The 113,293-nt window shown below is 71.5% G+C and carries 105 protein-coding genes and 2 pseudogenes (1 of these 107 cut by a window edge); 34 read left to right on the forward strand and 73 right to left on the reverse strand.

What is annotated here, in order from left to right:
• Window positions 1-211: 211 nt before the first annotated feature.
• Window positions 212-1,555, forward strand: a complete 1,344-nt coding sequence (locus tag AC3X7R_RS00005; protein ID WP_489963488.1) for an HNH endonuclease signature motif containing protein — start codon at window positions 212-214, stop codon at window positions 1,553-1,555.
• Window positions 1,556-1,615: 60 nt separating this feature from the next.
• Here AC3X7R_RS00005 and AC3X7R_RS00010 read toward each other — a convergent pair whose 3' ends face one another.
• The 19 genes from AC3X7R_RS00010 to AC3X7R_RS00100 all read right to left on the reverse strand — a co-directional run bounded on the left by AC3X7R_RS00010 (window position 1,616) and on the right by AC3X7R_RS00100 (window position 17,001).
• Window positions 1,616-2,488: an amidohydrolase family protein gene (locus tag AC3X7R_RS00010; protein WP_489963489.1), complete on the reverse strand. Its 873-nt coding sequence runs from the start codon at window positions 2,486-2,488 to the stop codon at window positions 1,616-1,618.
• 84 nt (window positions 2,489-2,572) lie between these two features.
• A complete protein-coding gene (gene smpB / locus AC3X7R_RS00015; RefSeq protein WP_489963490.1) occupies window positions 2,573-3,052 on the reverse strand; it encodes an SsrA-binding protein SmpB in 480 nt (159 codons plus the stop codon).
• A gap of 91 nt (window positions 3,053-3,143) precedes the next feature.
• A complete protein-coding gene (locus tag AC3X7R_RS00020) occupies window positions 3,144-4,481 on the reverse strand; it encodes a peptidoglycan DD-metalloendopeptidase family protein (RefSeq protein ID WP_489963491.1) in 1,338 nt (445 codons plus the stop codon).
• Window positions 4,482-4,535: 54 nt separating this feature from the next.
• Window positions 4,536-5,447 (reverse strand): permease-like cell division protein FtsX, encoded by a 912-nt coding sequence (gene ftsX / locus AC3X7R_RS00025; protein WP_489963492.1) that lies wholly within the window; start codon window positions 5,445-5,447, stop codon window positions 4,536-4,538.
• A gap of 19 nt (window positions 5,448-5,466) precedes the next feature.
• Window positions 5,467-6,156, reverse strand: coding sequence for a cell division ATP-binding protein FtsE (gene ftsE, locus AC3X7R_RS00030; protein WP_489963493.1), 690 nt, complete (start codon window positions 6,154-6,156; stop codon window positions 5,467-5,469).
• Between the two features lie 154 nt (window positions 6,157-6,310).
• Complete coding sequence (prfB, locus tag AC3X7R_RS00035) at window positions 6,311-7,429, reverse strand: peptide chain release factor 2 (RefSeq protein WP_489963494.1); 1,119 nt, start codon at window positions 7,427-7,429, stop codon at window positions 6,311-6,313.
• A gap of 91 nt (window positions 7,430-7,520) precedes the next feature.
• The gene (locus tag AC3X7R_RS00040) at window positions 7,521-8,309 is read right to left on the reverse strand and encodes a hypothetical protein (RefSeq protein WP_489963495.1); all 789 of its coding nucleotides are present in this window, start codon (window positions 8,307-8,309) and stop codon (window positions 7,521-7,523) included.
• A 151-nt stretch (window positions 8,310-8,460) separates the two neighbouring features.
• Window positions 8,461-9,042: a CAP domain-containing protein gene (locus AC3X7R_RS00045; protein ID WP_489963496.1), complete on the reverse strand. Its 582-nt coding sequence runs from the start codon at window positions 9,040-9,042 to the stop codon at window positions 8,461-8,463.
• A 58-nt stretch (window positions 9,043-9,100) separates the two neighbouring features.
• Window positions 9,101-10,192: a Gfo/Idh/MocA family protein gene (locus AC3X7R_RS00050; protein ID WP_489963497.1), complete on the reverse strand. Its 1,092-nt coding sequence runs from the start codon at window positions 10,190-10,192 to the stop codon at window positions 9,101-9,103.
• 155 nt (window positions 10,193-10,347) lie between these two features.
• Window positions 10,348-10,818 (reverse strand): Tad domain-containing protein, encoded by a 471-nt coding sequence (locus AC3X7R_RS00055; RefSeq protein WP_489963498.1) that lies wholly within the window; start codon window positions 10,816-10,818, stop codon window positions 10,348-10,350.
• Window positions 10,819-10,826: 8 nt separating this feature from the next.
• Complete coding sequence (locus AC3X7R_RS00060) at window positions 10,827-11,288, reverse strand: hypothetical protein (protein WP_489963499.1); 462 nt, start codon at window positions 11,286-11,288, stop codon at window positions 10,827-10,829.
• Window positions 11,285-11,725 carry a TadE family protein gene (locus tag AC3X7R_RS00065; RefSeq protein ID WP_489963500.1) on the reverse strand — a complete coding sequence of 147 codons (441 nt, stop codon included), beginning with the start codon at window positions 11,723-11,725 and terminating at the stop codon, window positions 11,285-11,287. Before AC3X7R_RS00065 ends, AC3X7R_RS00060 begins: the two co-directional genes overlap by 4 nt.
• 37 nt (window positions 11,726-11,762) lie before the next feature.
• On the reverse strand, window positions 11,763-12,008 hold the full coding sequence (locus AC3X7R_RS00070) for a hypothetical protein (RefSeq protein WP_489963501.1): 246 nt from the start codon (window positions 12,006-12,008) through the stop codon (window positions 11,763-11,765).
• Between the two features lie 74 nt (window positions 12,009-12,082).
• Window positions 12,083-13,024, reverse strand: a complete 942-nt coding sequence (locus AC3X7R_RS00075) for a type II secretion system F family protein (RefSeq protein ID WP_489963502.1) — start codon at window positions 13,022-13,024, stop codon at window positions 12,083-12,085.
• Window positions 13,021-13,875, reverse strand: coding sequence for a type II secretion system F family protein (locus AC3X7R_RS00080; RefSeq protein ID WP_489963503.1), 855 nt, complete (start codon window positions 13,873-13,875; stop codon window positions 13,021-13,023). Before AC3X7R_RS00080 ends, AC3X7R_RS00075 begins: the two co-directional genes overlap by 4 nt.
• Window positions 13,875-15,170 (reverse strand): TadA family conjugal transfer-associated ATPase, encoded by a 1,296-nt coding sequence (locus tag AC3X7R_RS00085; RefSeq protein ID WP_489963504.1) that lies wholly within the window; start codon window positions 15,168-15,170, stop codon window positions 13,875-13,877. Before AC3X7R_RS00085 ends, AC3X7R_RS00080 begins: the two co-directional genes overlap by 1 nt.
• A 252-nt stretch (window positions 15,171-15,422) precedes the next feature.
• A complete protein-coding gene (locus AC3X7R_RS00090; protein ID WP_489963505.1) occupies window positions 15,423-15,716 on the reverse strand; it encodes a hypothetical protein in 294 nt (97 codons plus the stop codon).
• A 192-nt stretch (window positions 15,717-15,908) separates the two neighbouring features.
• Window positions 15,909-16,310: a DUF7878 domain-containing protein gene (locus AC3X7R_RS00095; protein ID WP_489964296.1), complete on the reverse strand. Its 402-nt coding sequence runs from the start codon at window positions 16,308-16,310 to the stop codon at window positions 15,909-15,911.
• A gap of 64 nt (window positions 16,311-16,374) precedes the next feature.
• Complete coding sequence (locus AC3X7R_RS00100) at window positions 16,375-17,001, reverse strand: hypothetical protein (RefSeq protein WP_489963506.1); 627 nt, start codon at window positions 16,999-17,001, stop codon at window positions 16,375-16,377.
• A gap of 375 nt (window positions 17,002-17,376) precedes the next feature.
• On the opposite strand from AC3X7R_RS00100, the gene AC3X7R_RS00105 reads away from it, so the two are divergent.
• Window positions 17,377-17,787 carry a hypothetical protein gene (locus tag AC3X7R_RS00105; protein ID WP_489963507.1) on the forward strand — a complete coding sequence of 137 codons (411 nt, stop codon included), beginning with the start codon at window positions 17,377-17,379 and terminating at the stop codon, window positions 17,785-17,787.
• Between the two features lie 65 nt (window positions 17,788-17,852).
• Here AC3X7R_RS00105 and AC3X7R_RS00110 read toward each other — a convergent pair whose 3' ends face one another.
• A complete protein-coding gene (locus AC3X7R_RS00110; RefSeq protein WP_489963508.1) occupies window positions 17,853-18,137 on the reverse strand; it encodes a hypothetical protein in 285 nt (94 codons plus the stop codon).
• A gap of 507 nt (window positions 18,138-18,644) precedes the next feature.
• Here AC3X7R_RS00110 and AC3X7R_RS00115 point away from each other — a divergent pair.
• Entirely contained in the window at window positions 18,645-19,301 is a 657-nt protein-coding gene (locus AC3X7R_RS00115) for a hypothetical protein (RefSeq protein ID WP_489963509.1), read from the forward strand.
• Between the two features lie 711 nt (window positions 19,302-20,012).
• On the opposite strand, the gene AC3X7R_RS00120 is transcribed toward AC3X7R_RS00115, so the two are convergent.
• Window positions 20,013-20,345, reverse strand: a complete 333-nt coding sequence (locus AC3X7R_RS00120; protein ID WP_489963510.1) for an FtsX-like permease family protein — start codon at window positions 20,343-20,345, stop codon at window positions 20,013-20,015.
• 126 nt (window positions 20,346-20,471) lie between these two features.
• Here AC3X7R_RS00120 and AC3X7R_RS00125 point away from each other — a divergent pair.
• Window positions 20,472-21,018 (forward strand): annotated as a pseudogene (locus tag AC3X7R_RS00125) (integrase core domain-containing protein); the annotation flags it as partial.
• Between the two features lie 382 nt (window positions 21,019-21,400).
• On the opposite strand, the gene AC3X7R_RS00130 reads toward AC3X7R_RS00125, so the two are convergent.
• The 6 genes from AC3X7R_RS00130 to AC3X7R_RS00155 all read right to left on the reverse strand — a co-directional run bounded on the left by AC3X7R_RS00130 (window position 21,401) and on the right by AC3X7R_RS00155 (window position 28,484).
• A complete protein-coding gene (locus AC3X7R_RS00130; protein ID WP_489963511.1) occupies window positions 21,401-22,270 on the reverse strand; it encodes a mycofactocin-coupled SDR family oxidoreductase in 870 nt (289 codons plus the stop codon).
• Window positions 22,271-22,551: 281 nt separating this feature from the next.
• On the reverse strand, window positions 22,552-23,418 hold the full coding sequence (locus tag AC3X7R_RS00135) for an LLM class F420-dependent oxidoreductase (RefSeq protein WP_489963512.1): 867 nt from the start codon (window positions 23,416-23,418) through the stop codon (window positions 22,552-22,554).
• Window positions 23,419-23,832: 414 nt separating this feature from the next.
• Complete coding sequence (locus AC3X7R_RS00140) at window positions 23,833-24,564, reverse strand: ABC transporter ATP-binding protein (RefSeq protein WP_489963513.1); 732 nt, start codon at window positions 24,562-24,564, stop codon at window positions 23,833-23,835.
• On the reverse strand, window positions 24,561-26,381 hold the full coding sequence (locus tag AC3X7R_RS00145) for a branched-chain amino acid ABC transporter ATP-binding protein/permease (RefSeq protein ID WP_489963514.1): 1,821 nt from the start codon (window positions 26,379-26,381) through the stop codon (window positions 24,561-24,563). The genes AC3X7R_RS00140 and AC3X7R_RS00145 overlap by 4 nt, the downstream gene beginning before the upstream one ends.
• Window positions 26,378-27,244 carry a branched-chain amino acid ABC transporter permease gene (locus AC3X7R_RS00150; protein WP_489963515.1) on the reverse strand — a complete coding sequence of 289 codons (867 nt, stop codon included), beginning with the start codon at window positions 27,242-27,244 and terminating at the stop codon, window positions 26,378-26,380. The genes AC3X7R_RS00145 and AC3X7R_RS00150 overlap by 4 nt, the downstream gene beginning before the upstream one ends.
• Before the next feature lie 16 nt (window positions 27,245-27,260).
• Window positions 27,261-28,484 (reverse strand): ABC transporter substrate-binding protein, encoded by a 1,224-nt coding sequence (locus AC3X7R_RS00155; protein WP_489963516.1) that lies wholly within the window; start codon window positions 28,482-28,484, stop codon window positions 27,261-27,263.
• A 1,184-nt stretch (window positions 28,485-29,668) separates the two neighbouring features.
• Between AC3X7R_RS00155 and AC3X7R_RS00160 the strand changes: the two are divergent.
• Both AC3X7R_RS00160 and AC3X7R_RS00165 read left to right on the forward strand, forming a co-directional pair.
• Window positions 29,669-30,828, forward strand: a pseudogene (locus AC3X7R_RS00160) (IS3 family transposase).
• 203 nt (window positions 30,829-31,031) lie between these two features.
• Window positions 31,032-32,513: a sensor histidine kinase gene (locus AC3X7R_RS00165; protein WP_489963517.1), complete on the forward strand. Its 1,482-nt coding sequence runs from the start codon at window positions 31,032-31,034 to the stop codon at window positions 32,511-32,513.
• A 272-nt stretch (window positions 32,514-32,785) separates the two neighbouring features.
• On the opposite strand, the gene AC3X7R_RS00170 is transcribed toward AC3X7R_RS00165, so the two are convergent.
• Together AC3X7R_RS00170 and map are read right to left on the reverse strand one after the other, a co-directional pair.
• On the reverse strand, window positions 32,786-33,196 hold the full coding sequence (locus tag AC3X7R_RS00170) for an NAD(P)H-binding protein (protein ID WP_489963518.1): 411 nt from the start codon (window positions 33,194-33,196) through the stop codon (window positions 32,786-32,788).
• Between the two features lie 162 nt (window positions 33,197-33,358).
• Window positions 33,359-34,132, reverse strand: a complete 774-nt coding sequence (gene map, locus AC3X7R_RS00175; protein WP_489963519.1) for a type I methionyl aminopeptidase — start codon at window positions 34,130-34,132, stop codon at window positions 33,359-33,361.
• 92 nt (window positions 34,133-34,224) lie between these two features.
• Here map and AC3X7R_RS00180 point away from each other — a divergent pair, with 92 nt between their 5' ends.
• Window positions 34,225-34,515, forward strand: a complete 291-nt coding sequence (locus AC3X7R_RS00180; RefSeq protein ID WP_489963520.1) for a helix-turn-helix domain-containing protein — start codon at window positions 34,225-34,227, stop codon at window positions 34,513-34,515.
• On the opposite strand, the gene AC3X7R_RS00185 is transcribed toward AC3X7R_RS00180, so the two are convergent.
• The 3 genes from AC3X7R_RS00185 to AC3X7R_RS00195 are packed head-to-tail and all read right to left on the reverse strand — an operon-like array spanning window position 34,497 to window position 39,099.
• Entirely contained in the window at window positions 34,497-35,180 is a 684-nt protein-coding gene (locus AC3X7R_RS00185) for a helix-turn-helix transcriptional regulator (protein WP_489963521.1), read from the reverse strand. The genes AC3X7R_RS00180 and AC3X7R_RS00185 overlap by 19 nt on opposite strands.
• Before the next feature lie 31 nt (window positions 35,181-35,211).
• Window positions 35,212-36,027, reverse strand: a complete 816-nt coding sequence (locus tag AC3X7R_RS00190) for a LamG domain-containing protein (protein ID WP_489963522.1) — start codon at window positions 36,025-36,027, stop codon at window positions 35,212-35,214.
• An 18-nt stretch (window positions 36,028-36,045) separates the two neighbouring features.
• The gene (locus tag AC3X7R_RS00195) at window positions 36,046-39,099 is read right to left on the reverse strand and encodes a PKD domain-containing protein (protein WP_489963523.1); all 3,054 of its coding nucleotides are present in this window, start codon (window positions 39,097-39,099) and stop codon (window positions 36,046-36,048) included.
• 238 nt (window positions 39,100-39,337) lie between these two features.
• Here AC3X7R_RS00195 and AC3X7R_RS00200 point away from each other — a divergent pair, with 238 nt between their 5' ends.
• The 4 genes from AC3X7R_RS00200 (at window position 39,338) to AC3X7R_RS00215 (ending at window position 45,544) form a co-directional block, all read left to right on the forward strand.
• Window positions 39,338-41,446 carry a hypothetical protein gene (locus AC3X7R_RS00200; RefSeq protein ID WP_489963524.1) on the forward strand — a complete coding sequence of 703 codons (2,109 nt, stop codon included), beginning with the start codon at window positions 39,338-39,340 and terminating at the stop codon, window positions 41,444-41,446.
• On the forward strand, window positions 41,439-42,350 hold the full coding sequence (locus AC3X7R_RS00205) for a glycosyltransferase family 2 protein (RefSeq protein ID WP_489963525.1): 912 nt from the start codon (window positions 41,439-41,441) through the stop codon (window positions 42,348-42,350). Before AC3X7R_RS00200 ends, AC3X7R_RS00205 begins: the two co-directional genes overlap by 8 nt.
• 211 nt (window positions 42,351-42,561) lie before the next feature.
• Window positions 42,562-44,193 carry a glycoside hydrolase family 26 protein gene (locus AC3X7R_RS00210; RefSeq protein ID WP_489963526.1) on the forward strand — a complete coding sequence of 544 codons (1,632 nt, stop codon included), beginning with the start codon at window positions 42,562-42,564 and terminating at the stop codon, window positions 44,191-44,193.
• 109 nt (window positions 44,194-44,302) lie between these two features.
• Window positions 44,303-45,544, forward strand: coding sequence for a hypothetical protein (locus tag AC3X7R_RS00215; protein WP_489963527.1), 1,242 nt, complete (start codon window positions 44,303-44,305; stop codon window positions 45,542-45,544).
• Here the strand turns inward: AC3X7R_RS00215 and AC3X7R_RS00220 are convergent.
• The gene (locus tag AC3X7R_RS00220) at window positions 45,436-47,970 is read right to left on the reverse strand and encodes an oligosaccharide flippase family protein (RefSeq protein WP_489963528.1); all 2,535 of its coding nucleotides are present in this window, start codon (window positions 47,968-47,970) and stop codon (window positions 45,436-45,438) included. The two genes, AC3X7R_RS00215 and AC3X7R_RS00220, sit on opposite strands and share 109 nt — an antisense overlap.
• A complete protein-coding gene (locus AC3X7R_RS00225; RefSeq protein ID WP_489963529.1) occupies window positions 47,967-49,409 on the reverse strand; it encodes a tyrosine-protein kinase family protein in 1,443 nt (480 codons plus the stop codon). Before AC3X7R_RS00225 ends, AC3X7R_RS00220 begins: the two co-directional genes overlap by 4 nt.
• A gap of 430 nt (window positions 49,410-49,839) precedes the next feature.
• Here AC3X7R_RS00225 and AC3X7R_RS00230 point away from each other — a divergent pair, with 430 nt between their 5' ends.
• From AC3X7R_RS00230 to AC3X7R_RS00245, 4 genes are all read left to right on the forward strand, one after another.
• Entirely contained in the window at window positions 49,840-50,496 is a 657-nt protein-coding gene (locus AC3X7R_RS00230; RefSeq protein ID WP_489963530.1) for a response regulator, read from the forward strand.
• 211 nt (window positions 50,497-50,707) lie between these two features.
• Window positions 50,708-51,109: a UDP-N-acetylglucosamine--LPS N-acetylglucosamine transferase gene (locus AC3X7R_RS00235; RefSeq protein WP_489963531.1), complete on the forward strand. Its 402-nt coding sequence runs from the start codon at window positions 50,708-50,710 to the stop codon at window positions 51,107-51,109.
• Window positions 51,106-51,681: a glycosyltransferase gene (locus AC3X7R_RS00240; protein WP_489963532.1), complete on the forward strand. Its 576-nt coding sequence runs from the start codon at window positions 51,106-51,108 to the stop codon at window positions 51,679-51,681. Before AC3X7R_RS00235 ends, AC3X7R_RS00240 begins: the two co-directional genes overlap by 4 nt.
• Entirely contained in the window at window positions 51,678-53,147 is a 1,470-nt protein-coding gene (locus tag AC3X7R_RS00245; RefSeq protein WP_489963533.1) for an exopolysaccharide biosynthesis polyprenyl glycosylphosphotransferase, read from the forward strand. Before AC3X7R_RS00240 ends, AC3X7R_RS00245 begins: the two co-directional genes overlap by 4 nt.
• A gap of 10 nt (window positions 53,148-53,157) precedes the next feature.
• Here the strand turns inward: AC3X7R_RS00245 and ligD (AC3X7R_RS00250) are convergent, their stop codons facing one another.
• A complete protein-coding gene (gene ligD / locus AC3X7R_RS00250) occupies window positions 53,158-54,069 on the reverse strand; it encodes a non-homologous end-joining DNA ligase (protein ID WP_489963534.1) in 912 nt (303 codons plus the stop codon).
• The gene (gene ligD / locus AC3X7R_RS00255; protein WP_489964297.1) at window positions 54,062-55,006 is read right to left on the reverse strand and encodes a non-homologous end-joining DNA ligase; all 945 of its coding nucleotides are present in this window, start codon (window positions 55,004-55,006) and stop codon (window positions 54,062-54,064) included. The genes ligD (AC3X7R_RS00250) and ligD (AC3X7R_RS00255) overlap by 8 nt, the downstream gene beginning before the upstream one ends.
• Window positions 55,007-55,122: 116 nt before the next feature.
• Here ligD (AC3X7R_RS00255) and ku point away from each other — a divergent pair, with 116 nt between their 5' ends.
• A complete protein-coding gene (gene ku, locus AC3X7R_RS00260) occupies window positions 55,123-56,139 on the forward strand; it encodes a non-homologous end joining protein Ku (RefSeq protein ID WP_489963535.1) in 1,017 nt (338 codons plus the stop codon).
• 68 nt (window positions 56,140-56,207) lie between these two features.
• Here ku and AC3X7R_RS00265 read toward each other — a convergent pair whose 3' ends face one another.
• Window positions 56,208-61,112, reverse strand: a complete 4,905-nt coding sequence (locus AC3X7R_RS00265) for an NAD-glutamate dehydrogenase (RefSeq protein WP_489963536.1) — start codon at window positions 61,110-61,112, stop codon at window positions 56,208-56,210.
• 94 nt (window positions 61,113-61,206) lie between these two features.
• Here AC3X7R_RS00265 and AC3X7R_RS00270 point away from each other — a divergent pair, with 94 nt between their 5' ends.
• A complete protein-coding gene (locus AC3X7R_RS00270; RefSeq protein ID WP_489963537.1) occupies window positions 61,207-61,689 on the forward strand; it encodes a DUF2505 domain-containing protein in 483 nt (160 codons plus the stop codon).
• A gap of 195 nt (window positions 61,690-61,884) precedes the next feature.
• Here AC3X7R_RS00270 and pruA read toward each other — a convergent pair whose 3' ends face one another.
• The 3 genes from pruA to AC3X7R_RS00285 are packed head-to-tail and all read right to left on the reverse strand — an operon-like array spanning window position 61,885 to window position 65,359.
• Complete coding sequence (gene pruA / locus AC3X7R_RS00275) at window positions 61,885-63,513, reverse strand: L-glutamate gamma-semialdehyde dehydrogenase (protein WP_489963538.1); 1,629 nt, start codon at window positions 63,511-63,513, stop codon at window positions 61,885-61,887.
• Between the two features lie 20 nt (window positions 63,514-63,533).
• Window positions 63,534-63,896: a DUF6912 family protein gene (locus AC3X7R_RS00280; protein WP_489963539.1), complete on the reverse strand. Its 363-nt coding sequence runs from the start codon at window positions 63,894-63,896 to the stop codon at window positions 63,534-63,536.
• Entirely contained in the window at window positions 63,893-65,359 is a 1,467-nt protein-coding gene (locus AC3X7R_RS00285; protein ID WP_489963540.1) for a WS/DGAT/MGAT family O-acyltransferase, read from the reverse strand. Before AC3X7R_RS00285 ends, AC3X7R_RS00280 begins: the two co-directional genes overlap by 4 nt.
• 76 nt (window positions 65,360-65,435) lie before the next feature.
• Between AC3X7R_RS00285 and AC3X7R_RS00290 the strand changes: the two genes are divergently transcribed.
• On the forward strand, window positions 65,436-65,834 hold the full coding sequence (locus tag AC3X7R_RS00290) for a hypothetical protein (protein ID WP_489963541.1): 399 nt from the start codon (window positions 65,436-65,438) through the stop codon (window positions 65,832-65,834).
• A gap of 1 nt (window position 65,835) precedes the next feature.
• Window positions 65,836-67,158 (forward strand): hypothetical protein, encoded by a 1,323-nt coding sequence (locus AC3X7R_RS00295; protein WP_489963542.1) that lies wholly within the window; start codon window positions 65,836-65,838, stop codon window positions 67,156-67,158.
• Here the strand turns inward: AC3X7R_RS00295 and AC3X7R_RS00300 are convergent.
• Both AC3X7R_RS00300 and AC3X7R_RS00305 read right to left on the reverse strand, forming a co-directional pair.
• Window positions 67,121-68,449: a CpaE/TadZ family protein gene (locus AC3X7R_RS00300; RefSeq protein WP_489963543.1), complete on the reverse strand. Its 1,329-nt coding sequence runs from the start codon at window positions 68,447-68,449 to the stop codon at window positions 67,121-67,123. The genes AC3X7R_RS00295 and AC3X7R_RS00300 overlap by 38 nt on opposite strands.
• A 3-nt stretch (window positions 68,450-68,452) precedes the next feature.
• The gene (locus tag AC3X7R_RS00305; protein WP_489963544.1) at window positions 68,453-69,106 is read right to left on the reverse strand and encodes a hypothetical protein; all 654 of its coding nucleotides are present in this window, start codon (window positions 69,104-69,106) and stop codon (window positions 68,453-68,455) included.
• 119 nt (window positions 69,107-69,225) lie between these two features.
• On the opposite strand from AC3X7R_RS00305, the gene AC3X7R_RS00310 reads away from it, so the two are divergent.
• Complete coding sequence (locus AC3X7R_RS00310) at window positions 69,226-69,468, forward strand: helix-turn-helix domain-containing protein (RefSeq protein WP_489963545.1); 243 nt, start codon at window positions 69,226-69,228, stop codon at window positions 69,466-69,468.
• A gap of 30 nt (window positions 69,469-69,498) precedes the next feature.
• On the opposite strand, the gene AC3X7R_RS00315 is transcribed toward AC3X7R_RS00310, so the two are convergent.
• From AC3X7R_RS00315 to sigE, 3 genes are all read right to left on the reverse strand, one after another.
• A complete protein-coding gene (locus AC3X7R_RS00315; RefSeq protein ID WP_489963546.1) occupies window positions 69,499-70,602 on the reverse strand; it encodes a S1C family serine protease in 1,104 nt (367 codons plus the stop codon).
• Between the two features lie 260 nt (window positions 70,603-70,862).
• The gene (locus tag AC3X7R_RS00320) at window positions 70,863-71,375 is read right to left on the reverse strand and encodes an anti-sigma factor family protein (RefSeq protein WP_489963547.1); all 513 of its coding nucleotides are present in this window, start codon (window positions 71,373-71,375) and stop codon (window positions 70,863-70,865) included.
• Window positions 71,372-72,013 carry an RNA polymerase sigma factor SigE gene (sigE, locus tag AC3X7R_RS00325; protein WP_489963548.1) on the reverse strand — a complete coding sequence of 214 codons (642 nt, stop codon included), beginning with the start codon at window positions 72,011-72,013 and terminating at the stop codon, window positions 71,372-71,374. Before sigE ends, AC3X7R_RS00320 begins: the two co-directional genes overlap by 4 nt.
• A 241-nt stretch (window positions 72,014-72,254) precedes the next feature.
• Between sigE and AC3X7R_RS00330 the strand changes: the two genes are divergently transcribed.
• Window positions 72,255-72,893 (forward strand): O-methyltransferase, encoded by a 639-nt coding sequence (locus AC3X7R_RS00330; protein ID WP_489963549.1) that lies wholly within the window; start codon window positions 72,255-72,257, stop codon window positions 72,891-72,893.
• A 38-nt stretch (window positions 72,894-72,931) separates the two neighbouring features.
• Here AC3X7R_RS00330 and AC3X7R_RS00335 read toward each other — a convergent pair whose 3' ends face one another.
• The 3 genes from AC3X7R_RS00335 to AC3X7R_RS00345 are packed head-to-tail and all read right to left on the reverse strand — an operon-like array spanning window position 72,932 to window position 74,966.
• Window positions 72,932-73,267 (reverse strand): hypothetical protein, encoded by a 336-nt coding sequence (locus tag AC3X7R_RS00335; RefSeq protein WP_489963550.1) that lies wholly within the window; start codon window positions 73,265-73,267, stop codon window positions 72,932-72,934.
• Window positions 73,264-74,796 carry a leucyl aminopeptidase family protein gene (locus AC3X7R_RS00340; RefSeq protein ID WP_489963551.1) on the reverse strand — a complete coding sequence of 511 codons (1,533 nt, stop codon included), beginning with the start codon at window positions 74,794-74,796 and terminating at the stop codon, window positions 73,264-73,266. The genes AC3X7R_RS00335 and AC3X7R_RS00340 overlap by 4 nt, the downstream gene beginning before the upstream one ends.
• Before the next feature lie 2 nt (window positions 74,797-74,798).
• A complete protein-coding gene (locus AC3X7R_RS00345) occupies window positions 74,799-74,966 on the reverse strand; it encodes a DUF3117 domain-containing protein (RefSeq protein WP_082574674.1) in 168 nt (55 codons plus the stop codon).
• A gap of 137 nt (window positions 74,967-75,103) precedes the next feature.
• Between AC3X7R_RS00345 and AC3X7R_RS00350 the strand changes: the two genes are divergently transcribed.
• Both AC3X7R_RS00350 and AC3X7R_RS00355 read left to right on the forward strand, forming a co-directional pair.
• On the forward strand, window positions 75,104-75,904 hold the full coding sequence (locus tag AC3X7R_RS00350) for a PaaX family transcriptional regulator (RefSeq protein WP_489963552.1): 801 nt from the start codon (window positions 75,104-75,106) through the stop codon (window positions 75,902-75,904).
• Window positions 75,901-76,692, forward strand: a complete 792-nt coding sequence (locus AC3X7R_RS00355; RefSeq protein WP_489963553.1) for an enoyl-CoA hydratase/isomerase family protein — start codon at window positions 75,901-75,903, stop codon at window positions 76,690-76,692. The genes AC3X7R_RS00350 and AC3X7R_RS00355 overlap by 4 nt, the downstream gene beginning before the upstream one ends.
• 108 nt (window positions 76,693-76,800) lie before the next feature.
• Here AC3X7R_RS00355 and AC3X7R_RS00360 read toward each other — a convergent pair whose 3' ends face one another.
• The 4 genes from AC3X7R_RS00360 to dapE form a co-directional block, all read right to left on the reverse strand.
• On the reverse strand, window positions 76,801-77,223 hold the full coding sequence (locus AC3X7R_RS00360; RefSeq protein ID WP_489963554.1) for a hypothetical protein: 423 nt from the start codon (window positions 77,221-77,223) through the stop codon (window positions 76,801-76,803).
• Window positions 77,224-77,273: 50 nt separating this feature from the next.
• On the reverse strand, window positions 77,274-77,582 hold the full coding sequence (locus tag AC3X7R_RS00365; protein ID WP_489963555.1) for a DivIVA domain-containing protein: 309 nt from the start codon (window positions 77,580-77,582) through the stop codon (window positions 77,274-77,276).
• Between the two features lie 63 nt (window positions 77,583-77,645).
• Window positions 77,646-78,401 carry an LOG family protein gene (locus AC3X7R_RS00370; protein WP_489963556.1) on the reverse strand — a complete coding sequence of 252 codons (756 nt, stop codon included), beginning with the start codon at window positions 78,399-78,401 and terminating at the stop codon, window positions 77,646-77,648.
• 2 nt (window positions 78,402-78,403) lie between these two features.
• The gene (dapE, locus tag AC3X7R_RS00375) at window positions 78,404-79,483 is read right to left on the reverse strand and encodes a succinyl-diaminopimelate desuccinylase (protein WP_489964298.1); all 1,080 of its coding nucleotides are present in this window, start codon (window positions 79,481-79,483) and stop codon (window positions 78,404-78,406) included.
• 195 nt (window positions 79,484-79,678) lie between these two features.
• On the opposite strand from dapE, the gene AC3X7R_RS00380 reads away from it, so the two are divergent.
• From AC3X7R_RS00380 to AC3X7R_RS00395, 4 genes are read left to right on the forward strand one after another with little or no spacing between them, the layout of a single operon-like run.
• Window positions 79,679-80,605 carry an ABC transporter ATP-binding protein gene (locus AC3X7R_RS00380; protein WP_489963557.1) on the forward strand — a complete coding sequence of 309 codons (927 nt, stop codon included), beginning with the start codon at window positions 79,679-79,681 and terminating at the stop codon, window positions 80,603-80,605.
• Window positions 80,602-81,345, forward strand: coding sequence for an ABC transporter permease (locus AC3X7R_RS00385; protein WP_489963558.1), 744 nt, complete (start codon window positions 80,602-80,604; stop codon window positions 81,343-81,345). The genes AC3X7R_RS00380 and AC3X7R_RS00385 overlap by 4 nt, the downstream gene beginning before the upstream one ends.
• 21 nt (window positions 81,346-81,366) lie before the next feature.
• On the forward strand, window positions 81,367-82,623 hold the full coding sequence (locus AC3X7R_RS00390) for a sensor histidine kinase (RefSeq protein ID WP_489963559.1): 1,257 nt from the start codon (window positions 81,367-81,369) through the stop codon (window positions 82,621-82,623).
• Window positions 82,620-83,255, forward strand: coding sequence for a response regulator (locus tag AC3X7R_RS00395; RefSeq protein ID WP_489963560.1), 636 nt, complete (start codon window positions 82,620-82,622; stop codon window positions 83,253-83,255). The genes AC3X7R_RS00390 and AC3X7R_RS00395 overlap by 4 nt, the downstream gene beginning before the upstream one ends.
• A gap of 12 nt (window positions 83,256-83,267) precedes the next feature.
• On the opposite strand, the gene ileS is transcribed toward AC3X7R_RS00395, so the two are convergent.
• On the reverse strand, window positions 83,268-86,591 hold the full coding sequence (ileS, locus tag AC3X7R_RS00400) for an isoleucine--tRNA ligase (protein ID WP_489963561.1): 3,324 nt from the start codon (window positions 86,589-86,591) through the stop codon (window positions 83,268-83,270).
• A gap of 312 nt (window positions 86,592-86,903) precedes the next feature.
• On the opposite strand from ileS, the gene AC3X7R_RS00405 reads away from it, so the two are divergent.
• Window positions 86,904-87,452 (forward strand): DinB family protein, encoded by a 549-nt coding sequence (locus AC3X7R_RS00405; protein ID WP_489963562.1) that lies wholly within the window; start codon window positions 86,904-86,906, stop codon window positions 87,450-87,452.
• A gap of 13 nt (window positions 87,453-87,465) precedes the next feature.
• Here AC3X7R_RS00405 and AC3X7R_RS00410 read toward each other — a convergent pair whose 3' ends face one another.
• From AC3X7R_RS00410 to AC3X7R_RS00420, 3 genes are all read right to left on the reverse strand, one after another.
• Window positions 87,466-88,683, reverse strand: a complete 1,218-nt coding sequence (locus AC3X7R_RS00410; protein ID WP_489963563.1) for a hypothetical protein — start codon at window positions 88,681-88,683, stop codon at window positions 87,466-87,468.
• Between the two features lie 143 nt (window positions 88,684-88,826).
• Entirely contained in the window at window positions 88,827-89,255 is a 429-nt protein-coding gene (locus tag AC3X7R_RS00415; protein WP_489963564.1) for a hypothetical protein, read from the reverse strand.
• A complete protein-coding gene (locus AC3X7R_RS00420; protein ID WP_489963565.1) occupies window positions 89,249-89,647 on the reverse strand; it encodes a hypothetical protein in 399 nt (132 codons plus the stop codon). Before AC3X7R_RS00420 ends, AC3X7R_RS00415 begins: the two co-directional genes overlap by 7 nt.
• Before the next feature lie 39 nt (window positions 89,648-89,686).
• On the opposite strand from AC3X7R_RS00420, the gene dapD reads away from it, so the two are divergent.
• Together dapD and AC3X7R_RS00430 are read left to right on the forward strand one after the other, a co-directional pair.
• Window positions 89,687-90,640, forward strand: a complete 954-nt coding sequence (gene dapD, locus AC3X7R_RS00425) for a 2,3,4,5-tetrahydropyridine-2,6-dicarboxylate N-succinyltransferase (RefSeq protein ID WP_489963566.1) — start codon at window positions 89,687-89,689, stop codon at window positions 90,638-90,640.
• 4 nt (window positions 90,641-90,644) lie between these two features.
• Complete coding sequence (locus tag AC3X7R_RS00430) at window positions 90,645-91,640, forward strand: VldE C-terminal domain-containing protein (protein WP_489963567.1); 996 nt, start codon at window positions 90,645-90,647, stop codon at window positions 91,638-91,640.
• Window positions 91,641-91,683: 43 nt separating this feature from the next.
• On the opposite strand, the gene dapC is transcribed toward AC3X7R_RS00430, so the two are convergent.
• A complete protein-coding gene (gene dapC, locus AC3X7R_RS00435; RefSeq protein ID WP_489963568.1) occupies window positions 91,684-92,784 on the reverse strand; it encodes a succinyldiaminopimelate transaminase in 1,101 nt (366 codons plus the stop codon).
• Window positions 92,785-92,789: 5 nt separating this feature from the next.
• Window positions 92,790-93,116 carry a ferredoxin gene (gene fdxA / locus AC3X7R_RS00440; protein WP_489963569.1) on the reverse strand — a complete coding sequence of 109 codons (327 nt, stop codon included), beginning with the start codon at window positions 93,114-93,116 and terminating at the stop codon, window positions 92,790-92,792.
• Between the two features lie 54 nt (window positions 93,117-93,170).
• On the opposite strand from fdxA, the gene AC3X7R_RS00445 reads away from it, so the two are divergent.
• Entirely contained in the window at window positions 93,171-94,142 is a 972-nt protein-coding gene (locus AC3X7R_RS00445; protein ID WP_489963570.1) for a GNAT family N-acetyltransferase, read from the forward strand.
• Between the two features lie 14 nt (window positions 94,143-94,156).
• Here the strand turns inward: AC3X7R_RS00445 and AC3X7R_RS00450 are convergent, their stop codons facing one another.
• From AC3X7R_RS00450 to AC3X7R_RS00480, 7 genes are read right to left on the reverse strand one after another with little or no spacing between them, the layout of a single operon-like run.
• The gene (locus AC3X7R_RS00450; RefSeq protein ID WP_489963571.1) at window positions 94,157-96,262 is read right to left on the reverse strand and encodes an acyltransferase family protein; all 2,106 of its coding nucleotides are present in this window, start codon (window positions 96,260-96,262) and stop codon (window positions 94,157-94,159) included.
• Between the two features lie 37 nt (window positions 96,263-96,299).
• A complete protein-coding gene (locus tag AC3X7R_RS00455) occupies window positions 96,300-98,054 on the reverse strand; it encodes a VanW family protein (protein WP_489963572.1) in 1,755 nt (584 codons plus the stop codon).
• A gap of 9 nt (window positions 98,055-98,063) precedes the next feature.
• Window positions 98,064-98,435: a hypothetical protein gene (locus AC3X7R_RS00460; protein ID WP_489963573.1), complete on the reverse strand. Its 372-nt coding sequence runs from the start codon at window positions 98,433-98,435 to the stop codon at window positions 98,064-98,066.
• Entirely contained in the window at window positions 98,432-99,346 is a 915-nt protein-coding gene (gene mshB, locus AC3X7R_RS00465) for an N-acetyl-1-D-myo-inositol-2-amino-2-deoxy-alpha-D-glucopyranoside deacetylase (RefSeq protein WP_489963574.1), read from the reverse strand. Before mshB ends, AC3X7R_RS00460 begins: the two co-directional genes overlap by 4 nt.
• Before the next feature lie 10 nt (window positions 99,347-99,356).
• On the reverse strand, window positions 99,357-99,659 hold the full coding sequence (locus AC3X7R_RS00470) for a hypothetical protein (RefSeq protein WP_489963575.1): 303 nt from the start codon (window positions 99,657-99,659) through the stop codon (window positions 99,357-99,359).
• Window positions 99,656-100,090, reverse strand: a complete 435-nt coding sequence (locus AC3X7R_RS00475) for a (deoxy)nucleoside triphosphate pyrophosphohydrolase (RefSeq protein WP_489963576.1) — start codon at window positions 100,088-100,090, stop codon at window positions 99,656-99,658. The genes AC3X7R_RS00470 and AC3X7R_RS00475 overlap by 4 nt, the downstream gene beginning before the upstream one ends.
• Window positions 100,087-101,154, reverse strand: a complete 1,068-nt coding sequence (locus tag AC3X7R_RS00480) for an NADP-dependent oxidoreductase (protein WP_489963577.1) — start codon at window positions 101,152-101,154, stop codon at window positions 100,087-100,089. Before AC3X7R_RS00480 ends, AC3X7R_RS00475 begins: the two co-directional genes overlap by 4 nt.
• A gap of 51 nt (window positions 101,155-101,205) precedes the next feature.
• Here AC3X7R_RS00480 and AC3X7R_RS00485 point away from each other — a divergent pair, with 51 nt between their 5' ends.
• On the forward strand, window positions 101,206-102,276 hold the full coding sequence (locus tag AC3X7R_RS00485; protein ID WP_489963578.1) for a hypothetical protein: 1,071 nt from the start codon (window positions 101,206-101,208) through the stop codon (window positions 102,274-102,276).
• Between the two features lie 7 nt (window positions 102,277-102,283).
• Here the strand turns inward: AC3X7R_RS00485 and AC3X7R_RS00490 are convergent, their stop codons facing one another.
• The gene (locus AC3X7R_RS00490; protein ID WP_489963579.1) at window positions 102,284-103,084 is read right to left on the reverse strand and encodes a thioesterase family protein; all 801 of its coding nucleotides are present in this window, start codon (window positions 103,082-103,084) and stop codon (window positions 102,284-102,286) included.
• Window positions 103,085-103,374: 290 nt separating this feature from the next.
• On the opposite strand from AC3X7R_RS00490, the gene AC3X7R_RS00495 reads away from it, so the two are divergent.
• Both AC3X7R_RS00495 and AC3X7R_RS00500 read left to right on the forward strand, forming a co-directional pair.
• Window positions 103,375-105,510 carry a DEAD/DEAH box helicase gene (locus tag AC3X7R_RS00495; protein WP_489963580.1) on the forward strand — a complete coding sequence of 712 codons (2,136 nt, stop codon included), beginning with the start codon at window positions 103,375-103,377 and terminating at the stop codon, window positions 105,508-105,510.
• Window positions 105,511-105,571: 61 nt separating this feature from the next.
• On the forward strand, window positions 105,572-106,438 hold the full coding sequence (locus AC3X7R_RS00500) for an ATP-grasp domain-containing protein (protein WP_489963581.1): 867 nt from the start codon (window positions 105,572-105,574) through the stop codon (window positions 106,436-106,438).
• Here AC3X7R_RS00500 and AC3X7R_RS00505 read toward each other — a convergent pair.
• The 7 genes from AC3X7R_RS00505 to AC3X7R_RS00535 all read right to left on the reverse strand — a co-directional run.
• Window positions 106,404-108,092: a peptide chain release factor 3 gene (locus tag AC3X7R_RS00505; protein WP_489963582.1), complete on the reverse strand. Its 1,689-nt coding sequence runs from the start codon at window positions 108,090-108,092 to the stop codon at window positions 106,404-106,406. The genes AC3X7R_RS00500 and AC3X7R_RS00505 overlap by 35 nt on opposite strands.
• 51 nt (window positions 108,093-108,143) lie before the next feature.
• Window positions 108,144-108,644, reverse strand: coding sequence for a GNAT family N-acetyltransferase (locus tag AC3X7R_RS00510; protein ID WP_489963583.1), 501 nt, complete (start codon window positions 108,642-108,644; stop codon window positions 108,144-108,146).
• A gap of 31 nt (window positions 108,645-108,675) precedes the next feature.
• On the reverse strand, window positions 108,676-109,557 hold the full coding sequence (locus AC3X7R_RS00515; protein WP_489963584.1) for an alpha/beta fold hydrolase: 882 nt from the start codon (window positions 109,555-109,557) through the stop codon (window positions 108,676-108,678).
• Window positions 109,558-109,701: 144 nt separating this feature from the next.
• Window positions 109,702-109,905 (reverse strand): cold-shock protein, encoded by a 204-nt coding sequence (locus AC3X7R_RS00520; protein WP_489963585.1) that lies wholly within the window; start codon window positions 109,903-109,905, stop codon window positions 109,702-109,704.
• Window positions 109,906-110,229: 324 nt separating this feature from the next.
• On the reverse strand, window positions 110,230-111,129 hold the full coding sequence (locus AC3X7R_RS00525) for a spermidine synthase (RefSeq protein WP_489963586.1): 900 nt from the start codon (window positions 111,127-111,129) through the stop codon (window positions 110,230-110,232).
• The gene (locus tag AC3X7R_RS00530; protein WP_489963587.1) at window positions 111,126-112,850 is read right to left on the reverse strand and encodes an ABC transporter substrate-binding protein; all 1,725 of its coding nucleotides are present in this window, start codon (window positions 112,848-112,850) and stop codon (window positions 111,126-111,128) included. The genes AC3X7R_RS00525 and AC3X7R_RS00530 overlap by 4 nt, the downstream gene beginning before the upstream one ends.
• Window positions 112,851-112,905: 55 nt before the next feature.
• Window positions 112,906-113,293 carry the 3' portion of a hypothetical protein gene (locus tag AC3X7R_RS00535; RefSeq protein ID WP_489963588.1) on the reverse strand. 359 nt of this gene lie beyond the right edge of the window, so the window shows 388 of its 747 coding nt (coding positions 360-747); the start codon falls outside the window, past its right edge; its stop codon occupies window positions 112,906-112,908.

Consider the following 113,293-nt stretch of genomic DNA (forward strand, 5'->3'; position numbering starts at 1 on the left):
CGTCACCCAAGTCATGAGACATGAACCGTCACCGATGTCCTGACCCAGAACTGTCACCAATGTCCCGAGACATCACAAGGTCGCTGACGTTGGCCGGCTCCGCGGAGGGCTCGGCTCGTACCACCCCACGATGATGCGCGGATCGACCAGGAGCACTCCGGTCCCCGTTGCTGTCCGGGGAATCTGCCCATGATTCCTGTCGGAGGCCATCGTGAAGACTCCCCCGTCGTGTCCCACCGCGCACCCGGTGCTCGGGTGCATATCGGCGATCGAGGGTGCCCTCACGGACGTGGCGGCTCTCGACCCGGTCTTCATGGACGTCACCGCGAAGCGCGAGGCCCTGGTGGCCCTCGACCGGCTGACCTCGCGCGTGACCGCTCTCAAGCTCCGCCTCATGACCGCGGCAGGCGACGTGGCGGAGGCCGAGGGTTATCGCGACATCGCGTCGTGGCTCGCCCGGCAGACGCGGAACGACAGCGGCCCGGCCCGACGTGAGCAACGGCTCGCCCAGGCCTGCGACCTCCGGTGGCGGCAGGTCGGCAGCGCGCTCTCCACCGGCGGGGTCAACCTCGAGCAGGCGCAGGCGATCGTCCGCAGCCTCGACGACCTCGCCCGCACCCTGCACGACCTCGCCGACGACGCCACCGTCACCCCGCCCATGACCGGAGACCGGATCGGCGACCTGCTGGTCCGGGCCGAGTCCCACCTCGTCGACGAGGCGGCCCGCTTCGGCCCCCGCGACCTGGCCCGGCTGGGGGCCAAGATCCTGAAGGTGATCGCGCCGCACCTGGCCGACGACGCGGAGGCCCGGCGGCTCGCCGACCAGGACCGTCACGCCCGACGCCACACCACGCTCACCTCCCAGCGGATGGGCGACGGCACCGCCCTGATCAAGGCACGGGTCCCCGAGGGCGTGGCCGCCCGGCTGCTGACCACGCTCGAGGCCTTCACCAACCCGCGCAAGCAGCAGGAGCTCGCGGCCGGCGCAGCGGCCGGGGGGCCCGACGGGCCGCACCGCGCTCCCGACGCCACCGGGGAGGCTCTGCCCTATCCCCTCCGGCTGGGGCAGGCCTTCTGCTCACTCCTGGAAGGACTCGACCCCGGCCGGCTCCCACTGCACGGCGGGACTGCGACCACCCTGGTCATCACCCTCGACCTCCAGACCCTGACCCGAGGAGTCGGCCACGGCACCCTTGCCACCGGCGAGACCATCAGCGCCGGCGAGGTTCGCCGCCTGGCGTGCACCGCGGACCTCGTCCCCGCCGTCCTCGGGACCGGTTCCCACGTCCTCGATCTGGGACTCACGGCCCGCCTCTTCTCCCCCGCCCAGCGCCGCGCCCTCGCACTGCGCGACACCCACTGTCGCGCCCAGGGCTGCGACATCCCCGCCACCTGGTGCGAGGCCCACCACCTGCTCCCGTGGTCCCACGGCGGGCCGACGGACCTGGAGAACGGCGTGCTCCTCTGCGCCCACCATCACCATGCGATCCACGACGACCGCTACCTGCACGAGCGCCTGCCGAACGGCGACATCCGCTACAGCCGGCGTCGGTAGGACCCCGCAGCGGACGACCTGCAGCTCAGCGACCGAACCGGACTCGCGCCGGGTCGGGCCTCAGCGACCGAAGAGGCGGACGCCGTTCTCCCAGCAGACGGCGCGCAACCACGCGCCGTCGAGCCCGGCATGCCGCTCACCCAAGCGCTCCAGCGACTCCAGCTGGTGGACGTAGGGGTAGGGGATGTTGGGGAAGTCGGATCCCAGCAGCACCTTCTCCCTCAGGGCGCCGAGCCGTGGCAGCAGAGCGTCCGGGCACGGACCGCCCGTCTCGTCGAAGAAGTCCGTGAACGCCATGGTGGTGTCCAGCCGCACGTGCTCGTACGTCTCGGCCAGCGTCATGAACTCGGCGTACTCGGGGGCACCCAGGTGCGCGATCACCAGCGCCAGCTCCGGGTGCCGCGAGAGCAGCTCGGCAACCGGCCCGGGTCCGGTGTACGCCGTGGGGATGGGTCCGCTGCCCGCATGAAGCACCACCGGGGTCCCCGACTCGGCCACCACCCCCCAGGCCTCGTCCAGCAGCGGGTCGGTCACGTGGAACGCACCGACCTGCACGTGCACCTTGAAGAGCTCGAGTCCGTCCTCGAGGCGGCGGCGCACGTAGTCGGCGACACCCGGCTCGGGGAAGAAGGTGCCGCAGTGCAGCGCCTCCGGCGTCCGCTTCGCGAAGTCGTGCGCCCAGTCGTTGAGGAACTCCGCCATCCCCGGCTTGTGCGCGTAGGGCAGGGCCGAGAAGTGGCGGACGCCGAAGGAGCGCAGCACGGCGGCCAGCGCCTCGTCGGTGTCGCGGTAGCGCAGCGGCCACGGCCGCCCGATGAGCGGACCGGCGGAGTCGAACTGGGCACGGACCTTCGCCATCACCCGCGGCGGCAGGAAGTGGGTGTGGACGTCGAAGAGCCCGGGCAGACCCAGGCGTTCGGTCCACGCGCGCACATCCGCCGCGTCCTGTCCGTGCCGATAGTCCCCCACAGTCGCAGGGGCCGTAGGGGCCGCGGAGCCTTCGGGTGCGGGCATCCCTCAGTCCTTGTAGCCCTTGAGGCGCCGCTGGACCGCCTGCTCCTTCTCGCGGTTGGCCTGCCGTTCGGCCAGCGAGTGACGCTTGTCGTAGGACTTCTTGCCCTTCGCCAGCGCGATCTCGACCTTGGCGCGACCGTCCTTGAAGTAGAGCTGCAGCGGCACCAGCGTGTAGCCGGAGTCCGAGACCTTGCGCTCGATCTTGCTGATCTCGGAGCGGTTGAGCAGCAGCTTGCGCTTGCGGCGCGAGGAGTGGTTGGTCCACGTGCCCTGCGTGTACTCCGGGATGTGCACCTGGTGCAGCCAGACCTCGCCCCCGTCGACCTCGGCGAAGCCGTCCACCAGCGACGCGCGACCCTGGCGCAGCGACTTCACCTCGGTGCCGACCAGCACGATGCCGGCCTCCCAGGTGTCCTCGATGTGGTAGTCGTGACGCGCCTTGCGGTTCTGCGCGATCGTCTTGGTGCCCTGCTCCCTGACCATGGGGCTCATCCTCTCAACAGTCCGCAAGCGGGTTCTCCCCGGGCGGACACCGGACGGACGCCGGACGGGCCGCCCGGGTCAGAGGGAGCGGTCAGAGCCAGCCGCGCGGGTCGACGGCCCGGCCGTTGGCCATCACGGTGAAGTGCAGGTGGCAGCCGGTGGACCAGCCGGTGCTGCCGACGTACCCGATGACCTGACCGCGCTGCACGCTGGCGCCCGGCCCCACGGTGTAGTTCGTCGCGTGGTTGTAGACGGTGGCGAGCCCGCGGCCCGCGGCGAGACCGTGGTCGATCACCAGGCGGTTCCCGTAGACCGCGGAGTAGTAGGAGGAGACGACCCGGCCGTCCGCGCCGGCATAGAGCGGCTGGCCACAGTCGGCCGCCCAGTCCTGACCGTCGTGCAGGCCCCAGTAGCCGTAGATCGGGTGGGAGCGGTAGCCGAAGGGCGAGGAGAGGGTGCCTCCTCCCACCGGCGGGTTCAGGAAGCCGCCGCTGTTGCCCGGCGGCCCGCTCTGCTGGGCGGCACGGGCCCGCTGGGCGCGCAGTGCCGCCAGGGCCAGCTGCCGCAGCTTCTCCGCGAGCGCCTGCTCCTCGCGCTCCAGCTGGGCCAGCTTGGCCTCGTCGGCCCGGCGGGCGGCGGCCGCCTCCACGTGCGCGGTGCGCCGCTCCCCCACGAGGGCGGCGACCGACTCCTCGGCCGCCTGCGCCTCGGCCTGGTAGCCCTGCATCTCGACGAGGTGGTCGGCCGCGGCCTTCCGCTTCACCTCGACCTCGGCCTTGGCCTCGGCGACGCGGTCCTCACGCACCGCCAGCAGCACCTCGGAGGCCTGCAGCTCCTGGTAGACCCGCGCCTCGCGGTCGACGATCGCGTCGCGCATCTCGGTCTGGCGGGTGAGGTCGGCGGGGGTCCTGGCGTCCAGCAGCGAGGCGAAGGCGAGGAGCTGGGGATCGCCCTGCTGGTACATGTCGGCGATGGTGGCCGCCACCTGGTCGCGCTGGACGGCGCGCTCCGCCTGGCCGGCGGCGAGCTCCGCCTGCGCCTGCTCGAGCGCCGCGGTGGCCTGCACCAGCTCGGCCTGCATCCGGGCGTCGCGCTCCTCGGCGGTCGCGACCTTGGCCTCGGCCGCCGCGAGGGCGACCTGGGCGGCGCCGAGCTGGTCACGGGCCGAGGCCAGCGCGGCGCTGGCCCGCTGCATGCGGCGGCTGGAGGAGTGCAGCTCCGACTCCGCCTCCTCGATCCGCTCGGCGACCTTGTTCTTCTTCTTCTTGAGGTCGTCGGAGTCCGCCTGCGCGAGACCCGCGTGGGCCTGCGCGGTGGTGGACGCCGAGGGTGCGGCGAGCTCACCGACAGCGAGCACGCCGAGCGCCAGCGTGCTCGCGAGGAGCGCGGAGCCCGCACGGCGACGCGTGGTACGGGGGAAGAGACGCACCGGGTTGCCTTCGATGTTCGGGGAAGTGAACGCGACGACGGTAACCGAGCGGAGTCAGACTTTGAGGTATTTGCGGGTCAGCACGAGTGTCGGCAGCAGAGTGAGCACCGGACCGAGCAGCGCGATCGCCGCCACCGCCGTGCCGTACTCCCCCATCCCGATCCACGGCATGAACTTCAGGTCGTCCGCGGTCCGCTCGTGGATCCCGAAGTACATGAAGGCGCCGAGAGCCCCCGCGGCCAGCGCCACGCCGACCAGGGCGGTGACGAGCGCCTCGAGGAGGAACGGGAGCGCGATGTAGAGGGTGGAGGCACCCACCAGCCGCATGATCCCGATCTCCTTGCGCCGGGCGAACGCCGCCAGGCGGATCGTGTTGCCGACCAGCAGCAGCGCCGCGAGCACCAGGAAGGCCGCGGTGCCCAGCGCTCCCCACTTGAGCGCGTTGATCGACCCGTAGATCGGCTTGAGCGTCTCGCGCATGTCCCGGATGCCGGAGACCCCGTCGAGCCCCCGCACCGCGGAGACGATCCCCTCGTACTCCTCGGCGTTCTTCAGCTCGATCCAGACCGACTCGGGCATGTCCTCGGCGGTCGCCGCCGGGTTGGGTCCCTCGAACCGCTCGGGCCCGACCAGCTCCTTGACCTTCTCGAAGGCCTCCTCCTTGGACTCCAGGTGGTAGCCGGCGACCTCGGGGTTCTCCTCCACCACCTTCACCAGGGCGTCGCGCTGGGCGTCGGTGACCTCGCCGGTGCACGCGGCCGAGCTGTCCTCGGCCTTGCAGAGCCACACGGTGATCTGGAGCTGGCTGCCCCAGTGGTCGGCCGCCTTGTTGGCCTGCTGGTTGAGGAGCACCCCGAGCCCGACGAGGGTCAGGGAGACGAAGAGCGTGAGGATCACCGCGAGATGCATCGACAGATTGCGCCGAAGCCCCTGGCCGAGCTCGGAGAAGACGTAACGCAGCTGCATGGGGGGTTGTTGCCTCTCGTCAGTTCTGGACGCCGTAGACGCCCTGGGACTGGTCACGGATGACCCGGCCGTTCTCCAGCTCGATCACCCGCTTGCGCATCTGGTCGACGATCCCGGCGTCGTGGGTGGCCATCACCACGGTGGTGCCGGTGCGGTTGATGCGGTCCAGCAGCTTCATGATCCCCACCGAGGTGGTGGGGTCGAGGTTGCCGGTGGGCTCGTCGGCGATCAGGATCATCGGCCGGTTGACGAACGCCCGCGCCACCGCGACCCGCTGCTGCTCACCACCCGAGAGCTCGTCGGGCATCCGGTCGCCCTTGCCCTCCAGGCCCACCAGCTCCAGGGTCTCGGGGACCAACGTCTTGATGTCGGAGCGTGACCGGCCGATCACCTGCAGCGCGAAGGCGACGTTCTCGCTCACCGTCTTGTTCGGGAGCAGCCGGAAGTCCTGGAAGACGGTGCCGATGTCGCGGCGCAGCCGCGGCACCTTCCAGCTGGCCAGCCGGTTGATCTCCTTGCCGGCCACGTAGACACGACCCGAGGTCGCCTTGTACTCGCGCAGGACCAGGCGCAGGAACGTCGTCTTGCCGGAGCCCGAAGACCCGACCAGGAAGACGAACTCGCCCTTCTCGATGTCGACCGAGACCTGGTCGAGACCGGGGTGCGGATGCCCTGGATAAGCCTTGGTGACCTTCTCGAATCGAATCACGTGACCCGAGGGTACGCGAGGGTGCCAGCGGGTGGGGGCGCCGCGCCAGGGCGGTGACCGACGTACGCCGTGAGGGAGACCACGCGGGTGATTCGGGCCACCACCGGGAGCCCCGGAGCCAGGCCCGCCGCGGCCGTCCCGGGCAGAACCGGGATCAGTTCTCCTCGGCCCTGTCGCTGCCCCGGCGCCAGCGGATCCCGGCCTCCAGGAAGCCGTCGAGGTCGCCGTCGAAGACCGCGCTGGGGTTGCCGACCTCGTAGCCGGTGCGCAGGTCCTTGACGATCTGGTAGGGGTTCAGCACGTAGTTGCGCATCTGGTCCCCCCAGCTGGCCTGGACGTCGCCGCGCATCTCGTCGAGGTGGGCCTTCTCCTCGGCCTTCTTCAGGGCGAGGAGCTTGGCCTTGAGGACCACCATCGCGGAGGCCTTGTTCTGCAGCTGCGACTTCTCGTTCTGGCAGGAGACGACCGTGCCGGTCGGGATGTGGGTCAGCCGGACCGCGGAGTCGGTGGTGTTGACCGACTGGCCGCCGGGGCCGCCGGAGCGGTAGACGTCGACCCGGATCTCCTCGTCGGGGACGTCGATCTCGTCGGTCTGCTCCAGCACCGGCACCACCTCGACGGCGGCGAACGACGTCTGGCGACGGCCCTGGTTGTCGAACGGGCTGATCCGCACCAGGCGGTGCGTCCCGGCCTCGACCGAGAGGGTGCCGTAGGCGTAGGGGGCGTGGATGGCGAAGGTGGCCGACTTGAGGCCGGCCTCCTCGGCGTAGGAGGTCTCGAAGACCTCCACGGGGTACTTGTGCTGCTCGGCCCAGCGCGTGTACATCCGCATGAGCGTCTCGGCGAAGTCGGCGGCGTCGACGCCTCCGGCACCGGCGCGGATGCTGACCAGCGCCTCGCGGGCGTCGTACTCCCCGTTGAGCAGGGTGCGAATCTCCAGGGACTCCACGGACTTCTTGATCCGCTCGAGCTCGGTCTCGGCGTCGGCGAGCGCCTCGGCGTCGCCCTCCTCCTGGCTCAGCTCGACCATGATCTCCAGGTCGTCGATGCGCTCGCTGAGGCCGGTGAACTTGTCGAGCTCGCCCTGGAGCATCGAGAGGCGCCCGGTCACCCGGGTCGCGTTGGCCTGGTCGTCCCACAGGTCGGGGGCCGCGACCTGGTCGCCGAGGTCGGCGATCTCGGAGCGCATCGCGTCCAGGTCGAGCACCTGCCCGATGGTGTGCATCGTCGCCCGGAGCTGCTTGATCTGCGCGTCGAAGTCGGTGCCTGCCACAAGGAGCCACCCTACGGCGCCGCCGGTGCCGTGTCGAAACCCGTCCTCGAGGTCGGGGCTCCGCCACGGTCACCGGCGGCGTCGGGCGCGCTCACTTGGTGCAGAGGACCTTCACGTCGGCGGCGGCGACCTGACCCGCGGGCGTGGCGCTGGCGCCGAAGCGGAAGAGCACCCGGTAGGCACCCGTGATGTCGCTGGTGTGCTGCTTGATCGCCCCGACCGTCAGGTCCTCCCAGACCTTGGTCACCCCGTCGGCCTCGAGCTTGGCGGTGCCGGTCGCCCCGGTGGCGCTGGCGTCGGTCAGCCCGTAGGTAGCGGAGAGGGAGGTGCACTTCCCGCCCAGCGTGAACTCGATGGTGCCGTCGCCGGGCTCCTTGGTCACCAGGCTGTTGTCGTAGCCCTGGGCCCCGATGTGGACGAAGCCCGGGTCGACGTTGACCTTGGGTCCGAAGTCGCGCCAGGTCAGGTTCTCCCAGCGGTAGACGACCACCCTGAGCTCGTCGCTGAAGGCCACCTTCGCGCCCTTGCCGGGGCTCTTGCGGATCCGGTAGTAGCGGGTCCCGGGAGCGCTGGGCGTGTCCTCGAGGGTGAACCGGCCGCTGGCCCGGAGCCGGGTCGAGCTGGACTTGGACCACCGGGTCCTGCCCTCCAGGCGCTGCTGCAGGACCACCCGCTGGCCCTTGACCTTGGGGCGGACCCACCCGGTGAACCGCAGCGTGTCCTCCCCCGCGACGGCGACCTCCTGGTCGACGGCGACCCGGACCTTCGCCTCCTTCGGCGGCTTCGCCTGGGCCTGCGCCGCGGTGCCGGCCGGGGCGGCCACCAGCGTCATGGAGACGAGCGCCGCGGCTGCGGCGGTGCTGATGATGGTGCGCTTCATGGGGTTCTTCTCCCTCGTCGGTTGCAGGCACCTGGTCCTGCAGGCTCGACAGTGTGACCCCAGGGACCCCCTTTTTGTTGTGACCAATTCAGGGTATTTCGTCCCACTGATCACGGGGGTCTCCCACGGTGGTCTCTCGGGAGCTCTTCGGTCAGCGCGCGCCGAAGACCTGGGCTGAGTACCAGATCCCGTCGCCACCCTTGGCCGCGCCGATCCCGATCAGGCGGAACTCGCGCCGCAGGATGTTCTCGCGGTGGCCGGGTGAGTCCATCCAGCCACGGACCGCGGCCCGGCCGGAGCGATAGCCCATCGCCACGTTCTCCCCCACCGTGCGCATCCCGCAGCGGCGCAGCACCGGGCCCAGCTCCTGGTGGTAGAGCGTGGCGCTGGCCGCCATGGCGTTCGCCTGCGCCTGGGCCGCCCTGATCAGGCAGCGGTGGGTGCGGAAGGCGCGGAGGTCCTGCTGGCTGCGGTGGGCGTTGGTCGCGTGCAGGGCCTTCTTGGCGTAGCGCCTGCCGGTGGCCGCCCGGCTGGCCCCGGCGGCGGCCTCCTGACCCGCCGCGCTGCTCGCGGTGCTTCCGGTGGTCGCGCTGCTCCCGGTGCTCGCGCTGTTCCCGGGGCTCCCGGCCTGGGCCGCCCCCGCGGCCGGAAGCAGCAGTGTGAGCATCAGCAGCACGGGCAGCATCGCGGGGGGCGTGAGCCGCGCGTGGGTGCGGCGTCCGGCACGAGGCATCTCGGGTCTCCGGTCGTCGAGAGGTCAGGACACGCCGACACCGTAGCCCGGCCCGTGCTCACTCCTCGCCCGGATAGACCAGACCGATCTGCCGACGGACCTCGTCCAGCGTCTCCATCACGGCGATGCTCTGCGTTCCGGGCAGCAGCGGCGACTCCGTGAGGCCGGAGCGGACCAGACGCTCGACCTCCCGCGCCTGGTGATGCATCCCTCGGCCCGCACCGCGGCCAGGCCCGCGGCCGTCGTACTCCTCCAGCAGGGTGCCGTCCGTGGCGATGACCCGCAGCGTGGTCGGCGCGTACCAGGTGGGGGCGATCTCGACCCGCGCCCGCGTCCCCAGCACGACGGCGTCGTTGCGCCCGGCGACGTCGAGGGCGGTGTGCAGGACCGACTGCTCCCCCCGCGCGTGGGTGAGCATGAGGGCCGTCTGGCGGTCCACCCCCGTCGGCGTCGGCAGCGACCTGCTGTCGACGGTGACCGGAGCGCCGAAGAGGTCCCAGGCGAGCGAGACCGGGTAGACCCCCAGGTCGAGCAGGGCCCCGCCGCCGAGTGCGGGGTCCAGCAGCCGGCCGGCCGGATCGTCCGAGAGCTGCTGGCTGTGGTCGGCGACCAGGGTGCGGAGCTCGCCCAGGGTGCCGGCCGCCACGATCTCGCGGAGCCGCACCATGTGCGGCAGAAAACGGGTCCACATCGCCTCGAGGACGACCAGGCCCCGCGCCCGGGCCTCGGCGACGACCGCCCTGGCCTGGGCCGCGTTGAGGGTGAACGGCTTCTCGAGGAGGACGTGCTTGCCCGCACGCAGGGCGAGCAGCGCGTGCTCGGCGTGGAAGACGTGGGGCGTGGCGACATAGACGACGTCGACCTCCGGGTCGGCGACCAGCGCCTGGTAGCTGCCGTGGACCGTGAGCGGGCGACCGGGGCCGGCCCCCGATCCCGCGACGGACCCGGCGAACCGCTCGGCGGATCCCAGGGTGCGGGACCCGATCGCCTGCACCGTGTGGCCGTCGGCCCGCAGGTCCTCGGCGAAGCGTCGCGCGATGCCTCCGGTGCCCAGCACTCCCCAGCGCAGCCCGCCGGCCCGGCTCTCTGGCCCAGGGTCGGACCCAGCCTCCGACACGTCAGCCGTCACGTCGTCCGTCAACTCGCCCATCATCCCACCCACCGTACGGAGTCGCGCGCCGGCGTGGGGGTCAGTGGCCGGCTCCCACGGGCAGGTGGGTGTCGAGGTCGCCGCGCTGGTCGGCGAGGATCGCCGGGGCGGCGCCTGGCGGGAGTCCGACCATGCTCGGGGGTTCTCAGGGCCCCTCAGCCGGACCGCTGCACCGTCACCGCGGCGGAGCCCGTCGCCGAGACCAGCGGAGGCTCCGTGAGGCCCGGGACACTCAGCGGCAGGTCGAGCGGGGCGGTGAGCCTGACCCGGACCAGCCCGGCTGCCGGGTCGACCTGCACGGAGTGGGTCAGCCCGGGGTAGCGCTTCCGCGCTCCGACCAGCTCGAGGTAGGCGCGCACGGCCTCGTCCACGGAGCCGCGCCCCTGGCGGAGCCGGTCCTCGGGGACCCCCTCGCCGTAGACACCCGTGGCGCCCAGGTCGGCGCCCTGCAGCGCGGCCCCGTCCGCGAGGGTGTCCAGCCCCTGTCGCTGCAGGTACGCCGCCGAAGAGTCGATCACCACGGCGATCGCGAGCAGCAGGATCGCCGCGAACCCGATGATCAGCAACGAGATCTGGCCGCGCTCGTCGTCGCCGCCTCGGCGCGGCGACCTGCCCGTCGGCTCCATCGGTCGCCTCACCCTCCGCTCTGCACGTACTGCCCGACCGGGACGGTGTGGCTCGCCTCGAGCCGGAAGCTCGACCGGCCGTCGCCCTTCAGGGCGTCGGGGATCGCCGGGAGGGCGACGCCCGAGACGACCACCACGGTGATCACCGACGTGCCCTCCAGACACCGCCCGGGACCGTTGCTGCAGGTGACCGCGACCTCGGCACGCATGCCCTCGCCGCCCTGGTCGTCGAGCGTCTGCTGGGCGATGGTCCTGGCCCGCCGCAGCGCGGTCTCCTCGTCGGGAGCGAGCGCGTAGGCCCGACCAGCGGCCCGGGCGGCGGCACTCACCGCGAAGGCCCCACGCTGGACCTCGAAGACCGAGACCACGATCCAGACCAGCGGCACCAGCAGCAGGATGCCGAGCCAGACGAACTCGACCAGCGCGCTCCCCCGCTCGTCGCGCCCCGTCGCGCGCGGTGCGCCGCTCATGACGCGTCCCCGCCCGCCGGGCCCCGGGGCGGGACCTGACGACGGGGGTCGGGCTCGATCACGGCGTTGCCGCTCACCTCGAAGGTGATCGCCGGTCCCCCGAGCCCCAACGCCGGGACCTTGACCTCGGCCGTCATCCGATAGGCCGGCTGCCCCTCGACCTCGACCAGCTCCACCCGCGGGGTGCCGACCAGGTCCGGCGAGAGGGCACCGGCGTACTGCTCGTAAGCCTTCGCCAGGCCGTCCTCGGGGGTCGCCTCCCAAGTGGCGGCATACCGGGCACCCTCGGCCACCGCGGAGGCGACCGTGTTGCGCACGTGCAGGACAAGAGCCACCTGGAGGATCCCGAGGACCAGGGGCACGAGGATCACCAGGATCAGCACGAAGTCGACGACCGCGGCCCCCTCCTCGCCGCGCCGTCCCGCCCGTCGTCCCATGTCGTCTGAAGCCGTCGCTGAAGGTCGTCGAAGGTCGTCAGGACCCGGGCGCGGGCGTGACGCTGCCCAGGGCCGTCCTCAGGATGTTGACCAGCTCGGGCTCGGCGAAGCGGAGCAGGGCGGCGACGAGGCCCGCGGTCATCACCGTGACGAGCACCCAGCCCGGCACGTCGCCCCGCTGGTCGGCGGCCCGCTCGGCCAGTCTCGACCGCAGACGGGACCGAGCGCCTCCTCGTGCGGGCGTGACGGGCGGGGCACTCTCGGAGCTCTGGCTCGGGGTCATCTCTGTTTCCCTCCGTTGATGGATCGACTCGTGGATCGGTTGATGGATCGGTTCTTGGATCGGTGGCCGGGTGGTCACGGCGTGGCGAGGCGCAATCCGACCAGGCCGGGGTAGAAGGCGAAGAGCACCGTCACGGGGAGCACCAGGAAGACCACGGGCACGAGCATCAGGACCTCCCGGCGCGCCGCGCTCTCGATCAGGGCCCGCCGTCCGGCCTCGCGCACGTCGCCTGCCTGCGCGTGCAGCACGTCGGCCAGGGGGGTCCCCCGGTCCACCGCCACCGCGACCCCTTGGGCGAACCGGGCGACCAGCGCCAGCCCGGTCCGACGGGACAGGTTGTCGAAGGCGTGCGCCACGGGCTCCCCGGTCCTGATCTCGGAGAGGACGCGCGCCAGGTCCATCGAGAGCGCCCCGGTGCTGCGTCGGACGACTCGGTCCAGGGCGGCGACCGGGCTCTCCCCCGAGGCGACGGAGAGTGCCAGGAGCTCGGCGATGATCGGGAACTCCGCCACGATCTCGCGCTCGCGCTCCACCGCGCGCGCAGTGAGCCTTTGGTCCCGCAGCACCACGCCGCCGGCGAAGGCGATGAGGCACAGGGCCAACGAGGTGAAGACCGACGCGCTGCCGGTGACGGCGCCCAGGAGCTCCCAGCCCGCCACGGCGGCGAACCCGATCAGACCCCAGATCACCTGCTCCACCCGGAACTCCTGGACCGTCTTGTCGATGTCGGCGCGCTCCAGCCGGCGCGCCACCGAGACTGAGCCGCCGAGCAGCCGCTCGATCAGGTCGGCGGCGGAGCGCAGTGCCGGCCCGAAGAGCTGACTGGCGGCGCTGATCGGCGAGGTGGAGGCCACCTGGAGCTGGGGCACACGGCCGACCTGAGGCAGGTCCCGGACGTAGGGCAGGACCCGCACGGCGATCGGGGTGCGACGGATCGCCTTGACCCGGGCGAGGACCAGGACCATCCCGAGACCGGCGACCAGCCCGAGCAGCGCGCCACCCAGCGACGGGGTCACGACAGGATCCTGCGCTCGACCGGGAGCCGACCGATGCGGAGCATCATCCAGTAGGCACCGAAGCAGAGGCCGGCGCCGACCAGGAGCACGAGGCTTCCCGTCGGAGTGGAGTACCGGGCGATCAGCTCGGTCTGGAAGGCCATCATGAGGAGCACCACCCACGGAGCTGCGACGGCCAGGCGAGCGCCGTTGACGGTCCATGCCTGCCGGGACTCCAGCTCGGACCGGGTCCTGGCCTCCTCCCGCAGGTAGCCCGAGAGGTTGCGGAGCAGCCGCCCGAGGTCTCCCCCACCGACCTCGCGCGCGATCCGCAACCCCTCGACCATCCGGTCGCCGACGGGATCGGCGAGCCGCTCCTTCAGCCGATCCAGCGACTCACCGAACCGGCCCGTCACCTGGTAGTCCAGGGCGAACTGGGCGAAGGTCTCGCGCAGCGCCTCCGGTCCGTTGACCGCGAGCCCCGCGAGGGCGTCGGGCAGCGACAGCCCGGCCCGGACGGCGGAGGAGAGGTTGTCCACCGCCTCGGGCCACACCTCGGCGAACTCGCGCTGCCGTCTGCGCGCCCGCCCGGCCAGGACCGCGAGCGGCAGGTACCCGGTGATCAGCCCGAACGCGAGGGCCACCGGGAAGGCGTCGGAGACCAGCTGGACCACCGCCAGCACACCCAGCGCGAGCACCGAGCAGAGGGCGAGGAGGCTGGAGACCGAGACCTCGTTCATCCCCGCCCGGGACAGGAGCTCCTGGAGCCGTCCCGCACTCCGGGACTCGGCCCGCCTGCCGCGGGGCAGGAAGAACGCCGACCAGATGAGCAGGGCCCCGGTGCCGAAGCAGAGGCCCACCAGGGCGCCCATCAGGAGGTGCCGCCGTTCAGGATCTGGTGCACGTCGACACCGACGCGCTGGTAGCGCTCGGGGCGGTGCGGCACCCCTCCGGTCCAGCGAAGACCCGCTCCGTGGGGCCCGGAGGAGCGTTCGAAGATCGGCTCGATCTCGATGACGTCGTCCTCGACGCGACCGGGCACGGCGACGATCTCGTTGACCCGGCGGACTCCGTGCACGTCGATGCCGAGGTGGACGACCAGGTCGACCGAGCTCGCCACGGTCGGCACCACGAACCGGGCCGAGATGTTCTCCCCGGCCAGCAGCGGAAGGGTACACATCTTGACCAGCGCCTCGCGGGCGCTGTTGGCGTGCAGGGTGCACATTCCCGGCAGGCCCGAGTTGAGCGCCAGCAGCAGGTCCAGGCACTCCTCGGCCCGGACCTCCCCCACGATGACCCGGGAGGGACGCATCCGCAGCGACTCCTTCACCAGGTCCCGGAGCCGGATCTCGCCCGTCCCCTCGAGGCCGACCTGGCGGGTCTGCATGGGCACCCAGTCCGGGTGGGGGAACTTGAGCTCGAAGACCTCCTCGGCGCTGATCACGCGCTCTCCACCGGGGATGGCGGCCGCCAGGCAGTTGAGCATGGTCGTCTTCCCGGCCTGGGTTGCGCCGGCCACGAGGATGTTGAGCCCGGCACGCACCGAGGACTCCAGGAAGGCGGCCGCCGACGGGGTGAGGCTGTCGAGCTGGACGAGGTCGGCCAGGCGCGCCGCCTGCAGGCGGAACTTGCGGATGTTGACGGCCGTGAACCCCCGGCTGATCCCCTGCAGCACCACGTGCAGCCGGTGACCGTCGGGGAGCATCGCGTCGACGAACGGCTGGCTCAGGTCGACCCGGCGCCCACTGGTCTTCAGCATCCGCTCCACCAGCTCGCTCACCTGCGCCTGGGTGAGGACCAGGTTGGTCAGCTCGTGGCGACCGTGACGGGCCACGAAGACCCGGCTCGGGTCGTTGATCCAGACCTCCTCGACCGTGGGGTCGTCGAGCAGGCTCTGCAGAGCCCCGAAGCCGGCCACCCGGGCGACCAGCTCGCTGACCAGCGCCTCGGGGTCCGAGACCGGCGCCACCGCCCCGGTCAGGGACTGCTCGTCGTGGGCCGCCACGACCTGCTCGGCGAGCCGGCGGACCCGGGCCGAGTCACGCTGGGGGTCGATCCCCTCCCGCCGCACCACCTGACGCAGCCGCGCGTCGAGCGCCTCGACCACCTCCGGAGGCGCGGGCACCGGGACCGGCGCCCCGGAAGCAGGAACCACGGACGCTGTCATGGCTCACCCCCCGAGCTCTCCTGCGACGACCCGAGCGACGCTAGTGGAGCCGACAGGCCGCGGAGCCGCCGTCCCGCCTCCCTGTGGAGAACTCGCCGCGCCCGCGGCGAAGTTACCCACGATGGCGTAGACGGGATACCTCACCCGGCATAGGCCGGACGGCCCCGGCGGGCGCTCGAGACCCCCTCCGGCCCGGTCGAACCCTGAAGAGCAGGGCCCCGGTGCCGAAGCAGAGGCCCACCAGGGCGCCCATCAGGAGGTGCCGCCGTTCAGGATCTGGTGCACGTCGACACCGACGCGCTGGTAGCGCTCGGGGCGATGCGGCACCCCTCCGGTCCAGCGAAGACCCGCTCCGTGGGGCCCGGAGGAGCGTTCGAAGATCGGCTCGATCTCGATGACGTCGTCCTCGACGCGGCCGGGCACGGCGACGATCTCGTTGACCCGGCGGACTCCGTGCACGTCGATGCCGAGGTGGACGACCAGGTCGACCGAGCTCGCCACGGTCGGCACCACGAACCGGGCCGAGATGTTCTCCCCCGCAAACACCCAAATGGGGATGTGCAGGTCGCCAGCCGCTGCGGGCCTGCCTGTGACGGTCCTGACTGGGTCAAGGGGGTGTCCCCTGAAAGTGCAGCACACCCCCCTCGAGCACGTTTGGCTGGACTGGCCGTTGCATGACCAGGGGCGCCGGCACCGAGCCAGTCGCGAGGCTCGCCACCAGGAAGAGGATGAGGCGCTTCAGCACTTGAACACCTCGGCGGGATCGAGGCCAAGCTCTGTGAGGTCGGCCTCGACCCGATCAACGAGTCGGCGACAACACAGCTCGACCTCGGGCCAATCGATCAGAGTCGTAGAAGCGCCTGCGTCGAAGACCGAGCCGAAGGTCCATCCCGCAGGTGTCTTGCGAAAGGCGATCGATCCGACCTCCTCGAAGGACATCGAGTCGAACTCAAAATCACCTCGATCGGGGCTCCCCAGCCAGATCTTCAGGCTCCGAGCGAGTTCGACAACAGGGAAATTGGGCTCGTCGTAAACGGTCTCGTCGCCAATGACGACGCGGAGGTCGGCGTCTAAGGCGATCAGGTAGTCAGCCTGTGTGGTGCCTCGGAGCTCATCCGTGGCTAGGTGGCCGTATGTCATTTCCACGCCAGTCACCTCACGTTCACCGGGAAGGCGTTGATGACACGGCCGTCGTTGGTGACGATCACCCGAATGTTCGTTTGGCCGCCTGTTCCAACGACCCTGCCCGCCGGCACGATCGGTCCAGAAACAGGTCGTACGTCGACCGGACACCCGCCGCGCCCTGCGGCGCCTTCACGGGCAAGGCGAGGGTCACCGACTCACCGGAGGCAAGGCTGCGACCCAGCGGCACGTAGGCACGGCCACCGAGCGTGACGTCCGCGGTGCCGCCGACCGCGGTCCACCGGTAGGACAGCTGGAGCCCAGCGGGCCACGCCTGCCCAGAGCTGTTCTGCACCGTGACCCGCGTGGTCACGGCCGAACCCGGTGTCCACGAGGACGGCAACCCCGGCGCCGACACCTGCCACGCGCCCTGCTCCGCCGCCTCGGCGGCAGCCTCGGCCGCCTGCTCCGCCGTGCGAGCCGGCGCGACACCCGCCTGAGCGGCCGTCAACCCCCGGGCCCCCTGCGCAGTCGACGCAATGCCCCTCTCCGTCGCCGCCGGAGGTGTCAACTCAGGTGCGAGCTTCACCGCCGCCGCGGCCGGGGCGGCGGCCGACGCCGCAACCGGCACCGAGACCGAGGAAAAGACCAGCGCGATCGTCGAAGCGACGACGACTGCTGCGGGCGCGCGCCCAGAAAACACCACCACAATGGCTCCCCCGAGAAGGCCGCCACAGTGGCGACAGGAAATGTGTGGGGGTCATAGTGCGCACACTTTGAACGAGCGCGACAAGGGCCGGGGCCAAAACCTTTGCTTAACCGACTTAGCCCCTCGGGCCAGCACCAGGCCCAAGCCGTTGGTTCTGCCATCAATCGTGTGCCATGGAGTTTGGAGGGCGTCGCTCTCTGGACGACGCGATCGTCCATGACCTCACCCTGTCTACTTGACCGAGCGGGCCACGTTTGCCCCTTGACCGTGCTGGGCTCGCGCCCGGATCTGTAACCGTCGGTGCGGAGCATCCGACCATGCCGATGAGCGGACGTGTGCGAGACCTCTATCTATTGAGGCAGTAGCCTCCGGGACATGGGATTCTTCGGGACATTCGTCTACGCCGACGGTGTGTGGAGCCAGGACAACGGGGCGCCGCCAGCGGGGACGTCACTGCGTGTCGAGATTCACGACAGCGACTTCGCTCGGATCGACTACCGGCCCGCTGAGACCGGCCTGGGCCGGTTCTACCTTGGCCATGAGCCCGCCATCTTTTTCGAGGACCCAACGGCTAGCGAGCCGGTTGACACTCAGGCAGAAGCCACAGGCTTCAGCGCCTGGGTGAAGCATGTCGGCGGATCGCCTATCGCACCCGAGTTGATCATGCCGCTGCTGGCCGATCCCGGCGGGGCAGACCCTGAGGACAACTTTGCCGAAGAAACCGTCGTGAGGTTGCTCGGCCTGGCAAGCCTGCCCATCCCCGAGTCCCTTCAGCAGCCGGGCTGAACGCGCGCGGACCTGCCGCGATGCGCGCGCTTCCGGCGGTGACGTGTGCGAGAGGGTGCACCACCTCACTCCGGGCTGTGCACGCCGTCACGCCGCAGGCCCAGGAACTTCTTGCCGTCCGGGATGGCGTTCTCCACCAGCGCCATCGCACCCTCGGGCCAGATCACGTCGGCACGGTTGTCGCCACGAGCGAGCCCGTCCACCGTGGTCGCCGTCGGCAGCCACAACCACGTCGTAGCCGGTCCCAGGGCCAGGGGCAGCGCAAGCCAGCAGCCCCGGGCTTCGAGGTCGTGCGGCAGGGCGATGGATGGCGGCAGGTCGCTGGGACTGGCCTCCACTGAACCCGGCACGCGACAGAGGGCAACGCTACTTCGAGCTGCGCAAACCCCTCTCGAGCCTCTCCCTGCCCTGGAAGCACCCGAGCTGCAGGCCATGTGAGAGCCACACGATCAAAGGGTCTGCTGCACGAACCGGCGTCAACTTTCACCTGGCCGGCTGGGTGGCGGCCGTCCCTCGACCCATCCGCATCGTCAACATCGGAAGGGTGCACTTTCACGCTCAGAGCGCCCCCGTAGAGGTCGCCCGCAAACACTCCAATGGGGATGGGCACGCACAGGCTTCCCGGGCGGGGACAAGTTCCCGCTGAGCGGCCTGGCCCGGCGCCTTTCGGCTAGGCAGCGTACCTTCGTTGGGTGCTGCACACGGCCGCGCGCTGGCCGCACGATCTCGGTCCGGAGGCAAGGAGTCCTGCTGGAGGGACGCGGCATGAGGGGGCGTGTTCAGCCTAGGACTCACGGCGCGGCCACCAGTTCGCGCATCCTTGGTCAGCCGCGGCGGCCTTGCCTTAGTCTGCGGGCATGAGCATGGCGATCGTGAACGGCTCACCCGGCGCTGGTGCTGCCACGACTTCTCGTCGACGACGCCGTCGAGGTGGGGTCACCGCGGGCTTGCTGATCATCCTCGGAGCAGCCCTCAGCGTCGCCTGGATCACCGGCAACGCGCAGGTCCGTCCACCCGCCTCGGATTCGGCGACCCCCGCGGCCACCGCCCAGCGCTGGCTTGCCACGCACGACCACCGAATGGTGGCCCAGTTTCAGGGAGCCCGCACGCACAACGTCACGGTGGTTCGCCGCAACGGCATCCTGAACGGTGACGTCCAGACGATGAAGGCCGATGAGCAGAGCGGCTACTACCGGTTCCGCATCCGCTCGGGCGAGGTGCAGACCACGAGCACCGGGGGCCTGTCCACGGCGCATTGGACGCGGGCGACGCCGGCACAGAAGACCCTAGTGATGCACGTGACCGACCCGGCGTGGATCTTGGCGCCTTTCGCTTCGGTGCCTCGGCTGCGAGACATCGAGCCCGACGAGGACGCCGAGCATTACAGAAGCCCCGACGGTGACAGCCTCTACACGGCCCACGGGCGGCCGCTGGCAGTGATCACACGCCCAACCCAGGCGGGGCGGAGCCGCACGTTCCGCATCGACGCCCTCCCGATTTCCGCAGCGCGCTGAGCACTCCGCTGCGGGCACCCGCCGGCCATGGTTCGACGCACGCAGCGCTCGCACTTCCTGTAAGGCGACCTCACTACTGTCGACACCCGGGTTTCACACCCAATCGCATAGGGGGCGCTGCCTGACGCGCACGGTAGCGATAAGCATGCCCGCGGCTGAGACCGAGTAGGTGCGTCCTTCTCCCCGCCTATGACCGTCGAGCCGTGAAAGCGCATCGTGCTCCGCGTCCCGGCGGGGCCGTGCGACTTCCGGCGCTCCGATGACTCGGTCCCCTCTCTTGCGTGCCGAGTCCAGTGGGGACTCAGGGACCCCAGAGCCTCCATCAGACCCGGCACGCAACACATCGCCCCGCGTTCGAGCGAGGCCGTGCTCGTTCCGGTCCCTCGTTCCAACCCAGTCCCTCCCCTGCTTCACCCGCACACCACAGCACGGGACGGGTGTTGCAGACCAGCATGGGCAGTGTGCAGCTTCACGCTCAAAGCGCGGGGTTCGCTCTCGCCGGCGAACACCCGATTGGGGATGTGCAAACCCCAAGTGTCGTGCGCACTGAGAGGACGGCTGTGAGCGCCGCACGCCGGCCCGCTACTGACGGGGCAGACTTGCCTATGTCGGGTGCTGCACTTCAACGCCTATCGGCGCGAGTTCGGGCATCCGGCCTAGGGCGTGTCTCGTAAACCCGGATCCGCCTAGTTCATCTCGGTGGATTCGAGGTTACGGCACTCGGAGGATGCGTACCGGGCCTTGTGCTGCGGCGATGGTTGCAGGCGGGACTGCGGCCAGGAGGGCGGTGAGCAGCGTCAGGGTGGGGACCCCGAGGATGAACGCGATGCCTGGGACGGTGCCTTGGGTGGCGTTCACCATGGCCACCCCGAACCCGGTACCCAGCGTGACGCCTGCGAGGGCGCCGAGCCCGGTGGGGAGCAGCACCGGTACGACGAGAGCGGACCGGGTTGCTCCGAGCGCGCGGCGGCGGCCGACGTCGCGTTTGCGCGCTGCAGTCGCCCCGTAAAGGGTGACCGCGATGAGGACCAGGCCGCTCGCCAAGGCAAGAATCATGAGCTGTCGGTCACTGTCACCGGCCGGTAGCGGTGGCGTGCCGGGTGCTCAAGCTCCACCGCCAGCGCTACTACGCCTGGCTCGCCAAACCCCGTCACGGACAGCGAACTCGAGGAGACCTACCTGGCGAACGCGATCTTCGACGCGCACCGCGAGGACCCGGAGTTCGGCTACCGGCTCCTCTTCGACGAGATCACCGACGCCGGCCACGTCGTGTCCGAGCGGACCGTGTGGAAGATCTGCTCGGACAACCAGTGGTGGTGCGTGTTCGGCAAGAAGCGCCGCGGGAAGAAGGGCCTGCCCGGCGCGCCCGCCCACGACGACGGGCGGATCGGTGGCCGGCTGCAAGCTGCACTCCGATCGCGGACGTCAATTTCGAAGCCGGAAGCTGCAGCAGTCGCTATGGCGTCACCAGATGCTCGGCTCCATGGGCCAGGTCGGCTCAGCCGGGGACAACGCCGCCATGGAGAGCTTCTTCAGCCTGCTCCAACGCAACGTCCTCGACCGCCAGAAGTGGACCACCCGCGAAGAGCTCCGCATCGCCATCGTGACCTGGATCGAACGGACCTACCACCGCCGACGACGCCAAGCACGCCTCGGTCGATTGACCCCCATCGAGTACGAAGCCATCATGACCACGCTGGCCGGCCAGGCCGCGTGACCGACTGTCACAGATCGGTGCAGCGGCCCCGAGCCCTACCGCATATATGCAATCGAGCATGAGCACGTTGGCGCCGACTTCGTGCGGTGGGGTGTCCCGTTCTTCAGCGCCGAGGGCGTACGCCTTCCTCGGGTTGACGGACCGCGCCGAGAATCGCCATGAGCCGGTCCTCAACAATAGCCCGCCCTGACCTGCTACTCCTGCACGAAGAACGTCAGTCATCAGCTCAACCCCGAGCCCGTGCGTGGCGCGGTGGCAGGCGAAGCGTAGCTATGCCTGCCACCGCGCCACGAACCGGGCTCCGAACACAGGTTGAGCGTGACCCCTGTTGTGTGTGTCGAATTTCGACGCCAGGGCAGCCCTTATTGCCCTGAGTCCAGGGTCAGGGCTTTGACAGGTTTCCTGCGTCGACGGGGATTGACACCCCAGTCACAAACCGTGATTGATCTGACGCGAGCCAAGCGACCGCGTTCGAGATGTCCTCGGGCTCCAACCAGGGCACATTCATTGACCGCTTACTGGCGAAGACTGGGGCCAGGTCATCCTTGGTGGGTTCTGCGACGTCAGGGACACAGAGCCGGTACACGGTGTCATTGTGGATCATTCGCGTGGAAACCGCGCCTGGCTGAATGCAGTTCACTCGGATGTTATAGCCGGCAAGCTCGTTGGATAGGGACTTCGCGAGACCAGTGAGCCCATGCTTCGAAGCAACATAGTGGGACAGGTTCTCGTACCCAGCTTGGGCAGCGGTCGAAGACGTAATGATGATTGAGCCTCCGGTTCCCTGCTGGATCATGTGGGGAACGACAGCCTTCACTGTTCGCCAAACCCCAGTTAGGTTCACGTCAAGCATGTCCTGCCACTCGGTTTCGCTCAACTCCCACGAGGTACCAGCTCCCCAGATTCCCGCGTTGGCAGACACGATGTCGATCGCCCCAAGTTCGCTGACTGCATCACGGGCGACCTGGTCGAGTGCCGCGCCATCTCGGACATCGACCGATCGAGTCAAGACTCGGCGCCCGACACCCTCGACCAGCGATCCCGTTTCTTCGAGTTCATTCGCAGTACCGAGCGGATACTTGGCTGATTCGATGTCTGTACAAATATCGATAGCGACGATATCTGCCCCGTCCCGAGCAAGTCGCAAGGCGTGCGCTCGACCCTGCCCCCGCGCAGCGCCCGTGATCAACGCCACCTTCCCCGACAGTGGACCCCTAGCATCAGCAGCATATGGTGAGTTGTTCTCCGTCATTTCCATTCCTTTTCTGAATCATGATCTTGCATGAACAATCGGGTCATAGGAATCCGCATCGTGATTGCAGCGCGCAACCTCATCAGTTCGCGCATCTCGGCGCCCAACTCGCACGAATGCGTATTCCAGGCGTGGCGCGGGCGCCCAGCCGTGGCTAGCGGAACCATCCGGAGCAAACGCTGAGGCAGATATACGAGGCAAAGCCCGCCATTGGCGCACATCAACGGAGCAGACGATCGATTCCGCTAAAGCACCCCGCCTGATAGAGGGATCAATCGCCACTAATGAAGCAACCAGTTGGACAGTTCCGACGTCATTTTTCGCGCTCTAACTGGATCGGATACCATTTGGTGATCCGAACTGTAGATAATGTATCGATCCACACCCAGCTCCTCCAGGCGGGCGATAGCGCGTGGGTCACAGGGGCCTTGGGTCGTGACCTCAATGACGTCTGGGTCGCGCCCAGCAACCTCAGCATCCTGCCGCATCAATGCAATCAACTTGACCATGTCCTCCTCTTGTCGAGGCAGCGGAAAGAACCCATCGCCGATCCTGCCTGCCCGTCGCGCCGCCGCTTCGCTGTGCCCTGCGATCAAAATCGGGACCCCGTCCGATTGAAATGGGCGAGGACTGCAGTACAAGGGCTCAAAATTGACGAATTCGCCTGAGAAACGAACTGGGCCTGGCTGCCACAAGACGCGCATGGCCGCCACATACTCTTCCGTGCGAGCCACCCTGCTAGTCCAGTCCGAGCCCAGCGCTTCAAACTCTTCCCTCATCCACCCGAGTCCAACACCAACCATCAGCCGTCCTTCGGAAAGCTGATCGAGTGTTGCCACGTCTTTCGCGAGCAGGACCGGATTCCGTAAAGCCAGGAGCAAAATGCCGACGCCCAGCCGCAGTCGGGTGGTTGCCGCACCGACATGGGCAAGCCATAGCAGGGGCGAAGGTCGCTCGACGTCGCCCGCGTTAGCCATCTTTCCGCTGGCTGTATACGGATAGTTCGCCGCATACGCCGCCGGCACGACTGGGTGTTCCGGCGTCCACAGCGACTCGAATCCCAATTCCTCGATTCTCCTCGCCAGGTCCGTGAGGTTTCCCCCCTCGACCCCGCCACCACCTTGCATCCCACTCAAACCCAGTTTCATATATTCCGCCCTTCCGATGCGGGCTTCACCCCTACGCGAATGATTGTCTGTTGACCAGCCAACTTAGGTGGGGGATCACGCGTGGTCAATCCCTATTTCTATGTGTTTCGAGACTTTCTTCGCGGCGATCGACAATTGATTGTGCGGACGCACCCGGTGCGGTTGTCAAGATTATGCCGATTCGTATCCTCGGTCGTCTGAACTTACTTCCGGGCACACATCGGTGGCCGCGACGATTCCGGTGACGCGCCGAAGGCGCGACTAGGAGGGTGGGAGCGGCTAACAAAGGATCGACAGCACGGAGAATGCCGATACATCGAGACGGCGCCAGCAACTCCGCGGATCGTATTCCCAAGTTCGTCGATCGCGAGCTGGGGGCAACTCAACGTTTGACAAACTGTCTCGTGCTGGCAGTCAAATCGTCTCGACCGTCGGTTGACCCAAATATGCGGCGTGCAAGCGTTCGTGGTCCACCTCGTACGCGGGAGCTTGGATGACCGCACGGCCCTGTTGCAGGGCGACCACGTAGTCGGCAACCGACATCGCATGCCCAATGAGTTGCTCAACAAGTACAATCGCCATTCCCTCATCCTTCAAGCGACTGATGGTCTGGATGACTTCGTTGACGATAATGGGGGCTAGGCCAGCGGATGGCTCGTCCAGAAGGAGAACATGCGGGCGAGACATTAGCGTCTGAGCGATAGCCAGCATCTGCTGCTGCCCCCCCGAAAGGGAGCCCGCTCTCATGTTACGTCGGTCGGCTAATATCGGGAATCGATCATACGCAGTGTCCACGGCCGCGCGACGTTCCGCCCGGCTCAAGTGGTAGCCCCCCAGCCTCAAGTTCTCTTGGACGGTACGCCGGTGGAAAACACGCTTACCCTCTTGCACCAGTCCCAAGCCGGAGGTGGCACGAGAATGCGCGGAGGTTGTGGTGATGTCGGTGCCGTTCAGGCTGATCGTCCCCTCTCGCGAGGGGATAAGGCCGGCAATGGCCGACAGGAGCGTCGTCTTTCCCGCCCCGTTCGCCCCGAACACTGCGGTCACCTCACCAGACCGGGCCGTCAAATCGATGTGGGAGAGAACGCCGATATCACCGTAGCCAACCGCGAGATCCGAAACTGTTAGCACTGCTGGTGCGTTCATCTGAGGTCCTCCTGGGCGCCGACTCTGGTTGGTGTCATTTCCTCGCCGAGGTAGCTTCGGGCGACTGCTTCGTCTCGCTGTATCGCCGCGGGATCGCCCTGAGCGATTAGTTCTCCACGCTCTAGTACGTAAATCGAGTCGGCCAGATCGCACACCAAGCTGAAGTTGTGTTCGACAAGGATCACTGTGCCCCCCGCGTCGCGTACCGCTCTCAGCAACGCACTAAGCCGATCAAGTTCCACCGGGTCGAGTCCGGACGCCACTTCGTCCAATAGGAGAACAGAGGCGCCCGTTGCCAGAGCCCGAGCAACTTCGAGCATCCGGCGGTCGCCGAGCGAAAGCCCGTTGGCCAGGGACCGCGCCTCGCCGGCCAAGCCCGTCGCTGACAGCCAGATCAGAGCTTGGGATGCATCTCGGGCAGCAACGGATCGATGCTTGCGCAGGCGGAGCATCGTGGATGGGATCCCGCAGTAGTCATGGACATACCGGCCCACCTCGACGGCTTCCGCGGTGGTCATCGATGAGGGGATGATAGGAGTCTGGAACGTGCGTGCTATTCCCCTGCGCGCTGTCTTAGCCGCCTTACCGAGGGGCAGCGACGTATCCCCGAGGAGGACCGACCCGCGATCGGCCCGGTAGAACCCCGAAACGATGTTCAACAAGGTTGTCTTGCCCGAGCCATTCGCGCCGATCAGCGCGGTGATCTCCCCCGGCTTCGCGTGAAGAGAAACATCGTTCAAAGCACGGTTTCCCCCGAATGACTTTGAGATCGAGTCGACTACGACCGGGCGCTTAACCAGCTCTGGAAGCTGCCCGAACTCTCCAGACTCGACCAAGTTCGGGCGTGGAGCGCGCCAGTTCCGGATCCGCAACTTTAGATTGCTCAGATTGTTCTGGAGGCTCGCACTCGTCAGGAGGACACCACCGACCACGAGGAAAACACCAAAGATTATCTCGGAAAACTCGTCGAAGTTTCCGAACCGTTGCGGGAGCAGAGTCAAGATTGCGGCACCCACTAGGGCTCCGTAAACCGTTTCCGCACCACCCAGCACTGCCGCCGCAACGAGGAGAATTCCTGCGCCGAAGTCAAAGTAGTCTGGCGCAACGAATCTGTCTACGAACACGAACAAACTTCCGCCGAGTCCCGCTGGAACAGCACCTAGAACATACGCCGTGATCTTCAGCCTCGACACGTTTAGCCCCAGGCTGGCCGCGAGAATGGGACTCTCCCGCATAACCCTCAATGCCGATCCATGACGGGAGGTGACCAAGTTCCGCATTGCAGCTAGCCAAAGGACCAAAGTAATCATGACGAGCGCATAGAACTGGTTGTCGTCAAGTTCGTGACCGAAAAGCACAGGTGCCGGCACCCCGATCAGCCCTACTCGTCCTCCGGTCTGATCGGGGAAAAGGCCCACGACTTGCGGAATCATGATGATCAGGAAGAACGAAGCCATGGCCACACCCCATCCGCTCACTCGCAGAGCGGGAAGGGCGGTCAGCAAGCCGAGTGCTGCGGCCGCTAGCGCCGAAGCGAGAAGGGCGATCGCGAGGTCGTGGCCCTCAATCACAAGCCAACCGGTCACATAGGCACCTGCCGCATACATCGCAAGTTGGCCTATGGCAAGCTCCCCCCCATACCCCCAAGCTAAGTTCAGCCCACTGACCGTGAGGGCCAGGATCGCGATCAGCATCCACTGACGAAGGTCGCCGGGGTTCGCGCCAAGCCACGGCGCCAGCGCCGCGAATATTCCTAGGGCGAGTGCCAGAACCCACAACCGCTGCCCGTTGAGTGTGAGTCGATCGACGATGTTCATACGGCCCTCTCAAGTTTCTGTCCGAAAAGTCCTTCAGGTCTGACTAGAAGCACGGTCAGCAGCAAAGCGAAGAGCACGAAGGTCGGGTACTCGCTGCCCAGGTAGCGCACCGTCAACGCCTCGATAAGCCCAATGGCCAGTCCGCCCACAAGAAGTCCGGGGAATGACCCCATGCCACCGACGATCAGCACAAGGAACGCCTTGAGGGTCACAACCGCGGCCAGTGTCCATACGGCTTGCGTCTGTGTACCCACCAGTGGCCCCACAGCACAACCAATAGCTCCCGCGACTGCCATGGCCATCCCCGACAGATACTTGACATTGATCCCTCGGAGGGTGGCTGCATCACGGTCTTCGGAGACCGCGAGTGCAGCGAGGCCGCTGAGTGTCAGTCGCGACCACGCCCACAAAACAGCACAGGCAGCGACAGCAACTGCGACCAGAATCAAGCCATCGACCGTCACCCGACCCCCGAAGATGGTGAGGACGTCGTCCGAGACGAAACTCTTCACGGGCCGGACGTCGATTCCCCACAGGACGACCACCGCTCCAGTCAAGATAGTCGACACGCCCACGGTCGTAACCAATTCGCCGTGCAATCCTTTGCCTGCGACCGGACGGATCGCCACTAAGTCAACGATCAAGCCGACCAGTGCCCCGATTCCGGCTCCGATCAGGACCACCAGCATGGTCGGGATCTCGCGTTGAACTCCGAGTTCAAAAGCCATGAACGTCCCAAGCATGACCACTGCAGCTTGAGCGAAGTTGAAAGCGCCTGATGCGATGAGGACCAGGTTATATCCCACCCCCACCAAGATATAGATTGAACCGAGAACGAGCCCTGTCATCAACGCTGTGACCATTACGCTTACCCCTCCGTCAGTTTCCCACCTGGAACTGGCCAGCCTTCAACGGGGCAACGGGCACCAGTGCGAAATGGTCCCTGCCCGACGAAAGGTGCTGAGTCTCGGTCCATCCCAGATCGTCAGCGAGAGCTAGTTGATACGTGTCCCCCGTTTGCGCCTCCATCGCGGCGCGGACCTCGTCCACATCCGTGGAGCCCACCGACTCGACGGCGTTGGCGTACGCCAACACCGGGTCGTAGGCCACCGCGTACATGTACAGCGGAAGCGTGATCTCCACACCGGCATCGCTCAGTGAGTCGAGCAAGTTGTCGATTCCAGGCCGGTCCGAGCTGTTGACGTGCATGGCGAACGTCGCGAGCTGGACACCTTCCTTCTCCTCTTCGGTGAGTGCGGATGCCATCGAGCGGTTCGTAGTGGTGAGGTCGCCTACGAAAGGCACGTCTTCCATCCCTACCTTGATCCGGCTTTTGAGGACATAGGCGGGATGGACGTTGTCGTGAAACACAACGACGTCCGGGTCGTGGTCCGCCAACCTCGCTAGGGGACCGTCCATCTCAACGGCGTCAACAGCGAAGGACTCAGTAACAACGGTCAAGCCGGAGGCCTCGAAGGTCTTGCGGTATTGCTCCGCCGTGTCCTCGCTGTACGCGTCATCTCCGGTCAAGACGCCCACGGTTTTGTATCCCTCGTCCTCCATTTGGGCCGCCAGATAGTCGGCGATGGCCTGGGCCTGGATGCCGCTACTGAAGGAGTACGGGAACTTGGCGGCGTCTCCCACGTCGTACGCTTGACTTGGGCTCAGCGCGATCACCTGCTCACGCGTCGTTAGGCCGAGCAGAGCCAGAGTCTGAGAACTGCTGCTGCCAGCCCAGACCAAGTTCGGCTTGGGGCTCGTGCGAATCCGTTCCTGGAGGAGGGAGACAGCCTTTGTGGGGTCGCTTTGATTGTTCTCCACCTCGAGTTTCACGTCACGGCCGAGCAACCCGCCATTGTCGTTGATCGTCGTGATCGCAGCTTGCAAGCCCGCCACAAACGCAGGCGCATAACTCGAGTCGGTCCCAGCCATACCCAGACTGGCGTACACGATCAGATCTCCGTCAGTGTCTTCGGGGGCGCTACCGCCGCTGGCGTCTGTTCCGCATCCCGTCGCCATCATGCTGGCCGCCGCAAAGAGGCCCACCGTGACGACCGTTTTGCGACTCCACCTCACCTGTCGTCTAGTAGTGTTCTTGTTCAACTTTTCAGACCTTTCCAAAGAAGCGCCGTAATCGGATTAATCAGGCAACATGCCGCGTTGTCGGGCAGCACGAAGTCTGACGTGGCACTGGTCCCGCGCTTCATGTAGCAACGGGCTATGGCACGACAGTCAGCCTCGCCGTTGCGATGGCTGTGGACCCCCGCCACTGTGCGGCGCTCTGGGTGAGTGTGACCCATGCCACGTGATAACTGAACAGCCAGCTAATCTTTCTGTCAAGGGGCTATCCAAGTTCAATGCGCGGCACGTTGCGCATCCGCGGCCTGCTCATCGGCACGCTCGGCGGCCCTAAGCGCCGTTACCACGATGGATGGGCCGGGTCGTGCTCATTTGTCGTAATCATCATCAACAATCGCCGTCTTAGGTGGTGGCGCCCCAACAAAGACGCAGGCGGAGATTGGCAAAGGTCGGTGCACACTTTTACTAAGTTGTCCGTTGACAAACTTGGACTGCGGGCCATGATGTAGTCCATGCAGGCTCCGCAACGGCCCGGCTGTGCGCCGGAGACGAGCTCACCCCCCGTCGGGGGGAACGCGATCGAGAACCGACGCCTCAGGCAAGGCGTTTTTTAGTGGTAGTCGCGCCAGTTGAGTCCTTGGCGGTGGTGTAGCGCCTTAACCACGATTGTCACCGGTACGCAAGACGTAGACGCAGCCACGCGTGCTTGTCGGAGTGAACTTTTCACATAAGCCTCGAAGGGAGTCTTCATGATGACCGCACCACGCCTCTGTCGACCCTGTTGGCCCGCTTGCTAAAGCCTGGCGAAGGCGAGTCGGGAACGGAGGCCCTCGCTGCTGCCCTCGATCTTGCGCGAGTTGCCGTGCGAGCTGGCTAAGCATCCGCGGCGGGTCGTGGACTTCGAAGCTGCCTGCGTCGACGCCACCGGGGTGCCGCTCGACGACATGGTGACCGTGGCCGCCGTCGCATGGTCGCGGACCATCTCGGGGCAGCCGTTTGAGTTGAGTTAGTTCGATGCTTCGAAGGGGGACCGTGTCCACCTCGACGCTGTGCTTATCCTGCTCACCGCGACGCCGGAGACACTCCCCGGGCTGCTCCGGCAGGATGCGAACGGGTCTGCTGCACGGATAGGTGACACTGACCTGCCCCACCAGAAAGGTTCCATTTCCTGTGGCTAAGTGACTGCCTTCACCGGAAGGCTGAACACCGTGCCCCGTGCCTACCCGCCCGAGTTCCGCGCCCGAGCCATCGCGCTCGTCCGTGCGGGCAAACCGCAGAAGCAGACCGCTCACGAACTCGACATCCACCCCGTCACGCTGTCCAAGTGGGTCAAGCAGGACCGCATTGATCGTGGCGAGATCCCCGGGACCACCACCACCGAGTCAGCAGAGCTCCGTGCGGCTCGCCGGCGCATCCGCGAGCTCGAGACCGAGCTGGTGATCGTCCGTCAGGCTGCGAAGTTCCTGGGTGAGGACAAGCCCCGCCCAAAAGGCTCTACCCGGTGATCGATCGACTCGTCGACGCCGGGGTCCCGGCCGATCGCTGCTGCCGGGTCCTGGGAGTGGCACGGCAGAACTATTACAAGCAGAAGCGGACTCCCACGACCCCAACGCAGCTGCGCCGCCAATGGCTCACAGGGCTGATCCGGGAAGTCCACGTCGCTTCCCGGGGCACCTACGGGTACCGACGCGTGCACGCCGAACTCACCATGGGGATGGGCATCACCGTCTGCGAACGCACCGTCTGGCTGCTCATGAACCAGGCCGGCATCTACGGCCTACCAGGACCGACCAGGGTCAAGCGGCTACGCGGCGTGGTCACCGCCGACGACCTGGTCAACCGGAAGTTCCACAGGCTCCGTCCCAACGAGCTGTGGGTCACCGACATCACCCAACATCGAACCCGAGAAGGATGGATCTACTGTGCCGCGGTCCTCGACGCCTACAGCCGCCGCATCGTGGGCTGGTCCATCGACTCCAAGCAGGACGCCACGCTCGTGGTCAACGCTCTCGACATGGCCATCCGCAACCGTCGACCCGAGCCCGGAGGCATCGTCCACGCCGACCACGGCACCCAGTTCACCTCCTGGGTCTTCGGCGACAAGATCCGCTCCGCCGGCCTGCTCCCATCCTTCGGAACGGTAGGCGACGGCCTGGACAACGCCATGATGGAGAGCTTCTGGTCCTCGATGCAGATCGAGCTTCTCAACCGCCGACGATGGAAGACCCGGGTCGAGCTCGCGAACGCGATCTTCGAGTACATCGAGATCTTTCACAACCGCCGCCGCCGCCACTCCGCGCTCGGCTATCGCACCCCGATCGAGTACGAACTACTCTCCGAAACCGACACCATCACCGCAGCCAGTTAGTCACCGAGACCGGAACCCGAACGGTGGGGCAGGTCAAGGTGTCACCTATCCGTGCAGCAGACCCTTGTGTCTCCGACCGGACATTACGCTGCGGCGCTTGCTGAGGTTCTAAGGTCGTCGAAGACCGGCCGTCGTCGTCCTACCGATGCCCCGTCCGGATCATCTACGGTGGTTCTTGACCGCTTTGCGCGTGGGGGTGTCAGGTGGAGGAGGCTTGGGACAGCGCCGAACTATGGCGTCTGACATTGGAGCACTCGCCCGTCGGCATGACCATAGTGGGACTCGACGGTCGGCTGCTGATGGTTAACCGGGCCCTGTGCAACATGCTCGGGTACGACGCCGCCGTGTTGCGCAAGCGAGGTTTTCAAGAGCTCACACATGCCGAGGATCTCGAGGCCGACCTCGAGTTGTTCGGTCGGGCGTTGGCCGGGGAGCTCGACTCCTATCGGCTGCAAAAGCGCTACCTACATGCTGACGATCGCATCGTCTGGGGCGATCTCTCGGTGGCTCTGGTGCGGGCCCGCGACGGCCGTCCGCTCCACTTCATATCGCAGATCTTCGACGTGACGAAGCAGCACGAGCACGAGGAGCGGGTTGAGGCAGCCAGGGCGGAGCTCGCGCACGAGCACCAGACCCTCGCGGCGATCTTCGAGACGGTGAGCGTGGGGTTGCTGCTGATCGGCAGCGACGGCCGCTACGAGCGGATGAACCGCCGTCACCGGGAGACGATGAGCCTGCCTTTCCCCAACGGCCACGACGGCTATGCGGGGCAGCTCGGTGATGTGTACTTCCTGGACGGCAAGACACGGATGTCCAAGGAGGACATGCCGTCCTACCGTGCCGTCCAGGGGGAGGAGTTCGACGACTACACCTACTGGGTGGGCGATGATCCACGCACCCGCGCGGCCTTCTCCGTGTCTGCTCGCCAGGTGCGTGGTCCCTCAGGAGAGCAGTTGGGCTCGGCACTCGCCTACCAGGAGATCACCGATCTGATGCGCGCCAGACAGATCCAGGACGAGTTCGTGTCGTCGGTGTCTCACGAACTGCGCACGCCGATGACCGCGATGCTTGGCTATCTTGAGATGCTGGGCGAGGACGAGGAACTGCCTCCTCATGTGATTGCCCAGCTGCGGATCGTCGAGCGCAACGCCAGCCGTTTGCGAGCGCTGCTGTCCGATCTGCTTCAGGTAGGACAGGCCGGCGAGGGCAGGCTTCCGCTGCAGCGCACGGCAGTGGATCTAGCCGCGCTAGTGCATGAAGCCGTCGAGGCGACGCGTCCTATGGCCGAGAAGTATGGCGTGGTTGTCGGGATCGACGTTCCCAGAAGCGTCACCGCCGTGGTCGACAGAGAGCGCATCCGCCAGGTGCTGGACAACCTGCTCTCTAACGCCATCAAGTACACCCACCCGGGGGGTCAGGTGAGCGTCGTTCTCACGCAGAGTGCGACCGCGATCGAAGTGGAAGTCAGCGACACCGGCATCGGCATAGCCCAAGAGGAGGTCGAACTCGTCTTCGACCGATTCTTCCGCGGCGAGGAGGCGCTCAAAAGGCACTTACCAGGCACCGGTTTGGGCCTCAACATCGTCAGCTCCATCGTGGCCGCACACGACGGTGCCGTAACGCTGGACAGCGTAGTCGGACAGGGCAGCACCTTCAGGGTCACATTGCCTCAGCCGACTGTATAAGGCAGACCTCCCTCGAACTTGCGCCATCGCGCTGTATTTGCGGCCCGTGCTTGCCGACAGCCGGCCGATCATCTCCTTCGGCGCCACCCAGCCGGTGTCATCGGTAGCCACGAAGGTGCACATCTGCCGCGACGGAGCGTTCAAGGTGGTGCGTCACTTCGCCCGAGTGCGCGTTGCCATGCCATGGCCCGATGTCCCGCGGGGCACGCTAGCCGAGGTGAGGGTGTCGCGTACCGGGTTCAGTGGATGCTCTGAACTGACGCGCACCTCGCTCAACGCTCCCGCACGTTCTCCAGAACCGCCTGGCGGATGGGCGTCGCGCCCTGGTTCAGCTCGAGGATCTGCCGGCTGATCCGGGGCTCGTGAACCAGCTCGACGAGTGTGTCGGCCACATCCTCCCGGAGGATCTCGCCGTGGAGCTCGGCCGGTCCGAGGGAGACCGTGCCCTGTCCGGGACCGTCCAGCAGGAGCGAGGGTCGTAGGATGACCCAGTCGAGCCCGCTGCGGCTCACTGCGACGTCCGCCTCCTTCTTCACGGCGAAGTAGTACTCGACGTCGTCGCCGAGCTCCCGCTCCCGCCACGACTCCGGGAGCACCGACACCAGGATGAACCGGCCGGCGCCCGCCGTGCGGGTGGCCTCGACCGCCTTCACCACGCCGTCACCGTCGATCTCCTTGGTCACCTGCCTCGCGCTGCTCCTCCCGACGCACCAGGCCGGAGACGGAGACTCCACGGGCGACGAGACGTTGCGCGAGCAACCCCCCGACAGCCCCGGTGACGCCGACGATGAACACCTTCATGGGTCTGCCCTTTCGTCCTGGGCCGCGGGCTCGAGCCCGGGAGCTCAACCCCGCGGCAGGGTGAGGATCTCAGCGCCGTCGTCGGTGATGGCGATGGTGTGCTCGCTGTGCGCGGTCCGGCAGCCGGTGATGCTCTTCAGCGTCCAGCCGTCGTCGTCGGTGACCAGCTCGTCGGTGTCGGCCATCACCCACGGCTCCAGGGCCAGCAGCAGGCCGGGGCGCAGCTTGAAGCCACGACCGGGGCGTCCAGCGTTGGAGACGTGCGGATCCTGGTGCATCGTCGAGCCCACCCCGTGCCCGCCAAACTGGGTGTTGATCGGGTAGCCGGCCTCGCCGAGCACCGTGCCGATCGCGTGGGAGAGGTCCCCGATGCGGACGCCCGGGCCGGCCGCGGCGATGCCGGCAGCCAGGGCCCGCTCGGTGGCATTGATCATCGCGGTGTCCTCGGGCCGCTCGACCCCGCCCACCACGAAGCTGATCGCCGAGTCGGCCACCACCCCGCCCAGGGAGACGGCCAGGTCGAGGGAGAGCAGGTCGCCCTCGGCGAGCTCGTAGTCGTGCGGGCGCCCGTGGAGCACGGCGTCGTTGACCGAGGTGCAGATGTAGTGACCGAACGGTCCCCGCCCGAAGGACGGCGCGTAGTCGACGTAGCAGGAGACGGCGCCGGCCGCCAGGATCATCTCCTTGGCCCCGCGGTCGATCTCGAGCAGGTTGGTGCCGGGCGTGCTGCGGCTCCGCATCGTCTGCAGGATCTCGGCGACCAGGGCACCCGTCTCCCGCCCCAGGGCGATCCGGGCGGGGTTGAGGATCTCGATCATGTGGTGCCTTCCTGGTGGGACAAGACTCTGTACGGTACGGCGCTGTCCGAAAACTATCCCGGTCATATTATCCCGGTACTACTATCGGCACCATGGTCAGGCTCCCACTCACCGAGGCGGAGGTCGAGCGCGGACGCCGCCTCGGCGCCCTGCTGCGGCGCGCTCGGGGCGAGCGCTCCATGCTGCACACCGCCCTCGCGGCCCGCCTCTCCCCCGAGACCCTCCGCAAGATCGAGTCCGGTCGGGTGGCCACCCCGGCCTTCCCGACGATCGCCGCGCTCGCCGAGGTCCTCGGTCTCTCCCTCGACTCCGTCTGGGCGGAGATCAACCAGGCCCCGCACGACGCGGAGCCCGCGCGGCGTGCTCAGCCGGTCTTGGAGTAGGTGAGGTCGGTCGCCTGCTGGTACGCCGCCACCGCGGCCAGCTGGGACTTCACGTTGAGCTTCTGCCGGATGGCGCGCACCTGGCTGCGGACGGTGCCCTCGCTCACCCCGCCCGCCTCGGCGATCGCCTTGATGGAGAGCCCCTCCTTGAGCATCTCCAGCACCGCCCACTCCCGCGGCGAGAGCGCCGAGATGCGCAGGATCAGCGACCGGCGCGAGGCGCCGAGGCGCTCCCACTCCGCCAGCACCTCCTCGCGGGTGGCGTTCGGCATCCCCGGCCCGCCCCGGGCCACCGCCCACAGCGTGCGGGTGAGCACGTCCAGGCCCGCCGACATCGGGACGACGCCCGAGCACCCCGCCTCCACCAGCGCCCCCCAGCGCGCCGGGTTGCGGGAGCCGGTCACCACCAGCCAGCGCATCCTGATCGACTCCACCAGCGCCAGCGCGTCACGCCACTGGCCCAGGTCGTCGATCTCGGCGACCACCACCCCGACCCCGGCCCGCTCCCGCACGATCTCGCGGCGGGCTTCCATCAGCTCCTGGCGGGAGCGCGGGCTGACCATGCGCACGATCTGGAACTCCCGCGCGCTCAGCGCGACCTCGATGGCCTCCCCGACCAGGTGCCCCTCGGCGACCACGACGACCTTCGGCGGGGTCGGGCTCACCCGTCGTCCACCTGCCCTCGTCCGGCGGCGCTCACGTGATGTCCATGAAGACGTTGTCGATCAGTCCGTTGAACTGGTCGGTGTCGCGGGGCTCGATGCGGCCCTTGCGGGTCACCTTGCCGCCGATCGCGATCGGCTCCGAGCGCCGGAACTCGACCGCGCCGACCGAGGCGGGCACCGACCACTCCTGCGGACTGGGCCGGCCGGGCTCCCCCACCGCGAGGGTCAGCCGGTCGTTGCGCAGCTGGCACATGATGCGGTGCCACTGCTCCCGCGCGACCGGCGCTCCCGCCGAGACGATCGCCTCGCCCGCGTCGCCCCGCACCCGGCAGGAGGGCACGTCGCCGTCGAGCTGGAGCTTGACCTGCGCCTGGTCGTCGAAGAGCCCCCGCTGCAGCACGTTGTCGCCGTTGTCCGCCTCGGTGGTCCCCTGCTCGGCGTCGAGCATCACGTCGACGCCCCACCGGAAGGCCCGGGTCCCGGGACTGAGCTGGTCGGCCCCGCGGGGCTTGACCACGAGGACCGCGGCCGGGGTGGTGCTGGCCTCGCTGAACGGCGGGGTCCGCACCGCGTAGCCCGAGCGGCCCACGACGCGGTCGAGGGTCCCTCCCCCGGCGGCGCTGACGGTGATCCTCAGGGTCGCCGTGCCGGAGCTCTGCACCCGCTCCATCGGGTCACCCTCGGCGCTGAGCCCTTCGTCGAACTCCAGCACCAGCTGACCGCGCGGGCCCGGCAGGCTCGTCGTCCGCTCGGTCGCCTCCGTGGCGGAGCACGCCCCCAGCAGCACCAGGAGGCCGAGGAGGCACGCGGTCCCGGACAGCCGCCCCGATGCGTCTGTCTTCTTCACTCCGTGACCCACTCCCACCTATTTGAGGCCGATGGAGGTCGAGAAGACGATCGCACGGGCCACCTCCACGGTGGTCCTGCCGACCAGGTTGCCGGTCTGCCCCGCGGCCACGGGACCGGCCGAGTCCGAGATCGTCGCGGTGATCCGGCCGCCGCCCGCGCCCGACGAGGTCGCTCGCGCGGTCTGGCCGCCGATCTGGCTCCAAGACGCCTCCTCGGCGGCCTTCAGCGCCCAGTAGGTCGCCAGCCAGCCCCCGCCCGCCGGCGCCACGACCTGCGGGGAGGCGAACTCGGTGCCCCGCGAGGTGTGGATCCGGCCCTCGTGGTCGGCGACGTAGGCACTCAGCCCTCCGGTGCCGCGGTAGGCGGCCACCGAGAGGTCGCCCTTGGCAGCGGTCCCGACGTCGACGCGGACCCCCTTGCCGGCGTCGCCGGCAGTGGCGTAGCGCCACCACGAGCGACCGGAGACCCCACCACCGGCGAGGCTCGCCAGCGGCGTCCACCCCTCCGGGTCGGTGATCGCGACGTCGCTGTTGAGCCCGAGCTGGAGCACCAGGAGGTCACCCGCCGCCACTCCGGCGGGCAGGGTGACCCGGTGGCTGGTCCCGTTGCCGTTGCTGGACGCCGCCCCGCCGAAGACGACCTTCGCGAGGTTGGCGGCGACGTCCTGGCTGGTGGTGGCGGTGACCCCGTCGCTGTCGGTCACGGTCAGGGTCACCCGTCGGGCGCCCTCGGTGGCGTAGGTCTTCTTGGGGGTCACGCCCGTGCCGTAGGTGTCGTCACCGAAGTTCCACGCGTACTGCAGCGGCCCCTCGGCGTCGCTGGACCCCGAGGCGTCGAAGGAGCAGCTGGTGCCCAGGCACGAGGCGGTGAAGGCGGCCAGCGGCTTCTGGTTGACCCGCACCACCTCGACGTCGCGGGTGACCTTGCTGGTGCCGCCGCGCGAGCTGGTGATCGTGAGGGTGACCTGGCGCCTGCCGTTGGCGGCGTAGGTGTAGGTGGGCGTCGCGCCGGTCCCCGAGCCCCCGTCGCCGAAGCTCCACTGGTAGGAGGCGACCTCGCCGCCCGGCGTCAGCGACGAGGTGCCGTCGAAGGCGCAGGTGAGGCTGGTGCACTGGACGTCGAAGGAGGCCTGCGGCTCCTGGGCCGCGCCGCGGCCCTGGGCGTCCTGGTAGACGAAGAGGTCCCGGGAGGTCCAGTTGACCCCGCCCGCCCTGGGGTCGGAGACGACGGACGCCGTGCCGCCCACGGGTGCGCCCGAGGGGCCCTTCTCGGCCCAGTCGATCCGCCGCAGCACCCCCTGGGCGTCGGCCCAGTAGAGCTTGCCGCCGGCCAGGAACATGCCCCGCACCCCGGAGAAGCTGAGGCCGGTGACGTTGCCGGAGGCCACCATGCGCTTGGCACCCACCACTCCGCTCTGCGGGGTGAAGTAGCGGTAGCGCAGCTCGTTGGTGCCCGACCGGGTGAAGTAGAGACGGCCGTTGTCGAAGAACATGCCGGTCGCCGAGCGCACGTCGTCACCCCAGGTGGTGTCCTGGCGGATCAGGTCACTGGTGTTGACCCGCTCGGCCGGGCCGAAGGTGCTGCCGTCGAAGGTCCGCCGCACGAAGGTGCCGTCGGACTGGGCGAGGTAGAGCCACCCGTTGACCATGAAGGCGCCCTTGACGGTGCTCGCGGTGAGCCCGGAGACCGAGCGGGCCGGCCCCACGGTGCCGTCGCGGAAGCTGCGCGCCGTGGTGGTCGAGGTCCCGACCGTGTAGATGTCGTTGGGCAGCTCGGCGGAGCGGACGGCCGGGAAGGTCACGCCGTCCAGCGGCATCCGGGCGATCCGCGGCTTCAGCTGGCCCTGGCCGATCCGCTCGGTGTCCGAGACGATCCACAGACCGGCGCCGGTGACCAGGAAGTCGAAGACCCCGATCCCGCGGTCACGCCCCGGGTTCCAGGAGTAGGGCAGCCCGTTGACCGGGTCCAGCGCAGCCAGGCCGGCGCGGCCGACCGCGCCGTAGCTGCCGGTGTCGCTGCCGTAGGGGTTGTTCTGCCAGCGGAAGTGACCGCCGACGTAGACGACCGAGTCGGTCACCTCGACGGCGTAGAGGGTGTCGCCGCCGGTCAGGTTCACCCACGACGGCTGCACCGTCGAGCCGGCCGCGTAGGTCTCGAACCTCGAGGTGGAGTCACAGGGCGCGTCGGCGCCGCCGGAGCCGCCGGTGGTCGTCACCGCGAAGAACGAGCCGTCGGGCGAGAAGTCGACGTCGCGCATGTAGGTGTCGAAGGACTTCGAGCAGCTCGCGGTGAAGAACCGGGTGTTGAACGTCGTCTCGCGCGCCGCGGAGCCGCTGATGTCGAGCTGGAGGAGCTGGTGGTGCACCACGCCCTGCAGGGTGTCGAAGTTGCCGACCGCGACGAGCCGGTCGCCCTTCGGGCTGATGTCGATCTTCAGGACGTTGGTGGCGCCGCTGTTGTGGACGCCGGCGATGCGCTGGCGCATGAAGGGCAGGAAGGCGCCGCTGCGCGCATCGACGGTCGCCAGCGCGGTCTGGTCGTGGTTCTGGACGTGGGTGAAGTGGCCGGCGATCCACAGGCGACCGGCCGCGAGGCGGAGGTCGCGGACCTGTCCGGTGATCTTGCCGGCGTCGAACGGCAGGACCGCCCCGTCGGAGATCCGGACCTGGGCCAGGTTCTTGCGGCTCTGGCCACCGATGCTGGTGAACTTGCCGCCGACGTAGACCGACTGGCCGTCGGGGGCCGGCAGCACCACGCGGACCACGCCGTTGGGCTGGGGCAGGAAGGAGGAGCTGATCTCGCCCGAGGTGGGGTCGAAGGCCAGCAGGTTGTTGCGGGTCAGCTGGGTGGTGGCGCCCTCGTTGCGGGCCTTGCTGAAGTCACCGCCCAGAACCATCTTGCCGCCGGCCTCGACGACGGAGTAGACCTTCCCGTCGAGCACGTGCGGCGTCCGCGCCGCGGCCACGTCCTGGACGAGCCGCCCGCCCGGCTGGACGACGCCGACGGCGGGGAGCTGCCCCATCAGTGCCGCCACGCACGCGAACGCGACCATCGCCGACGCCCGGCTCATCCTGCTGCCCATCTGCCTGTCCCACCGTCCCTAGAACCAACCTGCGACCGGCGCGTCACCGCGACCGTGGGCCGCCCGAGCTGGCCACCAGGGGGAATCTTCACCAAGGAACTGCCGGATAAGGCGTTCGAGGGCATGATTTCCCCTCAATTGATGACGATCCTCGAAGGGGTCCCGGCCTGTGATGGACCGCATGACGCAGCTGGTGGGTGAGGCTGCTCCGCCGACCCCCCCGCGAGTGTCATCCGCGCCCACCGCTCCCGCCCCGCGCACCCGCTGGTGGCGCCGGCTCGGCCAGGGCTGGCCGCTCGCGGCGATGCTGCTCGGGTGGCCGGTGTGGTGGGTGCTGGGGCTGGCCGAGACCGTCCCGCTGCTCGTCGCGCTGGTGATGGCCGTCCAGCTGGCCCGCCAGCCCGAGATCCACCTGCCCCGGGGCTCGGGGTGGTGGGCGCTCTTCCTCGCCTGGATCGTGCTGGGCGCGGCCATGCTGTGGATCGACGCGCCCGGCGCGGTCCCCGGCGGGGCCGGCGGCGCCCGGCTGCTGGTCTTCGGCTTCAAGCTCGCCTGGTACGTCGCCTGCACGGTCGCCCTGGTCTGGATCACCACGATGCCCCGACGCACCGTGCCGGACCGGCTGGTCCACGGCTCGGTCGCCTGGATGTTCCTGGTCAGCACCATGGGCGGACTCCTCGCCCTCGTGGCACCGAACCTGGAGCTGCGCACCCCGTTCGAGCTGCTGCTGCCCGAGGCGGTGGCCTCCAACGCGTTCGTCCAGTCGCTGGTCCACCTCGAGGTCGCCGACGTGCAGACGGTCCTGGGGACCGAGGGGACCCGGCCCAAGGCCCCCTTCGCCTACACCAACACCTGGGGCGCGGTCATGGCCATGTCCCTGGTCTTCGTCGGGGGGTGGCTGGCCCGCGCCCGGGGCCGCTCGCGCGTGCGCTGGTCGGTGGTCGCCCTGGCCACGGTGGCCGCGGCCCTGCCCCCGGTGCTCTACTCCCTCAACCGCGGGCTGTGGGGGGCCCTGGCCCTGGGCGGGGTGGGCCTGGCGGTCCTGGCGGCGGCCAAGGGGCGTCCCGCCCTGCTGATGGCCTGCGGCCTCCTGGCCGGGATCGGCCTGCTCACCGTGCTGGTCACCCCCCTGGGCGACCTGGTCACCGACCGCCTCGACAACCAGCACAGCAACGACCGGCGTGGCGGGCTGCTGACGCTGACCACCGAGTCGGTCTCCCGAGGGTCGCCGGTGCTCGGCTTCGGCGGCACCCGCGACGTCCAGGGCAGCTTCGCCTCGATCACCGGCGCCTCGACCCCGGAGTGCCCCAGCTGCGGCGTGCCCCCGCTCGGCACCCAGGGGCTGCTGTGGATGGTGCTCTTCTCCCAGGGCTGGCCGGGGCTCCTCTTCTTCCTGCTCTTCGTCGTCCTGGCGCTGACGCGCTCCTGGCGGTGCCGGACGGTCAACGAGGCGCTGTGCACCTTCGCGATCGCCTTCTTCCTGCTCCAGCTCCCGGTCTACGACACCCTCGGGATCCCGTTGATGGTGCTGATGCTCGCCATCGGCCTGGTGGCCCGGGAGCGGCGCGACGCCGACGGGAGCGGACCACCCCGCCTGCTGACCACCCTCCCCCGGCTCACCGCGGAGGTGCGGCGCGGGCTCCCGGTGCTCGGCGCCACCTCCGCGCTCGGCGCCGCGGTGGGTCTCGTCCTCGCCCTGCTCGCACCCTCTCCCGACCACGAGACGAGGGTCTCGATCGCGATCACCCCGGCCCCGGTCTACCTGGAGACCGAGGTGGCCGAGGAGGAGGAGCTCGAGGACGGGGAGCGGGTCTCCCAGGACATCACGGTCGACACCGAGGCGGCCCTGCTGATGTCGGAGACGACCCTCAACGGGGCGGCCCGCTCGGTGGCCTCCACCCCCCGCGAGCTGCGACGCGGCCTGGCGGTCACCGCCGAGCCCAACTCCAGCGTCCTGGTGATGCACGTGCGGTGGCCGGACCCCGACGAGATCCCGGGCCTGGCCACGGCGGTCAGCGAGTCCTACCTCGACGCCCGGGAGGACTACCTGGAGCAGCGGCGCCAGGACGTCGTCGCCCAGCTGCGCGAGGAGCTGCGCGAGCTCGAGGGGGGCGCTGCCTCGACGGAGGCCAGGGCGCTCCTCAACGCCGCGATCAACGAGCTGGAGACCGACCGCCGGGCGGTCGGCGAGGTCATCCGGACCGGCGAGCCGGAGCCCGGACGGCGCGACTTCGAGCTGCTCACGGTGTCCGGGGGTGCGGTCGGGCTGCTGGGGGGTGTCATCCTGATGACGCTGGTGCCCCCGCGTCCGAGGAGAAGAGAAGTGCGTGACTGACGCCTGTCCCGACGTCGACGTGGTGATCGCCACCCGTCGTCGGCCGGAGCTGCTGGCGCGCGCGCTCGGCGCAGTGGTCGGTCAGGACTACCCCGGTGTGGTGCGCACCTGGGTGGTCTTCGACCAGAGCGACGTGGACCCCTCGATCGCCTCCGCCGACCCGAGCCGGCCCGTCCAGCCGGTCGCCAACACCCGGACGCCCGGCCTGGCCGGCGCCCGCAACACCGGGATCCTGCACGGCTCGGCGCCGTGGGTGGCGTTCTGCGACGACGACGACGAGTGGCTCGAGGGCAAGCTGCGGGCGCAGCTCGAGGAGCTCGCCCGTACCGGCGCCCCCACCTCCGTCACGGGGATCGTCGTGGCGTACGGCGACACCCGCACGCCGCGGGTGGCCACCCGGGGCGAGCTCACCCTGGGCAACCTCGTGCGCAACCGCGTGATGTCGGCCCACCCCTCGACGGTGGTGGTCGCCCGCGACGCCCTGCTCGGTGGCATCGGGCTGGTCGACGAGGAGATCCCCGGCAGCCACGGTGAGGACTACGACTGGATCATCCGCGCCGCCCGGCACGGGGGCTTCGCCGTCGTCGAGCAGCCGCTCGTCCAGGTCACCTGGGGACAGTCGATGTTCTCCCAGCGATGGCCCACGATCGTCGCTGCGACCGACTACTGGCTGGCCAAGCACCCCGAGTTCCACCAGGACCCGAAGGCCCTGGGCCGGCTGAGGGGTCAGCGCGCCTTCGCGCTGGCGGCCATGCGAGGACCGGGGACCTGGGCGGCCATCGGGGCCACCCTCCGGGCGCGGCCCGCCGAGCGTCGCTCCCTGCTGGCCACCGCGGTGGCGCTGCGCCTGGTCTCCGCCGAGCGGCTCATGGACCTCGCCCACCGCCGCGGCCGCGGCATCTGACCTCCGTCCGGTGGTCAGGGGGAGCCCACTCGGACCCCCCGGAATGACCCGGGCTACTTACCCCAAATAGGGGATAGATCGCGAGACGCCTTACCGAAATTGGGGTACGTTCGGCAAGTCGATATGAGAGAGATCACTTCTCCCTCCTCCCTCACTCCTTCCCGCGATCCTCCCGTCCGGCGCTCTGCCGGCCCCACGAAGGTGCATGCCCGTGACCTCTTCACGCCCCGCAGTTCAGCGCGCCCTGCTGCCGGCTCTGGCGACCCTCCTCATGGCCGGACCGGTCTTCCTGGTCCCCTCCTCCGGTGCGGCCCCGAGCACGGAGGGCGCGAGCCGTACGGCAGCGGCGGCAGCCGCGCCGGCGACGTCGTCCCGGGCGCTCTACAACGAGACCTTCGAGTACGGCACCCGCGGCTGGACGGCGAGCCGGCAGGGCCGGCTGACGACGGTGGCCGACGGCCGGCGCTCGCACCGGGCGGCGAGGCTGCACGCCAAGGCGCCCGGTCTCGTGGTCGCGGCCTCCACCGCGCACGCCCGCGACCTCGAGGGCGCCAGGCACGAGGTCACCGCGTGGCTCCGCTCCACCCGGGGCAGGATCCCCGCCCGCCTCGTGGTGCGCGAGATCGAGCCCGCCAGCGGGGAGGTGCTCGACACCCGCCGGGACAAGCTGGTGGTCGGCCGCACCTGGTCCCTGGCCCGCGTCAGGGTCACTCGCAGCTCCGACAGCTCGGTGGTCCGCGTCGAGGTGCGCACCCGCCAGTCGCGCCAGGACCGGGTGCTCCTCGACGACGTGCGGGTACTGAGGGTCAAGAAGGGCAAGCAGGCCCGCCAGACCCCGCCCAAGAACCGGAAGCAGACCCCCCCGAGCAAGACCCCCAAGAAGAAGAAGCCCCGCACCCAGACGCCCAAGGCCCCCAAGCCGCAGGAGCCCACCACCCCGCCCACCACCCCGCCCACCCCCACCGACGTGGCCGGCGTGCTGAGCAACGGCTGCACCTACGACAGCCGCGGCCTCCCTGCCTGCGGCGCCTACCTGGGCTCGGCCTTCGGGGCCAACTCCGACCCGGCCCCCATGGAGGGCGCCACCGGACACCGCCTGGGCGTGCGCCGCACCTACTACCAGGGCTACCAGGTCGACAAGGCGGTCGAGGTCGCCGGCGCCGACCTCGCCGCCGGACGGCTCCCCTGGATCAGCTTCAAGCTGCCGCTGAGCTGGGAGGCGATGGCCGCCGGAGAGGGCGACGCCTGGGCGCTCGACCTCGCCGGCAAGCTCAAGACCGTCGGCGGACCGGTCTGGGTGGCCTTCCACCACGAGCCCGAGAAGGACGGCGACATGCAGGCCTGGAAGGCCATGCAGGAGCGCCTGGGCCCGCTGGTGCGGCATGCCGCGCCCAACGTCGCCTTCACGGTCATCACCACCGGCTGGAACCAGCTCTACGGTCCGGCGGAGTTCCGCCTGGAGAACATCTGGCCCCAGACCAAGGTCGACGTCGCCGGGTTCGACGTCTACAACTGGCACATGACCAAGAAGTCCAACGGTGCGCTCATCACCAAGACCGAGGACATGAGGACGGTCTACTTCGACAAGCTCGCCGCCTGGGCCAAGGCCAACGACACCACCTGGGCCCTGGCCGAGACCGGCCTGACCGACGAGGCGTTCGCCGCCGACCCGGGATGGCTCGAGCGGACCTACGCCCAGCTGGTCGCCACCGGCGGCCTGGCCATGGCCTACTTCAACACCGAGCTCAACAGCTACGGCAACTCCTACCCGATCACCAGCGCGGGCAAGTACGCCAGCTTCGCGGCCGCCCAGGCGGGCGCCCCGCTGCTGCCGACGCGATGAGCCGGCCGGCCACCGGCTTCGAGCCCGGCTCGCGGCGCTGAGACCGGGCACCGGCACCGGAGACGGTGTCGCGGACGTGGGAGGGCCGCGGCTGCGGGAGACTGCTTCCGTGCCGACCGCTCCCGACGACGTCCTGGACGTGCTCCGCTCCACCCTGGTCCGGCTCTGGCCCGGAGCACGGACCGAGCTCGTCCGTTCCAGGCGCGTCGATCCTGCCGCGACCGCCGAGCTCCTGCTGCTCCCCCACGCCCGCTCCCCCCGGCTCCTGCTCCCCTCGCAGCCTGCCGCCGCCTCCGCCGCGGTGCTGCGCTTCAGCGCGGCCGCCCGGCCCGCCGAGGTCGGCGTCCGCACCCTCGCGTCGGTGGCCCTGCGGGCCGGCGCCACCCGGGCGCTGCCCGACCGGCTCCGGGTCCATGCCCCTCGCGCCTCCCCGGACGGTGCGGTGGCCCTGCCCGACCTGCTGGCCCGGGAGCTCGGCCGGCCCCGGATCACCTTCAGCCTGAGCGTGGGTCCCGCGCGGGTCAACCGCAAGCCCGTGCTGCAGCTCTTCGACGAGCAGGGCGGCTCGCTGGGCTTCGCCAAGCTGGGCGACTCCGCCACCGCCGCCGCGCACGTCCGGGCCGAGTCCGAGGCCCTGAAGACCCTGGAGGCCCACTCCGGGGCCTCGTTCTCCGTGCTCCGGGTGCCCCGGCCCCTCTACGTCGGCGGCTGGCAGGACGTCGAGGTGCTGGTGCAGGAGGACCTCGGGGTCGGGGCGGGGGCCGCCCGCACCGTCCGCGCCGTCCGGGCCGTCCGGGTCCGGGGACGTGAGCTGGTGGAGCGAGCCGCCGGCGAGCTCGACGCCGCGTTCGCCGCCGAGCCGACGCCGCTGGCGCGGCTGCCGTGGTGGGAGCGATGCCTGGCCACGGCGCGGTCCGCCCCCGACCGGGCGGCGGTGGGGCGGCTGGTCGCAGCGATGGAGGCGCTCGCCCTCCGGCACCCCGCCCCGGTGCCGGTGAGCGCCTGGCACGGTGACTGGACCCCCTGGAACATGGCACCGGGCCGAGGAGCCGACGGACGACCCGCCCTGCTCGTCTGGGACTGGGAGCGGTTCGAGACCGGCGTCCCCGCGGGGATGGACCGCGTGCACTACGCGGTCAACGCCGCCACCCGTCGCCGTGGGACGACCACCGGGGTGGTGCTGGACGCCCTCCCGGGGGCCGGACCGGTGGAGGCGGCCTACCTGGTCGCCATCACCGCGCGCTACCTGGAGATGTCGGCGGCGCCGGGCGGCGAGCTGATCGTGCCGCGGGCGCTGGTCACGCTGGAGGCGCTGGAGTCGGTGCTCACGTCGCTGCCCTCCGCCCGCTGACGCCACATCGGGGGGCGACCCAGGTAGGCCTCGAGCTCGGCGTCGGAGGACTCGAAGTGCTGGAGCAGCAGCTCCCGGCGCTGCTGCGGGAGGCGCGTCCCGCCGGGACGGGCGTTCCAGCGCTCCACCCGCTCGGGCAGGTAGACGGGGATCCCCAGGTTGCGCTGCAGGTCGGCGAACTCCCGCGCGGGATCGGCGAAGAAGGCGTCGGCGTCGACCACGTGCACCCGGTCGCTGCCCAGCGCCTCGACGAAGCGCCCGACCTGGCTGCCGTACTCCCCCCGCGCCAGGTAGGCGTGGTGCCGGTGCGTGTGGCTGCGGTACTCCGGGTCGCTGGCCAGGCGGTCGGACTCGCCGTCCAGCCGACGCGGCTCGACCTCGAGCGCCTCCTCCAGGGGAAGCTCCTCGAACCCGCGGGCCAGCTCGTGCCGGTGGGCCGACATCGCCCGCTCGACGGGGTCGCGCACCAGCACCACGACGTGGGCGTCCGGCAGCTCCGCGGCCAGGCGCTGGGCGGCCAGGGGGTGGAAGAGGTAGTAGCCGCTGCTCTCGAAGGCCCTCGCGTCGGGACCTCCCAGCAGCCGGCCGGTCAACCGGAGCGGGAAGTGCGCGCGGTACCACCGCGGCCCCTTCCCGTGGTGGTCGTCGAAGTACCCGGTGCCCTTCGACTGCGTGGGGCGCAGCAGGGCGGGGTGCGACTCCAGCATCCGGAAGAGGGTGGTGGTGCCGCAGCGCTGCGCGCCCACCACGACCACCGTCGGCTTCATCCGGAGGTCGGCGGTGAGCCAGCCCCAGCCGAACGTGAGGCCCCGCAGGAGCCGGACCACGGGCTCGGGTGCGCGCTGCCTCAGCGTGGAGGTGATCTTCCTGAATCCCACGAGCCGGGTTCCTTCCTGTGATGTTCCCGAGAAGGACTGGGCGTTCGAGCCCGCGGCGCGGGCGGTGCGTCCGAGGACGTCGAGCTGGAGGTGGCGGCGCAGGACCAGCACCGCCCCGGCGTAGAGGACGAGGGCGGTTCCGGCCGCCACGGGCCACGGCGCGCCGGCGCGGGTGAGGCTCAGCACCGGGACGGCCACCGACAGCAGACAGACACCGCCCGCCAGCCACACCACCGGCGCCAGGCCGCTGACCCGGACGTCGCGGCGGACGAAGACCACCGCGAGGACGGCCTTCACCAGCACCGCCGCTGCCCAGGCCAGTGCGGCGCCGCCGATCCCGAGCACCGGGATCAGCGCGAGGCAGAGGACCAGGTCGACGGCGAGCGCGACCACCGAGTTGACCATGCTCGTGGTGCTGCGCCCGGCCATGACCAGGAGCGTGTCGACCGGACCGGTGGCCGCGGTCACCAGCATGGCGAGGGTCATCGCGATCACCACCCACCGCGTCTGCTCGGTGTCGTAGCCGGGGCCGAAGAGCCCCAGGTAGGCGGCCGGGGCACACCCCACCGCCAGGTAGAGAGGCCAGGAGAGCAGGATGCTCCAGGCGGTGGCGGTCTGGTGGACCGTGGCCAGGTTGCTCCGCGACCCCTCGAGCAGGAGGGTGGCGAAGCGCGGCTGCAGCACCTGGGTGACCGCCGTGGCGGCCACCTGGCCCAGCGCGACGAACCTGGTGGCCGCGGCGTACAGGGCGGCGTCCCGTGGGGTGAGCAAGGCCGCCACCAGCACCACGTCGACCTTCTGGATCCCCAGGCGGGCCAGGACCGAGAGGGTGCGTGGCCAGGTGAAGGCCCAGAACTCGCGGGTGGTCTGGTCGTGGGCCGCCGGCGGCTGGCCCGCGTCGCCGGAGAGGCGGCGGTCCAGGAAGGTGCGCAGGCCCAGGGTCGACCAGACGGCCGCCACCGGGTACCAGGCCAGCCAGGCCAGCATCAGTCCGACCTCGCCCGCCCCGAGGGCACCGGCGAGGGCGACGCCTCCGACCTGGGCGACCGAGCGACCGATGCGGTCCACGACCACGGTCTCGTGCATCCGGCCGAACGCGCGCGTGCCGGCCTGCCCGAACTCGCCCAGCACCGCGAGCGGGAGGGCCAGGGCGACCAGCCGGAGCATGTCGGCGCCGGCACCGCCCCACTCCATCACGGCCGCGGCGGGGCCGGAGACCAGCAGGACCAGCAGGCTCAGCGCCAGGGAGCTGGCCAGGACACCGCGCCGCGCGTGGCCGAAGAGCGCGCGCACCTCGGCGGCCCGGCCCTCGTGCTCGAGGCGCTGGCCGAAGCGGGCGAGGCCGGCCTCGGTCCCGAGCCCGGCGAGTCCCACCAGGATCAGGAAGACCGCGCTGGCGGCGAAGAAGAGCCCCGACACCTCCGCGTCGAAGCCCCGGGCCACCACCAGGACGAGCCCGAAGGTGGCCACGGCGGAGACGGCCGACCCGGTCAGGGTCAGGCTCGCCCCGCGGGCGACGTGACGCAGGTGGTGCCTGGCCTCGCTCATCGCAGGGGCGCCTCGTCGGTCCGGTGGACCAGCACGAGACCGACGACCTGGCCGCCGGCGCTCCACATCATCGAGCGGGCCGCAGAGATGTCCTTGAGCCGCGTGCTCTGGGCGTGGACCTCGAGCAGCACCCCGTGGGTGTGGCGCACCACGGCCTGGCTCCACGCCTCGTGCGCCGACCCGGCGTCCAGGAGCACCACGTCGGCCCGCTTCCCGAGCTCGCCGAGCGTGGTCCCCATGTCGGGCGAGCCGAGGAGGTCCGGCAGCCGCTCCGGCATCCTGCCCGGGACGACCCGGGAGAGGTGGGAGGTGACCGGGACCAGCACGTCGTCGGGCGAGACCCGGTCGAGCACGAGGTCGGAGAGGCCCTCGCGGTTGCCGGCACCCGAGGTGAGCTCCACCAGGACCGCCTCGTAGCGCGCCCGCGCCATGCTGCGCGCCAGGCCCTCGGCGACGTGCACCTCGCGGCCCGCGCTGACCAGCGCCAGCACGAGGGGGCGCTGCGGGAGGGCGGCGAGGATCCCCGAGCGCAGGCCGGCTGTGGTGAGGTCGTCCCCGTCCCCGGCGTCCGCCACCTCCCCCAGCACCGGGACGCCGACCTCGGCCAGGTCGTCGATCGAGCGGACACGGCCGTCGCGCCGGGCCCGCACCGCGGCCACGCCGAGGCTGCCGCCCAGGCCGAGCAGCAGGCCCAGGCCCGCCATCAGCTCGCGGGGGCCGAGCAGACCGGTCTCGGGGAGGGCGGCCGGGGTGACCACCTCACCGGGGTCCGCGCGGGCGGCCTGCAGCGCCGAGAGCTGGGCCCGCAGCTCGACGAGCTGGGTGTTGATGTCGAGGATCTGCTGGCGCAGCAGCAGGGCCCCCGGCGAGTTCGGCTCCTCCCGGGGCAGCTCGCGCGACTTGCGGTTGAGCTCCTGCTGACGCTGGGCGATCTGCTCGCTGACCTGCTCGGCCAGCGCGCTGGAGGCGGCCAGGGCGCGGCTGCGCCGGAAGCCGAGGTAGGACTCGGCGAACGCCTGCGCGGTGGCCAGCGCCCGGTCGGGGTCGCGGTGCTCGGCGGCGATCCGCAGGATCTGGGTGTTGGGCGGCACCTCGACCGAGACCGACTCCAGCAGCTCGCTGGGCGGCAGGTCGAGGCCGAGATCGACGAGCACGTCGTCGGCGACCGAGTTGGAGCGCACCAGCTGGGCCTCGGTCTCGAGGTTGACCAGGGCGCTGCCGGTCCCGTCCGGGCTGAAGGGGTTGCCCTCGAGCGGGCTGATCAGCACCACCGCGGTGGCCTCGTGATAGGCGGCCCGGCGCGCGCCGTACCACCCACCCGCGAGCAGGCCGGCCAGGCACGCCACCACGGTGAGGGCGACCCCGGTGCGAAGCCAGCGCAGGGCGCGACGGCTCCACCGGTCCTCCGGCTTCAGGTACAGGTCGTACGGACCGCTCACCCAGCAAACTCCTGTCGACAGGTCGGCGGCGGAGCGACGCAGCCGTCACACCACCTCGGGCCCGTCGTTCGCACACGCCGACGAGCCCCGGGGCCATGGTCAGCCCTCGGAGCGCATACCGGGAGCGAACGGCGGAGTTATTCCCCACAATTGGTGACACGCTCGGGCCAACCGGGCCGCATACCCGAATTGAGGCAACGGATTCCCGAGACCTGGTGACGCCGACGGAGCACAGGCCGTAACCTCCCTCGTGGGAGAAGACGCAGGACCTGGTAACCGGCCGGCGCCCGACACGCAGAGGCCGGAGCGCCACCACGGCGGCCGGGCAGACGGCGCCGCACATTCGCCCGACCACGTCCCGGTGACGCCGGGACGACGAGACACGACAGGGCGACAGTTGGAGGGCACGACGATGAGAGGCACATCGAGGGTGTGTGTCATCGAGGACCACACCTTGTTCGCGGAGTCGCTGCAGATCGCGCTCGAGCTCAAGGGCCACGAGGTGCGCCGCGTCCCACTCCCCGCCGACCTGCACCAGGCCACCAGCCTGCTCCCGGCCGTGATGAAGCACCAGCCGCACGTCCTGCTGCTCGACCTCGACCTGGGCAACGCCGACGGCAGCCGGCTCATCGAGCCGGTCGCCCGGGCCGGCACCGCCGTGGTGGTGCTGACCGGCAGCAGCGACCGGGCCCGCTGGGGCCAGTGCCTGCGGCTCGGCGCGCGCAAGGTGATGGTGAAGACCTCGCCCCTCAACGAGATCCTGGCGACCATCCGCCTCATCGGCGAGGGCCGGCCGGTCATGCCGGTCTCCGAGCGCGAGGAGCTCGTGCGCCACTGGCAGGAGGAGCGCGCCGCCGTCAGCGAGCTGCAGGACCGGCTCAACCGGCTCACCGCGCGCGAGGCGGAGGTGCTCGGTCAGCTGATGGACGGCCGACAGGTCCGCCAGATCGCCGAGACCAGTGTCGTCTCCGAGGCCACGGTGCGCACCCAGGTCAAGTCCATCCTCTCCAAGCTCGAGGTCACCTCGCAGATCGGCGCCGTCGGGCTGGCGCACCACGCGGGCTGGGTCGCCCCCGTCTCCTCCTGACCGCTCGACTAGACCAGCAGCGGGAAGTGGGAACAACTTCCTCGCGACTGTCACATGCCCTATTTGGGGCATGCGCCCCCTCGGTTCGTTTCATAGCGTGAGCGCGTCGCCCGTCTGGGTGACCCTGTGACGCAGGGATTCCCGTGGGGGGAAGACGTTTCGAATGCGAGTGCTCATGGTGTGTTCCTCTGGTGGACACCTCACACAGCTGATGTGTCTGGAGTCCTGGTGGACCGAGCACGAACGCCGCTGGGTCACCTTCGACACCGAGGACGCGGTCACCAAGCTGGCGACCGAGGACGTCGTCCATGCCCATCACCCGACCACGCGCAACCTGCGCAACCTGGTCCGCAACACGGTGCTGGCGTGGCGGGTGCTGCGTGACTACCGCCCCGACATCGTGCTGACCACGGGGGCCGGCGTGGCCGTCCCCTTCTTCTGGCTGCGCAGGCTGGTCCGCGCCAAGACCGTCTACCTCGAGGTCTTCGACCGGATCGACTCCAAGACGCTCACCGCCCGGCTGTGCCACCCGGTGACCGACCTGTTCCTCGTGCAATGGCCCGAGCAGGAGCGCCTCTACCGCGACTCCGTGCTCCTGGGGAAGGTGTGGTGACCGTGCTCTCTCGCCAGATCCGGATCCCGCGTCAGCGGACCCTCCCCACCGTCCTGCGCAGCCCGGCCGGCCCCGGCGTGGCCGTGCTGCTCGGCACCGACCACCACCCGTTCGACCGGCTCGTCGGGTGGGCGGCCACCCTGGCCGCCGAGAGCCCGGACCCCTGGTTCGTCCAGCACGGCTCGACCGACCTCCAGCTCGGCCTCGACGGCCGGCACATGCTGGGAGGCCGCGAGCTCGCCCGCCTGCTCGACTCGGTCGACGTCGTCATCACCCACGGCGGGCCGGGCCTGATCATGGAGGCGCGCGGCGCCCGCCACATCCCGATCGTCGTCCCGCGCGACCCCGGCCTCGGCGAGCACGTCGACGGGCACCAGATGCGCTTCGCGCAACGGCTCGACGAGCGCGGCGACATCCGCATGGTCGACAGTCTCGACCAGCTGCGTGAGGCGGTCGCCCTGGCGAAGGTGATGGGACGGGTCGCCGCCGACGTCCCGACGCAGCGCGCCGAGACCACCGTGCGCTTCGGGGAGCTCGTGGACCAGCTGCACCGGGGATCCCAGCGTCGATGACCGACCTGGCACCGGCTGCCGGGGGCTCCCGACCCGCCCCGCCGGGACTCCGGCACGCGCCGAACGACCTCGCGTCCCGGGCGCCTGAGGGTCGCTGCCGCGCCCTGCTCGGCACCGTCGCCAGGACGCCGGCGCCCGTGCTGGCCGCCCTGTCGCTGGCCCTGATCACCGGGCTGGTGCTCCTGCTGGCACTCCCCCTGCTCGTGGCCGTGCTCTGGGCCGCTGCCCTGCTGCTGGTGCGGGCCACCGGTGCCGCCTACACCGGCCGCCATCCGCTCCGGGGCGCCCTGCGGGTCGGGGGCTGCGCCCTGACGCTGGGCGCCCTCGCGGGGTTCTTCCTCCCGATCGCCCTCGCCAGGCACGACCTGGCGGCGGGGGTGGCCCTGGCCACCGGCACCGGCGCCGGGGTCGGCAGCGTCCCGCGGCTCGCGCGGCGCGCGCTGGGTGCCACGACCACCGGCACGGTCCTCGTGGGCTCCGCCGCCCAGGTGGGCCGGACCATCGCCGAGCTCTCCCGCACCGGTGGCGAGCGGCTCCAGGTGACCGGGATCTGCCTCACCGACGCCGTCGGCGACCCCTCGCAGGTGATCGCCTCGACCGCCGCCGCGTTCCCGGGCATCGACGTGACGCACGGACTCGCACGCGTCGGGCCCGCCGTCAGCGTGCTGGACGCCGAGGCGGTCGTGGCGCTCGCCGGCCCCACGCTGGGTGCCGAGGAGCTGCGCCGGCTGGGCTGGCAGATCGAGCAGCTGGGGGCGACGCTCTTCGTCGACTTCGGCCTCGTCGACACCACCTCGGTGCGGACCAGGGTCACCCGGGCCGGCTCCGCGCGACTGGTCAAGGTGCGCGCCTCCGCCCCGGCCCCGGTCCGCCGCCTGGTCAAGGAGGTCTGGGAGCGCACCTTCGCGGCTCTCCTCCTCGTCCTCCTGCTGCCGCTGCTGGCCGGTCTCATGGTCGCCGTCCGCTCCGACCGCGGCGGTCCGGCGATCTTCCGGCAGGTCCGGGTCGGGCGTGAGGGCCGGGAGTTCGTGCTGCTCAAGCTGCGCACCATGCACCGGGACGCCGAGGAGCGGCTCGGGCAGATGACCGACCTCAACGAGGTCGACGGCGTGCTCTTCAAGATGCGCCGCGACCCGCGGGTCACCCGCGTGGGCCGCGTGCTGCGCAAGTACTCCCTCGACGAGCTCCCCCAGCTGTGGAACATCGTCCGCGGCGACATGGCCCTGGTCGGGCCGCGGCCGGCGCTGCCCCACGAGGTGGCGGCCTACCCGCCGGACGCCTACCGCCGCCTCACGGTGAAGCCCGGGCTCACCGGCCTGTGGCAGGTCTCGGGCCGCTCCGACCTCTCCTGGGAGGAGAGCAAGCGGATCGACCTGCGCTACGTCGACAACTGGTCGCTGGCCCTCGACCTCGGCATCGTGGCGCGGACCGCGAAGGCCGTGCTCAGCCACCAAGGGGCCTACTGAGCCCTGAGCCTTAGCGCGGGCTCTGCCACGGATCGAAGAGGTCCCCGTGCTTCTCGATCCGCGCCAGCACGGCCTCGAGATCCAGCTGCTCCAGGACCAGGGCGTCCTCCGCCCCCGCCTCCACCTCGGCCCACGTGAGCGGCGCGGCGATCGTGGGGCGCTCCCGGCCGCGGAGCGAGTAGGGCGCGATGGTCGTCTTGGAGCCCGAGTTCTGGGACCAGTCGAGGAAGACCTTTCCCCCGCGCCGGGACTTCGTCATCGTCGCAGTGACCAGGTCGCCGTGATCGCGCTGGAGGTCCTCGGCGACCTCCTTGGCCAGCGCGGTGGTGCCGTCGCTGTCCAGGCCGCCGTCCAGCCCGGCATAGAGGTGGATCCCCTTGCTGCCGCTGAGCACGGGGCTGCTGCCCAGCCCGCGCGCCTCCAGGCGCTCGCGCACCATCAGCGCCACCTGGGCGCACTCGTGCAGCCCGGCCGGCTCACCGGGGTCGAGGTCGATCACCAGGCGGTCGGGGTTGCGCGGCACTCCGTCGCTCCCGACCTGCCACTGGTGCACGTGGAGCTCGAGCGCGGCCAGGTTGACCAGCCAGGTCAGCGTGGCGAGGTCGTCGACCACCGGGAAGACGAGGGTGCCCGACGAGTCGGTCCCGGCCCGCGAGCCGGTCGTCGGCACCTCGGCCGTGCGCACCCAGCTCGGGGTCCGCGCGGGCACGTTCTTCTCGAAGAAGCTGCCGTCCTGGACGCCGTGCGGCCACCTGATCCGGGTCACGCAGCGGTCGGCGAGGTGGGGCAGGAGCACCGCGGCCACCTGCGCGTAGTAGTTGAGCACCTCGCCCTTGGTGGTGCCGGTGCGCGGGTAGAGCACCTTCTCGAGGTTGCTCAGGCGCAGGGTCCGTCCGTCCACCTCGACGTGCACCTCACTCATCGCCGGCCTCCCTCCGCCTGCCGTGCTCCTCGGCCAGGTCCTGGGGCGCGAGGTCGGTCCGCACCCCCTGGAACGAGGGCTGGCGAAGCCGGTCGTGGTGGGAGAACCCCAACGACTCGACGTCGACGACGAGCTGGGGGCGCACCCAGTGGGTGCCCACGGCGTCGACCCGCGGGATCTCGTCGACGAACGGGGAGGCCGCGACGGAGAGCGGTTCCAGCAGCTCCTTGAGCACCGGCCCCACCCGGCCGGCGATGCCGCTGCCGACCCGACCGCGGAAGCGCAGGCCCTCGGCGGTCACCTCCCCCACCAGCAGGGAGCCCACCCGCTGGGCCGACCCGGTCTCCGGGCGCCACCCGCCGACCACCCAGGAGGTCCGGTCACGGTGCGGGAACTTCAGCCAGTGGGGGCTCCTGGCGCCGGGCGTGTAGCGGGAGGAGAGGCGCTTGCTCACCACCCCTTCGAGCCGCTGCTGCCGGGTCGCCTCCCAGAGCATCTCCCCGTCGTCGTACGCCGGGGGCACCTGGCACCGGTCGCTGGCAAGTCCCAGTCCCTCGAGCCGCTCGCGCCGCAGGGAGAGGGGCTCGGCGGTGAGATCCCGGTCGGAGTCGCGGAGCAGGTCGAAGAGCAGAAGGGTCACCGGTCTCGACTCGGCCAGGGCGGCGGCGCGGCGGGGGTTGCGCTGGTGCATCCGCTCGGCGAGGGCGCCGAAGCTCGGCCGGCCGTCGTGGAAGGCGACCACCTCGCCGTCGAGCAGCACGTCGGGCACGTCCAGTCCGGCCAGCTCGGGGAACGAGACCGTCACGTCGTTCTCGTTCCGGGACCACAGCCGCGCCCGCCCGGAGACCACCTCGACGAGCACCCGCATGCCGTCCCACTTGACCTCGTGGCACCACTCGGCACCGGTCGGCAGCCGGTCTCCCCGGGTCGCGAGCATGGGACGCACCGGTTCATCCTCGCGGACAGGGGGTAAGGATGGCGATACTGGGGCGAGTCGCGACCCCGTCGCGTGACTGCCCGTGGCTTGCACGTGATCTGGAGAGGAGTCGGCACATGAGGGCGATCTGGAAGGGCTCGGTCTCCTTCGGCCTGGTCAACGTGCCGGTGAAGCTGTACTCGGCGACCGAGTCGCACGACGTCTCCTTCCGCCAGGTGCACGCCAAGGACGGTGGCCGGATCAAGTACCAGCGGGTCTGCTCCGTGGACGGCGAGGAGGTGGCCTACGCCGACATCGCCAAGGGCTACGAGACCGAGGACGGCGAGATGGTCATCCTCACCGACGACGACCTGGCGAACCTGCCGTCGACCTCGTCGCGTGAGATCGCGGTCGAGAAGTTCGTGCCCAGCAACCAGATCGACCCGATGCTCTTCGAGAAGAGCTACTACCTGGAGCCGGAGAAGAGCGGGGCGAAGCCCTACGCCCTGCTGCGCCAGGCTCTCCAGGAGGCCGACCGGATGGCCGTGGTCACCGTCGCCCTGCGCCAGCGCACCTCGGTGGCGGTGCTGCGGGTGCGCGACGACGTCATCGTGCTCCAGACCATGATGTGGCCCGACGAGATCCGCACCCCCGACTTCTCGATCGACGCCGGAGAGGTCAAGCCCAACGAGGTCAAGATGGCCCAGATGCTCGTCGAGACGCTGGCGGGCGACTTCGAGCCCTCCGAGTTCGAGGACGACTACGCCGAGGCCGTCGAGGCGCTGGTGACCTCGAAGATCGAGGGTGGGGAGGTCAAGCGCACCGCCACCTCCACCAAGAGCTCCGGCGAGGTGGTGGACCTGCTCGCCGCCCTGCAGAAGTCCGTGGCCGCCGCCAAGAGGGCCCGCGGGGAGGAGGTCCCCGACGACGACGAGGGCCCCACGGGCAGGGACGACACGGACGACACGGACGAGGGCAGTGGGGACTCCAGCGGGGACTCCAGCGGGGACTCTCCCGGTGCCGGGGTCAAGAGGGCCACAAAGAAGTCCCCGGCCCGGAAGTCCCCGGCGAAGAAGACCGCGGTGAAGAAGGCCCCCGCCAAGAAGGCCGCCAAGAAGGCCGCGAAGAAGCCGGCCGCGAAGAAGGCCAGCTGACCACCGGGTGACCTGGTCACCCGGAGCCCCGCCCTCCGCTCGACCAGGTGCTTCCCGGCGGAGCGGACTCAGGCGAGCAGGCTCCGCACCACCCGCAGCGCGACCGACATCCGGGCCAGGTCGGCCTCGTCGTCCAGGACGATCTCCTCCAGGGCCTGCACCGAGCTCCGCACCACCTCGGGCCGACGGGCCTCCCAGGCCGCGACGCGCTCCACGGCCGACCCGCCGGGAGCCGCGGCCAGCGCCTCTCCGGTCAGCGAGGCGTGCACGGTGTAGAGGTCGTCGCGCAGCGCCGCGCGCGCCATGGTCTGCCACCTGTCCGCCCGAGGGAGCTGCTGGATCCGCTGCACCAGGGAGGGCAGGCCCAGCCGCTCCCCCACCGCGAAGTGGACCCGCGCGACCTCGCTCGGGTCGAGCGACTCGCGCTGCGCCGTCTCGACGACGGAGAGCAGCGCGTAGCTCGACGGCAGCACCGCGACCCGGACCGCGAGCTCCTCGGGGACCCCGTGCTCCACCAGCCGGTCGCGGCGCTCCTCGAACGCCGTCAGCTCGCGCCCGGTGAGCAGGCCCGGCAGGGCGGCCATCGCCCGCTGGACCGGGACGCTGAGGGAGTCGACCAGCTCCTCGCTGTGCAGGGGACCCGGACGGGCCGCCAGCCACCGCGAGGCCCGCTCCACCAGCGTCCGCATCTCCAGCCGCATGTGGGTGAGCAGCGACGCCGGCAGCCGGTTGTCCCAGCCCTCCAGCTCGCGGCGCAGGGCCAGGGAGCCGAAGACCTCCCGGGCGACGAAGTTGGCCCGGGTCAGCTCCGCCGCGCCCGCCCCGGTCTCCCGGCCGAGACGGGTCCGGTAGGTGATCCCCGCCCCGTTGACCAGGTCGTTGACGACCTGGGTGGTGATGATCTCGCGCCGCAGCGGGTGGGCCAGCATCTGCGCCCGGTGGTCCTGGTGCATCCGCTGGGGGAAGTAGGTGATCAGGTCGAGGGTCAGGTAGGGGTCGTCCGGCAGGTCGGTGGCGAGCAGCTCGTCGGCCAGGGTGATCTTGGTGTAGGCCATCAGCACCGAGAGCTCCGGCGTGGTCAGCCCTTCCCCGCGCTCCAGGCGACGGCGCACCTCCTTGCGGTCCGGGAGCGCCTCGAGCTCCCGGTTGAGCACCCCGCGGGCCTCCAGGTCGCGCATCCAGTCCTCGTGGACGTGGAGCATCGCGGCCGCCTGGCTGGCCGCGTTGGCCAGCGCCAGGTTCTGCTCGTAGTTGTCGCGCAGGACCAGGGCGGCCACCTCGTCGGTCATCTCGGCCAGCAGGGTGTTGCGCGCCCCGGCCTCGAGCTGGCCGTCGGCGACCGCGCGGTCGAGGAGGATCTTGATGTTGACCTCGTGGTCGGAGGTGTCGACCCCGGCGGAGTTGTCGATGAAGTCGGTGTTGATCCGGCCCCCTTCGCCCCCGCAGCCCTCCACGGCGTACTCGATGCGACCGAGCTGGGTGAAGCCGAGGTTGCCGCCCTCACCCACGCAGGCGGCGCGCAGCTCGGCACCGTCCACCCGGATCGCGTCGTTGGCCTTGTCGCCCGCGTCGGCGTGGCTCTCCGAGCGCGCCTTCACGTAGGTGCCGATACCGCCGTTCCAGAGCAGGTCGACCGGGCTGGTCAGGATCGCCCGCATCAGCTCGGCCGGGGTCATCCGCTCGACGTCCGCGGCGATCCCGAGGGCACGGCGGACGGCGTCGTTGAGGGGGATCGACTTGCTCAGCCGGCTGTGCACGCCGCCGCCCTCGGAGATCAAGTCGGCGTCGTAGTCGCGCCAGCTGGAGCGCGGCAGCTCGAAGAGCCGCTTGCGCTCGGCGTAGGAGGTGGCCGCGTCCGGGTCCGGGTCCAGGAAGATGTCGCGGTGGTCGAAGGCGGCCACCAGGCGGATGTGCTCGGAGCAGAGCATGCCGTTGCCGAAGACGTCCCCCGACATGTCGCCGATCCCGGCGCAGGTGAAGTCCTCGGTCTGGCAGTCGATGCCGCGCTCGCGGAAGTGCCGCTGCACCGAGACCCACGCCCCGCGGGCGGTGATGCCCATCCGCTTGTGGTCGTAGCCGACGGAGCCGCCCGAGGCGAACGCGTCGCCCAGCCAGAACCCGTAGTCGTGGGAGAGCTCGTTGGCGATGTCGGAGAAGGAGGCGGTGCCCTTGTCCGCCGCCACCACCAGGTAGGAGTCGTCTCCGTCGTGCCGGACCACCCCCGGCGGCGGCACGGTCCGCCCCTCGACCAGGTTGTCGGTGACGTCGAGGAGACCGCGGATGAAGCTGCGGTAGCAGGCCACCCCCTCGGCCATCCAGGCCTCCCGGTCCGAGGGGTCCGGGAGCTGCTTGGCCACGAAGCCGCCCTTGGCCCCCACCGGCACGATCACGGTGTTCTTCACCATCTGCGCCTTGACCAGGCCCAGCACCTCGGTCCGGAAGTCGTCGCGGCGGTCGGACCAGCGCAGCCCGCCACGCGCGACCCGGCCGAATCGCAGGTGGACGCCCTCGACCCGTGGGGAGTGGACGAAGATCTCGAACGCCGGCCGGGGCTCCGGCAGCGTGAGGATCCTGGAGGGGTCGAGCTTGAGGGCCAGGTAGGGGCGGGGCCCGGCGTCGGGGTCGTCGCCGGCGGGGCGGAAGTAGTTGGTGCGCAGGGTGGCCTGCAGATGGGTGAGGTAGGAGCGCAGGATCCGGTCGTGGTCGAGGCTGACCACCTGGTCGAGCGCGGTCGCGAGCCGCTCCTCCAGCTCCGCGACCCGGCTGACGCGGGCCTCGGCGTCGGCGGCCAGCTGGTCGCGGCCCGGGTCGAACCGGGCCTCGAAGAGCTGCACGAGGAGACGCGCGATCTCCAGGTTGGTGAGCAGCGCTCCCTGGACCGAGGTGACCGTGAACGGCGCACTCCCCTGGCGCATGTAGCGCGCGTAGGCGCGCAGCACGGTGACCTGGCGCCAGGTCAGTCCGGCGGAGAGCACCAGGGCGTTGAAGCCGTCGTTCTCGTTGAGCCCGTCCCACATGGCACGCAGGGTCTCGACCGCCAGGCCGGCCGCACCCTCGATCGGAGGGCGGTCGTCCCGCAGGCCGAACTCGTAGACGTGGGTCGGCCGGGGCAGCCCCTCGAGCTGGTAGGGGCGCTCGTCGACGACCTCCACCCCGAGGGAGGAGATCATCGGCAGCACCTCCGAGAGGGAGAGGGGCGCGCCGATCCGGTAGATCTTGAGCCGGGCCTGGCTCCGGCGCGCCTGGTCGTCGTCGGCGAGCAGGAGCAGGTCGAGACCCTCCTCGCCCTCGATCGCCTCCAACCGGACCGCGTCCTCGGCACCGGTGGCCGCGGAGAAGTCCTCCTTGTAGGCCTCCGGGAACCCCTCGCCGTAGCGGCGCGCCAGCGCGGCACCGCGCACCTCGCCGCAGCGGGCGACGAGCTCCGAGCGCAGGTCGTCGCGCCACGAGCGCGAAGCCTCCGCCAGCAGCCGCTCGATCGCCGCCGGATCGAAGTCGGTGATGGCCCGGCCGGAGGCGGGGTGGACCACGAAGTGGACGCGGGCGGTGGGGGACTCGTTGACCCGGGCGGTGAACTCCACGTGCTCACCGTCGAGCTGCTCGCGCAGGATGGCGGCGAACCGCTCGCGCACGGCCGTGTTGTAGCGGTCCCGCGGGAGGTAGACCAGCGCGGAGAGGTAGCGGCCGTAGGTGTCGCGGCGCAGGAAGGCCCGCAACTGGCGCCGCTGCCCGGCGTGCATCATGCTCTCCGCGATCGGCACCAGCTCGGCGACCGGGGTGTGGAAGAGCTCGTCGCGCGGGTAGTGCTCCAGCGTGTCCATCAGCTCCTTGCCGGCGTGGCTGCGCCGCTCGAAGCCCACGCTCTCCAGGATCGCCGCCGCCTTCTCCCGCAGCAGCGGGATCCGGGTGATGGACTCGGTGTAGGCGCGGCTCGCCAGCAGGCCCAGGAAGCGTCGCTCCCCGACCACCCGGCCCTGGTCGTCGAAGCTCTTCACGCCGATGTAGTCCAGGTAGGCCGAGCGATGCACCGTGGCACGGGAGTTGGCCTTGGTGAGCACCAGGAGGGTCCGCTCGGCCGCCTTCCGGGCCGAGATCTCCGGCAGCGGGGAGCCGCCCCCGGTCATGTCGGGGTCGGCCCGCAGGATCCCGAGCCCGGTGCCGGGCACTGCCTGCAGCAGCACCTGACCGGAGTCGTCCTGGTCCTCCAGCCGGTACTCCCGGTAGCCGAGGAAGGTGAAGTGGTCGTCCACCAGCCACTGGAGCAGGTCGCGGCCCTGGGAGACCTCGTCGCGGGGCAGGTCGGGCGGGTCGTCGCGCAGCTCGGCCATCACCCGCTCAGCCTCGGCCCGCATCTTCCCCCAGTCCTCGACCGCCTCCCGCACGTCGCGCAGGACGCGCTGCAGGTTCTCCTCCACCGCGGCGGCCTCGTCGGCGTCGACGACCCGGTCGAACTCGACGTACATCCACGACTCGACGCACTCGCTCGACCCGGGGTCGGGCGCCACGTGGGCGGTCTCGTCGACCGGATGGACCGACTCCAGGGCGCCCGTGATGTCGCGGGTGACGACGAACCGGGGATGGATCACCCGGTGGATGCCGGAGCCGAGCCGGTCCAGCTCCATCGTCACCGAGTCGACGAGGAACGGCATGTCGTCGGTGACGATCTCGACCACGGAGTGCCCCTTGGCGGACCATCCGACCGTCTCGGCGACCGGCGTGCCGACCCGGACCACGGCGCGCCCCTGGGGGCGCTCCGCGGCCACCTCGAGGTGGCTCGCCCACGCGCCGTGGAGGTCGGCCGCGCTGCGATCGACGACGTCCTCGGGGGCGACGTGCCGGTAGTAGGCACGGAGCAGGGACTCCTCGTCCTCCCCCGGCCCCACTCCCGGGCCCGTCCCCGCCTTCCGCCCGCGCCCGTGGACCACGGCCTCCACCAGCAGCTGCGACTTCTCTTCCTCGAGGTCCCCGGACACGCCCCAGACCCTAGGCACAGTGTTGTGATGCACACAACACCGCCGCCCCTCGGCGCGTCCCGCCCCACCACCGGGACCCGTCATGATGTCCCCCATGACGAAGCGACTCACCCACCAGCTCACCTACCCCGCCCCGCTCGAGGAGGTGGCTGCCATGCTGCGTGACCCGGGGTTCCGGGAGCAGGTCTGCCAGGCGCAGGACGTGGTCACCCACACCGTCTCGGTCGAGCCGCAGGGGGCGACCACGGTCGTCACCGTCTCCCGGGTCCAGGAGGCCCGGGGCATCCCGTCGTTCGCGGCGAAGCTCGTCGGCGACACCCTCGACATCGTCCAGACCGAGACCTGGCACGACCACGAGCGCGCCGACTACCGCGTGGAGATCCCCGGCAAGCCCGGCGAGATCTCCGGCACCGCGGTCCTCACCGAGTCAGGGGGTACGACGACCGAGACCGTCTCGCTGGACGTCTCCGTCCGCATCCCGCTGGTCGGCGGCAGGATCGAGGGGCTGGTCCACGACCTGGTCGTCAAGGCCCTGGAGGTCGAGAACCGGGTCGGTCGCGCCCGCCTGGCCGGCTGAGCGCTCCTCCGCGAGGTCGGAGCGGCGCCGCACCCACACCACGACGGCCAGCAGCGCGAACGGCCCGAAGGCGAGCAGCAGCGTGAGGACCTGCTCGTAGGCGTGGAGCGGTCCCATGTGGAGCGGGAGGACGGGCATGCCGCCATTCTCCCCCACGGCGGTTGCGCCCCGGCCGGTGCCGGCGGTGCGGGCCGGTCAACCCATGTGCGGGTAGCCGATCTCGGTGGGGGGCACGAAGGTCTCCTTGATCGAGCGCGGGCTGGTCCAGCGCAGCAGGTTGACCGCCGCCCCGGCCTTGTCGTTGGTGCCCGACGCACGGCCCCCGCCGAAGGGCTGCTGCCCGACCACGGCGCCGGTGGGCTTGTCGTTGACGTAGAAGTTGCCGGCGGCGAAGCGCAGCGCGTCGCCTGCCCACGCCACCGCGGCCCGGTCCTGGGCGATGACGGCGCCGGTGAGCGCGTAGGGCGCGAAGGACTCCATCTGGGTCACCACCTCCTCGAACCGGTCGTCGTCGTAGACGTGGACGGCCAGGATGGGCCCGAAGTACTCCTCGGAGAACATCTGGTCGGTCGGGTCGGTGGACTCCACCAGGGTCGGGCGGACGAACCAGCCCACCGAGTCGTCGGTCTGCCCGCCGGCGAGCAGGGTCAGGTGCGGCGTCTGCGCCACCCGGTCGAGCGCCCGGCGGTGCCGGTCGAAGGCCCGCTGGTCGATCACCGCCCCCATGAAGTGGCTGAGGTCGGTCACGTCACCCATCGAGAGCGCCTCGACGTCGGCGACCAGCGGGTCGCGGACCCGCTCCCAGACCGAGCGCGCGACGTAGGCGCGGGAGGCCGCCGAGCACTTCTGTCCCTGGTACTCGAAGGCACCCCGCACCATCGCCACCCGCAGCACGTCGGGGTCGGCCGAGGGGTGCGCGACGATGAAGTCCTTGCCGCCCGTCTCCCCCACGATCCGCGGGTAGGCGCGGTAGGAGGAGATGTTCTCCCCGACCGTGCGCCACAGGTGCTGGAAGGTCGCGGTCGAGCCGGTGAAGTGGATGCCGGCGAGGTCGGGATGGGCCAGCGCCACCTCCGAGACGGCCAGCCCGTCGCCCGGCAGCATGTTGATCACGCCGGGCGGCATCCCGGCCTCCTCGAGCAGCTGCATCGTCAGGCTGGCGGCCAGCTGCTGGGTGGGCGAGGGCTTCCACAGCACGGTGTTGCCCATCAGTGCGGGCGCCGTGGGCAGGTTGCCGGCGATGGCGGTGAAGTTGAAGGGCGTGATCGCGTAGACGAAGCCCTCGAGCGGTCGGTGGTCGGTGCGGTTCCAGACCCCGCGGCTCTGGGCGATCGGCTGGTCGGTGAGCACCTGCTTGGCGTAGTGGACGTTGAACCGCCAGAAGTCGATCAGCTCGCACGCGGAGTCGATCTCCGCCTGCTGGGCGGTCTTGGACTGACCCAGCATGGTGGCGGCGTTGAGCCGCTGCCGCCACGGTCCGGCCAGCAGGTCCGCCGCCTTGAGCAGGACGGCGCAGCGCTCGTCGAACGCCATCCGCTGCCAGGGTCGCGCCGCCTCCTGGGCTGCGGCCACCGCGTCCCGTGCGTCGTCCGCCGTCGCGCCGCGGAAGGTGGCGAGCACGTGCTGGTGGTCGTGGGGCTGGACCACCGTGGTCTCCGGCCCCCGGCCCGGACGGCGCTCGCCACCCACGTGGGCGGGCAGCTCCGGCTGCTCGCCCTCCAGGCGGGCCAGCTCGACCAGGAGCTCCTCGCGCTCGGGGGTGCCCGGGCCGTAGGTGAGGGTCGGCTCGTTGACCGGGGGCGGGGGGAATGCGATGCCGTCCATACCCGCGACAGTAGCCCGGCTCAGAGGAGGTGCTCCAGCTCCTCGGGGGCGAACCAGGCGAGGTCGTCGTCGGGATCCGCCCCCGCCTCACGGTCCTCGGTGTCGAGGTGCACGGCCACCACCTCGCGCCGCGCCACGCTCGCCGGCTCCCCGGCGGCCTCGATCACCACGACGACCCGTCGGGACCCGGGCACCCCCTGGTCGGCACCGAGGTCGGCCGAGAGGTCGGCGGCGGTCATCAGGGCGGCGTACTCGGCCTCCTCGTCGTCGCTCTCCGCACGGACGGCGCCCTGCGGCGCCACCTCGTGGGGCGGGAGGACGCCGTCGGCCACCAGCACCCGCAGCCCCCGGGTCGTGGTGGGCAGGTAGAGACGAGCGCTCACCGGGTCCCCTTGCCCGCCCGCGGGGAGGCGGGGCCGCCCTTGCGGCGCCCCCGCGGCGCGCGGGGGCGCGAGTCGCTGGCGGAGTCCTTGAGCTCCTCCAGCGCCTCGACCACGCACTGTCCCAGCACGTCGGCGTCGGGGAGCAGGTCACGGTCCGCGGTGATCCCGTAGAAGACCCGGCCGTCGTAGGAGGTGACCCCGATGGCCAGCGCGTGCCCCGGCAGCAGCGGGTGCACCGGGTAGCTCTCCAGCATCTGCGCGCCGGCCGCGTACAGCGGGAACTGGGGCCCGGGGACGTTGGTGACGGAGAGGTGGAAGCCGCGGCGCAGCTCCTGGGCGGCGACCCGCGAGCCGAGCGCGTGGAAGGTCGTCGGGGCGAACCCCGCGATCCCGGCGAGCCGCTGCGCGCCCACGGCCAGGCCGGTCTCGCGGTGGCTGTGGAAGCCGTAGCTGACCTGGAGCAGCCGGACCACCGGGCTCACCTCCCCGATGGGGAGGTAGACCTCGTGCCCGGTCACCTGGGTGCCCAGGGAGGTCGCCTCGAGCTCGTGGTCGATCACCGACATCGGCACCACGGCCTTGAGCCGCTTGATCCCGTGCAGACCCTCGTCCCTGGTCATCAGCCACCCGCGCAGCGCGCCGGTGACGGTCGCCAGCACCACGTCGTTGACGCTGGTCCCGTGCACGCGACGGATCTGCCGGTAGTCGGCCAGGTCGGTGGCCACGGTGACCACCCGCCGCTGCTGGGAGAGCGTGCCGTTGACCGGGGACTCGGGAGCGGGGCGCCTGTTGGAGAGCGCGCCGGCCACGTGGCCCACGCGCTGACGGGCGTCGTCGGCGGTGCGCAGCAGCGCCCCCAGGTTGCTCCGCGCGGTGCTGACCAGGGTGTCGGGCGACTCCAGGCTCTCGCGGACCGCGCCCACCACCAGCGACGTCGGGGTGGGCGTGCGCCTGGGCCGCCACTCGTCGCGACCGAGCGGCTCCTGCCGGGGATCGACGTCGAGCATCACCTGACCGAGGTCGACGGTCTCGATGCCGTCGACCAGGATCTGGTGCGACTTGGCGAGCACCGCCACCCGCCCCTCGGCGAGCCCCTCGATGACGTAGACCTCCCACAACGGGCGGGTGCGGTCCAGGGATCGCGACACGATGCGGGCGGTCAGCTCGCGAAGCTGGTCCATGGTGCCCGGACGCGGCAACGCCGAGCGCCGGACGTGGTAGCTGAGGTCGAACTCCTCGTCGTCGACCCACACGGGGTTGGCCAGGCGGCCGGGGACGGACTGGAGCCGCTGCCGGTAGCGGGGCACGTAGGCGATCCGCTCGGCGATCAGCTCCATCACGAGGGAGTAGTCGAATCCGCGAGCACCGGGGTCGAAGACCTCCAGTGTCGCGTTGTGCATCGGTGTCGAAGGCGAATCCGTGGCGAGGAACGCCAGGTCTCGCGGCCGCAGCCGCTCCGTCATGTCTGCCCTTCCGTCCTCGCCTCTTGCTGTCCATGGGATTCTGGCAGAAGTCCCGACCCTCAGGAGGAACGCCCAGATGCCTGCCCCGATCCGCCGTCGTCAGCGACTCGCCGCCGGAGCCGCCGTCACCTGCCTGGCGCTGGTCGGTCTCGCCTCCTGCGGGGACGGATCCGCGGACTCGGCCCAGACCCCCGCGGGCTCCGCCACGCAGGAGCAGACGCCGATCCAGGTCACGGTCGAGGGCGACAGCATCAGCCCGGCCGGGGAGCGGGTGAAGGTCGCGGTGAACGAGCCGATCGTGATCGAGGTGACCTCCGACCGGGCCGGCGAGCTGCACGTCCACTCCACCCCGGAGCAGGAGATCGCCTTCACCGAGGGCACCAGCGAGCACGAGCTGGTGCTGGATCGCCCGGGCGTGGTCGAGGTCGAGTCCCACGACCCCGACCTGGTCGTGCTGCAGCTCGAAGCACGCTGAGGTGGAGCGCGACCTCCTCGCCCACGGACTGGGCGGAGCCAAGGACCTGCCGCTCTCCCCCGAGCTGGCGATCGCGGGGGCGGTGGCGGCGCTCGTCGTCTCCTTCACCGTCCTGGCACTGGCCTGGCGCACTCCCCGGTACGACCGGGAGAGCGGACGCCCCGCGCCGGCCTGGCTGCGGAGCGCGGTCGAGACCCCCTGGTTCACCGGGGCGGTGCGACTGGTGGGGCTGGCACTCTTCGTGTGGTTCCTCTTCGCGGCCCTCTTCGGCGAGAACCTGGTCATCAACCCGGCGCTCGGCATGTTCTACGTGCTGCTCTGGGTGGGCCTGGTCCCGCTGAGCCTGCTCCTCGGGCCGGCGTACAAGGCGCTCAGCCCGGTCCGCACGCTGCACGCCGGCCTGGCCCGGCTCACCGGCTCCGACCCCTCGCAGGGGATGCGCGACTACCCGGCCCGGTGGGGCTACTGGCCGGCGGCCCTGGGCCTCTACGCCTTCGTCTGGCTCGAGCTGGTCCACCCCGACTCCACCCAGCTCGGCACCGTGCGCCTGTGGGTCGCCGTCTACGTGGCGGTGATGCTGCTCGGGGGCGCGCTCTTCGGGGACCGGTTCTTCGAGCGCGCCGACCCGTTCGAGGTCTACTCCACCCTGGTCGGCCGGCTCTCGGTCTGGGGGCGTCGCGACGACGGCACGCTGGTCGTGCGTTCCCCCCTGGCCAACCTCGCCCGGACCCCGGCAGGTCCCGGGCTGGTGGCCGTGGTGGCGGTGCTCTTCGGCAGCACCGGCTTCGACTCGTTCCGCGAGTCACCGCCGTGGCTGCGCTACGTGCAGTCCTCCGAGCTCAGCTCGGTCCTGCTCGGCAACCTCGCGCTGCTCGCGTTCTGCGTCGGGGTCGGCCTGGTCTTCACCCTGGCCACCGCCGCGACCGGGGTGGGGGACGACGTGGCGCGCCGCAGCCTGCCCACGCTCTTCGCCCACTCCATGGTCCCGATCATCGTGGGCTACATCGTGGCGCACTACCTCTCCTACTTCGTCGAGTACGGGCAGGTCACCCTCATCCAGATGAGCGACCCGCTCTCCCGGGGCGACGACTACCTCGGCACCGCCGACCTCCAGGTCGACCGCTGGCTCTCCTACCACCCCACGGCCCTGGCCAACATCAAGGTGCTCGGGGTCGTGCTGGGTCACGTGCTGGGGGTCGTGGCGGCGCACGACCGTGCCGTCAAGCTGCTGCCGCGCCAGCACCAGCTGACCGGTCAGCTGCCGTTGCTCTTCGCGATGGTGGCCTTCACCGCAGGCGGGCTCTACCTGCTGTTCGCGGCCTGAGCAGCCGCACCAGCCGGCGGGCCGGCCCGCCGGCACCTCCTGGCCGGCAGCTGGCCGGGTGCAGCGCGTCGACCACGTCGCTCACCGCGCGGGAGAGCGCCGACTCCCCGTCCTCCCCCACCGCCCGGCCGGCCACCAGCGCCCGATCCGCCCCGGCCCGGTCCTCGGGGAGGAAGTGGAGGCCGACGACCCGGGCGAACCCCTCCACCATGCCGGCCACGTCGGACTCCGACCAGCCCAGCGACGACCGCATCCGGTTGACGGCGACCCGCACGGGAGTGCCCGGCACCTGCTCGCGCACCTCGACCAACGCGCGGGCCAGGCGGGAGAGCCCGACGGGGTCGGCCGCGCCCACGACCAGGATCTCGTCGGCGGCCTCCAGCGCCTCCAGCGTCATCTGGTTGCGCAGCCCGGCATGGCCGAGCCCCACGTCTGAGTGCAGGTCGGCGCCGGTGTCCAGCACGACCTCCCGACGCTGCCTAGCCTCGTGCAGCACGTCGGCCAGGGCCCCGGGGCGCACCTCGACCCAGCGGTCGGGGCGCGGCAGGCCGGTCATCACCTCCAGGTGGGGCCCCACGGAGCGGCAGGCGGACGGCAGCCGCTCACCCAGGGAGCCCGAGGCGACCAGCCGGGCCGCGGAGAGCACCCCGGAGACCTGGTCGAGGACCCCGAGGTGCTGGGCGACGGAGGCGGCGTGCGGGTCGGCGTCGACCAGCAGCGTGGGGCGGCCACGTCGGGCCAGCTCCGCCGCGACGGCGGCGGCCAGGGTGGTGCGGCCGGGGGCGCCCGCCGGTCCCCAGACCGCGACGACGCGGCGCGGCGCCGGCTCGCCCGACCCGACCGGCTCGCCCGACCCGACAGCCTCGCCCGACCCGGCCGGCGCGTCGTCGAGCGGCCAGGCGCCGGGCGGCGTGACCGGGCGCGACCGGGTGTCGGCCAGGTCCTCGGCCGCGGCCACCGCACCCGGCAGCTGGGCCACCTCCGCGGCCGAGACCCAGGTCGGGATCTCCACCCGCGCCAGCCGGGCGGCCACGTCGTCGCGCCCGGGCTCGGCGACGACGGCCACCGGGCGCACCGCGTGACGGCGCAGGTGCGCCACGGCCGAGCCGTCGAGGCCGGGTGCCTCCAGGGCCACCACCGCCACGTCGGCCTGACCCGTGGCCGCGGTCGCCATCAGGTCGTCGACGTCGACGCAGCGCTTGAGCACGACCACCCCGGGGGCGTCGCCCAGGTGCCGCAGCGCCGCGGACTCCCACGGCGCCCCGCAGGCGAGGACCAGGACGCAGACCACCGCTCAGCCCCGTCCGACGAGCATCAGGCGGCCCTCGCCGCTGGCGGTCAGCACCCTCGCCAGGTTGACCCCGTCGTCCGGGATGCCCAGGACCAGCTGCCGGTCCGGCCCCGCGACACCCAGGTCGCCCGAGGCCCGCGGTGCCTCGACCACCCGCACCGCCGGGACGGCGAGCTTGGCCTTGGCCCCCTCCCCGGCGCCGGCCGACGGCAGCACCCAGACGTCGACCATCGAACCGGTGGTCACCGCAGGAGGAAGCTGCACGGCGGGCACGGAGACCGAGACGTGCGGCTCCTGCTCCTCCGCGACGCCGAGCACCGTGCGCGGGAGCAGCTCGCCGGCCCCCACCGGCCGGACCAGGTGCCGCTCGTCCGGCAGCTCCTGGGAGGTGGTGAAGTAGCGCTCGGCGTCGGCCGGGTCGGCGAACCGGACGCGCCGGGCGACCAGGTCGCCGGGCTCGACCTCCTCGCCCTCCGCCAGGTCGGAGGCGACGCTCCACATCGCGACCGTCTCGTCGGCCGCCCCGAGCACCCGGGCCCCCACCACCACCGAGACCGCCACCAGCGCGACGCCGACCCACAGGCGCGGGTCCCGCCAGCCGGCACCCGCGGACCGCTGAGCGGGGGGGCTGTCATCACTTGCCGGACTCATGAGCACGAAGAACATCCTGGCGGGTGGCGGGGACCACCTCCCGGATCCGTCCACAGAGAGGGCATCTCTCCACAGGCGGGGGACACCTCCACTGATCGGGCGGGTCCGGGTGGCACCATGGGGCAATGCCCGGCACGCCACGCTTCCTCACCCTGGCCGACGTCGCGGAGGTGCTCAACACCTCCAGCGCCCAGGTCTACGCCCTGGTCCGGCGCGGCGAGCTGCCGGCCATCAAGATCGGCGGCCGCGGCCAGTGGCGGGTCGAGCACGCGCAGCTGGAGGAGTTCATCGAGAAGATGTACGCCGAGACCAAGCAGTTCGTCGACGAGCACCCGTTCGTGGAGGCCGACACCCGCGGTCAGGACTGAGCTGCCCCGGGGGCCCGCCCGCCGGCCCGGTCAGCCGATCTCGGAGTCGAGGACGATCGAGACCTGCTGCTCCTCCCCGTCCCGCAGGACGGTGAACTCGAGGGTCTCCCCGGGCTGGTGGGTGCGGATCATCACGATGAGAGCGATCCCGTCGGTGATCCGGTCACCGTCCACCGCCACCACCACGTCGTCCTCGCGCAGCCCCGCGCTGGCGGCGGGGGTCCCGCTCATCACCTCGTCGATGCGCGCCCCGTAGACCTCCTGGTCGCCCTGGGTCTGCACCGTCGCCCCGATCACGGGATAGCGCGCCTCGCCGGTCCGCAGGATCTGGTCGGCGGTGGTCCGGACCTGCTCGATCGGGATCGCGAAGCCGACGCCGATGCTGCCCGCCTCGCGGAGCAGGCCGCCCGTGGTGGCGATCGCCGAGTTGACGCCGACCACCTGACCGGCGAGGTTGACCAGCGGCCCGCCCGAGTTGCCGGGGTTGATGGCGGCATCGGTCTGGACCGCGTTGATGAACGAGGTGTCGTCGTCGCTCTCGCCGGTGGTCACCGGGCGGTTGAGCGCGCTCACGATGCCGGAGGTCACCGTCTGGCTGAGCCCCAGCGGAGCACCGAAGGCCACCACCGGGTCGCCGACCAGCAAGCTGCTGGCCGAACCCAGGCTGGCAGCCCGCAGTCCCTCGGCGCCCTCCACCGCGAGCACGGCGAGGTCGTAGACCTGGCTCGCCCCGACCACGGTGGCCGAGTAGCTGCGACCCTCCGAGTCGACCACCCTCAACGCCCCGGAGTCGTCGTCGACGCCGGCGACCACGTGCTGGTTGGTGACCACGTGCCCCTCGGTGTCGAGCACGAACCCCGAACCGGTCGCCCCGTTCCCCGCGGCCCCGGCGAGCACCTGCACGGTGCTGGGCAGCAGCTCCCGGGCGACGGCGGAGACCGACTGGTTGCCCTCGGTCAGGGGCGGTGCGGTCCGGGTGTTGGCGGGCTCCAGGCCGGAGCCTCCGAGCTCCAGGGACTCGTAGAGCGCACCGCCCAGCGCGCCGCCCGCCAGGCCGACGAGCAGCGCCAGCACCGTCACGGCCGGCCAGACGAAACCGGGGGTGGAGCCGAGTCGCGCCCGGTGCTGCCCCACGGGGGGACCCGACGGCGCCTGGCCCCCCGGCAGCGCCCCACCGGGAGGAGGACCCCAGGAGCCGGGCTGGGGTGCCGGACCGACCTGGGGTGCCGGACCGACCTGGGGTGCCGGACCAACCTGGGGTGCCGGACCGACCTGGGGTGTCGGGCCGGGCTGGGGTGCCGGACCGGGCTGGGGTGCCGGGGGTGCGGGCAGGACGAGAGGCTGGGTGGGCTCGTCGTCCGGAGCGGGGAGGTCGCTCTCCGGGTGGTCGTGGTTCACGGGAACAGTGTCGCGCGAACGCTGCCCGGACGCATCGGTGAGGGTCGGGTGGACGGCTGGTTGCCCGGCCTGGTGTCGGTCCCGGAGCTGGGGGGCACCAGGCTGGTGACCGGTCCGCGGCGGTCGGTCTGCGGGGTGTTGGCGGGCACCGAGCCGAGCGCGAGGACACCGACGACGGCGACCCCGAGAGCCCCACCGCCCAGGGCGACGAGATGGCGCGGACGCGGCCGGCCGGGGGAACGCACCTCGGCCAGGTGGTGCTGCATGGGCGAGGCACCCTCGGGCGCCATCGCCAACAGGGCGCTGCGCAGGCCCTCCTCCAGGCTGGGGGCGGCGGCGGACGAGCAGTGGCTGAGCTCGGCGAGGCGGGTCTTGACCCAGCCCTCGCGCTCGACCATGTCGCGGCACGGGTGGCAGGCGTGGACGTGCTCCCACGCCCGCTCCTCCTCGGCCGGGCTCAGGTGGCCGTCGAGCAGTGCGCTGACCCGGCTTCCGAGGTGCCCGATCACGCGCCGCTCCTCAGCACGGGCTGCGCCTCCGCCAGGGGCCCGGCGTACCGTTCGCGACCCTCCCCCGGCGCGCGGTGGGCGAGCGCCTTGCGGAGCATGGTGCGGCCGCGGTGGATCCGCGAGCGCACGGTCCCGAGCTTGGCGTCCATGATCTCGGCGATCTCCTCGTAGGAGAGGCCCTCGACGTCGCACAGCACCACGGCGGCCCGGAAGTCGGGGGGCAGGGTGGCCAGCGCGCGCTCGATGTCGTCGTCGAACGTGCGGTCGGCGTACGCCGTCTCCGGCGCCGGCGAGGAGGAGGTGAGGCGACTGGCCCGCTCGTCGGAGAGCGCGTCGAAGCGGATCCGCTGACGCCGTCGGGCCTGGTCGAGGAAGAGGTTGGTGGTGATCCGGTGGAGCCAGCCCTCGAAGGTGCCGGGGGTGTAGGAGTCCAGGGAGCGGAAGACCCGGACGAAGACCTCCTGGGTCAGGTCCTCGGCGTCGTGCCGGTTGGCGGTCAGGCGGTAGGCGAGTCGGAAGACCCGGTCGGAGTGCCGGGCCACGACCTCGTCCCACGTCGGGACCGCGGCGTTGGCGTCCGCGGCGTTGTCCGCGCCCTCGGTGTCCGGGCGGCCGGCCGCCTCGCTGGAGCTCTCCACCGGTGCCTCCTGGGGGCTGGGACGGGACAACGGGGCGAACAGGCGCATGTCTCTCCTGACGCTCGAGGACGACAGTAGGTTCCCGTGCTGAGAGGAACCTGTGAGGATCCCCGGGCATTCCCGCGCGGCGCGGAGCGTCCCACGCGATAGAGTCGCCGCGGGCCCGGGGCTGCGGACCTCCGCACACGGGCACTCGCCCCGCTCCCACCCTGCACCCCAGGAGGTCGCCATCACCGCCGCCATGAAGCCCGCCAGCTGGAACCACGCCGAGGAGTTCGTCGCCGAGGACGACGTGCTCCGTGCGGCCCGGGCACGCGCGGAGGAGGTCGGGGTGACGCCCATCGGCTCCGGTGGGGGTGCGGCGCTGCGCTTCCTGGCCGCCGTCCTCGAGGCCCGCACCGTCGTGGAGATCGGCACCGGCACGGGCGTCTCGGGGCTGTGGATGCTGCGCGGGATGCGGCCCGACGGCGTGCTGACCACCGTCGACATCGAGGCCGAGCACCAGCGCCTCGCCAAGGAGACCTTCTCCGAGGCCGGGATCCCGCCGCAGCGCGCGCGCACCATCAGCGGCGCCGCCCTCGACGTGCTCCCCCGGCTCACCGACGGCCACTACGACCTGGTCTTCTGCGACGGCGACAAGCGCGAGTACTCCGCCTACCTCAAGGAGGCGCTGCGCCTGCTGCGCCCCGGCGGCGTGGTGGCGTTCGACAACGCCCTGTGGCACGACCGGGTGGCCGACCCCTCGCAGCGTGACGAGGAGACCGTGGCGATCCGCGAGCTGGGTCGCCAGGTCGCCGAGCACGAGTCGCTGGTCCCGGTCCTGCTCCCGGTCGGCGACGGGCTGCTGCTGGCCAAGAAGGAGTGGGCGGGCGAGGAGTGACCTGTGGCCGGGTCAGCGCGGCGACCCGGCCGACCTCCTCATCGAGGGGTGGACTCGAAGCCCTCCCAGCCCTCGGCCACCGCGACGATCTCGCAGGGCTCGACCAGCACCGGCGCCGCCCCGACGATCTGCGAGCCGGGCGACTCCGCGGCCCCACGCCGGAAGGCCTCCTCGAACTCGGCCCGGGTGGCGTCGTCGGCGAAGACGTAGCAGCCCTCGAACCACTCGCCCGGTCGCATGCGCCAGGTCTTGAACCTCAGGCCCGCCATCCCGGTGAAGCGGGCGTGCGAGGTCTCGGAGACATAGCGAGCCAGCTCCTCCTCGACCCCCTCCGCCGCACCGGCCAGGGACCACCGGACGGTGAGCCCCCTCACCGGAGGCCCGCCAGCGGGTCTTCCCCGCCCAGCCAGGTCAGCAGCAGACGGGCGCCGAAGCCGCTCGGCCCGGTCGTCCACTCGTAGCGCTCCTCGGGAGCGTCCCCGACCGAGGCGATGTCCAGGTGTGCCCAGGGCACGTCGCCGGCGAAGTGCTGGAGGAAGAGCGCCGCCGTGATGGCGCCGGCACCCCCGGCGGCGTTGTCGGCGTCGGCGATCTTGGAGGCCAGCTTCTCCTCGTAGTCGACGACCAGGGGCATCCGCCACACCCGCTCCCCCGAGCTCTCGCCGGCGGCGGCGATCGCGGTCGCCAGAGCCTCGTGGTTGGCGAAGAAGCCACCGGTCTGCTGGCCGAGCGCGACCTTCATCGCCCCGGTCAGGGTGGCGACGTCGACCAGTACGTCGGGCTTCAGCTCCGAGACCGCGTAGGCCATCGCGTCGGCGAGCACCAGGCGCCCCTCGGCGTCGGTGTTGTTGACCTCCGAGGTGCGCCCACCATGGTGGACGATCACGTCGCCGGGGCGCATCGCCCGGCCGCTGATGGCGTTCTCCGCGGCGGGGACCAGGCCGGTGACCCGGACCGGACAGCCCATGTCGGCGAGCGCGGCCATGGTGGCCAGCACCACGGCGCCCCCGGTCATGTCGCGCTTCATGGTCGACATGCCCTGCGCGGGCTTGATGTCGAGCCCGCCGCTGTCGAAGGTGATGCCCTTGCCGACCAGCACCACGAGCGGCGCGTCGGCCGGCAGGCCGTCCGGCCGGTAGTCGAGCCGGATCATGCGCGGCGGGGTGTCCGAGGCGGCACCGACGGCCAGGATGCCGCCGAAGCCCTCGGCGGCGAGCCGCTCCTCGTCCCAGACCGTGACCTGGAGGCCGGCCGGCTCGGCGATCTCGCGCGCCTGCTCGGCGAGCCAGGCGGGGTTCTTGAGGTTGGACGGCACCGTGGCCAGGGTCCTGGCCCGCCACCCGGCACCACCGAGCGCGAGGGCACGGTCGAGCTCGACCCGACGAGCGTGAGCCTCGGGCACGCCGGCGAGCACGAACTGGCGGACCGGCTGCTCGGCGGGCCCTGCAGAGCGCCAGTGGAAGCCGAAGGAGCCGAGCATGGCTCCGACGACCACCGCCTCGAGCCCGTCGCCGGGCGCGATCGCGGCGAGGGTGGTGGCGACGCTGGCGCGGTCCTTGACCGCACGTGCCAGGGTCGCCCCCGCGCGGCGGAAGTCGGTGGGCGACTGCTGCCCGACACCGACCAGCAGGACCTGGCGCACCTCGCCGTGCGAGACCGGCACGACCGTCACCTCTCCGACACGGCCGGTGGCACGCGCGGAGTCGAGCACGTCGAGCAGGTCGGTGCCGAGGACCTCGGCAGCCTCCTCGGCGCCCGGCCCCAGCTGGACCACCCCGTCCTCGTCGCCGGGCAGGACGGGGAACGCCCAGCACTCGACCCCCCCGATCTCGTGGGGGGCGTGCGCGGAGAGCGCGAACGCAGGCGGCGAGACCTGGATGGGCAGCACTGCGGAAGTGGCCACGATCAGCCGACGACGTCCTTGAGGGCGTCACCGAGGGCTCCGGCCTCCTCAGCGTTGAGCTCCACCACGAGGCGGCCCCCACCTTCGAGCGGCACGCGCATCACGATGCCGCGCCCCTCCTTGGTGACCTCCAGCGGTCCGTCGCCCGTCCTCGGCTTCATGGCCGCCATGAGCGCACCTCTGCTTCCTGTGATCGCGCGGCTTGGGGCCGCAGGGATGCCTTGACCTCCCATTATCCCCCATCCAGGCGGTGACCCGCACCACAGGTCGTCAAGACATCGCATCCGGTGCCTGCGAGACTGCAGAGATGCACGCTCGATCCGCCCTCTTCGACGTCTACGGCGACCTGCTCCCCGCTCGCGACAACCGGGCCACGGTCGCTGGTCTGGTCCGGTTGCTGCGACCGGTTGGCCTGGCGGCGCCGGCGGTGCGGACCGCGATCTCCCGGATGGTCGCCCAGGGCTGGCTCGAACCGGTGGTCCTGGAGCAGGGGCGCGGCTACGCCGCCACCGACCAGGCCGTGCGCCGGCTGGCCAGCGCCGCGCAGCGCATCTACCACCGTCAGCCGCGTCCGTGGGACGGCGACTGGCAGCTGGTGCTCGTCTCCTGCACCGGCACCCGCACCCATCGCGCTCGCCTCCAGCGCGAGCTCGTCTACCTGGGCTACGCCGAGCTCAGGCAGCACACCTGGCTCAGTCCCTACCCCCGCGACGAGCTCCAGGAGGTGCTCGACCGCTGTGAGGCGACCGCCGTCCTCATCCGGGCGACGGCCTTCGTGCCGTCCTCGACACCTCTGGACTGCTGGGACCTGGCGGGGGTGGCCGCGGCGTACGACGCCTGGCTGGCCGACGCGGCCGACTCGGTCCGCCGCCACCTCGCCCAGCACCAGGATCCCGACGAGGGGGCGTTCGCGGCGCGCTTCCACCTCGTCCACGAGTGGCGCAAGTTCCTCTTCACCGACCCGGCACTGCCTGCGGAGCTCCTCCCCGCGGACTGGCCCGGGGACCGCGCGGCGGCCTTCTTCTCCTCCGAGGCCGAGCGCCTCCGCGAGCCAGCGGACCGCTTCGTGGCCAGGGCCCTGGCCCCCGGGGCAGACTGGCAGCCATGAGTGCCCCCGTGCTGCTGGAGGTGCGCGACGGGGTCGCCACCATCACCCTCAACCGTCCCGAGGCGATGAACAGCCTGGACGTGGCCACCAAGGAGCGGCTGCGCGAGGTCGTCGGGTCGGTGGCCGAGGACACCGAGGTCCGCGCGGTGGTGCTCACCGGCACCGGGCGCGCCTTCTGCGTCGGCCAGGACCTCAAGGAGCATGTGGCCCTCCTGCGCAGCGACGACCGCGAGTCCCTCTTCCGGACCGTGGAGGAGCACTACAACCCCATCGTCACCGCCCTGGCGACGATGCCCAAGCCGGTGCTGTGCGCGGTCAACGGTGTCGCCGCGGGCGCCGGGGTCTCCCTGGCCCTCGCCTGCGACCTGCGGATCCTCTCCGACGCCGCCGGCTTCAACTTCGCCTTCTCCGGGATCGCGCTCTCGTGCGACACGGGGGCGAGCTGGACGCTTCCGCGCCTGCTGGGCCGCGAGAAGGCCCTGGAGCTCCTCTATCTCCCCTCCACCGTCCCGGCGGACGAGGCCGCCCGGCTGGGGCTGGCGGGGCGGGTGGTCGCGCCCGAGGAGCTGATGCCGACCACCCTCGACCTGGCGGCCCGACTGGCGGCGGGTCCCACGGTGGCGCTGGGAGCGATCCGCCGCTCCGTGGCCTACGCGGCCGAGCACTCCTTCGCCGACTCGCTGGCCTTCGAGGCCCGGATGATGACGCTCACCGGGCGCACCGAGGACCACGGTGCCGCGGTCGACTCGTTCCTGGCCAAGGAGCGGCCGACCTTCCACGGGCGGTGACGGGACGGCCGGACGCCCGGACCGGCGGCTGCGGGTCCGGGCGCGAGGCCGGGCGAGACGAGCCCGACCACGAAGGCCACCGTCAGGCGGCCACGAGGACGGACGCGGCTACGCCGCCGTGAGGTAGAAGAACGTGAACGTGCAGACGCCGACCAGCAGCCCGAAGTGGGCGAGCACGGAGAGGCCGGGGCCTTCGCTCCACGTGTCCTCCTCGACGTTGGTCGCGTGGCGACCGCGGGACGGCAGCCACCGGAGCAGCAGGGCGAGCCCGGCCAGGGTGGCCACCCAGTAGAGGGCGAGGGCGATGATCCCGGCGAGGTCCCCACCGAGGAACGAGTCGTCCGAGGAGACGAGCCACGCGACCCAGAGGATGAACGCGGGCAGGCCCACGAACGTGTGCACATTGAGGGCCGGCTTGTTCACCTTCATGGGCCCCTCGCTCTCGTCCTTGCCCAGGCGGACCCGGGTGAGGAGGAGGACCACGAGGCTCAGGCCGGTGAGGACCCAGACGATGATTTCTTTGCTCTCCACGCAGGGAAGTGTGCCGTAGAGATGTGGTCACCGCCACGTAATCGCCCGATTCAGGTCCTGGCGCTGTCCGGGGTCTGTGCGGCGGGCCCCTCTGAGGTGTCGTCGTGGGAGGGCGACGGAGCGCTCTCCGAGGCCGTGAGCTGGTCGGCGAGGCGGTCGAGCAGCGCGTCCACCTCGCTCATCCGGTAGCCCCGCAGCGCCAGCGGGAACCGGACCCGCCGCAGGTCTTCGCCGTCGAGGCGGCCCTCGGGGAGGACCACCCGGACCCGGTCCCGTTCCGGCTCCTCCCAGGTCCCGGAGCGCCCCGCCGCCACGGCGGCGACGCCGCCGAGCACGAGCACCGCCAGGATGGTCACCATCCACATCATCTTCGGCTCCTGCCTGTCACGTCGACTCCCTACCCGGTCCGATCATGCCCTGCCTCACTCCTCCCGGTGCGGGTCCGGCGTGGGGTACCGGCCCTCCCGGGCGGCCACCATCAGGGCGACTGCCTCGTCGACGTCGTCGGTGACGCGCAGCATGTCGAGGTCCTCGGCCGAGATCTTGCCCTCCGCCAGGACCGTCTCGCGGAGCCAGGAGAGCAGTCCCGACCAGTAGTCGACCCCCATCAGCACCACCGGGAAGGAGGTCACCTTGCGCGTCTGCACCAGGGTGAGCGCCTCGAAGAGCTCGTCGAAGGTGCCGAGCCCCCCCGGCAGCACCACGAAGCCCTGGGAGTACTTCACGAACATCATCTTGCGGGCGAAGAAGTAGCGGAAGTTGATGCCCATGTCGACCCACTGGTTGAGACCGGCCTCGAAGGGCAGCTCGATCCCCAGGCCGACGCTCACCCCGCCGGCCTCGCTGGCCCCCTTGTTGGCCGCCTCCATCGCGCCGGGTCCCCCGCCGGTGATCACCGAGAAGCCCTCCCCCACCAGAGCGCGGCCCACCTGCTCGGCGAGGCCGTAGAACCGGTGGTCGGGGGCGGTCCGGGCGGACCCGAAGACCGCGATCGCCGGGCCCAGCTCGGCGAGCGCGTTGAACCCCTCGACGAACTCCGCCTGGATCTTCAGCACCCGCCACGGATCGGTGTGCACCCAGTCCGAGGGCCCCCGGGAGTCCAGGAGCCGCTGGTCGGTGGTGACCGTCTCGACCTGCTGACGGCGCATCCGCACCGGTCCCTTGAACTGGTCCTTCATCGTCATCCCTCCAGCCATGCCCGGAGCCGGCGCTCACAGGTGAGGATGTCCTCGACCGGCACCTGCTCGTCCTGCCGGTGCGCGAAGAGCGGGTCGCCCGGGCCGTAGTTGACCGCGGGCACGCCGAGACGGGAGAAGAGCGCCACGTCGGTCCAGCCGAACTTGGGGGCCACCTCACCCCCCACCGCCTCCACGAAGGCCCGGGCCGCGGGCCTGCTGAGCCCGGGGAGCGCGCCGGGGGCGGAGTCGGTGAGGGTGAGCTCGAAGCCGTCGAAGAAGTCGGTGACGAAGGCGAGCGCCTCGGCCTCGCTGCGGTCGGGGGCGAAGCGGAAGTTGACCTCGACGACGCACTCGTCGGGGACGACGTTGCCGGCGACGCCGCCCCGGATGCGCACGGCGTTGAGCCCCTCGTGATACGTCAGCCCGTCGATCTCGGGGGTCCGCGCCTCGTAGTGCCGCAGCCGGTCCAGCACCTCGCCGGCCGCGTGGATCGCGTTGACGCCCCGCCAGCTGCGGGCGGAGTGCGCCCGCGCCCCGCTGGTGCGGACCTCGACGCGCAACGTGCCTTGGCAGCCCGCCTCGACGGCGGCGTTCGACGGCTCCATCAGGATGGCGAAGTCGGCGGCCAGCAGGTCGGGGTCGCTCTCGGAGAGCTTGCGCAGCCCGTTGTGGACCGCCTCGACCTCCTCGGCCTCGTAGAGCACCAGGGTCAGGTCGCGGTTGGGCTCGGGGACGGTCGCGGCGATCCGCAGGATGACGGCGTCCCCGCCCTTCATGTCGCAGGTGCCCAGGCCGTGCAGCACGCCGCCCTCGCGGCGGGCCGGCAGGTTGTCGTTGACCGGGACGGTGTCGAGGTGGCCGGCGATGACCACCCGCTCGGACCGCCCCAGGTGGGTGCGCGCGACCACCGTGTGACCCCGGCGGACCACCTCCAGGTGGGGCAGGGCCAGCAGCGCCTGCTCGACGGCGTCCGCGATCTCGGCCTCGTGGTGGCTCACCGACTCGATGTCGACCAGCTGTTCCGTCAGCGCGACGGCGTCGAGGCTCAGGTCGAGGGCGGGGGCTGCGGTGGGCTCGGGCATGACGCTCATCCAACCATCCGGGCGGGGGTGACGCCCGGAGCCGTCCGCAGTCGGTCGTCCGCGTGACGGCGGCGACCCGGTCCTCCCCCAGGTCATCTGAGCAGCGTCAGCTGAGCAGCGTCATCCGATCGGTTGACCCGAGGTCCAGCCCGTCGGGCGATCCGCGCCGGCGCTCCGGGACACCACGCTGGGGGCATGGACCAGGACGAGAACGTGGCAGTGCGGGTCACCGACCTGCGCAAGGCCTACGGCGACAGGATCGCGGTGGACGGCATCAGCCTCGAGGTCGCGCGCGGGGAGGTCCTCGGCATCCTCGGCCCCAACGGGGCGGGCAAGACCACCACGGTGGAGTGTGTCGCGGGGCTGCGCACCGGCGACGCGGGCAGCGTCCGGGTGCTGGGGCTCGACCCCTGGACCGACCGCGAGGCGGTGACCCGGCTGGTCGGCGTCCAGCTCCAGGAGAGCCGGCTCCAGGACAAGATCACGGTCCGCGAGGCGCTGGAGCTCTGGTCGGCGTTCCACGACGACCCGGTGCCCTGGCCGGAGCTGGTCGAGCGGCTGGGGCTCGCCGACCACGTCGACGTCCGCTTCGCCACGCTCAGCGGTGGCCAGCAGCAGCGGCTCTCCCTGGCCCTGGCGCTGGTCGGCCGGCCCCGGGTGGCGATCCTCGACGAGCTGACCACCGGCCTGGACCCGCGGGCCCGCCAGGACGTGTGGCAGCTGGTGCGCGAGCTGCGCGACACCGGGGTGACCGTGCTGCTGGTGACCCACCTGATGGAGGAGGCACAGGCGCTCTGCGACCGGGTCGCGATCATCGCCGACGGCCGGATCCGTGCCCTGGACACCCCCGACGGGCTGATCCAGGGGGCGGCCCGCGCCACGGTGACCTCCTTCGCGCCCGGCGCAGCGCTCGACCTGACCACCCTGACCGGGCTGGACGGCGTCTCGACCGCCCGCGCCGAGGCCGGCCGGGTCGTCGTCGAGGGCACCGAGGGCGCGGCGGTCGCCGTCCTGGCGTGGCTCGCCGACCAGGGCGTCGTCCCGCACCGCCTACGGGTGGTCGACGGCACCCTCGACACCGCCTACCTCGACCTGACCGACGCACCCCAGGAGATGGCATGAGCACCCCCACCGGCGCCGTGCTGCGCACCGAGGCCCGGCTCTTCGCCCGGGAGCCCGGCTCCCTCTTCTGGATCGTGCTCTTCCCCGCGCTCCTGCTCTGCATCCTGGGAGCGGTGCCGGCCCTCCGCGACCCCGACCCCGGCCTCGGCGGGCTGCGCGGCATCGACGTCTACGTCCCGGTCGCGGTGCTGCTGTCGCTGGTGGCGGCGGCGCTGATCTCGATGCCCCCGGTGCTGCTGGGCTACCGGGAGCGCGGGATCCTGCGCCGGCTGGGCACCACCCCGGTGCGCCCCGGCTCCGTGCTCCTCGCCCAGGCGGCGCTGCACGCGGCGGCCGTCCTCGTGTCGGTGGTGCTCGTCCTGGCCGTGGGTCGGCTGCTCTTCGACGTCACCCTTCCCGGGTCGGCCGCCGGCTACGTCGTCGCGCTGACCCTGGCGGTCACGGCCTCGTTCGCCCTGGGCGCGGCGGTCGTCGCCGTCGGCCCCGACGTCCGGACCGGCACCGCGATCGGGATGGCGGCCTTCTTCCCCTCGATGTTCACCGCCGGGGTGTACTACCCGGTGCAGGCGATGGGCGGGGTCCTCCGCGACGTCGTCGTGCTGACCCCGATGGGGGCGGCCGCGGAGGCGCTGCACGACGCGACGCAGGGCGGGTTCCCGGACCCGGCCGACCTGGCGGTGGTCGGGGGCTGGTCCGTCCTCCTCGCCCTGCTCGCGGTGCGTGCGTTCCGGTGGGAGTGACGCGATGACAGGCTGTGCCCCGTGAGCAGCCAGTCGACCGCCTCCCGTCCGGGAATCACCGTCGACCTCGAGAACGCGCGCTGGGCACGGCTGCTGCCGTTCGGCCTGCTGGCCCTGGCCACCCTCGCGGCGGTCGTCTCCAACCCCCTCTTCGAGGACGAGGCGAAGGACCTGCGCGTGATCCTGGCGCTGGCCGTGCTCACGGCGGCCTGGATGGCGCTGTGGACCTTCGTCCTGCCCTCGACCCGGCGTCGCCGCCAGGTGATGTACGTCGGCCGGACGGCGTGCGCCTTCGCGCTCACCTGGCTCAACCCCTTCTTCGGGATCTTCGCCTTCGTCGGCTTCCTCGACGTCTTCGACATCTTCGAGGGCCGCTGGGCCTACCCCGGCGCCCTGGTGGTCGCGGTCACCCAGGCGGGCTCCCAGTCCGGCGGACTGCCCCCGGACGGCGGGGTGCACTGGGTCGTCTTCCTCGCGCTGCTGGTGCTCAACTTCGGGATGGCGACCTTCTTCAGCCTGCTCACCCTCAGGATGGAGGAGGAGAACGTCGCGCGGGGCGTGACGATCGAGGAGCTGGCCAGGCTCAACGCCGAGCTCGAGCGGGCCGCCGCCGAGAACGCGGCCCTGCACGAGCGGGTGGTCGCACAGGCGCGGGAGGCCGGGGTCCGCGAGGAGCGGCAGCGGCTGGCCCAGGAGATCCACGACACCATCGCCCAGGGCCTCGCGGGGGTCGTCGCCCAGCTGCAGGCGAGCCACGAGGAGGTCGACCTCAGGCGTCGTCGCGACCGGGTGGAGCGGGCCACCGCGCTCGCGCGCTCGGCCCTCGCGGAGGCCCGCCGCTCGGTGCACGCCCTCGACCCCCTTCCCCTCGACCGGGCGACGCTGCCCCAGGCCCTGGCCGCCGTGCTCGACGGCTGGTCCCGCGAGCACCCCGCCAAGACGGACCTGCACGTGACCGGGGAGGCGCGTCCCCTGCACCCCGAGGTGGAGGCGACGCTGGTGCGGATCACCCAGGAGGCGCTCGCCAACGTCGCGCGGCACGCCCGCGCCGACCGCGTCGCCCTCACCCTGAGCTACCTGGACGACGACGTGATCGTGGACGTGCGCGACGACGGCGCCGGGTTCGACCCTGCGGCGGGCGCCGGCCCGGGGTTCGGCCTGCGGGGCATGCGGCAGCGCGCCGAGCGGCTCGCCGGCGTGCTCGACGTCGAGTCCGCGCCGGGCCGGGGCACGGCGGTCTCGGTCCGGCTGCCCGCCCTCGAACGGAGTGCGCCGTGACGGACGGGACCATCCGCATCCTCGTCGTCGACGACCACCCCGTGGTCCGCGACGGCATCGGCAGCCTGCTGGCCGCCGTCGACGGCTTCGAGGTGGTCGGCGACGCCGACAGCGGACCGGCCGCGGTCCGGCAGGCGAGCGCCCTGGACCCCGACGTGGTGGTGATGGACCTCCGGATGCCCGGCGGGGGCGGGGTCGAGGCCGTGCGTGAGCTGCGGCGGCTCGGGCAGCGGGCCGCGGTGCTGGTGCTCACCACCTACGACACCGACTCCGACACGGTGGCCGCGATCGAGGCCGGCGCCAGCGGCTACCTGCTCAAGGACTCCCCCACCGAGACCCTGGTCGCCGGGGTGCGCGCCACGGCGGCCGGCGAGACGGTGCTCTCCCCCACCGTGATGGCGCGGCTGGCCTCGCACGTCCGGGCACCGGCGCGCACCGGCGCCCTGACCACGCGCGAGCGCGAGGTCCTGGTGCTGGTCGCCCGCGGCCGCTCCAACCGGCTGATCGCCGAGGAGCTCTTCGTCAGCGAGGCCACCGTGAAGACCCACCTGGTGCGGATCTACGAGAAGCTCGGCGTGACCGACCGCGCCGCGGCCGTCGCCGCGGGCTACCAGCAGGGCATCCTGGGCTGAGGCTGGGCCGGCTCAGGCCTCCGCGACCGTCACCCCGACCGCGACCTCCTCGGCGGGCTCGCCGTAGCGGACGTCGACGGCGAGGGTCTCGGCGGCGAGCAGCTCCTGGTGCGTCCGGGCGGCGTCCAGCACCGCCTGCGGCCCCGAGACGGTGAGCGTGATCCGGTCCGAGACCTCCAGGCCGGCGTCGCGCCGCGCCTGCTGGACCGACCGGACCAGGTCGCGGGCCAGCCCCTCCGCCTCCAGCTCGGGGGTCACCCGGGTGTCGAGGACCACGAAGCCGCCGCGCGGCAGCATCCCGGTGGCGCTGGTCCCGTCGTTCGACGCCGCCACCGTCTCCAGGGTGTACTCGCCCTCGACCAGGGCCAGCCCGCCGGCGGTCACGGTGCCGTCCTCGGCCACCGACCAGTCACCGGACTTGGCGCCCCTGATGGCGGCCTGCACGTCCTTGCCGAGTCGCGGCCCCGCGGCGCGGGCGTTGACAGCCAGCCGCTGCTCCACGCCGTAGGACGCCGCCTCCGGGTCGCCCGCGTCGAGCAGTCGCACCGACTTGAGGTTGAGCTCGTCGGCGACCAGCGACTCGAAGCCGGCCAGCGCCTCGGCGTCCGGCACCACCACGGTGAGGCCGGCCAGCGGCAGCCGGTTGCGCAGGCCCGCGGCCTTGCGCAGGGCCGAGCCCGCCGAGCAGACGTCGCGGACGGTGTCCATGGCCGCGACCAGCGCGTCGTCGGCGGGCAGCTCCTCGACGTCGGGCCAGTCGGTCAGGTGCACCGAGCGGCCACCGGTCAGGCCGCGCCAGACCTCCTCGGTGGTCAGCGGCAGCAGCGGGGCGGTGACCCGGCAGAGCACCTCCAGCACCGTGTGCAGGGTGTCGAAGGCGGCCTGCCCGGAGGCGTCGAGCGTGCCGCCCACGGCCCAGAAGCGCTCGCGGGAACGGCGGATGTACCAGTTGGTCAGCACGTCGAGGAAGCCGCGCGTGGTCTCGCAGGCGTCCGCGATGGCGTAGGCGTCCAGCTGCTCGGTCATCGCGGCCACGAACTGCCGGGTCTTGGCCAGCAGGTAGCGGTCCAGCGGGTCGGTCGAGGCGGTCGACCAGGCGGCGTCGTAGCCACCGGGGCGGGCGGCGTTGGCGTAGAGCTGGAAGAAGTACCAGCTGTTCCACAGCGGGATCATCACCTGGCGGACGCCGTCGCGGATCCCCTGCTCGGTGACCACCAGGTTGCCGCCGCGCAGGATCGGGCTCGCCATCAGGAACCAGCGCATCGCGTCGGCCCCGTCGCGGTCGAAGACCTCGCGCACGTCGGGGTAGTTGCGCAGCGACTTGCTCATCTTGTTGCCGTCGGAGCCCAGCACGATGCCGTGGCTGATGCAGGAGGAGAAGGCGGGCTTGTCGAAGATCGCCGTCGCCAGCACGTGCAACGTGTAGAACCAGCCGCGGGTCTGCCCGATGTACTCCACGATGAAGTCACCGGGGAAGTGGCCCTTCTTCTCCGCGGTGCCGTCGAACCACTCGGCGTTCTCGAACGGGTAGTGGTTCTGGGCGAACGACATCGAGCCGGAGTCGAACCACACGTCGAGCACGTCGGTGACCCGGCGCATCATCGACTGCCCCTCCTCGGGGGTGCGCGGGTCGTCCGGGTTGGGCCGCACCAGGTCGTCGACGTAGGGGCGGTGCAGGTTGGGCTCGCCGTCCGCGCCGCGCGGCAGCCGGCCGAAGTCGCGCTCGATCTCCTCGAAGGAGCCGTAGACGTCGATCCGCGGGTAGGCCTCGTCGTCGCTCTTCCACACCGGGACGGGGCTGCCCCAGAACCGGTTGCGGGTGATCGACCAGTCGCGGGCGTTCTCCAGCCACTTGCCGAACTGGCCGTCCTTGATGTGCTCGGGCACCCAGCGGATCTGCTGGTTGAGCTCGACCATCCGGTCCTTGAACGCCGTCACCTCGACGAACCAGGAGGAGACGCCCTTGTAGATCAGCGGCTCCCGGCAGCGCCAGCAGTGGGGGTAGGAGTGGTCGTAGGACTCGCGGCGCAGCAGCACCGTGCCCGGCGTGACCGAGCCGGACTCGCCCTGGCCCCGGGTGGCGGCCTTGAGGTGGTCGATGATCTGGAGGTTGGCGTCGAAGACCTGGATCCCGGCGTAGTCGGTGACCGGGTGGGTGAAGCGACCGTCCTTGCCGACCGGCATCACCGCCTCGATCCCCTCGCGGTCGGTGACGACCTTGTCGTCCTCACCGAAGGCGCCGGCGGTGTGCACCAGCCCGGTGCCGTCGGTGGTGGTGACGAACTCGGCGGTGACCAGGCGGAAGGCGTTCTCGTGGCCCAGGTAGTAGGAGAACGGCGGGGTGTAGGTGCGACCGACCAGGTCGGCGCCGCGGTAGCGGCCGACGACGACCGGCTCGTCGGCGTCGGGGAAGAGCTCGCGCTGGTAGGAGGCCAGCCGCGGCTCGGCGATCAGGTAGCGGGCGGTGCGGTCGGTCCCTGGGACGGGCCCCTCCACGACGACGTAGTCGATCTCCTCCCCCACCATCACCGCGAGGTTGGAGGGCAGGGTCCACGGCGTGGTGGTCCAGACCAGGGCGAGCACGCCCTCCAGCGGGTCCTCGGCGTCCGCCGGGAGCTCGGGGTCACGCTCGAGGCGGTAGCCGACGGTGACGGCGGGGTCCTGCCGGTTCTGGTAGACGTCGTCGTCCATCCGCAGCTCGTGGTTGGAGAGCGGGGTCTCGTCGTTCCAGCAGTAGGGCAGCACCCGGAAGCCCTCGTAGACCAGCCCCTTGTCGTGCAGCTGCTTGAAGGCCCAGATCACCGACTCCATGTAGTCGGGGTTGAGCGTCTTGTAGTCGTGGTCGAAGTCGACCCAGCGGGCCTGGCGGGTGACGTAGTCGCGCCACTCGTCGGTGTAGCGGAGCACTGAGGCGCGGGCGGCGTCGTTGAACTTCTCGACGCCCATCTCGTGGATCTCGTCGGTGGTCTTCAGGCCGAGCTGGCGCATCGCCTCGAGCTCGGCGGGCAGCCCGTGGGTGTCCCAGCCGAAGCGGCGCTCGACGTGCTTGCCGCGCATCGTCTGGTAGCGCGGCACGATGTCCTTGACGTAGCCGGTGAGCAGGTGGCCGTAGTGCGGGAGCCCGTTGGCGAAGGGCGGCCCGTCGTAGAAGACGAACTCGTTCGCGCCGTCGGCCCCGGGGTCGCGCTGCTCGACGCTGGCGCGGAAGGTGTCGTCAGCCGCCCAATGTGCGAGCACGGCCTCCTCGATCGCCGGGAAGGACGGGTTGCTCGGCACCCGGGAGACGCCGGTGACGGCCTCGGTGGTGGTGAGGTGGGAGACCTTCGGATAGGTCATCGGGGCTGCTCCTGCGATCGTCGTGCGCGGCTGCTCTTCCTTGCCGCGAGGACGACGCCCCGCCGACCTGGCGGCGGGAGCCGCGGTACCACCTCGCTTGCCCCGGACCTCCGGGACCGCTTCGTTCGCGGGCTGTGACGGGCCCACCCGTCCGGTTCTAGTGGGGAGCTCCCCGGAGTGGGAGTCCTGTTCTTCCGGAAGGCTCGCCGCTGATGACGGCTCGAACGCCTGGAGCGATTCTACGGGGGGACACGGCCGCTCGTCACCCGGGTTCTGCGTGGGTGCGGGCGGAGCATCTGGTGGAATGTCTCCATGACCGAGCGCAAGGCACCCGACATGTGGGTCGACCCTGAGTACGACCCCCGTGTTGCCGACGTGCCCGCCGTGGGTGAGAAGGCGATCCTCCTGGAGTACCTGGACCGCTACCGGACCACCCTCGACCTCAAGTGCGACGGCCTGGACGCCGAGCAGCTCGCCCGCCGCTCCGTCCCTCCGTCGACGCTCTCCCTGCTCGGGCTGGTGCGTCACCTGGCGAAGGTGGAGCACCACTGGAACCGGCGGGTCCTCGAGGGCGACTGGGCGCTGCCCCGCCTCTTCGACACCGACACGGTCCCCGACAACGACTTCGACGGCGCCCGGGCCGACGACGACCTGGTGATCGAGGCGTGGGAGCTGTGGTTCCGCGAGCTCACCCACTCCCGCAAGATCTTCGTCGAGCTCGACCTGGACTCCCACGTCCTGGTGCAGGGCACGCCGATCGAGGTGCGCGACGTCGTCGTCCACCTGCTCGAGGAGTACGCCCGCCACGCGGGCCACGCCGACCTGCTCCGCGAGGCGATCGACGGGCGCAAGGGGCAGTAGCCGCCCCGCCCGCTCAGCGGCCGACCCGCTTCGCGGTAAAGCCGACGCTGGCGGTGCAGGGGCCGGCCGTGCCGTAGTGGAACTGGCCGCGGGTCGCCTTCGAGCCCTTGACCAGCATCCGGAGGGAGACACTCCACTTGCTCCCGGCGGCCTGGCCCGAGGCGGAGGCGTCCACGATGCCGTTGCGCGGGACCTTCACCTTCTTCGGGAAGTCGTAGGTGTTCTGGGTGTACTGCGGGATGCTCCCGTAGCCGCCGCACCGGGTCTGCATGGTGCCGGTCCATCCGACGACGCGCCCGTTGCGGATGCTGAAGCCGACCCGGCCGTCGGAGCTGCGGTAGCGCCCCGCCTTCGGCCTCGGCGGGGGTGCCACGGCCTTGACCCTGATCCTCCGGGTGGCGTCCACGCCGGGTCCTCGTGCGGTCAGCGTCAACGGGCCGACCTTCTTGCCACCCTTCAGCCTGACCTTGAGGCGGACCGTCGTCTCCGACCCGTCGCCCACTCCTTCGACGGCGACCTTGCGGACCTCGATCCCCTTGCCCGACCCGCCGACCTCGAACGGAAGGGTCCCGATCGAGCCCGTGTTGCGCAGCCCCACCTCGACCGTCGTCCACGCCCCCCGGACGAGCCTCAGCCGCCGCTGCTTCTCGCCCAGCAGCTCGACCTCGCCGAGCTCGACCGCGGGGGCCTCGAAGCTGTCGACCAGGTCGCCGGACATGCCGTCGTAGACCGTCGCCCCGTCCAGGGACCCGAGCAGGACGACCACGCACTCCCATGGCCGGTCGGGGGTGCCGTTCCAGGAGTCGGGCGTGTAGCCGGTGAAGAGATAGCTGCTGCCCTGCCGGCCCGATGTGTGCTTGCGCTGGAGGTGCCCGCTGGGCTCGCACCCCCCGCCCGCCCCACGGTGGCCGAAGGCCACAAAGAGGCGCGCGTCGTCGTCGTCCACGGTCGCCGGGGGGCCGGCGAGTCGCACAGCGACCTCGGGGAAGTACGTCGGGTCCCCGGCCTGCATGCCGAAGACCTCGGTCCGCACGGTCGCCTCGACCAGCTGTCGGCCGGCCGGTGTGCCCGCGAGCGGCAGCCCCGCCCCGTGGGTCGTCAGCGTCGCGGTCTGGAGCTTGAGCACCGCACCGTCCCCGGACCCGCCGGCCCCCGGTCCGGCGGCTGCCGCACCGCCTGTTCCGGCGGTGAACCCGGCCGACGCGGCCAGGAGCAGGATCAGGAGGGTCACCCCCGCCCGACCTCCGCGTGCAGGTGCGTGCGTGCGCTCTCCCCCAAGTGACATGGCGCACATCTTGACCCGAAGGCTCGCGGGATGCAACGGCGGCACAGGGCGCCTGGGCGGAACTGACATGGGCGGAAGGTTCGCCCGCGTCAGTGCCCGGGGCGCGTCTCCGGCTCCACGTGCTTGAGCCAGGCCAGCCCCACGAACGGCAGCACGAGCGGGACGAAGCCGTAGCCCTGCCCGAAGTGGGACCAGACCGTCTCGTCGGCGAAGAGGCCGGGATCCAGGAACGTCCACAGGCCTACGCCCAGCACCCCGACCAGCTCGAAGAGGCAGGCGGCGAGCGCCACCCGGAACGCCGGGCGCCCCGGGCGGCGGAACGCCAGGGTGGCGACCAGGTAGACCACCGCGGCCACCGCGGAGAGCAGGTAGGCGGCGGGAGCCTCGTCCAGCTTGGTCACGATCTGGGCGAACGACCGGGCGCCGGCGGCCACCGCGAAGACGGCGTACGCCGCGATCAGCACCTGGCCCACCGCGCGGCGGCGGGCGGGCAGCTGCCGCCCGGCCGGGGTCACCACGTCAGCTGCAACCGGATGACGAGGACCACCATCGCGGCCGCGGTCACCGCCACCACGCCGAGGTGCGGCAGCTCCGGCTCCGCCGGCTCCTCGCCCTTCCCACCCTCCAGCTCGCCCTCCGCCTCGTCGACGAGCGGCCGGCGGTTCAGCAGGATGACCGGGAGGCCCACGGCGGCGACCGCGTAGCCGATGTGGGTCACTGGGGACGCCACCTCGTGACCCTGCAGCAGGGTGATCACGTCGAGCAGCACCACGACGGCCGTCGCGCCGTGCGCGGCGACCATGAAGCGCCGCACGATCGGGTCGAGCCCGGGGAGCCGGAGGGCGACGAGGGCGAGGACGGCGACCAGGCCGAGGAAGCCGGCGACGGCGTAGGACAAGGCAGGAGACACGTGCCCGAGGGTATCGAGCGCCCCCGTAGAGTTCGGCGGGTGACCTCGACTGCGACCTCCGACTCCGCCGCGTGGGGCTACGGCCTCGTCTCGCGCGACTCCTCCGACACCGTCCTCGACGTCTGGTTCCCCCGGCCCGCCCTCGGCTCGGCCGACGGCGGGGCACCCGAGGAGCTCGCCGGCCTGGAGGGCTCCGACGAGCTCCGCGGCGTCTCGCGCCGCGTCGAGCTGGTCGAGATCGCCGACCTCTCGGCCGCCCCCGCCAGCGCCCAGGACGTCTGGCTGCGGCTCCACCTGCTCTCCGCGCGCCTGGTCACGCCCCGCAGCATCTCGATGGACGGCGTCTTCGGCCTCCTCGCCAACGTGGTGTGGACCTCTGCCGGCCCGTGCCGCGTCGAGGGCTTCGAGACGGTCCGCGCCCGGCTGCGCGCCGCCGGCCAGCACGTGACCGTCTTCGGCGTCGACAAGTTCCCGCGGATGGTGGACTACCTGGTGCCCAGCGGGGTGCGCATCGCGGACGCCGACCGGGTCCGCCTCGGCGCCCACCTGGCCAGCGGGACGACGGTGATGCACGAGGGCTTCGTCAACTACAACGCCGGCACCCTCGGCGCCTCGATGGTCGAGGGCCGGATCTCGGCCGGCGTCGTGGTCGGTGACGGCTCCGACATCGGCGGCGGTGCCTCGATCATGGGCACCCTCTCCGGCGGCGGCACCGAGGTCATCTCGGTCGGCGAGCGCTGCCTGCTGGGCGCCAACGCCGGGATCGGCATCTCGCTGGGCGACGACTGCGTGGTCGAGGCCGGCTGCTACGTCACCGCCGGCACCAAGGTCACCGTGCTCGAGGGCGACACCTCGCGGGTGGTGAAGGCGTCCGAGCTGTCGGGGGCGAGCAACGTCCTCTTCCGCCGCAACTCGGTCTCCGGCGCGATCGAGGCCGTGCCGTGGAAGGGTCAGGGCATCGCGCTCAACCACGCGCTCCACGCCAACGACTGACCGCGTGGCGCGCCGAGCACGCGGGGGCACGGGAGGCGGCGCCCGCGCCTGGCGCTGGGTCCTCGCCGCGGTCGTCGCCCTGGGTCTCTTCCTGGGCATCGGCGTCGTCTTCGACCGCGGCGTCGGACCGCTGCTGAGCCGCGACGAGTGCGTGGCGGAGGTCGACGGCCGCTCCGTCACCCTCTCCCACGAGCAGGCCGAGAACGCCTCCCTGATCGCGGCCGTCTCGGTGCAGCGCGGGATGCCGGCGCGGGCCGCCACGATCGCGCTGGCCACCGCCTACCAGGAGTCGAAGATCCTCAACATCGAGTACGGCGACCGTGACTCGCTGGGGCTCTTCCAGCAGCGGCCGTCACAGGGCTGGGGCACCGAGGACCAGGTGCTCGACCCCGTCTTCTCGACCCACGCCTTCTACGACGCCCTGGAGCGGATCGGCGACTACCGGTCGATGGAGGTCACCGTCGCGGCCCAGACGGTGCAGCGCTCGGCCTACCCGGACGCCTACGCCGACCACGAGGAGGACGCCCGGGTGCTGGCCTCGGCGCTGACCGGGAACTCACCGGAGGCGTGGAGCTGCACGGTCGACGACGGCGTCGAGACGGGGTCGGCCGCCCTCGTCGACTCCGGCCTGACCCGCCGGGCGGAGCGGGTCCGGCTGGCCGTGGAGGGCGCCTTCGGGCCTCAGCAGCTCGGCGGCTTCGCCCCCGGCGGCGTCCGCGAGGGGCACATGGCCGGCTCCACCCACTACGAGGGCCGGGCCCTCGACGTCTTCTTCCGCCCGGTGAACGACGACAACCGGCGCCGCGGCTGGGCGCTGGCCCACTACCTGGTGGCGCACGCGGCCCGGCTCCAGGTGCAGACGGTCATCTTCGACGACCGGATCTGGCAGGCCCGGCGTTCCGACCAGGGCTGGCGCGACTACCGGGTGCCCGGCTCCTCGCGCGGCGACGTGGCGATCCTGGAGCACCGCGACCACGTGCACGTCGACGTCTTCGGCTGACCGGTGCTCCGGCGGGCCGGAGCACCGGATGCGGGTGCCTCGTTCAGTGCAGGCGCTCGGCCGCCGCTTCGACGCGCTCGTCGGTGGCGGTGAAGGCCACCCGCACGTGGCGGTCACCGGCGGCGCCGTAGAAGGTGCCCGGTGCCACCAGGATGCCGCGCTCGGCGAACCACGAGACGGTCTCCCAGCAGTCCTCGTCCCGGGTGGCCCACAGGTAGAGGCTGGCCTCGCTGTGGTCGATGCGGAAGCCCGCCTGCTCGAGCGCGCCGCGCAGCGCGGCCCGGCGCACGGCATACCTGGCGTGCTGCTCCGCGACGTGCTCGTCGTCGGCGAGCACCGCCTCCATCACCCGCTGCTGCGGCTCGGGCATCTGCAGGCCCAGGTTCTTGCGGACCGCGAGCAGCTCGGCCACCACCGCGGGGTCGCCGGCGACGAACGCGCACCGGTAGCCCGCCAGGTTGGACCGCTTGGAGAGCGAGTGGACGGTCAGGATCCCCTCGTGGCTGCCGCCGCAGACGTCGGGGTGGAGCACGCTGACCGGCGGGTGGTCGGCGTCCCAGCCGCACTCGAGGTAGCACTCGTCGGAGACCAGCAGGGTCCCGCGCTCACGGCACCAGTCGACGACCTTCTTGAGGTGCTCCACCGGGAGCACCCGCCCGGTCGGGTTGGAGGGGCTGTTGAGCCACAGCAGCCTGGGGGTGCGGGGACCGATCGCGGTGAGGCTGTCGGTCGCCATGACCTCGGCGCCCACCAGCGCCGCGCCCACCTCGTAGGTCGGGTAGGCCAGCGCCGGCTGGACCACCAGGTCGCCGGGGCCGACACCGAGGTGCAGCGCGAGGGAGCCGATCAGCTCCTTGGACCCCACCGCCGGCAGCACCGCGTCGACCCCGAGGCCGGAGACGCCGAAGCGCCTGCCGAGCCAGTCCACCACCGCCTGACGGGTCTCGACACGGCCGACGGTCACCGGGTAGCCCGGCGCGTCGGCGGCCGCGGCGAGCGCCCGCTGGGCAACCTCGGGAGTCGGGTCGACGGGAGTGCCGACCGAGAGGTCGACGATCCCGTCGGGGTGGGCGCGCGCGGTCGCCGCGTGCTGGGCGAGGTGGTCCCAGGGGAAGTCCGGGAGCCGGCCCGAGACCCGGGCCACCGGTCTCAGTGGTTCTGGTTCTGCGGCTCGAGCGCCGCGATCATCGGGTGGTCCTTGTCGATGACGCCCATCTTGGCCGCACCGCCGGGCGAGCCGAGGTCGTCGAAGAAGTTGACGTTGGCGTCGTAGTAGTCCTTCCACTCCTCCGGGGTGTCGTCCTCGTAGAAGATGGCCTCGACCGGGCAGACCGGCTCGCAGGCGCCGCAGTCGACGCACTCGTCGGGGTGGATGTAGAGCATCCGCTTGCCCTCGTAGATGCAGTCGACAGGACACTCGTCGACGCACGCGCGGTCCTTGACGTCGACACACGGCTGGGCGATGACGTAGGTCACCGGGTCCTCCTGGGCTCTGGAGCGGATGGGCTGCGCTCAGCCTAGTATCCCTGGGTGACTTCGCCCCCGGAACCCCACCAGATGGGCGCCTCCGATCCGGCGGCGCCGAGGCCGGGGTCACACATGCTCGGGCCGCACGTCGTCGGGCGGCGGGTGGTGGTGCGGCGTCTGCTCCCGGGTGAGACCGGTCCCACCGGCGGCCCCGCCTTCACCGACGTCCTCGGGACCTGCCGCTCCTGGGAGGGCGGGCGGTGCCAGGTCGAGCGGGAGGACGGCACCGTGGTGACCATCGAGGTCGCCACCATCGTCTCCGGCAAGCCGGTGCCGCCCCGGCCCCCGGTGCGCCTGCGGGTGGGGGTGCGCGACGCCGAGCTGCACACCACCTCCCTGTGGGCCGGGCTGGAGGTCGAGCCGCTGGGCGAGTGGGTGCTGCGCAGCGACCCCTCCCCCACGGGACGCCTGCTCAAGCGGGCCAACTCGTGCCTCGCCCTCGGCGACCCGGGCCTGCCGCTGCCGCGCGCCGCCGAGGTCGCGCAGGAGTTCTACGCGACGCGCGGACGACCGGCGCTGGCCCACACCGAACCGGGCTCGGCGCCGCACGCCGCACTGCTCGCCGCCGGCTGGCAGCCGGTCCCCGGCTCAGCGGCCTACCTGATGCTCGCCTCCACGGCACGGGCGCTGCGGGCCTGCCGCGCGGCCGCCGGGTCGTTCCCGGTGAGCCTGGAGGAGGACGGCGAGCGCGTCACCGCAAGCGCCGGCGCCGGCGATGCGGTCGCGCGCGGCGCGGCGGCGCGCGACGGGGACTGGCTCGGGCTGCACCGGCTCCGCGTGGAGCCTGCCCACCGTCGCCGTGGCGCAGGCACCAGGGTCCTGGCCGAGCTCCTGGAGTGGGGCGCCGAGCAGGGCACGACCACGGCCTGGCTCCACGTCGAGACCGACAACGCGGGCGCCCTGGCCCTCTACGAGTCCCTCGGCTTCACGGTGCACCACGAGATGACCTACCTGGCCGGCCCGGACCGGGGCTGACCCGGCTCTCCCCCTCAGTCGCTGAGGAACCCGGTGCCCCGCAGCGCCTGCCAGATCTCGTCGCGGTGCTGCTCCAGGTAGGTCGCGGTCACGTGGTCGCCGTTGCGCCACACCACCTGCCCGTCGATGATCGGGCGGCAGGTGGGGTGGTCGGGGCAGACGACGGGGTTGAGGTCGACGGTGGCCGCCGCCGCGCTGGCGCCGGCCGCCACCCGGTAGTAGCTGTCGGAGAGCGGGCGGTCCTGGGGCGGGACGACGACGCACTCACCCTGGGTCCGCGCCCGGGCCAGGCAGTCGAGCGGGTCGGAGCGGCCGGGGCCCCAGCCCTCGGTGCCCATGATGGCCTTGACCATGATCGCCTTGGCGCCGGCCTGCTCGACCAGCCTGACGGTGTCGTCGACCGCCCCGCCGAAGGCCCCCGGCACCGGGACCTCCCGGCCCTCGTAGTCGACCAGCGCCTCCCCGACACCCTCGCCCCGCGGTGCGTTGACGAGCAGCACCACGTCGGCGTCCATCCGGGGCAGGGTGCGGGTGTAGAACCCCCGGCGCGACTCCAGGCACCGGTCGCGGTTGTTGCCCCGGGCCTTGCCGCTGACCAGCCCGTGCGGCCAGGGGCAGGCGGGGACGACGTTGGCCGAGAGCCGCAGCCCCCGCTCGCGCGCCAGCGCGGTGAGGGCGGGGGTGAGCATCCGGGCGTGGCTGTCCCCGACGAGGACCACGTGCGGCCCGTCGCCGTCCACGACCAGGCACTCGCTGGGGTCCTCGGGCCCGCAGCGGGTGACCGCGGGGCCTCGGTCCCTGCCGATCCGCTGGAAGTCGAGCCCCTTCGGGACCGGCTGCTGCAGCTGCTCGGCGAGCTGGTCGCCGTCCTGGGCGCGCTGGGAGACCACGGCGGCCGCGGCCGACTGGGCGGAGGCCGTCAGCGGCGCCCGCCCGCTGGTGAGCACCGGCGGGACGACGACGACCGCGGCGACCACGCTGAGCGCCAGGCCCGTGGTGACCACCGGCCAGTGGTGACGGTCGAGACGGCGTCCGCTCCGGATGGGCGACTCCAGGAACTGGTGGGAGACCGAGGCCAGTCCGATGGTGAGCGGCACGGTGAGGACGGCCACCACGACAGCGGGCGCCTCGAGGAACCGCTCCAGCACCACGATGATCGGCCAGTGCCACAGGTACATGCCGTAGGAGATCCTGCCCAGGTGGGCCATCGTCGGCAGCGCCAGGAACCGCGCCACCGGCGCGCTCGGCGCGGTGTAGGCACCGGCGATCAGGGCGGCCGAGACGACGGTCGCGACGAGGTTGCGGGTGCTCACCGACAGCGGGACCAGCTCGGTGCCGAAGACGACGAACCCCAGCGCGCCCGCCGCCACCAGCACCCGGCCCGCGCGGGGCCAGGTCACCCGGTTCTCCTCGTCGCGGGAGGCCGCGTACTCGCGCAGCGCGACCGCGAGCACCACCCCGGCGAGCAGCTGGAAGAGCCGGGTGTCGGTGCCGAAGTAGGCCCGCATCGGGTCGACCCGCGCAAACAGCACCTGGGCGGTCGTGGAGGCGGCCATCAGGGCACCGCAGAGGCCGAGGAGCAGTCGCGGGCGGCTCCTCCCCCACCGGTACCAGGCGATCACCAGCAGCGGGAAGAAGATGTAGTACTGCTCCTCGACCGAGAGTGACCAGAAGTGCATGAACGGCGACTCCCGGATGTCTCCGGCGAAGTAGTCGGCGTCGTCGGCGATGAACTTCCAGTTCGCCAGGTAGAGCAGCGCCGACTGCGCCTGCCGGACCAGGGCCAGCCGCTCGGGCTGCGAGGCGATGAGCAGGAAGAAACCGCTGGTCGCCACGATGGTCGCCAGCGCGGCGGGGAGCAGCCGGCGCACCCGGCGCGCGTAGTAGGCGCCCAGCCTGAGCCGCCCCGTCGCGTCCACCTCGCCGAGCACCACGTGGGTGACGACGAAGCCCGAGAGCACGAAGAACATGTCCAGCACGATGAAGCTGGCGGAGAACCCGGTCACCTGGGCGTGGAAGAAGATGATGACGAGGGCGCCGAAGGCACGCATCCCGTCGAGCTCGGGTCGGTAGGACCAGCGGGGTGGTCCCGGGCGGGGCGGCGAAGTCGGCTGGCTCATCGCCTCCCGAGGGTACGAGACGCCGCGGGCGGCGGGGTCAGTCCCCCTTGGGAGGCGTGCAGACCACCGAGTCGGACGGGGTGTAGGTGGTGGTGAAGGTCTCGGTCCTCTCCACCTTGTCACTGCCGGGACGGCGGAAGAACCGCTTCACGTCGACCGTGAACCCGCCGTAGCCCGAGTTGGGGTAGCAGTCCGGGGTGTCCAGGGTGCGGGTCTCGGGCTGGGTGAAGGCGTAGCGGTCGCTGGTCGAGGACTTGATGTCCCAGACCTTCGTCGACCACATGCTCACCGTCACCGTGCCCTGACCCGCGGGGCTGCTCGGGGTGACCTTGGCGTCGATCAGCACGCCGTAGTCGGTGTCGTTGCGGAACCGCAGGTCGATCGCGCCCCACGCCACCGTCGCCTCCCGGCCCACCGGGTAGCGGTCGATGTAGAAGGAGTGCGGCTTGTGCTCGACGTCCTCGAGCCCGGCGAAGAACATCGCGTTGAAGAGGGTGGTGGCCATCTGGGAGACGCCGCCACCGAGCTCCTCCTTGAAGATCCCGTCCGCGATGATGAAGCCCTCGGTGAACCCGTTGGCCCGGGTGCGCTCACCGACGGTGTCGTTGAGCGAGAAGGTCTCCCCGGGCTTGAGCACCGTGCCGTCGATCAGCTCGGCGGCCCGGCTCAGGTTGACGTTGCGGTAGTCGGCGTGCGGGAAGTAGGTGGAGAAGGAGGAGACCTTCTCCTTGATGCCGAGCGCCTCGGCGTCCGCGGTCTTGAACTCCGCCTCGGCGACCGTCGCGGTCACGTCGAGGTTGCGCTCCCCGGACGGCGCGGCGACGAGGTCGAGGAAGGCGGCGTCGATCTCGGCCTGGTCGTAGCTGGCTCCCGGCTTGTCCGGGATGACCTGGGGGCTTCCGTCGACCAGCGCCACGGTGGCGTCGACCGGACCGCCCTCGCTGTTGAGGGTCTCGTCGAGGACCGCGCCCAGCTTCTCCTCGTCCAGCGTCGGCTCCAGCGCGCCGTCGACGGGCTGCAGCGAGAGCGCGGGACTGTACTGAGCGGGGGTGAGCGTCGTCACCGACCCGTCCAGCGTCAGGGTGACCGGGCCGGAGACGGCGGCGTTGGCGAACGAGGTGAGCGCCTGCTGCACGTCAGCCTCGTCGATCTCGGGCTCCAGGTCGGTGAGCTCGGCCTCGGCGCGGGACTCCTCGGAGAGGTAGGCGCCGACGAGCGCGTCGCGGACCGCCGCCGGGTCGATCCCCTGACCGATCCGCGGTTCGCGGGTGCGCACCTCGCCGTCCACGAGTCGCACCCTTCCCTCGACCGGCGCGACCCCGACCTCCTCCTGCACTCCCTGCAGGAAGCCCTCCATCGTGGGCTCGTCCACCACGACCACGGCCTCGAGGTCGTCCCCCCCGGTGAAGTAGTCCCAGAGGCGGGCCGGCGACCAGGACTCCTCGCCCCCCGCCTCCGCCACCGAGGCGGCGTAGTCCACCGAGAGCCCGGCGTCGGACGGGGCGACCGGGCGCTCCTCGCCGTCCACCACCAGGGTCAGCGGCGCCTCCGCCCGGCCCGCGAGGCCGCGCTCCAGCACGGCGGCGGCCTCCGACTGGGGGTGGCCGCCGATGTCGACGCCCGAGACGGTCGTCCCACGGGGGACCTTGTCGCCCGCCACGAGGTGAGCGACGGCGTAGGCACTCCCCGCGAGGAGCACCAGGCCCAGGAGGACCAGGACGACGACGCGGCCACCGGCCTTCTCGTCGGGCCGGTCAGCGACGTCTTGAGGCGCGGCGTTGGTCTTGGACACCCGGCGAGTCTAGGAGGCCGGGCCCAGTTCTCCCCGCACGGCGCTGTCCCGCGGGCGCCCGTGGCGCCGCGGCAGCGTGCCGATCGCCCAGACGGCGGCGAGGAGCCCGCTGCCGATCACCAGGTAGCCCTGGGCGGTGGAGGCGATCAGGAAGTCGCCCTCCGGCCGGGGGACGATCGCCCATCCCAGGGCCGCCACCCACCCCGCCGCGAAGGGCAGCCGCGACCACCAGCCGGGGGGCAGGGCCAGCAGCACCGCCACCAGGGCGCAGAGGCCCAGGGGCACCCCCCACCACCGGCCGTGGACCAGGACCGCGGCGAGCCCCGAGCCGGCACCGACCACCAGGAGCAGGAGGGCGGCGGCGACCCGGAGCGCGATCACAGACCGGCGAAGAGGTCGGTCTCGAGCCCGTCCGGTCCCACCGGGCCCGGGGTGCCCTTGGCGATCCGGTAGAACTCCACGCCCCAGGCGGCCGAACCGACGTTGTTGGAGAGCGCGAAGAACGGCCCGTCGGTGGTGATCTGGGTGGCGTGGGCGGCCAGGGCGGCCAGCTTGGCCTCGACGAAGTCGGAGGCGTCCACGCCCGCCGTGAGGTCCTCGTCGGGGCTGACGAAGTGCGGCAGCGGGCCGTCGGGGTCCATCCCCTCGAACGTCGTGGTGTCCCCGGCTTCGCGGAGCGACCTGAGGCCGGCCCGCATCCGGGACTCCGACATCGCGGTCCAGTAGATCTTGGCGATGTCGTGGGCCTCGCCGAGGTCGCGCCGGTAGGAGGGGACCGCCGCCAGGGCGGCGCCGTAGGTCGCCACCCGGTGGGCCTGGATGTGGTCGGGGTGCCCGTAGCCGCCGAACTGGTCGTAGGTGACCAGCACCTGCGGCCGGACCTCACGGATCACCGCGACCAGGTGGTCGGCGGCCTCGGTGAGGTCGGCGCGCCAGAAGGCGTTGGCGTGGATGTCGTCGGCGGGGATCGCGTGGCCGTCGGGGTGCCACTTCATGCCGGAGTCGCGGTAGGTCCCGAAGCCACCGAGCCAGCGGTGGTCGGTGACGCCGAGCGCCTTCATGGCCTCCGCCATCTCGCCCCGGCGGTGCTCGCCCAGCCCGTCGTCGCGATCGGCGGCCAGGTGCTCGAGCTCCGGCACGAGGATCTCGCCCTGCTCCCCCGCGGTGCAGGTCACCAGGGTGACGCCGCGCCCCTCGGCGACGTACTTCGCCATGGTCGCGCCGTTGCCGATCGACTCGTCGTCGGGGTGGGCGTGGACGAGCAGGAGCCGCTGCTCGGGCTGGGAGATCATGGTCGGAAGCCTAGTCCGCAGGCCCATCGCCGAGCAGGTCCTGTCGCTTCACCCGCTTCGGGGCCGTGGGCAGGTCGAGCGGCGGCACGGGGGGCGCAGCCGGCTCCGGCTCGTCGAGCCAGCCGTCGTACTCCTCGACGAGCAGCTCCACCACGAGGTCCGGCGCGTCGCTCAGCACCGCCCACGGGTGGTCCTCGTCGTCGTCCTCGCCGGCGAGCATCTCGCGCTCCATCCGGGCCTCCCAGCCGTCGCGCAGCAACCGGGCGAGCGCGGCGCGGGCGTCGTCCTCGTCGAAGAAGATCGCCCGGGTCACGAGGCGCCCCGCTCCCCTGCCGGGCTGCGGAGGAGGCCGCGCAGCTCCTCGAGGAACGGGCGGTCGGGCTCGAGCCAGTCGACCGTGCCGAGCTCGTCTGCCCCCAGCCACCGCAGCGCGTCGTGCTCGGAGGCCACCGGCTCCGGCTCGCCGGCAGGCAGCCCGGCGACCGCGACGCTCAGCTCGTGGGTCTCGCCGACGGCCGCGGAGCCGGCGAGCCAGCCGACGACCTCGACCCGGCAGCCGAGCTCCTCGGCGACCTCCCTGACCAGCGCGTCGGCCGGCTCCTCCCCGGGCTCGACCTTGCCGCCGGGGAACTCCCAGCGGCCGGCGGCGGCCGGCGGCGAGGTGCGCCGTGCGGCCAGGACCCGGCCCTGCCGCACGAGGGCTGCACCCACCACCTGCCTGCGCGAGGGCCCCACGGCGCTCACGTCCGCGTCGGGTCGTCGCCGACCTGGACGAGCACCTTGCCGAAGTTGCGGCCGGCCAGCAGGCCGCGGAACGCCTCGGGGGCGTTCTCCAGGCCGCGGGTGACGTCCTCGCGGTAGCGCACCGATCCGTCGGCGATCCAGGCGGCCATCTCGCGCCGGAAGTCGGCCTCGTGGGCGGCGAGGAACTCGTCCTGGATGAAGCCGCGGACGGTCAGGCTGAGGCTCAGGACCCGGCCCATGAACCCCGGGAGCTGGTCGGGCCCCTCGGGAGCGGCGGTGGCGTTGTAGTTGGCCACCAGCCCGCAGACCGGGATCCGGGCGAACTTGTTGAGCCGGCGCGAGACCGCCTCGAAGACGTGACCGCCGACGTTCTCGAAGTAGACGTCGATGCCGTCGGGGGTCGCAGCCTCGAGCTCCTCGCGGAAGGTGGGCGAGCGGTGGTCGACGGCGGCGTCGAAGCCGAACTCCTCCAGCAGCGCCCGGCACTTCTCCGCCCCGCCCGCGATGCCCACGGCCCGCGCACCCTTGACCCGGGCGATCTGGCCCACCGCGGAGCCCACGGGGCCCGTGGCGGCGGCGACCACGACGGTCTCGCCGGGCTGCGGGCGGCCGATCTGCAACAGACCGGCGTACGCGGTGAACCCGGGCATCCCGAGCACGCCGACCGCGGTCGAGATCGGCGCGGCGTCCGGGTCGAGGGAGCGCATGTGGCGCGCGTCCGCGACGGCGTAGGTCTGCCAGCCGGTGTAGGCGAGCACCAGGTCGCCCACCGCGCGTCGCTCCGAACGGGACTCCACGACCTCGCACACCGTCGCACCCTGCATGACGTCGCCGACCTGCCAGGAGGCCGCGTAGGACTTGGCGTCGCTCATCCGGCCCCGCATGTAGGGGTCCAGGGAGAGGTAGACGGTGCGCAGCACCACCTGGCCGTCGGCCGGCTCGGGCAGGTCGGACTCCACGAGCTCGAAGACCGAGTCGTCGGGCTCGCCGACCGGGCGCGCGGCCATCCGCACCTGGGTGCTGCGTCGGGGCGTGGGCGGGGTGCTCTCGGAGGTCTGGGTCACGCGCCTGAGACTACGGTGGCCGTCATGGAGCGACCAGCCGATGACCGTGCCGTGAGTGGGGTCCACCTCCGGAGGACCGAGGAGCACGTCGCGGAGATCGACGCGCTCGCCGCCCGGCTCGGCGGGCGCGCGGGGCTCGAGGACCTGCTCGGCGACCTGAAGTACCAGGCGCGGAGCTCCCTGGTGGGGCGTCTGCTGGGCCGGGCGGTGGAGCGGGCCCTCGCGTTCGACTCCTACGACCAGCGGGACCGCACCTGGTGGCCCCAGGGGGTCACCACCTCGGCCGACGCCAGCGACGACGAGGTCGTCGCGGGGCGGCAGGTGCTGGTCACCACCTGGTATGCCAAGCCCACCCACGGCATCCAGCGGGGCTCCCGGCTGACCTTCCTCGACCTCGACACGCTCCGCTACCGCCACGTGCTGCTGGTCGACGCCCGCTTCGACGAGCACGGTGAGCTGACCCTGTCGGGGGTCCGCATCCACGCCGGCGGGATCGTCTGGGCCGGGCCCTACCTGCACGTGGCCGCCACCGGACGGGGCTTCCTCACCTTCCGCGTCGACGACCTGATGCGGGTGGCCGGCGACAACGAGCGCCCCGACGAGATCGGCCTCACCGGCGACCGCGCCGCCTCCTTCGGGCACCACTACGTCCTCCCGGTCCGCTTCGCCCACCAGGCGTACGCCGACGAGGGGCACGAGAGGCTGCGCTACTCCTTCCTCTCGCTGGACCGGGCCTCCTCACCACCCGCCCTGCTCGCCGGGGAGTACGGGCGGGGCCGGCAGACCACCCGCCTGGCGCGGCTCGAGCTGGATCCCCGGACGTGGCTGCCGGCGACCGACGACGAGGGGCTCTCCCGCCCGGCACTCCACGAGGGCGGGGTGCCCGGGATGCAGGGGGCGGTGACGGCACGCGACCGCCTCCACGTCAGCGTCTCCCACGGTCCGTGGGTCCCGGGGTCGGTCTACACCGGCGCGCCGGGCGACCTGCGCCGGCACCGCTGGGCCCTCCCGATGGGCCCCGAGGACCTGGCCTACTGGCCCTCCACCGACCGGCTCTGGTCGGTCACCGAGCACCCCCGGCGCCGGTGGCTGGTCTCGCTGCGGCGCTCCTGGTTCGACTGAGCCGGCCTCAGCGCTGCCGCGGCGTCATCGCCAGCTGGCGCGACTGCGCGACGAGCCGCCCGGTGGAGTCCCAGACCTCGCAGTCCTCCTCGAAGAGGCCGCCGGCGACGTTGGTGGTCCAGGCGCGCACCTTCAGCCAGCCCGGGGCCGGACGGGCACGGACGTGGGCGGTCAGCTCCAGGGTGGGGGCCCAGCCGCGGTAGCCGAGGTCGAAGACGACCGGCGGCAGCGAGTCGACCATGGTGAGCAGCACCAGCGGGTCGGCCTCCCGACCGTCCTTGAGCCGCAGCCAGGCGCGGATCTCGCCGACGCCGCTCGGCTCCCCCAGCGCCCAGCCGACGCTGGCGGGGTCGAAGAGCATGTCGAAGCGCCCCATGAACGGCGGGGCCGCACCGGGGTTGAGGTCGGCGGAGAAGCACTGGTCCCGGTCGGGCATCTCGAAGGGCTCCACGCTGGTGCGGACCTCGCCCTCGAGCCGTGACAGGTCGCCGTACGTCGCCAGCACCGCGATCTTGGGGGCACCGTCCTGGAGGAGGGTGGCCTCCGCGGTGCCCACCGTGCCGCCCTCCCGGACGACCCGGGTGGCGATGTGGGCGGGGCCGGCCACCGAGGGGCCGAGGTAGTGGGCGCTGACCACGAGCGGGTCGGGCTTGGCGGGCAGCTCGCGCCGGATCGCCTCCGCCGCGGTGGAGAGCAGGATGCCCCCGTTGATGCCGCCGCCGATGTGCCACCCCTCCTGCAGCACGGCGTCGTAGCCCCCGGCGGGGTTGGCGGAGAGGGCGATGGCGTGGTCGAACTCGCTGGTCATGGGCCGGATGCTACGACGCGACGACGGCGTCGCCCGTGCCCACCGGCGCCGCGCGCGCACCCTGCGCGGACCAGGGCTGCGAGATGGGTGGGCGGCGCGCTACGATGACGCCAGCACGGCCCCGGAGTCTTTCGTCAGCAGCACCGCCTCTGCGCCTCGCTCCTCCGGGCGGATCACCAGCCGGCCCTCTCGGGTCTGCTGGAGTCGGACCTCGCTCACGGGTCGTGCCGAACCGAGACCACGGTCCGGTGCCGGCAGTGGGAGGCCACGCGGCACCGACGAGGAGGAACTTGTCCGGCCAGACCAAGTCCGCATCGCGCACCCGCGGCAGCAAGCGTCCACGACGCGCCCCCCGACGACTCGACAACGACGGGCTCATCCCGGTGCTCGCCCGCGCCGTGCGAGAGATCGAGGCCGAGGCGCAGCGCGGCCGCGTCTCCCCCTCCGCGCGCACCCGCTTCCAGGTGGTGGCGCTGCTGGTGCGCGAGGAGCGCGCCCGGGTCAAGGTCGACGCCGACTCGACCGAGGCCCAGAAGGCCGAGCAGCTGAAGCGGCTCGACGGGGTCGCGACCATCCTGGCCAAGACCGCCGCCCGCGACACCACCCTGCTCGCCCTGCTCGCCGAGGACGCCGAGGTCACCGAGTCCGCGCGCACCCTGCGTCGCAAGATGCTCGAGGCCGGTGGCCTCGAGGTCGTCGAGGAGGAGCCGCCGGAGGCGACCGCGGGCGACGCGCCCGCGGTGACCGAGCGCCGGGTCGTGCCGCAGTCGGTCATCGCCCGGCAGCTGGCCAACCCCTTCCAGGTCCCCGACTTCGAGGGCGTCGCCAAGCGGATGGAGCCGCGCACCCACCGGCTCGCCAACTGGGAGCTGATCGGCCCGCTGCTGCGCTCCTTCGAGATCGCCAACGGCGCCCCGGCCTGCCTGGAGATGCCGGACCCGCGGGACCGCCGCACCCGCGACGGCCTGGAGATGATGCGCCACCAGGCGCAGCTGGTCGCCTCCGTCAAGGACGGTCACCGGACCTTCCTGCTGGCCGACGAGCCCGGTCTGGGCAAGACCGCGCAGGCCCTGCTGGCCGCGCAGGCCGCCAACGCCTTCCCGCTCCTGGTCGTCGTCCCCAACGTGGTGAAGACCAACTGGGCCCGCGAGGCCCAGCGCTGGGTGCCGCGGCACAAGGCCACCGTCATCCACGGCGACGGCCACGACATCGACGGCTTCGCCGACATCGTGGTGGTCAACTACGAGGTGCTGGACCGGCACGTCGGGTGGCTGGGCGACCTGGGCTTCAAGGGCATGGTCGTCGACGAGGCCCACTTCATCAAGAACCGCAAGTCCCAGCGCTCCCAGCACGTGCTGCAGCTCTCCGAGCGGATCCGGGAGCGGACGGTGCGCCCCCTGCTGATGGCGCTGACCGGCACCCCGCTGATCAACGACATCGAGGACTTCACCTCCATCTGGCAGTTCCTCGGGTGGATCGACGAGAAGAAGCCGCTCCCGGAGCTGATGGCCCGCCTGGAGGAGACCGGCCTGACGCCCGAGGACAAGGCGTTCTACCCGGCCGCCCGGCGCGCCGTGGTCGACATGGGCATCGTGCGGCGTCGCAAGGTCGACGTGGCCGCCGACATCCCGGCCCGCCGCATCGCCGACATCCCGGTGGAGCTCGACGACGAGGCAGGCCGCTCGATCCGGGCGGCCGAGCGCGAGCTGGCCCGCCGGCTGGTGGAGCGCTACGACCGGGTGATGGCCGCCCGGGACGCCGACAAGCGCAGCGCGGGCATCGACGAGGAGCTGGTGCGCCGCGTCGCGGAGTGGGAGCGCGACGAGACCGACGACAACGCCTCGGGCGAGAACGTCTTCTCGATGATCCGCCGCATCGGCACGGCCAAGGCGCCACTGGCCGCCGACTACGCCGCCCAGCTGGCGCGCAGCGTCGGCAAGGTCGTCGTCTTCGCCAAGCACGTGGACGTGATGGACGCCTGCGAGGAGCTCTTCGCCCAGCGCGGGATCCGCTACTCCTCGATCCGGGGCAACCAGACGCCGAAGGCGCGCGAGGCCGCGATCGACTCCTTCGTCAACGACCCCGAGGTCGCCGTCGTGGTCTGCTCGCTGACCGCCGCCGGTGTCGGCCTCAACCTGCAGGTCGCCTCCAACGTGGTGCTCGCCGAGCTCTCCTGGACCGACGCCGAGCAGACCCAGGCGATCGACCGGGTGCACCGCATCGGGCAGGAGGAGCCGGTGACGGCCTGGCGGATCATCGCCGCGCAGACCATCGACACCCGGATCGCCGAGCTGATCGACTCCAAGGCGGGCCTCGCGGCCCGCGCCCTGGACGGCTCCGACGAGGAGGTCACCGCGTCGGCCGACATCCAGGTCGAGGCGATGGTCGCGCTGCTCACCGACGCGCTGCGCAGGCGCCGCCGCTGACCCGGACCCGGCCGGCGGAACCCGCTGGCCGGGGGGTGACCCACGTCGTAGGCTCCCGTGGGTGACCCGCGTCCTCCTCGCCACCTTCCGCATCCTCCCCGACGGCGAGCACGGCGGTCACCTGCTGCTGCGGGCCCTCGCCGAGCGCGGCGTGGCGGCCGCCTGGGCGGCCTGGGACGACCCCGAGGTCGACTGGGCCTCCGCCGACCTGGTGGCCGTCAGGTCCACCTGGGACTACCACCGGCGGTGCCCGGAGTTCCTGTCGTGGGCGCGGGAGGTCGCCAGGACGACGCCTCTGCTCAACGGTCCCGAGGTCTTCTCCTGGAACGCCGACAAGGCCTACCTGGTCGAGCTCGGGAGGCACGTGCCGGTGCTCCCCACCGAGCTGGTGGACGACTCCGACCTCGTGGAGTGCCTGACGGCTGCCACCGCACGGTGGGGCACCGTGGTGATCAAGCCGCGGACCGGCGCGGGCGGCGTGGGGGTCGTGCTGGCCGACAGCGCGGCCGACGACCGCCTGGAAGGGCTCATCGCCGCCCCGTGGGTGATCCAGCCCCTGGTGGAGTCGGTGCGCACCAGCGGCGAGACCTCGGTCTACGTCTTCGACGGCGTCCCGGCCTCCCAGGTCGACAAGCTCGCCGCGGGTGGCGAGATCCGCGTGCACGAGCTCTACGGCGGCAGCTCGCGTGCCGTCGAGCTCGACCCCGGGCGCGCCGAGCTCGCGGCCCGGACCGTGCGGGCCGCGAGCGAGCTGCTCGACACCGAGCTCGCCTACGCGCGCGTCGACATGATGCGGTGGCAGGACGCCTGGCACGTCAGCGAGCTCGAGCTGATCGAGCCCGGGCTCTACCTCGACATCGACCCGGCGAACGCCGGGCGGTTCGCCGACCTCGTCACTGGTCGCCTGCGATCAGCGGCTCGAGGGTGAGATCGGGGTGGTCGCGCTCCATCACGCTGATCCGCCACTTGTCGGGCGCGAGCACCAGCGGCGTCCCGTCGGTGCGCTCCATCACCTCGACCCCGCGGACCGAGGCGAAGACCGGCGCTGACGCGGCATCCGTGCGGCGCGCCTGCGTGTAGCCCAGCATCTCCAGCCGGATCGACGCCCCGAACTCGCTCTCCATCCGCGCCTGGGCCACCTCGAACTGCATGGGCCCGACCGCCGCGAGCACCGGCGACTGCTGACCGCGCAGGTCCGAGCGGAGCACCTGCACCACGCCCTCGGAGTCGAGCTGCTCGATCCCCTTGCGGAACTGCTTGAACCGGCCGCTGTCCCTGGCCGTGGCCACGGCGAAGTGCTCGGGGGCGAAGGTGGCGATCGGCGGGAACGTCACCGGCTCGTCGACGTAGATCGTGTCCCCGATCTTCAGCGTCATCGCGTTGACCAGGCCGATGATGTCGCCCGGGTAGGCCGTGTCGAGGACCCCGCGCTCCGACCCGAAGAGCGTCTGCGCGTACTTCGTCGCGAAGGGCCGCCCGGTCTGGGCGTGGGTGACGATCATGCCCCGCTCGAAGACCCCGGAGCAGACGCGGGCGAAGGCCACCCGGTCGCGGTGCTGGGTGTTCATGCCGGCCTGGACCTTGAAGATGAAGGCGCTGAAGGGCGCGGTGACGTCACGGATCTCCCGGGGCCGTCCTTCCTCGTCGTCCTCGCCGTGCCGGAAGGGCACCGCCGAGGGCGCCAGCTCGATCAGCGTGCGCAGGATGCTGGAGACACCGAAGTTGGAGATCGCCGAGGCGAAGAGGACGGGCGTGGTGAAGCCCGAGAGGAAGAGCTCCTGGTCGTGGTCGGCGCCGTCGGAGGAGAGCAGCTCCGACTCGTCCACGGCCGCCTGCCAGACCTCGCCCTCGCGGGCCGCGGCCGCCTCGGCCGTCATCCGCTCCTCGGGAGCCCGGGTGGCCCCGCCCGCGGTCCGGGTGTAGGCGACGTACTCCCCCGTCCGGCGCTCGAGGACGCCGCGGAAGTCGCCGGCGATGCCGACGGGCCAGGTCAGCGGCGTCGGCACCAGCTTGATCTGCTCCTGGATCTGCTCCATCAGGGCGAGCGGGTCCAGGCCGGGGCGGTCCCACTTGTTGATGACGGTGATCACCGGGAGGCCACGCGCCTTGCAGACCCGGAAGAGCTTCAGGGTCTGCGGCTCGAGGCCCTTCGCGGCGTCGACCAGCATCACGGCGGCGTCGACCGCGGAGAGCACCCGGTAGGTGTCCTCGGAGAAGTCCGAGTGGCCGGGGGTGTCCACCAGGTTGACCACCTGGTCCTCGTAGGCGAACTGCAGGGCCGCGGAGGTGATGGAGATGCCCCGCTCCTTCTCGATCTCCATCCAGTCCGAGACCGTCGCCTTGCGGCCGGCCTTGCCGTGCGTCGCCCCCGCCTGGTTGATCACCTGGGCGTGCAGGGCGAGCGCCTCGGTGAGCGTCGACTTGCCGGCGTCGGGGTGGCTGATCACCGCGAAGGTGCGGCGGCGGGCGGCCTCACGGCGTACCTCCTCGGGCGAGCCGGCGCGGGCCGGGGTCTCCGACCGGGTGGCTGCGGGGGCGCTGGAGGGACTGCTGGGCGGGGAGGTGGAGGGCGAGGAAGTCACGGGGTCCTGGATCGTCGGGTGCCCGGCGTCTGTCGGCGGGCCTGCACCATCCTACGAGGCAGCCGGGGACGGGGGCGCCAGGCTCTTCTCGAACCAGTGACCGGCGTGCGGGTTGCCGTTGTAGTCGCCGATCTCGCGGTAGCCCGCGCGGAGGTAGAGCGCGATGGCCGGCTCCATCCCGGGTCCGGTGTCGAGGCGTACGGCGTGGCAGCCGAGCCGGGCGGCGTCCGCCTCCAGCCGGCCGAGCAGGGTGCGGGCCACCCCGTGCCTGCGGGCCGCGGGCGCGACGTACATCCGTTTCACCTCCGCGAGCCCGCCGCCGAGCCGCCGCACTCCCCCGCACGCCACGGGCTGCCCGTCCAGGCTGACCAGGTGGAAGGCTCCGTGCGGCGGCGCCATCTCCTCGGCCGAGACGGAGCCCCCCTCGCCCTGGTGGAGCACGATGCCGCGGGCGGCGAGCTCCTCGGCGTAGGCCGCCAGCAGGGCCAGCACCTCCGGATCGTCGGCGCGGGCCGGGGCCAGGACGGGGCCGGGCCGCGGGTCCTGCGTCACCGGACGTCCCTCCCGCGGCTGGGCCGCACGGTCACCCGGCCGAACGCGCCCGGTGGACGGGCGCCGGGTCGGTGCTGGCCACGAAGTCGCGCAGCACCTCCGCGAACCGGTCGGTGTCCTCCAGGTGCGGGAAGTGACCCGCCCCGTCGAAGAGCACGACGCGGCAGTCCGGCACCGACTCCTGGGCCTTCAACGCGTGGAAGGCGGGGATCATCCGGTCCCGGGAGCCCCACACGATGAGCGTGGGCACCGGCTCGACGTCGTCGAGATGGTCGTGGGCGCTGATGGTCTGCCCGCCGAGGTCGATCACCGCGCGGGTGGTGGCCAGGAAGGCGCGCCGGCTCTCGCGGTCGTTGAGGGAGGTGTAGCCCTTCCAGATGGCGGTGATGTCGGCGCCGGGCTTCCATCCGATCTTGCGTGCGGCCCGGCCGCCCTCCTCGAGCCGCCCCAGCAGCCAGCGGGAGGCGGCCACCCCCAGCACCTGCTCGGCCAGCGGCAGCGTGGCCGCCCGCAGCAGCGGGCTGACCTCCCGGCCCAGTCCCCCGCTGGCGACCAGGACGAGACGCTCCACCCGCTCGGGGAAGAGGTAGTAGAACTGCATCGCGATGCCGCCGCCCAGGGAGTGACCGACCAGGGTGACGCGCTCGATCCCGAGCCGGTCGAGGAGGTCGCGCAGGGTGGCCGCGTGCGAGCTGAGCGAGTAGTCGCCCAGCGGCTTGTCGGACTCGCCGTGGCCGAAGAGGTCGGGGACGATGACCCGCTGGTCGTCCTCCATCCGGTCGATCAGCCGCGACCACTGGCCGCGGGAGCCGAGGATGCCGTGGATGAAGAGGACCGGGGCGCCGGCACCGCTGTCGACGTAGGAGAACTCGTGGCCGTGCAGCGTGATCGTCCTGGGCTCGGTGCGATCCATCTCCGCCTCACCTCCTGGTGGTCCGGCCACCGTACGCGGCCGGGAGCCCCACGCGCGGTCCGTGTCAGGGGGTGAGCCGGACGTGCCGGCCCCAGACGCACGAAGGGCCCCGACCGCAGCGCGGTCGGGGCCCAACGAGTGAGATCAGATGACGGTGACGTTCTCCGCCTGCGGGCCCTTGGGGCCCTGGGCGAGGTCGAACTCGACCTTCTGGTTCTCGTCGAGCGACTTGTAGCCCTGCGACTGGATGGCGGAGAAGTGGACGAACACGTCCTCGCCGCCACCGTCCTGAGCGATGAAGCCGAAGCCCTTGTCAGCGTTGAACCACTTGACGGTGCCCTGAGCCATGATCTGTTCCTTTGTTCCGTACCGAGAGCAACGTGCCCTCGAGCCGCTGAAGCCATCCACCTGTGCTGATGTCCAGCGAACCGAAAACCAGGAGTACGAGATACAAGCCGCGCATCGAGTGCGGCTAGGACGGACCCGGAGGACCATCCCTTCAACAAGATTGACCATACGCCATGAGTGGTGGAATCGCCGCTTCGGCGCAACACCTGGCGTGGTCGGACGCCGCATGCTCCCATGGAGACATGGCGGAAGAACCCCGTCATGCGCGTCGAGCACGACGGCTCTACGCCGCGCCTGAGGCCTCGCGCAGCGGCGTCCGGGGCCCTACTCGCCCAACGACTCGCGCACCAGCGCCCCGAGCGACCGGGTCTGCTCCAGCAGGCGCAACGCCGGCCCGGCATCGGGCAGGTCCGGCTCCGGCGACCACAGGGCGTCGGCGTCCACGACCACCTCCCCGGTCCCGATGACGCCGTCGAGGTCGGTGACCAGCGCACCGCGCGACGGATCGCCGGAGAGCGCTGCCTTGACCGCGTCGGTCTCGATCGGCGCGTCGGAGCCGATCAGGACGGCGTTGCCGAACCGCAACCCGTGCAGCGACGAGTTCTGCACGATGACCGCCACGTGCTCGAACTCGGCCTTCAGGGTGGCGACCTGGCGCCGGGTGAAGGTGAGGTCTCCCCCCGCCACCGAGTTGACGACCAGCACGCCGCGGTCGTCCAGGAGGTCGTGGGCGAGGGAGAAGCACTCGCGCGAGGTGAACGCCGGGGGGATCCTGCCCCCGGCGAAGACGTCGATGACCACGGCGTCACAGGCCCGCGCGGTCCACGGCCACGTGCCCCCACCCTCCAGCCAGGCGCGCGCGTCCGCCACCTGCACGGTGACGCCGTCGGGGACCGTGAACCGCTGCTCCACGAGCGAGGCGAAGACCGGCTCGATCTCCACGACCACCTGCCGGGCAGCTGGCTCGGTGGCGGCGAGGGCACGGGGCAGCGTCAGGAGTCCGCCGCCGAGGTGCACCACCGTGGAGCGGTGGCGGCCCAGTGCCGCCAGCATCCAGCGCGTGACCGCCAGGGCCGGGGATGCGTCGTCATCCTGGACGTGCGACTGACGGACCCCGGCGACCTCGAGGATCCATCCGCCGTCGCGCTCGAAGAGCTCCGCGCTCCCCCCGGCGGCGAGCTCGATGGTCTCCCGGCCCGGGGGCCGGTCCTCGCCCCCGGTCACCCGCCACCGCGTTCCGGACCCCAGGCGGCGACGGTGCCGAGCAGCGTGGTCCCCGTCCCCGAGCCGGGCAGCACGGGGCTCATCTCGCGGTTCGTCACCGTGACCACGGGCGCCGGCGTCAACGGCAGGGCGACCGCCTCCTCGATGAGGCCCGCCTCGACGGAGACCTGCGTCATCCGGGCGTCGTACTTGTCTGCCGTGCTCTCGAGCTGCCGCAGCAGCCCCTGTCGGGCCTTGCTGCGCAGTCCGGTCAGGGGCGAGGGCTTCTTGCCGCCCCACACGGCGGCGATGTCGTCGGCCGTCTGCGGCAGCGGCACGGTGGTGAGCACCGCCTGCCACCCTGAGCCGAGGTCTTGGGGAGCCTCGAGCCCGGGACGGCCGCAGTCGGTGACCCGCCACCCCGCCTCTGCCACGGAGCTCACGAGCCCCTGGAACGCGCCGACGGCGAAGGGGTCGTCGGTGTCGTAGGCGGTGCAGACCCCGGTGCCCGCTGCGACCCCGGCCCGGTTCCGCTCCACCGCGGCGTCGGCGGTGGCGGACTCGAACGCGGCGCGGTATCCCGCGTCCTCGATCGCGATCTCGTACCCGTCGGAGTCCGGGCTGAAGAGCAGGGACTGGGTGGCGGCGAAGCTCGCCCTCCAGGAGCCGGCTCCCGCGCTGCGCACGTCGGTGGGGGTGACCGCGCGCAGGAACGCCCGCCGCGCTGCGGGCGCGGAGAAGGGGCCGGCGTCGGCGCGCAGGGCCAGCACCCACACCCGCCCGGCGTGGGTCTCGGTGACGTGGTGGTCGCGACGGCCGAGGTCCCGCACGGTGAGGTAGTTCTCCGGGGTCGGGCTCAGCTGGAGCACGTCGACGTCGTCGGGGAAGACCGCGAGGGGATCGGCAGCAGGGGTGATCTCGATGCGCTCGTAGGACGGCGGCGCACTGCCCTGGTACGTCGGATTGACCTTCAAGGTGACGCCGGCCGCGCCGGCCTCCCCGGCCTCGAGGTCGGTGACCACGTAGGGGCCGCTGGCGACCGCGAGGCCCTCCGGTGGGGGCCCGTCGAAACGGCTCAGGTCGAACCCGGAGCTCCAGACCTCGGCGATGTCGGCCAGGGCGCTGCGATCCTCGTCGAGGATCGCGTGCGTCACCGCGAGCTTGGCCTCCATCGGGTCGTCGATGCCCAGGGCCAGCCTCCCCACGACGTGGGCCGGCACGGCCACGTCGAGCGCGGTGTGCCAGTCGCGGACCGGTCGGGAGAACAGCACGTCGATGCGTCGGGCGGACTCGTCGACCTCGGTCACCTCCACGCTGTGCCGCAGGTCCCCCGGAACGGAGGCGAACTCTCCCCTCACGTCGGCCCCGGCCGCCCAGGCCAGGACGAGGTCGGCGGCGTCCAGCGGCACGTCGTCGGACCACGTCCGCTCGGCGAGGTCGTAGCGCACCGTGAACGAGTCGGCGGCGGGGTCTACGACCTCGACGGACCCGAACGTCTCGTCGGTCTCCACGTCACCGCGGACGATCCGCGCGAAGGAGTCGTGGGTCGCCGTGGCGATCTCGCGGTTGCCCCGGGTGCTCCCGCTGGCGGTCGCGGCGTTGAGGCTGGTCAGGGACTCCGACCACGCCACGGTGACCGAAGACCCCTCGATCACCGACGCGGGCAGGTCCGCCCCACAGCCGGCGGCCAGGAGCGCCATGCTCACCAGCGCAGCGCTGACTCCCGACCTTCCCCCCCGCATGGCGGCGAGGGTACCAACAACGGTCCGTTGCACCGGCGAACTCAGCGCAACCGCGTCAGTGGGTCCGGACGACCCGTCCGTCGGGGCGCGACTCGAGCTGGCTCCAGGTGCCGGGCGGCATCGTGATCATCGTCGAGATGTCCGCGTCGTTGACGAGGTCGCGCCGGACCAGCTGCTCGAGCACGGTGCCCCGCTGAGCACGCAACCAGTGCTCCTCGGGGCTGATCTCACGTCTGCGCTCGTCGCGGCTCGACTGCGGCGCGGACTTGGCGAAGACCAGGAAGAAGACGAAGGCGAGCAGCGCCACCCCGGTCGCCACGCCTGCCAGCAGCGCCACGGAGGGCCACACGCCCGTGAGGAGCTCGTCGGTCGTGGCGAGCAGGAGCGAGCTGGCACCGGCGGTCAGGGCGATGACGCCGCTCATCCCGAGGTTCTCCCACCCC

The sequence above is a fragment of the Nocardioides sp. Z22_16 genome, assembly GCF_058134365.1.

Excerpts from the sequence above, each read along its gene's own strand:
- smpB (WP_489963490.1), bottom strand. The coding sequence starts at position 3,052 with ATGGTCAGGGAGCAGGGCACCAAGACGATCGCGCAGAACCGCAAGGCG.
- ftsX (WP_489963492.1), bottom strand. The coding sequence starts at position 5,447 with ATGCAGCTGCGTTACGTCTTCTCCGAGCTCGGCCAGGGGCTTCGGCGC.
- AC3X7R_RS00040 (WP_489963495.1), bottom strand. The coding sequence starts at position 8,309 with ATGAAGCGCACCATCATCAGCACCGCCGCAGCCGCGGCGCTCGTCTCC.
- AC3X7R_RS00045 (WP_489963496.1), bottom strand. The coding sequence starts at position 9,042 with ATGCCTCGTGCCGGACGCCGCACCCACGCGCGGCTCACGCCCCCCGCG.
- AC3X7R_RS00050 (WP_489963497.1), bottom strand. The coding sequence starts at position 10,192 with ATGGGCGAGTTGACGGACGACGTGACGGCTGACGTGTCGGAGGCTGGG.
- AC3X7R_RS00055 (WP_489963498.1), bottom strand. The coding sequence starts at position 10,818 with ATGGAGCCGACGGGCAGGTCGCCGCGCCGAGGCGGCGACGACGAGCGC.
- AC3X7R_RS00060 (WP_489963499.1), bottom strand. The coding sequence starts at position 11,288 with ATGAGCGGCGCACCGCGCGCGACGGGGCGCGACGAGCGGGGGAGCGCG.
- AC3X7R_RS00065 (WP_489963500.1), bottom strand. The coding sequence starts at position 11,725 with ATGGGACGACGGGCGGGACGGCGCGGCGAGGAGGGGGCCGCGGTCGTC.
- AC3X7R_RS00070 (WP_489963501.1), bottom strand. The coding sequence starts at position 12,008 with ATGACCCCGAGCCAGAGCTCCGAGAGTGCCCCGCCCGTCACGCCCGCA.
- AC3X7R_RS00080 (WP_489963503.1), bottom strand. The coding sequence starts at position 13,875 with ATGGGCGCCCTGGTGGGCCTCTGCTTCGGCACCGGGGCCCTGCTCATC.
- AC3X7R_RS00085 (WP_489963504.1), bottom strand. The coding sequence starts at position 15,170 with ATGACAGCGTCCGTGGTTCCTGCTTCCGGGGCGCCGGTCCCGGTGCCC.
- AC3X7R_RS00095 (WP_489964296.1), bottom strand. The coding sequence starts at position 16,310 with ATGACATACGGCCACCTAGCCACGGATGAGCTCCGAGGCACCACACAG.
- AC3X7R_RS00105 (WP_489963507.1), top strand. The coding sequence starts at position 17,377 with ATGGGATTCTTCGGGACATTCGTCTACGCCGACGGTGTGTGGAGCCAG.
- AC3X7R_RS00115 (WP_489963509.1), top strand. The coding sequence starts at position 18,645 with ATGAGCATGGCGATCGTGAACGGCTCACCCGGCGCTGGTGCTGCCACG.
- AC3X7R_RS00130 (WP_489963511.1), bottom strand. The coding sequence starts at position 22,270 with ATGACGGAGAACAACTCACCATATGCTGCTGATGCTAGGGGTCCACTG.
- AC3X7R_RS00135 (WP_489963512.1), bottom strand. The coding sequence starts at position 23,418 with ATGAAACTGGGTTTGAGTGGGATGCAAGGTGGTGGCGGGGTCGAGGGG.
- AC3X7R_RS00140 (WP_489963513.1), bottom strand. The coding sequence starts at position 24,564 with ATGAACGCACCAGCAGTGCTAACAGTTTCGGATCTCGCGGTTGGCTAC.
- AC3X7R_RS00145 (WP_489963514.1), bottom strand. The coding sequence starts at position 26,381 with ATGAACATCGTCGATCGACTCACACTCAACGGGCAGCGGTTGTGGGTT.
- AC3X7R_RS00150 (WP_489963515.1), bottom strand. The coding sequence starts at position 27,244 with ATGGTCACAGCGTTGATGACAGGGCTCGTTCTCGGTTCAATCTATATC.
- map (WP_489963519.1), bottom strand. The coding sequence starts at position 34,132 with ATGATCGAGATCCTCAACCCCGCCCGGATCGCCCTGGGGCGGGAGACG.
- AC3X7R_RS00180 (WP_489963520.1), top strand. The coding sequence starts at position 34,225 with ATGGTCAGGCTCCCACTCACCGAGGCGGAGGTCGAGCGCGGACGCCGC.
- AC3X7R_RS00195 (WP_489963523.1), bottom strand. The coding sequence starts at position 39,099 with ATGAGCCGGGCGTCGGCGATGGTCGCGTTCGCGTGCGTGGCGGCACTG.
- AC3X7R_RS00220 (WP_489963528.1), bottom strand. The coding sequence starts at position 47,970 with ATGAGCGAGGCCAGGCACCACCTGCGTCACGTCGCCCGCGGGGCGAGC.
- AC3X7R_RS00235 (WP_489963531.1), top strand. The coding sequence starts at position 50,708 with ATGTGTCTGGAGTCCTGGTGGACCGAGCACGAACGCCGCTGGGTCACC.
- AC3X7R_RS00245 (WP_489963533.1), top strand. The coding sequence starts at position 51,678 with ATGACCGACCTGGCACCGGCTGCCGGGGGCTCCCGACCCGCCCCGCCG.
- ligD (WP_489963534.1), bottom strand. The coding sequence starts at position 54,069 with ATGAGTGAGGTGCACGTCGAGGTGGACGGACGGACCCTGCGCCTGAGC.
- ligD (WP_489964297.1), bottom strand. The coding sequence starts at position 55,006 with ATGCTCGCGACCCGGGGAGACCGGCTGCCGACCGGTGCCGAGTGGTGC.
- ku (WP_489963535.1), top strand. The coding sequence starts at position 55,123 with ATGAGGGCGATCTGGAAGGGCTCGGTCTCCTTCGGCCTGGTCAACGTG.
- AC3X7R_RS00270 (WP_489963537.1), top strand. The coding sequence starts at position 61,207 with ATGACGAAGCGACTCACCCACCAGCTCACCTACCCCGCCCCGCTCGAG.
- pruA (WP_489963538.1), bottom strand. The coding sequence starts at position 63,513 with ATGGACGGCATCGCATTCCCCCCGCCCCCGGTCAACGAGCCGACCCTC.
- AC3X7R_RS00285 (WP_489963540.1), bottom strand. The coding sequence starts at position 65,359 with ATGACGGAGCGGCTGCGGCCGCGAGACCTGGCGTTCCTCGCCACGGAT.
- AC3X7R_RS00290 (WP_489963541.1), top strand. The coding sequence starts at position 65,436 with ATGCCTGCCCCGATCCGCCGTCGTCAGCGACTCGCCGCCGGAGCCGCC.
- AC3X7R_RS00310 (WP_489963545.1), top strand. The coding sequence starts at position 69,226 with ATGCCCGGCACGCCACGCTTCCTCACCCTGGCCGACGTCGCGGAGGTG.
- AC3X7R_RS00330 (WP_489963549.1), top strand. The coding sequence starts at position 72,255 with ATGAAGCCCGCCAGCTGGAACCACGCCGAGGAGTTCGTCGCCGAGGAC.
- AC3X7R_RS00345 (WP_082574674.1), bottom strand. The coding sequence starts at position 74,966 with ATGGCGGCCATGAAGCCGAGGACGGGCGACGGACCGCTGGAGGTCACC.
- AC3X7R_RS00350 (WP_489963552.1), top strand. The coding sequence starts at position 75,104 with ATGCACGCTCGATCCGCCCTCTTCGACGTCTACGGCGACCTGCTCCCC.
- AC3X7R_RS00355 (WP_489963553.1), top strand. The coding sequence starts at position 75,901 with ATGAGTGCCCCCGTGCTGCTGGAGGTGCGCGACGGGGTCGCCACCATC.
- AC3X7R_RS00365 (WP_489963555.1), bottom strand. The coding sequence starts at position 77,582 with ATGGTGACCATCCTGGCGGTGCTCGTGCTCGGCGGCGTCGCCGCCGTG.
- AC3X7R_RS00370 (WP_489963556.1), bottom strand. The coding sequence starts at position 78,401 with ATGAAGGACCAGTTCAAGGGACCGGTGCGGATGCGCCGTCAGCAGGTC.
- dapE (WP_489964298.1), bottom strand. The coding sequence starts at position 79,483 with ATGCCCGAGCCCACCGCAGCCCCCGCCCTCGACCTGAGCCTCGACGCC.
- AC3X7R_RS00380 (WP_489963557.1), top strand. The coding sequence starts at position 79,679 with ATGGACCAGGACGAGAACGTGGCAGTGCGGGTCACCGACCTGCGCAAG.
- AC3X7R_RS00385 (WP_489963558.1), top strand. The coding sequence starts at position 80,602 with ATGAGCACCCCCACCGGCGCCGTGCTGCGCACCGAGGCCCGGCTCTTC.
- ileS (WP_489963561.1), bottom strand. The coding sequence starts at position 86,591 with ATGACCTATCCGAAGGTCTCCCACCTCACCACCACCGAGGCCGTCACC.
- AC3X7R_RS00405 (WP_489963562.1), top strand. The coding sequence starts at position 86,904 with ATGACCGAGCGCAAGGCACCCGACATGTGGGTCGACCCTGAGTACGAC.
- AC3X7R_RS00450 (WP_489963571.1), bottom strand. The coding sequence starts at position 96,262 with ATGAGCCAGCCGACTTCGCCGCCCCGCCCGGGACCACCCCGCTGGTCC.
- mshB (WP_489963574.1), bottom strand. The coding sequence starts at position 99,346 with ATGATCTCCCAGCCCGAGCAGCGGCTCCTGCTCGTCCACGCCCACCCC.
- AC3X7R_RS00490 (WP_489963579.1), bottom strand. The coding sequence starts at position 103,084 with ATGACCAGCGAGTTCGACCACGCCATCGCCCTCTCCGCCAACCCCGCC.
- AC3X7R_RS00515 (WP_489963584.1), bottom strand. The coding sequence starts at position 109,557 with ATGGATCGCACCGAGCCCAGGACGATCACGCTGCACGGCCACGAGTTC.
- AC3X7R_RS00520 (WP_489963585.1), bottom strand. The coding sequence starts at position 109,905 with ATGGCTCAGGGCACCGTCAAGTGGTTCAACGCTGACAAGGGCTTCGGC.
- AC3X7R_RS00530 (WP_489963587.1), bottom strand. The coding sequence starts at position 112,850 with ATGCGGGGGGGAAGGTCGGGAGTCAGCGCTGCGCTGGTGAGCATGGCG.